Annotated in this window: 119 protein-coding genes (1 of these 119 cut by a window edge); 24 read left to right on the forward strand and 95 right to left on the reverse strand. The window is 49.3% G+C overall.

Annotation, left to right across the window (positions count from 1 at the left end; translation table 11 throughout):
- Positions 1–1,716: SpoIID/LytB domain-containing protein (locus Q0757_RS08240; protein ID WP_298786178.1), on the forward strand; the 1,716-nt coding region annotated here is incomplete at its 5' end.
- A gap of 53 nt (positions 1,717–1,769) precedes the next feature.
- On the opposite strand, the gene Q0757_RS08245 is transcribed toward Q0757_RS08240, so the two are convergent.
- The 9 genes from Q0757_RS08245 to Q0757_RS08285 all read right to left on the reverse strand — a co-directional run bounded on the left by Q0757_RS08245 (position 1,770) and on the right by Q0757_RS08285 (position 14,559).
- Complete coding sequence (locus tag Q0757_RS08245; protein ID WP_298786180.1) at positions 1,770–3,014, reverse strand: lipopolysaccharide biosynthesis protein; 1,245 nt, start codon at positions 3,012–3,014, stop codon at positions 1,770–1,772.
- 125 nt (positions 3,015–3,139) lie between these two features.
- Complete coding sequence (locus Q0757_RS08250) at positions 3,140–4,918, reverse strand: hypothetical protein (RefSeq protein ID WP_298786182.1); 1,779 nt, start codon at positions 4,916–4,918, stop codon at positions 3,140–3,142.
- A gap of 181 nt (positions 4,919–5,099) precedes the next feature.
- The gene (locus Q0757_RS08255) at positions 5,100–6,158 is read right to left on the reverse strand and encodes a glycosyltransferase family 4 protein (RefSeq protein ID WP_298786184.1); all 1,059 of its coding nucleotides are present in this window, start codon (positions 6,156–6,158) and stop codon (positions 5,100–5,102) included.
- Positions 6,159–6,188: 30 nt separating this feature from the next.
- The gene (locus Q0757_RS08260) at positions 6,189–6,956 is read right to left on the reverse strand and encodes a tyrosine-protein phosphatase (protein ID WP_298786186.1); all 768 of its coding nucleotides are present in this window, start codon (positions 6,954–6,956) and stop codon (positions 6,189–6,191) included.
- Positions 6,957–7,101: 145 nt separating this feature from the next.
- Complete coding sequence (locus Q0757_RS08265) at positions 7,102–10,209, reverse strand: alpha-mannosidase (RefSeq protein WP_298786188.1); 3,108 nt, start codon at positions 10,207–10,209, stop codon at positions 7,102–7,104.
- 30 nt (positions 10,210–10,239) lie between these two features.
- Positions 10,240–11,085 (reverse strand): carbohydrate ABC transporter permease, encoded by an 846-nt coding sequence (locus tag Q0757_RS08270; protein ID WP_298786190.1) that lies wholly within the window; start codon positions 11,083–11,085, stop codon positions 10,240–10,242.
- A complete protein-coding gene (locus Q0757_RS08275) occupies positions 11,086–12,021 on the reverse strand; it encodes a carbohydrate ABC transporter permease (RefSeq protein WP_298786192.1) in 936 nt (311 codons plus the stop codon).
- Positions 12,018–13,322 carry an extracellular solute-binding protein gene (locus Q0757_RS08280; protein WP_298786194.1) on the reverse strand — a complete coding sequence of 435 codons (1,305 nt, stop codon included), beginning with the start codon at positions 13,320–13,322 and terminating at the stop codon, positions 12,018–12,020. The genes Q0757_RS08275 and Q0757_RS08280 overlap by 4 nt, the downstream gene beginning before the upstream one ends.
- 88 nt (positions 13,323–13,410) lie before the next feature.
- Complete coding sequence (locus tag Q0757_RS08285; RefSeq protein ID WP_298786196.1) at positions 13,411–14,559, reverse strand: ROK family transcriptional regulator; 1,149 nt, start codon at positions 14,557–14,559, stop codon at positions 13,411–13,413.
- A gap of 155 nt (positions 14,560–14,714) precedes the next feature.
- On the opposite strand from Q0757_RS08285, the gene Q0757_RS08290 reads away from it, so the two are divergent.
- From Q0757_RS08290 to Q0757_RS08305, 4 genes are all read left to right on the forward strand, one after another.
- The gene (locus tag Q0757_RS08290; RefSeq protein WP_298786198.1) at positions 14,715–15,611 is read left to right on the forward strand and encodes a LysR family transcriptional regulator; all 897 of its coding nucleotides are present in this window, start codon (positions 14,715–14,717) and stop codon (positions 15,609–15,611) included.
- 99 nt (positions 15,612–15,710) lie between these two features.
- A complete protein-coding gene (locus Q0757_RS08295) occupies positions 15,711–16,262 on the forward strand; it encodes an acyl-CoA thioesterase (RefSeq protein WP_298786200.1) in 552 nt (183 codons plus the stop codon).
- Positions 16,246–16,611, forward strand: a complete 366-nt coding sequence (locus tag Q0757_RS08300; protein WP_298786202.1) for a hypothetical protein — start codon at positions 16,246–16,248, stop codon at positions 16,609–16,611. Before Q0757_RS08295 ends, Q0757_RS08300 begins: the two co-directional genes overlap by 17 nt.
- Before the next feature lie 172 nt (positions 16,612–16,783).
- Positions 16,784–17,716, forward strand: a complete 933-nt coding sequence (locus Q0757_RS08305) for an LCP family protein (RefSeq protein ID WP_298786204.1) — start codon at positions 16,784–16,786, stop codon at positions 17,714–17,716.
- A 35-nt stretch (positions 17,717–17,751) separates the two neighbouring features.
- Here Q0757_RS08305 and Q0757_RS08310 read toward each other — a convergent pair whose 3' ends face one another.
- The 4 genes from Q0757_RS08310 to Q0757_RS08325 form a co-directional block, all read right to left on the reverse strand.
- Positions 17,752–18,567: a CpsB/CapC family capsule biosynthesis tyrosine phosphatase gene (locus Q0757_RS08310; RefSeq protein WP_298786206.1), complete on the reverse strand. Its 816-nt coding sequence runs from the start codon at positions 18,565–18,567 to the stop codon at positions 17,752–17,754.
- 168 nt (positions 18,568–18,735) lie between these two features.
- Positions 18,736–19,704: a peptidoglycan-binding protein gene (locus Q0757_RS08315; RefSeq protein ID WP_298786207.1), complete on the reverse strand. Its 969-nt coding sequence runs from the start codon at positions 19,702–19,704 to the stop codon at positions 18,736–18,738.
- 397 nt (positions 19,705–20,101) lie between these two features.
- On the reverse strand, positions 20,102–20,743 hold the full coding sequence (locus Q0757_RS08320) for a hypothetical protein (RefSeq protein ID WP_298786210.1): 642 nt from the start codon (positions 20,741–20,743) through the stop codon (positions 20,102–20,104).
- A 347-nt stretch (positions 20,744–21,090) separates the two neighbouring features.
- Positions 21,091–21,897: a histidinol-phosphatase gene (locus Q0757_RS08325; RefSeq protein WP_298786992.1), complete on the reverse strand. Its 807-nt coding sequence runs from the start codon at positions 21,895–21,897 to the stop codon at positions 21,091–21,093.
- A gap of 231 nt (positions 21,898–22,128) precedes the next feature.
- Between Q0757_RS08325 and nagE the strand changes: the two genes are divergently transcribed.
- Both nagE and Q0757_RS08335 read left to right on the forward strand, forming a co-directional pair.
- The gene (gene nagE / locus Q0757_RS08330) at positions 22,129–23,529 is read left to right on the forward strand and encodes an N-acetylglucosamine-specific PTS transporter subunit IIBC (protein ID WP_366139525.1); all 1,401 of its coding nucleotides are present in this window, start codon (positions 22,129–22,131) and stop codon (positions 23,527–23,529) included.
- Positions 23,530–23,614: 85 nt separating this feature from the next.
- Positions 23,615–24,343, forward strand: a complete 729-nt coding sequence (locus Q0757_RS08335; RefSeq protein WP_298786996.1) for an SIS domain-containing protein — start codon at positions 23,615–23,617, stop codon at positions 24,341–24,343.
- Between the two features lie 12 nt (positions 24,344–24,355).
- On the opposite strand, the gene Q0757_RS08340 is transcribed toward Q0757_RS08335, so the two are convergent.
- The 9 genes from Q0757_RS08340 to Q0757_RS08380 all read right to left on the reverse strand — a co-directional run bounded on the left by Q0757_RS08340 (position 24,356) and on the right by Q0757_RS08380 (position 32,241).
- Entirely contained in the window at positions 24,356–25,720 is a 1,365-nt protein-coding gene (locus Q0757_RS08340; protein ID WP_298786212.1) for an MATE family efflux transporter, read from the reverse strand.
- 92 nt (positions 25,721–25,812) lie between these two features.
- On the reverse strand, positions 25,813–26,301 hold the full coding sequence (locus Q0757_RS08345) for a VOC family protein (RefSeq protein WP_298786214.1): 489 nt from the start codon (positions 26,299–26,301) through the stop codon (positions 25,813–25,815).
- A gap of 103 nt (positions 26,302–26,404) precedes the next feature.
- Positions 26,405–26,863, reverse strand: coding sequence for a flavin reductase family protein (locus Q0757_RS08350; protein WP_298786216.1), 459 nt, complete (start codon positions 26,861–26,863; stop codon positions 26,405–26,407).
- 94 nt (positions 26,864–26,957) lie between these two features.
- Positions 26,958–27,680 carry a GntR family transcriptional regulator gene (locus Q0757_RS08355; RefSeq protein WP_298786218.1) on the reverse strand — a complete coding sequence of 241 codons (723 nt, stop codon included), beginning with the start codon at positions 27,678–27,680 and terminating at the stop codon, positions 26,958–26,960.
- A gap of 27 nt (positions 27,681–27,707) precedes the next feature.
- A complete protein-coding gene (nagB, locus tag Q0757_RS08360) occupies positions 27,708–28,463 on the reverse strand; it encodes a glucosamine-6-phosphate deaminase (RefSeq protein WP_298786220.1) in 756 nt (251 codons plus the stop codon).
- The gene (gene nagA, locus Q0757_RS08365; RefSeq protein ID WP_298786222.1) at positions 28,460–29,665 is read right to left on the reverse strand and encodes an N-acetylglucosamine-6-phosphate deacetylase; all 1,206 of its coding nucleotides are present in this window, start codon (positions 29,663–29,665) and stop codon (positions 28,460–28,462) included. Before nagA ends, nagB begins: the two co-directional genes overlap by 4 nt.
- 90 nt (positions 29,666–29,755) lie before the next feature.
- Positions 29,756–30,715, reverse strand: coding sequence for a D-glycerate dehydrogenase (locus Q0757_RS08370; RefSeq protein WP_298786225.1), 960 nt, complete (start codon positions 30,713–30,715; stop codon positions 29,756–29,758).
- Positions 30,716–31,091: 376 nt separating this feature from the next.
- Entirely contained in the window at positions 31,092–31,250 is a 159-nt protein-coding gene (locus tag Q0757_RS08375) for a hypothetical protein (RefSeq protein ID WP_298786228.1), read from the reverse strand.
- Positions 31,251–31,263: 13 nt separating this feature from the next.
- A complete protein-coding gene (locus Q0757_RS08380) occupies positions 31,264–32,241 on the reverse strand; it encodes a D-glycerate dehydrogenase (protein WP_298786231.1) in 978 nt (325 codons plus the stop codon).
- 105 nt (positions 32,242–32,346) lie between these two features.
- Between Q0757_RS08380 and Q0757_RS08385 the strand changes: the two genes are divergently transcribed.
- The gene (locus Q0757_RS08385; protein WP_298786233.1) at positions 32,347–32,535 is read left to right on the forward strand and encodes a CsbD family protein; all 189 of its coding nucleotides are present in this window, start codon (positions 32,347–32,349) and stop codon (positions 32,533–32,535) included.
- A gap of 40 nt (positions 32,536–32,575) precedes the next feature.
- On the opposite strand, the gene Q0757_RS08390 is transcribed toward Q0757_RS08385, so the two are convergent.
- A complete protein-coding gene (locus tag Q0757_RS08390) occupies positions 32,576–33,355 on the reverse strand; it encodes a PAS domain-containing protein (protein WP_298786235.1) in 780 nt (259 codons plus the stop codon).
- 231 nt (positions 33,356–33,586) lie between these two features.
- Between Q0757_RS08390 and lhgO the strand changes: the two genes are divergently transcribed.
- On the forward strand, positions 33,587–34,771 hold the full coding sequence (lhgO, locus tag Q0757_RS08395; protein WP_298786237.1) for an L-2-hydroxyglutarate oxidase: 1,185 nt from the start codon (positions 33,587–33,589) through the stop codon (positions 34,769–34,771).
- A 7-nt stretch (positions 34,772–34,778) separates the two neighbouring features.
- On the forward strand, positions 34,779–35,141 hold the full coding sequence (locus Q0757_RS08400; RefSeq protein ID WP_298786239.1) for a VOC family protein: 363 nt from the start codon (positions 34,779–34,781) through the stop codon (positions 35,139–35,141).
- A 45-nt stretch (positions 35,142–35,186) separates the two neighbouring features.
- Here the strand turns inward: Q0757_RS08400 and Q0757_RS08405 are convergent, their stop codons facing one another.
- Positions 35,187–35,369 (reverse strand): hypothetical protein, encoded by a 183-nt coding sequence (locus Q0757_RS08405; protein ID WP_091613066.1) that lies wholly within the window; start codon positions 35,367–35,369, stop codon positions 35,187–35,189.
- 304 nt (positions 35,370–35,673) lie between these two features.
- Here Q0757_RS08405 and Q0757_RS08410 point away from each other — a divergent pair, with 304 nt between their 5' ends.
- Positions 35,674–35,886 carry a hypothetical protein gene (locus Q0757_RS08410; protein ID WP_298786249.1) on the forward strand — a complete coding sequence of 71 codons (213 nt, stop codon included), beginning with the start codon at positions 35,674–35,676 and terminating at the stop codon, positions 35,884–35,886.
- A 42-nt stretch (positions 35,887–35,928) separates the two neighbouring features.
- Here Q0757_RS08410 and Q0757_RS08415 read toward each other — a convergent pair whose 3' ends face one another.
- The 12 genes from Q0757_RS08415 to Q0757_RS08470 all read right to left on the reverse strand — a co-directional run bounded on the left by Q0757_RS08415 (position 35,929) and on the right by Q0757_RS08470 (position 46,746).
- The gene (locus Q0757_RS08415) at positions 35,929–36,276 is read right to left on the reverse strand and encodes a hypothetical protein (protein WP_022793490.1); all 348 of its coding nucleotides are present in this window, start codon (positions 36,274–36,276) and stop codon (positions 35,929–35,931) included.
- A 99-nt stretch (positions 36,277–36,375) separates the two neighbouring features.
- Positions 36,376–37,668: an NAD(P)H-dependent oxidoreductase gene (locus tag Q0757_RS08420; RefSeq protein WP_298786253.1), complete on the reverse strand. Its 1,293-nt coding sequence runs from the start codon at positions 37,666–37,668 to the stop codon at positions 36,376–36,378.
- Positions 37,669–37,690: 22 nt separating this feature from the next.
- Positions 37,691–38,059, reverse strand: coding sequence for a PTS glucitol/sorbitol transporter subunit IIA (locus Q0757_RS08425; protein ID WP_298786998.1), 369 nt, complete (start codon positions 38,057–38,059; stop codon positions 37,691–37,693).
- A 61-nt stretch (positions 38,060–38,120) separates the two neighbouring features.
- A complete protein-coding gene (locus tag Q0757_RS08430) occupies positions 38,121–39,155 on the reverse strand; it encodes a PTS glucitol/sorbitol transporter subunit IIB (RefSeq protein ID WP_298786255.1) in 1,035 nt (344 codons plus the stop codon).
- Positions 39,156–39,187: 32 nt separating this feature from the next.
- The gene (locus Q0757_RS08435) at positions 39,188–39,748 is read right to left on the reverse strand and encodes a PTS glucitol/sorbitol transporter subunit IIC (protein WP_298786256.1); all 561 of its coding nucleotides are present in this window, start codon (positions 39,746–39,748) and stop codon (positions 39,188–39,190) included.
- On the reverse strand, positions 39,736–40,158 hold the full coding sequence (locus tag Q0757_RS08440; protein WP_298786258.1) for a transcriptional regulator GutM: 423 nt from the start codon (positions 40,156–40,158) through the stop codon (positions 39,736–39,738). Before Q0757_RS08440 ends, Q0757_RS08435 begins: the two co-directional genes overlap by 13 nt.
- Before the next feature lie 256 nt (positions 40,159–40,414).
- Positions 40,415–41,356: a sugar-binding transcriptional regulator gene (locus Q0757_RS08445; protein ID WP_298786260.1), complete on the reverse strand. Its 942-nt coding sequence runs from the start codon at positions 41,354–41,356 to the stop codon at positions 40,415–40,417.
- Between the two features lie 82 nt (positions 41,357–41,438).
- On the reverse strand, positions 41,439–42,824 hold the full coding sequence (lpdA, locus tag Q0757_RS08450; protein ID WP_298786262.1) for a dihydrolipoyl dehydrogenase: 1,386 nt from the start codon (positions 42,822–42,824) through the stop codon (positions 41,439–41,441).
- 14 nt (positions 42,825–42,838) lie between these two features.
- Positions 42,839–44,140 carry a dihydrolipoamide acetyltransferase family protein gene (locus Q0757_RS08455; protein WP_298786264.1) on the reverse strand — a complete coding sequence of 434 codons (1,302 nt, stop codon included), beginning with the start codon at positions 44,138–44,140 and terminating at the stop codon, positions 42,839–42,841.
- 15 nt (positions 44,141–44,155) lie between these two features.
- Positions 44,156–45,181, reverse strand: coding sequence for an alpha-ketoacid dehydrogenase subunit beta (locus tag Q0757_RS08460; RefSeq protein ID WP_298786267.1), 1,026 nt, complete (start codon positions 45,179–45,181; stop codon positions 44,156–44,158).
- Between the two features lie 21 nt (positions 45,182–45,202).
- Entirely contained in the window at positions 45,203–46,120 is a 918-nt protein-coding gene (locus Q0757_RS08465) for a thiamine pyrophosphate-dependent dehydrogenase E1 component subunit alpha (RefSeq protein WP_298787000.1), read from the reverse strand.
- A 260-nt stretch (positions 46,121–46,380) separates the two neighbouring features.
- Positions 46,381–46,746 (reverse strand): metalloregulator ArsR/SmtB family transcription factor, encoded by a 366-nt coding sequence (locus Q0757_RS08470; protein ID WP_298786269.1) that lies wholly within the window; start codon positions 46,744–46,746, stop codon positions 46,381–46,383.
- A 258-nt stretch (positions 46,747–47,004) separates the two neighbouring features.
- Here Q0757_RS08470 and Q0757_RS08475 point away from each other — a divergent pair, with 258 nt between their 5' ends.
- From Q0757_RS08475 to Q0757_RS08485, 3 genes are all read left to right on the forward strand, one after another.
- Entirely contained in the window at positions 47,005–47,502 is a 498-nt protein-coding gene (locus Q0757_RS08475) for a sigma-70 family RNA polymerase sigma factor (protein WP_298786271.1), read from the forward strand.
- Between the two features lie 281 nt (positions 47,503–47,783).
- A complete protein-coding gene (locus tag Q0757_RS08480) occupies positions 47,784–48,860 on the forward strand; it encodes a branched-chain amino acid aminotransferase (RefSeq protein ID WP_298787002.1) in 1,077 nt (358 codons plus the stop codon).
- A gap of 139 nt (positions 48,861–48,999) precedes the next feature.
- Positions 49,000–49,857 (forward strand): alpha/beta fold hydrolase, encoded by an 858-nt coding sequence (locus Q0757_RS08485; protein WP_298786272.1) that lies wholly within the window; start codon positions 49,000–49,002, stop codon positions 49,855–49,857.
- Positions 49,858–49,899: 42 nt separating this feature from the next.
- On the opposite strand, the gene Q0757_RS08490 is transcribed toward Q0757_RS08485, so the two are convergent.
- From Q0757_RS08490 to Q0757_RS08520, 7 genes are all read right to left on the reverse strand, one after another.
- Entirely contained in the window at positions 49,900–50,145 is a 246-nt protein-coding gene (locus Q0757_RS08490; protein WP_298786274.1) for a GlsB/YeaQ/YmgE family stress response membrane protein, read from the reverse strand.
- A 101-nt stretch (positions 50,146–50,246) separates the two neighbouring features.
- Entirely contained in the window at positions 50,247–50,726 is a 480-nt protein-coding gene (pssE, locus tag Q0757_RS08495; RefSeq protein WP_298786276.1) for a PssE/Cps14G family polysaccharide biosynthesis glycosyltransferase, read from the reverse strand.
- The gene (gene pssD / locus Q0757_RS08500) at positions 50,723–51,187 is read right to left on the reverse strand and encodes a PssD/Cps14F family polysaccharide biosynthesis glycosyltransferase (protein ID WP_298786278.1); all 465 of its coding nucleotides are present in this window, start codon (positions 51,185–51,187) and stop codon (positions 50,723–50,725) included. Before pssD ends, pssE begins: the two co-directional genes overlap by 4 nt.
- Before the next feature lie 15 nt (positions 51,188–51,202).
- The gene (locus tag Q0757_RS08505; protein WP_298787004.1) at positions 51,203–52,672 is read right to left on the reverse strand and encodes an O-antigen ligase family protein; all 1,470 of its coding nucleotides are present in this window, start codon (positions 52,670–52,672) and stop codon (positions 51,203–51,205) included.
- Positions 52,673–52,883: 211 nt separating this feature from the next.
- Positions 52,884–53,882 carry a glycosyltransferase family 2 protein gene (locus Q0757_RS08510; RefSeq protein WP_298786281.1) on the reverse strand — a complete coding sequence of 333 codons (999 nt, stop codon included), beginning with the start codon at positions 53,880–53,882 and terminating at the stop codon, positions 52,884–52,886.
- Between the two features lie 27 nt (positions 53,883–53,909).
- Positions 53,910–55,001: a glycosyltransferase family 4 protein gene (locus tag Q0757_RS08515; RefSeq protein ID WP_298786283.1), complete on the reverse strand. Its 1,092-nt coding sequence runs from the start codon at positions 54,999–55,001 to the stop codon at positions 53,910–53,912.
- Positions 55,002–55,111: 110 nt separating this feature from the next.
- Positions 55,112–56,167 (reverse strand): glycosyltransferase family 4 protein, encoded by a 1,056-nt coding sequence (locus tag Q0757_RS08520; protein WP_298786285.1) that lies wholly within the window; start codon positions 56,165–56,167, stop codon positions 55,112–55,114.
- Between the two features lie 532 nt (positions 56,168–56,699).
- On the opposite strand from Q0757_RS08520, the gene Q0757_RS08525 reads away from it, so the two are divergent.
- Complete coding sequence (locus Q0757_RS08525; protein ID WP_298786287.1) at positions 56,700–58,706, forward strand: acyltransferase family protein; 2,007 nt, start codon at positions 56,700–56,702, stop codon at positions 58,704–58,706.
- Positions 58,707–58,757: 51 nt separating this feature from the next.
- On the opposite strand, the gene fabZ is transcribed toward Q0757_RS08525, so the two are convergent.
- From fabZ to prfA, 24 genes are all read right to left on the reverse strand, one after another.
- On the reverse strand, positions 58,758–59,180 hold the full coding sequence (fabZ, locus tag Q0757_RS08530; protein ID WP_027847263.1) for a 3-hydroxyacyl-ACP dehydratase FabZ: 423 nt from the start codon (positions 59,178–59,180) through the stop codon (positions 58,758–58,760).
- 22 nt (positions 59,181–59,202) lie between these two features.
- Positions 59,203–59,457 carry a DNA-directed RNA polymerase subunit beta gene (locus Q0757_RS08535; RefSeq protein ID WP_298786292.1) on the reverse strand — a complete coding sequence of 85 codons (255 nt, stop codon included), beginning with the start codon at positions 59,455–59,457 and terminating at the stop codon, positions 59,203–59,205.
- A gap of 33 nt (positions 59,458–59,490) precedes the next feature.
- Positions 59,491–60,315, reverse strand: coding sequence for a flagellar hook-basal body protein (locus Q0757_RS08540; protein WP_298786294.1), 825 nt, complete (start codon positions 60,313–60,315; stop codon positions 59,491–59,493).
- A gap of 35 nt (positions 60,316–60,350) precedes the next feature.
- Entirely contained in the window at positions 60,351–61,139 is a 789-nt protein-coding gene (locus Q0757_RS08545) for a flagellar hook-basal body protein (protein WP_298786296.1), read from the reverse strand.
- A 231-nt stretch (positions 61,140–61,370) separates the two neighbouring features.
- On the reverse strand, positions 61,371–62,672 hold the full coding sequence (gene murA / locus Q0757_RS08550) for a UDP-N-acetylglucosamine 1-carboxyvinyltransferase (RefSeq protein WP_298786298.1): 1,302 nt from the start codon (positions 62,670–62,672) through the stop codon (positions 61,371–61,373).
- 221 nt (positions 62,673–62,893) lie between these two features.
- Positions 62,894–63,139, reverse strand: coding sequence for a DUF1146 family protein (locus Q0757_RS08555; protein ID WP_022794568.1), 246 nt, complete (start codon positions 63,137–63,139; stop codon positions 62,894–62,896).
- A gap of 338 nt (positions 63,140–63,477) precedes the next feature.
- The gene (locus Q0757_RS08560) at positions 63,478–63,882 is read right to left on the reverse strand and encodes a F0F1 ATP synthase subunit epsilon (protein ID WP_298786301.1); all 405 of its coding nucleotides are present in this window, start codon (positions 63,880–63,882) and stop codon (positions 63,478–63,480) included.
- 27 nt (positions 63,883–63,909) lie between these two features.
- Positions 63,910–65,325 (reverse strand): F0F1 ATP synthase subunit beta, encoded by a 1,416-nt coding sequence (gene atpD, locus Q0757_RS08565; RefSeq protein WP_298786302.1) that lies wholly within the window; start codon positions 65,323–65,325, stop codon positions 63,910–63,912.
- Positions 65,326–65,376: 51 nt separating this feature from the next.
- Positions 65,377–66,243: an ATP synthase F1 subunit gamma gene (gene atpG / locus Q0757_RS08570; RefSeq protein WP_298786304.1), complete on the reverse strand. Its 867-nt coding sequence runs from the start codon at positions 66,241–66,243 to the stop codon at positions 65,377–65,379.
- 40 nt (positions 66,244–66,283) lie between these two features.
- Positions 66,284–67,792 (reverse strand): F0F1 ATP synthase subunit alpha, encoded by a 1,509-nt coding sequence (gene atpA, locus Q0757_RS08575; RefSeq protein WP_298786306.1) that lies wholly within the window; start codon positions 67,790–67,792, stop codon positions 66,284–66,286.
- A gap of 15 nt (positions 67,793–67,807) precedes the next feature.
- On the reverse strand, positions 67,808–68,356 hold the full coding sequence (locus Q0757_RS08580; protein ID WP_298786308.1) for a F0F1 ATP synthase subunit delta: 549 nt from the start codon (positions 68,354–68,356) through the stop codon (positions 67,808–67,810).
- Positions 68,353–68,844, reverse strand: a complete 492-nt coding sequence (gene atpF / locus Q0757_RS08585) for a F0F1 ATP synthase subunit B (protein ID WP_298786310.1) — start codon at positions 68,842–68,844, stop codon at positions 68,353–68,355. The genes Q0757_RS08580 and atpF overlap by 4 nt, the downstream gene beginning before the upstream one ends.
- 90 nt (positions 68,845–68,934) lie before the next feature.
- A complete protein-coding gene (atpE, locus tag Q0757_RS08590; RefSeq protein WP_022794575.1) occupies positions 68,935–69,147 on the reverse strand; it encodes a F0F1 ATP synthase subunit C in 213 nt (70 codons plus the stop codon).
- 66 nt (positions 69,148–69,213) lie between these two features.
- Entirely contained in the window at positions 69,214–69,921 is a 708-nt protein-coding gene (atpB, locus tag Q0757_RS08595) for a F0F1 ATP synthase subunit A (protein WP_298787006.1), read from the reverse strand.
- Between the two features lie 79 nt (positions 69,922–70,000).
- A complete protein-coding gene (locus Q0757_RS08600) occupies positions 70,001–70,369 on the reverse strand; it encodes an ATP synthase subunit I (protein WP_298786314.1) in 369 nt (122 codons plus the stop codon).
- Between the two features lie 478 nt (positions 70,370–70,847).
- Positions 70,848–71,477, reverse strand: a complete 630-nt coding sequence (gene upp / locus Q0757_RS08605; RefSeq protein WP_091613161.1) for a uracil phosphoribosyltransferase — start codon at positions 71,475–71,477, stop codon at positions 70,848–70,850.
- A 192-nt stretch (positions 71,478–71,669) separates the two neighbouring features.
- Positions 71,670–72,164, reverse strand: a complete 495-nt coding sequence (locus Q0757_RS08610; RefSeq protein WP_298786320.1) for a peroxiredoxin — start codon at positions 72,162–72,164, stop codon at positions 71,670–71,672.
- Between the two features lie 161 nt (positions 72,165–72,325).
- Entirely contained in the window at positions 72,326–73,585 is a 1,260-nt protein-coding gene (glyA, locus tag Q0757_RS08615; protein WP_298786321.1) for a serine hydroxymethyltransferase, read from the reverse strand.
- 215 nt (positions 73,586–73,800) lie between these two features.
- Positions 73,801–74,346, reverse strand: coding sequence for a TIGR01440 family protein (locus Q0757_RS08620; protein WP_298786323.1), 546 nt, complete (start codon positions 74,344–74,346; stop codon positions 73,801–73,803).
- Between the two features lie 24 nt (positions 74,347–74,370).
- A complete protein-coding gene (gene rpiB, locus Q0757_RS08625; RefSeq protein ID WP_298786325.1) occupies positions 74,371–74,808 on the reverse strand; it encodes a ribose 5-phosphate isomerase B in 438 nt (145 codons plus the stop codon).
- Between the two features lie 72 nt (positions 74,809–74,880).
- Positions 74,881–75,336 (reverse strand): low molecular weight protein arginine phosphatase, encoded by a 456-nt coding sequence (locus tag Q0757_RS08630; protein WP_298786327.1) that lies wholly within the window; start codon positions 75,334–75,336, stop codon positions 74,881–74,883.
- A 25-nt stretch (positions 75,337–75,361) separates the two neighbouring features.
- Entirely contained in the window at positions 75,362–76,414 is a 1,053-nt protein-coding gene (locus tag Q0757_RS08635) for an L-threonylcarbamoyladenylate synthase (RefSeq protein WP_298786328.1), read from the reverse strand.
- Positions 76,415–76,637: 223 nt separating this feature from the next.
- Positions 76,638–77,504: a peptide chain release factor N(5)-glutamine methyltransferase gene (gene prmC, locus Q0757_RS08640; protein ID WP_298786330.1), complete on the reverse strand. Its 867-nt coding sequence runs from the start codon at positions 77,502–77,504 to the stop codon at positions 76,638–76,640.
- Complete coding sequence (gene prfA, locus Q0757_RS08645) at positions 77,504–78,577, reverse strand: peptide chain release factor 1 (RefSeq protein ID WP_298786332.1); 1,074 nt, start codon at positions 78,575–78,577, stop codon at positions 77,504–77,506. The genes prmC and prfA overlap by 1 nt, the downstream gene beginning before the upstream one ends.
- A gap of 211 nt (positions 78,578–78,788) precedes the next feature.
- Here prfA and Q0757_RS08650 point away from each other — a divergent pair, with 211 nt between their 5' ends.
- Positions 78,789–80,117, forward strand: coding sequence for an FAD-dependent oxidoreductase (locus Q0757_RS08650; RefSeq protein WP_298786334.1), 1,329 nt, complete (start codon positions 78,789–78,791; stop codon positions 80,115–80,117).
- 60 nt (positions 80,118–80,177) lie between these two features.
- Here Q0757_RS08650 and Q0757_RS08655 read toward each other — a convergent pair whose 3' ends face one another.
- From Q0757_RS08655 to Q0757_RS08690, 8 genes are all read right to left on the reverse strand, one after another.
- Positions 80,178–80,756, reverse strand: a complete 579-nt coding sequence (locus Q0757_RS08655; RefSeq protein WP_298786336.1) for a thymidine kinase — start codon at positions 80,754–80,756, stop codon at positions 80,178–80,180.
- Positions 80,757–80,840: 84 nt separating this feature from the next.
- On the reverse strand, positions 80,841–81,083 hold the full coding sequence (locus Q0757_RS08660) for a type B 50S ribosomal protein L31 (protein WP_022794589.1): 243 nt from the start codon (positions 81,081–81,083) through the stop codon (positions 80,841–80,843).
- An 88-nt stretch (positions 81,084–81,171) separates the two neighbouring features.
- Positions 81,172–82,449, reverse strand: coding sequence for a transcription termination factor Rho (rho, locus tag Q0757_RS08665; RefSeq protein ID WP_298787008.1), 1,278 nt, complete (start codon positions 82,447–82,449; stop codon positions 81,172–81,174).
- A gap of 386 nt (positions 82,450–82,835) precedes the next feature.
- Positions 82,836–83,807, reverse strand: a complete 972-nt coding sequence (gene glpX / locus Q0757_RS08670) for a class II fructose-bisphosphatase (RefSeq protein WP_022794592.1) — start codon at positions 83,805–83,807, stop codon at positions 82,836–82,838.
- Positions 83,808–83,825: 18 nt separating this feature from the next.
- Entirely contained in the window at positions 83,826–85,112 is a 1,287-nt protein-coding gene (locus Q0757_RS08675; RefSeq protein ID WP_298786342.1) for a UDP-N-acetylglucosamine 1-carboxyvinyltransferase, read from the reverse strand.
- Positions 85,113–85,362: 250 nt separating this feature from the next.
- Positions 85,363–86,007 (reverse strand): fructose-6-phosphate aldolase, encoded by a 645-nt coding sequence (fsa, locus tag Q0757_RS08680; RefSeq protein ID WP_298786345.1) that lies wholly within the window; start codon positions 86,005–86,007, stop codon positions 85,363–85,365.
- A gap of 142 nt (positions 86,008–86,149) precedes the next feature.
- A complete protein-coding gene (fba, locus tag Q0757_RS08685) occupies positions 86,150–87,013 on the reverse strand; it encodes a class II fructose-1,6-bisphosphate aldolase (protein ID WP_298786347.1) in 864 nt (287 codons plus the stop codon).
- Positions 87,014–87,260: 247 nt separating this feature from the next.
- The gene (locus Q0757_RS08690) at positions 87,261–87,629 is read right to left on the reverse strand and encodes a response regulator (RefSeq protein WP_298786349.1); all 369 of its coding nucleotides are present in this window, start codon (positions 87,627–87,629) and stop codon (positions 87,261–87,263) included.
- A 114-nt stretch (positions 87,630–87,743) separates the two neighbouring features.
- On the opposite strand from Q0757_RS08690, the gene Q0757_RS08695 reads away from it, so the two are divergent.
- Entirely contained in the window at positions 87,744–88,265 is a 522-nt protein-coding gene (locus tag Q0757_RS08695) for a DUF2529 family protein (protein ID WP_298786350.1), read from the forward strand.
- A gap of 60 nt (positions 88,266–88,325) precedes the next feature.
- Here the strand turns inward: Q0757_RS08695 and Q0757_RS08700 are convergent, their stop codons facing one another.
- The 4 genes from Q0757_RS08700 to Q0757_RS08715 form a co-directional block, all read right to left on the reverse strand.
- Positions 88,326–89,927, reverse strand: a complete 1,602-nt coding sequence (locus Q0757_RS08700) for a CTP synthase (RefSeq protein ID WP_298786352.1) — start codon at positions 89,925–89,927, stop codon at positions 88,326–88,328.
- Positions 89,928–90,422: 495 nt separating this feature from the next.
- Complete coding sequence (rpoE, locus tag Q0757_RS08705; protein WP_298786354.1) at positions 90,423–90,959, reverse strand: DNA-directed RNA polymerase subunit delta; 537 nt, start codon at positions 90,957–90,959, stop codon at positions 90,423–90,425.
- A 161-nt stretch (positions 90,960–91,120) separates the two neighbouring features.
- Positions 91,121–92,572: a sodium/pantothenate symporter gene (panF, locus tag Q0757_RS08710; protein ID WP_298786356.1), complete on the reverse strand. Its 1,452-nt coding sequence runs from the start codon at positions 92,570–92,572 to the stop codon at positions 91,121–91,123.
- Positions 92,572–92,844 carry a YhdT family protein gene (locus Q0757_RS08715; protein ID WP_298786358.1) on the reverse strand — a complete coding sequence of 91 codons (273 nt, stop codon included), beginning with the start codon at positions 92,842–92,844 and terminating at the stop codon, positions 92,572–92,574. The genes panF and Q0757_RS08715 overlap by 1 nt, the downstream gene beginning before the upstream one ends.
- A 191-nt stretch (positions 92,845–93,035) precedes the next feature.
- Here Q0757_RS08715 and Q0757_RS08720 point away from each other — a divergent pair, with 191 nt between their 5' ends.
- Complete coding sequence (locus tag Q0757_RS08720; RefSeq protein ID WP_022794603.1) at positions 93,036–93,227, forward strand: hypothetical protein; 192 nt, start codon at positions 93,036–93,038, stop codon at positions 93,225–93,227.
- A gap of 241 nt (positions 93,228–93,468) precedes the next feature.
- Here Q0757_RS08720 and Q0757_RS08725 read toward each other — a convergent pair whose 3' ends face one another.
- On the reverse strand, positions 93,469–93,954 hold the full coding sequence (locus Q0757_RS08725; protein ID WP_298786361.1) for a GNAT family N-acetyltransferase: 486 nt from the start codon (positions 93,952–93,954) through the stop codon (positions 93,469–93,471).
- Between the two features lie 181 nt (positions 93,955–94,135).
- Between Q0757_RS08725 and Q0757_RS08730 the strand changes: the two genes are divergently transcribed.
- Positions 94,136–95,596: a carbon starvation protein A gene (locus Q0757_RS08730; RefSeq protein WP_298786363.1), complete on the forward strand. Its 1,461-nt coding sequence runs from the start codon at positions 94,136–94,138 to the stop codon at positions 95,594–95,596.
- Between the two features lie 41 nt (positions 95,597–95,637).
- Here Q0757_RS08730 and argS read toward each other — a convergent pair whose 3' ends face one another.
- From argS to Q0757_RS08775, 9 genes are all read right to left on the reverse strand, one after another.
- Entirely contained in the window at positions 95,638–97,308 is a 1,671-nt protein-coding gene (argS, locus tag Q0757_RS08735; RefSeq protein ID WP_298786365.1) for an arginine--tRNA ligase, read from the reverse strand.
- A 4-nt stretch (positions 97,309–97,312) separates the two neighbouring features.
- Positions 97,313–97,750, reverse strand: a complete 438-nt coding sequence (locus Q0757_RS08740; RefSeq protein WP_298786367.1) for a DUF1934 domain-containing protein — start codon at positions 97,748–97,750, stop codon at positions 97,313–97,315.
- Between the two features lie 159 nt (positions 97,751–97,909).
- Positions 97,910–98,728 carry a carbohydrate ABC transporter permease gene (locus tag Q0757_RS08745; protein ID WP_298786369.1) on the reverse strand — a complete coding sequence of 273 codons (819 nt, stop codon included), beginning with the start codon at positions 98,726–98,728 and terminating at the stop codon, positions 97,910–97,912.
- Entirely contained in the window at positions 98,728–99,687 is a 960-nt protein-coding gene (locus Q0757_RS08750) for a carbohydrate ABC transporter permease (RefSeq protein ID WP_298786371.1), read from the reverse strand. Before Q0757_RS08750 ends, Q0757_RS08745 begins: the two co-directional genes overlap by 1 nt.
- 74 nt (positions 99,688–99,761) lie before the next feature.
- Positions 99,762–101,078, reverse strand: a complete 1,317-nt coding sequence (locus Q0757_RS08755; RefSeq protein ID WP_298786373.1) for an ABC transporter substrate-binding protein — start codon at positions 101,076–101,078, stop codon at positions 99,762–99,764.
- 142 nt (positions 101,079–101,220) lie between these two features.
- Positions 101,221–102,597 (reverse strand): response regulator, encoded by a 1,377-nt coding sequence (locus tag Q0757_RS08760; RefSeq protein ID WP_298786375.1) that lies wholly within the window; start codon positions 102,595–102,597, stop codon positions 101,221–101,223.
- A complete protein-coding gene (locus Q0757_RS08765) occupies positions 102,594–104,042 on the reverse strand; it encodes a sensor histidine kinase (protein WP_298786377.1) in 1,449 nt (482 codons plus the stop codon). The genes Q0757_RS08760 and Q0757_RS08765 overlap by 4 nt, the downstream gene beginning before the upstream one ends.
- On the reverse strand, positions 104,039–105,028 hold the full coding sequence (locus Q0757_RS08770; protein ID WP_298786379.1) for a substrate-binding domain-containing protein: 990 nt from the start codon (positions 105,026–105,028) through the stop codon (positions 104,039–104,041). Before Q0757_RS08770 ends, Q0757_RS08765 begins: the two co-directional genes overlap by 4 nt.
- Positions 105,029–105,151: 123 nt before the next feature.
- Positions 105,152–106,138, reverse strand: coding sequence for a cyclodeaminase (locus Q0757_RS08775; RefSeq protein WP_298786381.1), 987 nt, complete (start codon positions 106,136–106,138; stop codon positions 105,152–105,154).
- A gap of 140 nt (positions 106,139–106,278) precedes the next feature.
- Here Q0757_RS08775 and Q0757_RS08780 point away from each other — a divergent pair, with 140 nt between their 5' ends.
- Positions 106,279–107,262, forward strand: a complete 984-nt coding sequence (locus tag Q0757_RS08780) for an aldo/keto reductase (protein WP_298787010.1) — start codon at positions 106,279–106,281, stop codon at positions 107,260–107,262.
- A 75-nt stretch (positions 107,263–107,337) separates the two neighbouring features.
- Positions 107,338–107,577 (forward strand): hypothetical protein, encoded by a 240-nt coding sequence (locus tag Q0757_RS08785; protein ID WP_298786383.1) that lies wholly within the window; start codon positions 107,338–107,340, stop codon positions 107,575–107,577.
- Between the two features lie 67 nt (positions 107,578–107,644).
- On the opposite strand, the gene Q0757_RS08790 is transcribed toward Q0757_RS08785, so the two are convergent.
- From Q0757_RS08790 to Q0757_RS08800, 3 genes are all read right to left on the reverse strand, one after another.
- Complete coding sequence (locus Q0757_RS08790) at positions 107,645–108,478, reverse strand: STAS domain-containing protein (protein WP_298786385.1); 834 nt, start codon at positions 108,476–108,478, stop codon at positions 107,645–107,647.
- An 82-nt stretch (positions 108,479–108,560) separates the two neighbouring features.
- Positions 108,561–109,997, reverse strand: coding sequence for an NAD(P)H-binding protein (locus Q0757_RS08795; protein ID WP_298786386.1), 1,437 nt, complete (start codon positions 109,995–109,997; stop codon positions 108,561–108,563).
- Between the two features lie 64 nt (positions 109,998–110,061).
- Positions 110,062–110,244, reverse strand: coding sequence for a hypothetical protein (locus Q0757_RS08800; RefSeq protein ID WP_298786388.1), 183 nt, complete (start codon positions 110,242–110,244; stop codon positions 110,062–110,064).
- Positions 110,245–110,426: 182 nt separating this feature from the next.
- Here Q0757_RS08800 and Q0757_RS08805 point away from each other — a divergent pair, with 182 nt between their 5' ends.
- Both Q0757_RS08805 and Q0757_RS08810 read left to right on the forward strand, forming a co-directional pair.
- Positions 110,427–111,389 (forward strand): L-lactate dehydrogenase, encoded by a 963-nt coding sequence (locus Q0757_RS08805; RefSeq protein WP_298786390.1) that lies wholly within the window; start codon positions 110,427–110,429, stop codon positions 111,387–111,389.
- 161 nt (positions 111,390–111,550) lie between these two features.
- The gene (locus Q0757_RS08810; protein ID WP_298786392.1) at positions 111,551–112,597 is read left to right on the forward strand and encodes an SEC-C metal-binding domain-containing protein; all 1,047 of its coding nucleotides are present in this window, start codon (positions 111,551–111,553) and stop codon (positions 112,595–112,597) included.
- A gap of 48 nt (positions 112,598–112,645) precedes the next feature.
- Here the strand turns inward: Q0757_RS08810 and Q0757_RS08815 are convergent, their stop codons facing one another.
- Both Q0757_RS08815 and Q0757_RS08820 read right to left on the reverse strand, forming a co-directional pair.
- On the reverse strand, positions 112,646–113,032 hold the full coding sequence (locus tag Q0757_RS08815; protein ID WP_298786394.1) for a DoxX family protein: 387 nt from the start codon (positions 113,030–113,032) through the stop codon (positions 112,646–112,648).
- Between the two features lie 115 nt (positions 113,033–113,147).
- Positions 113,148–113,570 (reverse strand): hypothetical protein, encoded by a 423-nt coding sequence (locus tag Q0757_RS08820; protein ID WP_298786396.1) that lies wholly within the window; start codon positions 113,568–113,570, stop codon positions 113,148–113,150.
- Between the two features lie 172 nt (positions 113,571–113,742).
- Between Q0757_RS08820 and Q0757_RS08825 the strand changes: the two genes are divergently transcribed.
- The gene (locus Q0757_RS08825) at positions 113,743–114,009 is read left to right on the forward strand and encodes a hypothetical protein (protein WP_298786398.1); all 267 of its coding nucleotides are present in this window, start codon (positions 113,743–113,745) and stop codon (positions 114,007–114,009) included.
- Positions 114,010–114,486: 477 nt separating this feature from the next.
- Here Q0757_RS08825 and Q0757_RS08830 read toward each other — a convergent pair whose 3' ends face one another.
- Positions 114,487–114,778 carry the 3' end of a heavy metal translocating P-type ATPase gene (locus tag Q0757_RS08830; protein WP_298786401.1) on the reverse strand. The gene runs 2,123 nt beyond the window's last position, so 292 of the gene's 2,415 nt are visible here — the last part of the coding sequence; its start codon lies off the right edge, out of view — the gene reads right to left on this strand; the stop codon is at positions 114,487–114,489.

Genomic DNA, 114,778 nt, shown 5'->3' on the forward strand with positions numbered 1-114,778 from the left:
AAGGACTTCCAGCGTGACCACGGCCTCGTGGTGGACGGCGTCGCCGGGCCGAACACCCTCGCCAAAATCAGCGAGGTGCTGAACAATCCGCCAAAGGATGAAGATACCGAGGACGAGGCCCTGGACAGTGACAGCGCCCTGCTGAAGGACGGCGTCCGCAGCAACGCAGCCAAAGCCATGAAAGCCGATCTCTACACGCTCGGGTACCTCAACATTTCCGAGCCAACGACGCACTTCGGCCCGCTCACCGCAGCCGCCGTCAAGGACTTCCAGCGTGACCACGGCCTCGTGGTGGACGGCGTCGCCGGGCCGAACACCCTCGCCAAAATCAGCGAGGTGCTGAACAATCCGCCGAAGGATGAAGACACTACTGTAGAAATACCTGCCCCTTTCACCGAAGAAATCAAGCAGGGTGATGAAGGAAAAGCTGTACGCCTGGTAAAACAATACCTCACGGCTGCAGGATTCAACGCAGGCTCCGGCTCTGTCTTTGACGCCTCCGCTGTTGCGCAGTTGAAAGCTTTTCAACAGTCAAGAAGCCTTAACGTTACAGGCGTAGCAGACGCCCCGACACTCCGGGCTTTGCTGGAGGAACGAGAAACAACTTACGTTTTCACAGGCAAAGACCGTTTCGGGCACGGCGTTGGAATGACCCAGTGGGGAGCTTACGGCATGGCCCAGAACGGCCAGAGCTACAAAGAGATATTGAACCATTATTATACTGGGATTAACATAGGAACTTCCGAACAGTATAAGTCTCAAATTATTCGCGTCCTGTTTGAAGAACAGACTAATAACGCTGTTTTCAGCAGCTCCGACGCTTACAGCATCAAAGATACGAACGGGACGACGCTTATGAGCAACCTTACCGGAGAAACCATTGTGAATTATAAAAACACTCCGGAGGGCGGATTGTACACTGTCACAAACAACGGCAATTCTGTCACCTCTTCCACAGAAGTTATTGCTTCTGGCAACGGAGCTTTTTCGTACCAGGATAATTTGTACAAAGGCGAGCTTCACTTTCCTAAATCCAACGTTAAAGTTAATGGAAATACGTACCGGAGCGAATGGGTAATGGACGTTGTCAATCATGTCAACATCGATACCTATCTTGAAGGTGTCGTTCCTTATGAAATGATCGTCGGCTGGCAGGAGCCGGAAGCTTTTAAAGCCCAGGCTGTCGCTTCGAGAAGCTATGCTTTGACGAAGTTATCCTCTGTCAAAAACTTTGACGTCTATGATGACACTCGTTCCCAGGTTTATCACGGCGTACCAACCGGAAGCCGGAACGATGCTATGGTCCTGAACGCTATAAGGGATACAAGTGGCCAGACTACCAACTACGGCGGGAGGTTGGCTGAAGCTATCTATTCAGCTTCCGCAAGCGGCCATACCGTTGATGCCGGAGATGTTTGGGGCAATTCTGTGCCTTACTTAATAGGTGTTCCGGACCCTTATGACGCTTCGAGATACGCACAGAATTCCTGGACATATTCCATTTCCAATCAGGAGCTTTCCGACTTAAGCAGCTTTAAGGCTTATAATAAAGGCAAGGTCCTTGATGTCGACTTTGAAACAAAGAATGAACGACTTCAAACGGTAGTTGTTCACTTTGAGCAGGGTGATGAGGAAATGTCCGCCGATCAATTCCGTTCCAAAGTTGGAAGCAACGTTATGACTTCCAATATCATGAGCATCGACACCATCAATTAAACAACGCAAAAAATACACCTCCTTTTCCCTTTTCAGGGGCAGGAGGTGTATTTTTATTCGGGTTCGTTCTGCGCTTCTCTGCGTCGCACGATAAATATCGTAATTAAAATAATAGCTAAGTTAAATACTGCTCCCAGCACGCTGTAGATAGCAATACCTGTAACCGCTGTATAATAATTCGCAGCAACAAGCATAGCAGCAATGCGAAAAACGAGCAGCAGCAGTTCATAATTAAACAGGATCTTTTGAATTTTCAGCACTTGTATGGTTCCAATTGCAGGCCGGTTAATAAAGCCAAAGTAAAGCCATACCATCAGCCAGGACGAATACACGCCGGCCTCCCGCCATTCTTCACCCAGTATCAAACTGAACGCCCACGGGGCAAATATAATCAGTAAAATCGCCGGAATTAGGGCTCCAGCAGCTAAATACAGTGTTGCCTTTATCAGCAGAGGGCCTAAGTTTTTCCCTTTATTGTACATATCTGAAGCGTTTTGAAAGTACACCTGATTGAATGACTCCGAAATTAAGTTAGTCGGCATTTTCACTAATTTCAGCGCAAGAGAATAAAAACCTACCACGCTTGTGCCGAAAAAAACACCAAGAAGAAAAGGAGCCATATTTTGCGAAAAAGCATTTACCAGGGCCTGGGTTGAGCTGAACATTGGAAAATCTTTAAATTTCACGATAATTGGACGGAACAAACGTGTATTGACCTTTTTAAACACGCGGTAGTTCCGGCCTCTGAGCGTATCGTACATAAGAGTGGAAGTCGCAAGAAACTGTCCGAGTACCTGGCCGCCGACCAGTCCTCCTGCACCGAAACGAAGGAAACCTCCCGAGAGCTGCCCCCCCACAACCCCGACCGCTCTTGACACTCTTGAAGCAGCGATTTTTTTATATCGTTTGTTGCGTGTTGACCAGAACTCAAAGGACTTGTAAAGACCCATCAGCATGGCGTTTACAGGAACCAGCCACAGCCATGGCGCCAGCCCCGGCGTATTCAGCCACGCGGCAATATTCTCTCGCAACAGCCATACAATAACAAACAGAAAAATAGTAATACATGCTGTAATAAGCAGAGAAAGCGCAAAAACATTTGCGCTTTCTTCTTCATCTTCTGCAAGTACAATAGCCATTTCATACCTTAAGGTCATTACTGCCGTCAATATTACGACAATCGAAGTAAATAAAGCTAATATGCCAAATTCCGTAGGAGTATACAGCCTTGTCAATATAGGAGTCACAGCAACTGTAATAATTTGGGCCAGCACTGTGCCCGACATCAGGACGCTCATATTGCGAATAAATTTATTAGAAATCAGACTTTTCCATTTTGATGAATTGTTTTCGTGCGCCATGTCCCGTCCTTTCTACCGTCCGCCAATTGAGAAAAATTATATTTTTTCGCCAAAGGAACCTTTTATTGAGACTTTAAGCTGTTTTGAAGCATTGCTGTTTGCAGAACTATCAGTATTTCTTTGGCACTCAATGTTTCCAATAATTTTTCTTCGCCCATTTTTTCATCAAAGAGGGGCGCCAGCAGCCGACTTGCATTTAATTGTTGAAGCTCTTCAGTTACGTATGCTTTATGGTCCTTTACCAGACTATCAAAATCAGCCCAGGAATCCTGATTCACTTTGTTTTTTGATACGTGCTCAACCAACGACCTTTTAGTACGAATCGCCGCCATGATCGGAAAATTGGTTCTGGCTGAAAAATATGGAAGCTGGCCCTTTGTGTGGGATACATGCCATGATTTTTTTAAATGCTTTTTAAATGCCCGGTGAAAAAGCTGACGGTTAATTTTGTACTCTTGCGGGGCCGCTGCTGCTATTTTTACTACTTCGTTTTGTAAAAAAGGCTCGTAATTGTTAAATATGCGCCGGTGTACAAAAAAGTTAGACATACTTTCATTCATCGAAGCAGGCCAGAGTTCACTCCATTCTACCGCGCTGTCAGGACGAAAGGAGGCTATATAATCTTTATGCTTCTTTCTTCGTTTCATTACAGCTTCACAAACATTTTTACTGATAAACGAATTAGGCTGATTTTCAAAAAAAACATCAGACGAACTGTTGTTTTTATCCAGTGTATCAAGTCTGTACTTTAAGCCCCAAAACTTGTATTTGTGTACATTTTTCACCCGGCTGCCCTTTAAATAAGCGTCTGCCCCCAGACCGCCTATTACAGCATCATACTGGTCCAGACCAAGGAACCGGCTCATGCCGTATGCATGGGCATGGTACGCAGGAGAGCTGGATCCCTGGGTCAGGGAAACCGGAAGCCACTGATCCAGGTAATACGATTTAGCTCTTAAGCCTAACTTTGTATCTATTTTATAAACAGAAGCAGTTTTTTTAGCAATTGTCAGCTCTCTGTTTATATCGTCTAAAAACAAATGCCCTGTTTTTTTTACGCTGCTGGGCATGAAATCCAATACTATCCGGGAATCCTCTCCCCCGCTTACAAACACCGCTGCGCTTGCGCACCCATCTGTTATTTCTGATACCGACTGCGCAAAGCTTTTCTCCAGCCTGGAAGCCAGTTCATCCAGGTTTTGTCTTTTTTCTTCTTTAGGCAGCCAGTAGCAGCGGTCCTTCTTTATTTCATGCTCAGAAGGATCTAGTGTATAGCAGGAAGCTGGATGCGCTTGAAATACTCTCTGATATATCGTGTGCGGGAACGTGATGGTCTTATTTACTATTAGATCAGCAAACGATACGTAATCGATGTTCTCAGAACGTTTTGATGCTTTGGCAACAGCGTCCACATGAGTTCCTAAAATTAATTCTCCTGTTTCGCTCCCAGTCGAATAATACACAGGTATAAAGCCCATTAAATCAGTTATTGCATTAATTTTGTTCTCATTCTTATCGATAAAACAAAAGAAAAACGGCCCGTCGACATACTCATCAAATTTTTCGTTCTTTTTATTCCATGCATTAATAAATTTCTGTACATTGTTCGTATTAAAGCTTTCATTTTTCGTTTTAATTAAAGGCCCGCCCACCATTATAGCTATGTAATCATCTGTTTCGACCCACTCACTGTTTTTATAGTGATTCTCAAAAAAAGCGATAGATCCCCACGGTCCTTCTGCTGCAACTATAGACTTTCGTTTTTCCGGATCAAACATTTTTAATATTTGTTGAAGTTCCCGGCTTTTATTTTTTTTCGAACTGTAAATTAAGTCAGACAATCCTATCCCTCCAAAGCCACGCGTCAAAATAACTGCTGTTTTCACTAACAATCCCTGCAGCAAACTACAACTTATCCTACCATATATTCTTCCTCATTTAGATGAGATTATACTAATGAGACTATGGGCTCCACGAAAGAAAACGCAGCGCCGTGCTGCGTTCTTTCAGAAATTTGTAGTACTAATTATTTAGGATGTTCTGGTATATTTTGTCAATTTTCGCTGCCTGGACTTCGACATCAAACTGTTCACGTACTTTCTGCATATTATTTTTCCCCATCAGTTCACGGAGCTCCGGACGTTCGAGCAACAGCTTCATACGTTCAGTCAGAGCCTCTACGTCACCAGGATCGATAATAAAACCGTCAGTACCTTCTGTGATCATCTCCGGAATGCCGCCAACCCGTGTCGAAATAACTGCTGTCCCGTAGTTCATCGCTTCTAAAATGGCCATCGGAAAACCTTCATTATAAGAAGGAAGCACCATAACATCTGCTTTTTGCAAATACATTTCTCTTTCCTTTTCTCCGGCCCAGCCAAGCACATGCACGCAGTGCTCCAGGTTTTTTTTCTTCACCAGTGCTGCCACCTTCTCAACTTCACCGTCTCCGGCAATATGTACATGAAAGCCACTATTTGTTTCCGCGATCCGGCCGCAGGCTTCCACTAAATCATACACGCCTTTTCTATCTCCAAGGCGCCCCATAAAAAGAAAGTTTACCGGAATTTCACTTTTGTCGTATGTATAGTTTTTTAATGCGATTCCGTTTTCTATAACTGCAATTTTTTCAAGCGGAACAATGTGACGGAAAAACTCCTTCCAGTAGTCGGAAAGCACAATTACCCGTTCGTTTAACCGGAGGATGTACTGTGACAGCTTTTTTTCCACCGGATTCATATCTGTATAGAAGCTTTCAAACCTCGAACCGTGAATATGGAGCACGGTCGGAATGCCTTTCTTTTTTAAATATAAAATGAACAGAGCTTTACGGTAAAAACTTCCCGCAACCGAAGCGTGCAGATGAACGATATCGGGACGGTCATGCTTTAATTCTTTTCTTAAAAGAGAAAAAGCACGGATAAACATCTTCACCCGGACGGCTTTTGATTTATTGATATAAGAAGGAATCAGCTTAAAATCATATTTTTCCACCAACGAAGAGGAAAGGACATTTTTCAGCACGGATACAATTCCGCCTTTGTCCTGTAAGTGTGAGCCAATGATGACTACTTTAGGCAATCAAAAACCCCGTTTCTTCTCATATTTATTTTAAAACAGGCCTAGAAACTTTTTCTTGCTCTTAATCTTTAGCGGTTCGTCGAGCAGCGGGTCTTTATTTTCAATAATACGCCCGGCGTTTTCCAAAAAGGTATCCATGTATTCCGAGCCCAGATGATGATCAATGTAATCATAGGCCTCCCGAAGATCAAACGGGCGCAGGTCAATATTATGGGCGTCCGTCGACACGATATGCGTCAGGTTATGGCTCACCATGTCTTCGGCAAACTGCTTGATGCTTTTGTTTACTTTACCGGTGAAGCAGTGAGCGGTAACCTGGGTGAGCGCCCCGTTTTTCACAAACTCATGCAAAAGATCCGGCTGCTCACGGAACGCCTTCGTCCGCTCGGGGTGTACGATGACCGGCACATAGCCCTCCACCTGCAGCTCAAACATCAGCTGCTTCGCGTACCGCGGCACCTGTGCACTCGAAAATTCAACAAACACGTAGCGGCTGTGATTCAGGCCGATCGAAATGCCCTTTTTCAAATCCTCGACCAGCTCTCCGTTAATCCGGTTCTCCTGGCCCGGGAGCACCTTCACGTCAATACGGGCGCTTTTCAGTGACTCGTTCACGTAGTCCACCAGGTGGGGAATGTCCTGGCCGCTGTTATCCCAGGCGCCGTTTTTATGGTGAGGTGTAGCAACTACGGTATGTATGCCGTTCGCCTGCGCGGCTCTTGCCATTTCGATGCTGTCCTGAATGGTTCCGGCCCCGTCATCTATGCCGGGGAGTATATGTGAATGCAAATCAATCATAATCGTTTGCTCCTTTGCGTTTTTTCCATAACAACAGCTTATCATATTTTCGTAATTTTATGCATAAGGCTTGCGGGTATAGGCCGCAAAAAAGCCCGGAAGACATCATTAACCGAAGTCTTCCGGACTGTAAATTCCGTAATGTTCAAATCGTCAGCTTAATTGTTTTGAGCTCATACGGTTTGAAGTGGAGCGTTAAACTGGACCCGGCGGCGAGCATTTTTTCCGGTTCTTCCAGCAGATTGCATTCCATGCAGGAGGAAAAGCTATGGGCACTTGTAAGCGTTACTTCCCCACGCACACCCCCGTGCTCATGCAGACGCACGATAATTCCTTCATCATCCTCTGCCTGCTTGACGGCGTCCACGGTAATATTGGCTGCATCCGGCTGCAGAAAGCTGTATTCCTGCGCTTCCATGCCTCCGGAAGCACTTTCTGCCGGCACGTTCAGCTCAGTCGCTTCCTGAACGGTGCCTCCTTCAAACCAGTCTCCCTGGTGAGGAAAAAGGCTGTACGTAAAAACGTGCTCACCCTGATCCTGGGTCGGGTCCGGAGCTATCGCCGATTTTAACAGCGTCAGCTTCATGACGTTGTCTTTAATGTCATAGCCGTACTTGCAGTCGTTAAGCAGGCTGACCCCGTAATCCCGCTCCGAAAGGTCTGCCCATTGATGGCCCACTGTTTCAAACATGGCCATATCCCAGCTTGTATTCCAGTGGGTTGGGCGCGTGACATTGCCGTATTGAATATCATAGGTCGCTTCAGTGGCACGAATCTGTACTGGAAACGCTGCTTTTAGCAGCTGCTGATGCTCGTGCCAGTCAACTGTCGTTTCAAAATCGATTCTCCGTGAACGGCTGTATACGATCACCCTTTGATAAATCGCCGAAGACTGATAGCTCCATTCCAATTCAATAGCTGCTCGAAGCGGCCCGTTTTCGATTAGGCGTATTGCTTTCAAGTCAGAGACGGTGTACTGTTTCTCTTTATAGAAAATATCAATATCCCAGGCATCAAATGCGAGCGGCTTATCCTCAAACACTTCGAGAACGTTCGCCGGGCCGGCCAATGCTTCGCGTCTGGATTCTTTATCATACACGCTCACGAGCTGGCCATGTTCATTAAAATCAATCGTATAAAAAGGCGTCTCCAGCCGGTGGTTGTCGTATTGGAACGGCGTGCCCTCTCTTTTCTGAGCCGCCCCGGCGGAGTAGATCACCTTGTACCCGAGCGCCGGCAGGTCCGGCACATGGACGAGCACTTCTCCTGATTCTGCTGTCTGCACATCCAACTGCTCACCCGTATGGTCGGTCCAGCTCTTTTCTGCATCCGGCACCTGGACCAGTGCCCCGCGCGAGTGGGAGGCTGGGTTAAAAATAGTCTGCGCCTCTCCGGCATGTTCATGCTTCAGCAGCTCCGTCTTCGCTTCCTGTTCATTTGCTTCGACGAGCTCCAGTGCCTTTGCATATTCCTTTGTGCTGTCTTCATACACTTCCCGAATCGAAGAGCCGGGGATAATGTCATGAAACTGGTTGCGCAGAATGATTTTCCATCCCTTCTGCAGCCTTTCCTGCCGGTCCTTGTGCCACGAACCGTTCTGAAGATACGCGAGTGTGTCGAGCCATTCCGCCCGGCGGTAACGCTGCTCTGCGGTACGGTTCATTTTTTTATTGTACGCCTGGCTGGTGTACGTGCCCCGGTGATACTCCAAATACAGCTCCCCGTCCCACGTATGAACATACTGATCGGTTTGCTCGATGCGTTCATGAAGCCCGTCAAGATACTCGTCGACCCTGCCCGTTTTTACATTCGGAAGTCCGGGCATTTCATCAAACCGGCGGATTTTCTCCAGCATATCCCGGTTCACCCCGCCTCCTCCGTCTCCGTATCCGTAGGACAGAAGCAGCTCATTATTAAAGGAACGGTCCCGGTACTGATCCCAGATGCCCTGGATGCTTTCGGCTTCAATTTCCCCGTTGTAGGTATATTTATTCGATCCATCCGGCGTCGTAATGAAATGAGCAGCGATCTCCGTGCCGTCGATTCCGCGCCAGGTGAAGGTGTCATGAGGCATACGATTATACTGGTTCCAGCTGATCTTGGTTGTGATAAATGTGTCGATCCCTGCCTGCTTTAAAATTTGCGGCAGTGCCCACGAGTAGCCGAACACGTCCGGAAGCCACAAATAGCGGCACCGCTCCACCCCCAGCTCCTGTTCGAGGAAGCGCTGGCCGTACAGCAGCTGCCTGCTTAAGGATTCACCGGAAGGAATGTTGCAGTCAGCTTCAAGCCACATCGCACCCCCGGCTTCCCAGCGTCCTTCAGCTATGCGCTGTTTGATCTGTTCGTAAATCTCCGGATAGTCGTCCTTTATATATTCATACAGCTGGGGCTGCGTCTGCAGAAACTGGTATTCCGGATACTGCTCCATTAATTTCAGGACAGTGGAAAAGGAACGTCCCGCTTTTTCCCTCGTATGCTTAAGACGCCAGAGCCAGGCGACATCAATGTGAGTATGACCTACGGCCCGCACGGTCAGCGGATGCTCTTCCTGCAACGGCTCCAGGTCGTTATGAAGCTTGTCATTCGCTTCTTCCACCGACTCGTAAAACGCCCCGTTCCCCGGCACGCGCCAGTCGATCTGCTGAAATGCCCGGTCGAGCGCCTGCAGCAGCAGTGCCCGTTTAGCATCTCGTCCGTCGAGCACAGCCACCGTTTCCAGCGCCGCTTCTGCTGTGTAATACAGATCATCCGCCGGCTCATGCAGGCAGGAGATAAAGGCAGTCTGCAGCCGGTGCTCCTGAATCTCCCGGTTTCCTTTAATTCCTTCGAGCCCGGACCAGAGCCGGAATTCCAGCGTTATTTTCTGCCCGATCAACCGTTCTGGAAAAAACACTTCTTTGTGGTTCCCATCGACGGCCTGCAACGGCTCACCGTTCACGTACAGCAGTGACTCAAATCCGGAATTGTGGCCGCCGCCCGTTTTTCCGAAGTCAAACACGCCAACGACCCTTTCTCCCTGCCACTCGCCCGGCAGCTCCACTTCTGCTTTCAGCCAGAGGTAGCGGTCCCTCCCTTCCCAGCGGTCGCCAATGTTCATTTCGGTCGTTTCCTGCTTCGGCATCGCCTGTATGATTTTTTCTCCCGTTTGTTCCTCCACCGTTTGAAAACGCTCGATCGACTGCTTTCCGGTATATCGGAACTGCTTTAATTCGCTTATCCGCTGTGCTAATTTTTCTTCTGTCCAAAACATGGTTCTCATCCTCTCTGAAGTAAATCCCTGCTATCCTTTAACAGCTCCGCTTGTCAATGCTCCGACAATGTAGCGCTGAAGCAGGACGAATAAAATGACTACTGGAATAATGGACATAATGCTTCCTGCAGCTAGCAGGTGGGTCGTAATCTGGGTCTGGGTGGACTGGAGATTCACCACGCCGACCGAGACCGGGTACAGCGACGCATCATCAATCAGAATGAATGGAATGACAAACTGCGACCAGCTCTGCACGGCGACAATAATCACTACGGAAACGATACCTGGCATGCTGACCGGAAACAGGACCCGGCTCAGCATCTGCCATTTGTTGCACCCGTCAATAATTGCCGCCTCATCCATATCCACCGGGACGGTATCAATGTAGTTTTTCAAAAACCACGTGGTAAACGGAAGCACGACGGCGACGTATACGAGCACGACCAGCCACAGCTGGTTCAAAAGCCCCCAGCTTGCAAACAGCCGGTACAATGGGATGGTGATAACTACTGCTGAAATCATCTGTGTCATTAACACAGCGACCATCAGCTGATTTTTAAACTTCATCCGGTACCTTGATAAGGCAAACGCTGCCGGTACTGCGATGATCAGTGTCAGTATTACCGTTGAAGCTACAATCCGAAACGAATTCCACAAATATTGCAGCACCGGGGCTGTATCAAGCACCTCCCGGTAGTTCCCGATCGCAAAGCTTGTCGGGATGATACTTGGAGGCACCTGCAGTACCTCAAACCTTGTCTGCAGGGACAGGGAAAGCACCCAGAGAAGCGGGAATAGAAAGCTGAGGACGACAAGCACGTAGCTTGTATACAGCCCGATTCTTATCCACCGCTGTTTTTTCGCACCTACCATCATTTATTCTTCCCCCCTTCGGCCGAGTACCTTTAAGTACACAAGCGTCATTACTACGTTCACAACCAGCAGTACTACGGCGGTCGCGGCACCTTCTCCGAGATTAAACTCCCTGAAAATAGCTGTGTAGATACTTAAAGCGATAACTTCTGTGCTGTTACCCGGCCCGCCGCCTGTGAGGGCCATCACCATATCGAACGTGTTGAAGGTATCAATCGAAATAATGATGAGGTTGACCAGGATAATAGGGGCAATCGCTGGGAGAATAACATTTTTCATACGCTGCAGCGCACTTGCCCCGTCGATGACCGCTGCTTCCAGCACATCCTTTGAAACCGTTTTCAAACCTGCATACATTAAGATCATGCTGAACGCAGTGCCCCGCCATATATTTGCAAGCGTCACGGACAACAGCGCCATGGTCGGGTCGGAGAGAAAGGAAACGGGCCCGAGGCCGACGGTGCTCAGGGCATAATTGATAATGCCTGCGTCTGTTTCGTTATACAGCATGCCCCAGATTACCCCGATCACGACGCCCGGAATGGCCCAGGCAACGAGGACAGAGGTACGCACGATAACCGTTCCCCGCAGGTTCATTTTTTCGCCCTGCACAATGAGAAGCGCAACGATAAAACCGGCAAAGAGCTGAAAAACAACGCTGAAAAACACGAAGAATGCCGTCGTTCCGATCATTGGGAAAAAACCCGGAAGCGTAAACATGCGAAGGTATGATTCCAGCGTATAGTCGTACCCCACCTGAATCATATTTGCATCAGTGAAGCTCAGCCGCACTATCTGGAGAATCGGATAAAGAAACACTGCAGCGAGCACCAGCAAGAGAGGGATTAACCAGGGATACGGAGTGTCCCATATTTTTTTTCTCGGCCTCCGTTTTTGCTCCGTTTGCTGAGGGGGAAACGCTTTGTCGTATGTGCTCATTCGCTCTCACCGCTTTCTCCAAAGGTAACAATCTCCCATGCATCATCGACCGCCTGTTCCGGCTCCTTGCTTCCGGATATTACCTGGGAAATAGCCGTTTGCAGCTGTACCGAAATTTCGTTATATTTTGAGGCTCCTGGGCGGGCTTCGGCCTCTGTTTCCAGAGATGTCAGAAACTCGTCATTGAAAGCGCCCGGATTGTAGGAATCAGATTCATATACCGACTCCCGGGCCGGCAGCGATCCCTGAATCGAGGTGAATTCACCCATTCCCTCTTCGCTGATAAAGGAATCCACAAGGAAATCAAAGGCGGCCTCCTGCTTTTTTGGATCCTCCGCAAAAATACCCCAAGCCCAGCCGCCGGCGCTTGATACGGTCGGATCATTTTCCTCAATAGTCGGGAGGGAAGCTACTTCCCAGTTCTCAAAATCATCGCCAAGTATCTCCTCTATCGTGGCTGCCTGCCAGCTTCCACCTAAAAACATGGCCGTATCGCCGGCAGCAACTTCCCCGTTTGCATCATTTTCCTGTCCAGAGCTTGCCATGCGTTTGGAAACCGCTCCTTCCTCCTGGGCCCGGTCAAGCGTTTCAAACGTACGGATCATGGCCTCCCGGTTCTTTCCTTCGCCAAACGTCGGGTTGCCTTCCTCGTCCACCAGCTCGCCGCCCTGCGACCAGAACAACGGCCATAACGACGTCACCGAGGTGCCTTCTCCAATTCCCAGTGGAAGCACAAGTCCTTCATAGCCTTCTTTTTGTACTTCATTGGATACTTCAATGACTTCTTCCCAGGTCGATGGAGGTTCTTCAATGATTTCCTTGTTATAATAAAGCATTCTCGTATCTGTGCTCATATACAGGCCGTAAATCTTTCCATCATCGCCCCGCAGCACCTTTTCCGCAAAGGGAAGGTAATCATCCGGATCGATGCCGCGCTCTTCCATCAGCTCATCCAGGGGCTGCAGGTATTCCTTGTAACGATCCAGCATATAACCATCAATCGCAGCCATATCCGGGGCCCGGCCGGTATTTGCCTGTTCAAGCAGCCTGGCCATTGCTTCATCAATGTTGCTCGATTGAAGACTTATTTGAATATCCATATCCGGATGCTCTTTTTCAAACGACTGAATGTTTCCTGAAATATACTCTGAAGTTGCGGCTGATGGGGCTTCAGGTGAATACCCTGCTGTCGTATACCAGGTGAGCGTTTCTTTCTCTTCAGCGCTGGGGTTTTCGCTGCTGCAGCCAGTCATACCTGCTATTACCAGCATAGACATTCCGATTGGTATTGTTTTTTTCATGAGGCTCTGCCTCCGATCTGCAGTATTTTGTAGACCTTCACTTCTTAAAACAATTTTAATAAGTCTCTAAAAGCTAAAGGCTGCAAAACTAGTGCAGCATTCGCTTTAAGATCAGTGAAGCGGCACCCATTGCTTCCGCTTCCCAGCCAAATGTTGAGGACATAAATTTCATCGCATTTGCCGTTTCAGGATAAACGCATTCTTTTACAATTTTTTCTGCTTCCTTAGCAAATTCAGGTACAGCCGTGATTAATCTTCCGCCAATCACAACCAGCTCCGGATTTAAAAAATTGACCTTGTCTGCAATGGCACAGCCGACGTCCTCCATGCTTTCCTGGATAATTTCCCGGGCCAGCGAGTCTCCTTCCGCGTAGCAGTCAATGAATTGGTCTATGGAATGTAAATGTTGAGGCAGTGATGTTGCTTCGCCTTGATGTATTCGTTCCCTGGCTTCTTTCATAATTGGAAGAATGGAGTATAATGCTTTGCCGGTAGCGTTATTTTTCGGACGAAGCCGGCTGCTGTCAAATCCTACTTCTCCTGCCAGGTGAGTAGCCCCGCGAAAGAGCTGGCCGTTTATAATGTAGCTGCTGCCTATCCCGAAATCGATCATAAAATAAAGAACATTTTCCGCTTCCCGTGCCCGGCCATAATGCCATTCACCTAGAAGCATACAGTTCGCATCCTTTTCGAGGCTGACAGCAGTTTCAAAAGCTGCTTCAAATAAAGAAACAATCTGGACGCTTCGCCATAAAGGCAGGTGAGGCGGCGATAAAATAATACCTTCTGATGCGTTAATCGGCCCTGGCGAGCTTATTCCTATGCCCGCCATTTCCTTCAATTGAAATAGCGGCGCCTCTGTAATTTGTTTCAGTTCATATATCACTCTCCCTATTACCGTTTCAGGCTCTTCCGTCAGAGAAAAGGATTCTGTCTCCCGGTAAATTATCTCCCCCTTTAACGTAGTAATAACAAGCACGACCTCTTCAACCGAAATACTCACGCCAACCAGGTAGTGCCATTCGCCGTCCAATGTGTACAGTGTTGGTTTTCTTCCTCCGTTAGACAGCGCCTGTCCTGCTTCCTGAAGAAGTCGTGCTTTTTCCAGATCAACCAGAATATTTCCTACGGAGGCCACTGTTAAGCCTGTCGTTTTAGCCATTTCCTGCTGGGTCATCGGCTCTTCACTGCGGTGCAGCAATTCAAATATACGCCGTCGGTTTGCTGTTTTTAACATATTTGCGTTCGTTACCGTCATGATAGCCACCTATACTTTTTAAAATTGTTTTAATAAGTAACTAAATGTTAACGCTTTCATTTAAGAAAGTCAACATTTTCTTTTTTGATATGACTCTATTACAATAAACTCATCTGAACCATTGGAGTGATTATATGGACTACCGCCAGCTCGTCTATTTCATGGAGGCTGCCCGGCTTGAAAGCATCACACGCGCCGCCGAACACCTGTATGTTACCCAGCCCACTATCAGCAAGATGCTGCGACAGCTCGAAGAGGAATGGGGGGTAACACTGTTTGACCGCTCGCGTAAAAAGCTGACCCTCACTGATGCTGGTGCTGTCATGCTTGAGCAGGCCAAAAAAATACGGCACGCCTACCACGGGCTTGAGCATGAGCTTGATGCCCTGCGCGGCTTGAAGCGGGGACAGCTACGTATCGGCCTGCCGCCGATCTTAAGCTCCTCCTTTTTCACGCAGGTGATCGCGCCTTTTCACGAAAAGTATCCGGAAATCACTCTGCACCTTGAAGAAAATGGATCGAAAAAAATAGAAGAAGCCCTGCTGCACGGCGATCTCGACGTTGGCGCCGTGGTCCTCCCGACAGAGGAGTCGCTTTTTCATACGCACCCGTTTGTCGACGAACCACTCCAGGTCGTGCTCCCTGCCAGCCACAAGCTTGCGGCTCAGCCGTCTGTGAGTCTTGCCGGGCTCAGCCAGGAGCGCTTTCTGCTGTTCAATCAGGATTTTTCCCTCCGCCAGCAGATTATTACCGCCTGCCGGGATATCGGATTTATGCCCAATATTCTCTCAGAAAGCTCACAGTGGGACTTTATTGAGAAAATGGTTGCAAGCGGTCTCGGCATTACCCTCCTTCCTGAAAGCATCTGCCGGGAGCTTGGCGGCGAGGTCGTTATCCGCCCGCTTGCCGGAGAGGCGCTCCGCTGGAGGCTCGGCCTCATCTGGCACCGCGAGCACTACCTTTCGTTTATCGCTAAAGAGTGGCTCGATTTTTCCATTCCGGTGCTTTCCCAAATGAAGCAGGGCGATTAATGTATTTATCATAGACACTAGTTATGATAATTATATTAACCATTCATTTTCATTATGATTATGTGTGGAGTATCCTTATAAATGAAAGGAGACTTCACTATGCAGGCACGGAAAATGCGTGAAAGCCGTATCGTCAACACTGACCAGGTACTGCTGAACGATTTAAATAACTATAATTCCCTTTTTGGCGGCGTTTTGATGAAAAAGCTTGACAGCTGCGCCACGCTGTCGGCCCGCCGGCATTCCCGCGCGAAGGAATGCGTTACCGCTTCAACTGATTCCATCGATTTTCTCTGTTCAATTTTCCAGACGGATTCGGTCTGTATTGAATCATTTGTGTCCTACACTGGCACAAGCTCGATGGAGATTTTCTGCAAGGTTATCGCTGAAGACATGATGAGTGGGGAACGCCGCATTGCTGCTACGGCCTTTTTAACCTTTGTTGCTCTTGGCGACCACGGCAAACCAGTACCGGTACCAGGGATCATCCCGGAAACCGATGAAGAAAAAACCCTGTTTGAAACTGGCAAAGACCGCGAAATTGACCGTAAGCACCACCGGCAGAAAAGCAAGGAGCTTGCGAAATTCATTACACTGGAAAAACCATGGGATGAACACGAGGGGGTCACGCAGTATGATCACATTAACTAGTATTCAAACGCTCCGGAGCGTAGATGAAGAACGCATCTCATTAAGGCAGAACAATGAAGAGCTGTATACGCTTTGGACCCATGCGGTCCAGCTGACCCGTAAGCTGCAGCTCCGCTATCAAAGCCTTTGCTCGCTGCTTCAGCCGGCAGGAGCAATGCCGTCTGACGTCGAGGCCCTGCCGGATTCTGTACGCCGCCTTTATATCGAGGAGGTTCAGAAGCTGCGCAGACAGACAGATGATAAGCAGCTGCAGCATTTTGTTCAGACACTTTCCCCTGAAGAGCAGGAAGCCTTCTGTGCGATGACGGCCGGTGCTACCCCGGAATCCATTAAAGGGCTGAAAAAATAACGAAACGAATCCAGGCAATTATATTGTCTGGATTTTTTTGTAACTTCCCTATCGTTTAGACGACTATCATTTGTAGCAAATATCATATAATTACAGCCTATTGTACTATTGCTGAATTAACTATAAAATAAAGCATACTACATCATCAGGCAGACAGGGGAAATGAATACATATGAAAAAAGCATTGCTTATTATTGGCGGGCTGTTTCTGGCGCTCCTTATAGCCGTCGGCATTTACGCCTGGTATCTCTATGACTCCGTGGCAGATACCGCAGAAAATATTAACGAGGGGGAAGACCGCCAGAGCAACCTTCGCGACGCGGACGTAGACATGGATTCGAGCGAGCCGATTTCCATTCTGCTGATGGGCGTCGACGCCCGGAATGGAAGCACCTCGGGCCGGACCGACACCATGATTGTGGCGACCGTCAACCCGGAAACAGAATCAACCAAAATGGTAAGTATTCCAAGAGATACGTATACGGAAATTATTGGCCGCGGGAACCAGGATAAAATCACGCACGCCTACGCATTTGGCGGCGCCGACATGGCCATGAACACGGTGGAAAACTTCCTGAACGTACCGATTGACTACTATGCTACCATCAACTTCGAAGGATTCGAGGACATCGTGGACGCTGTTGGCGGTGTTACGGTGGAGAACGATTTTGCTTTCAGCGATAATGGATATGATTTCCCAGAAGGCGAAATTGAAATGGACGGAGAAAAAGCACTTACCTACGTGCGCATGAGAAAAGAGGATCCGCGCGGGGACCTTGGCCGTAACGAACGTCAGCGTCAGGTTCTGGAAGCTGTCGCAAATAAAGGACAGAGCGTTACGTCCATTACGCGTATTGGTGACTACCTCGACGTCGTGGAGGAAAACGTGCGCACAAATATGACCTTCGAGGACATGAAGGATCTGCGCTCGAATTACTTCAGCGCCCGGAATGATATTGAAAACATTAACTTTGAAAACGGACAGGACCGTACCATTGACGGTATATATTATATGGAACAGGACCCGGCCGAAGTGCAGGAAATCTCAAGCATGCTCCGGGAACACCTCGAGCTTGAAGACGGCGAAGAAGCGCCCGCAGAATAACGAAAACGGTGCCCCTCAACCGAGGACACCGTTTTTTATTTGGCTTTGGAGCGGTTCGGCATAAACCATTTTCGCTTTTCTTTTAAGGGAGACGGTTCCTCGGTGCTGACATACCGGTTATTCAGTACGCAATCGGCATTGTCCTTCAGCATTTGGGCATATTCTCTGCCGGCAAGCTTTTCAATACTGTCAAAGGCGGCTTCCATGGAAGGGTCCTCTACGGAATCAATGGTTACATTTGCCACAATATTTGCCCACCGGTGCTGAACCATTTTTTCCGCCAGATGCCTCTGCGGCTTTGGCGCATTTTTGCTGAGGCTTCCCGCATTCACCTGTACAAGCGATCCATTTTTGACCAGCCGGTACAGCTCCTCTGGATGCTGCTGGAAACCGGGATCCTTCTCCGGTTCTGCCAGGATCGGCATGTACCCTTGCATGCGCAGTTCATGTAAATGCACATGCATCTGATGATAGGAAAGCTCTTCGCTCCAGTCCACAAGCACGTACCGGCTGCCGTTCAGCGTTAATGCCTCTTCCGTTTTTAATTCACCTGCCAGTGTATCCGTCAGCCGTACGCACTGTCCTGGATAAATACGGACAGCGCCTAATTCACCGCGCCACTGCTTCTGGAACTGCTCAATTAAAAATGGGATCGTGTCCCCTGGGTGTTTGTCGTTATCATGCCATTGCTTCGGAGCAGCAATAATATCCGTTATTCCTGTCTTATTATACTCTGCGAGTAATTGCCTGACATTGTTCTCTTTCTCCGCCGTTTCGTCTTCATCGTTTAAGATGTAGCTGTTAATGTCAATCAACACTTCCACTCCTTTGGACCGGCTCTCGGCCTTCATTATTTCTTCGGCATGGAAAACAGACTAAGTAATTTAAGTATAGCACACAACCCCTCAAACAAAGTAAAAATATCTTAGTTTCATATTCTCTGCCAAATACGACTTTTATCACAAAAAAGAGGCTGAAAGCAACTACTCTGCTTTCAGCCTCACGGATATTTATTTTATTTAGAAGCGGCCCGCACCAATATAACGGGATTTCCAGTAGGAGCTGTTCATGTCGGAAATCGTGACCCCTGTCGAGGCGCCGGCATGGAGAAACTTGCCGTTTCCAACGTAAAAGCCCATATGGGAAGGGCCGGTTCTTGTTTCGTAAAACACTACATCACCAACGCTGGGACTTGAAACTCTGGAGACCTGTGTCCACATCTGCGCCACCGTCCGCTTCGTGGTTACGCCGTGCTGGTTCATGACGTACTGAACAAAGCCACTGCAGTCAAAGCCGATTGGAGAAGTGCCGCCCCACACATATGGGGTGCCCATATACTGCTTGCCTGTTTCCACTACTGCCGAGGATGATCCGGTTGATACACCTGCTACCGCATTGGAATCAGAAATTGAAGAAGAGCTGGAATTCCCTGAAGAAGCCGTTACACTGCTGTTCAATGCCTTCCGGGTAACCGGGCCGACAACTCCGTCCACGCCGATACCGGCCGTACGCTGGAAGTCTTTTACGGCGGCATCCGTTACAGGACCGAACACGCCGTCCACAGAGCTGTTATAAAATCCTTTGCTTTTCAGCGTGCTCTGCAGGCTGCTCACTTCACTTCCGCGATCTCCCTGGCGGAGACTTGAAGATACGCTCGAGCTGGAAGAGCTTGAGGAATTCGAGGAAACGTTAGAGGACGAGTTGCCGCCAAGGTTCATTTTACTGAACGTGATTGGCCCTGCGACACCGTCTACGCCGATACTCTTCGCACGCTGGAATGATTTCAGTGAACTCGCTGTTACCGGGCCGAATACGCCGTCAATGGATCCGGTGTGAAATCCTTCGCTTTGCAGATACTCCTGCAGTTCTTTTACATCGGAGTTCCGGTGGCCCACTTTTAATGTCTGGTCTCCGAGCGCTGCGTCTGCGACAGTCGGTGTGGCAAGAAGTCCTGCTGCAAGCGCAGCGCTGAATAAGAATTTTTTCATTATGTTTTCGTCTGTCAGGCCTCTTAATATCCGGAGTTTGTATGTTATGATTCTAAAGTTTCAGACAGAAGCATCTGAATAGAAATATATGTAATAAAAGGGATATTTTTTATTATTAAGAGTTTAAGACGATTACACCTCCTGTTATTTTATTTTTAAATTATTTAATATGTTTTTTCCGTTTTTATAAGCTACTCGTATTATATGTTGGAGGTTTAACTAATTCAATAGAACGAGCACTTTTGTTACACAACTGTAATTTTGCACACAAATCCGTAACTTTATTGGTGATATTGGACCTACGTAAAACTTTATACCCGTTATATTAGACTTAGTAAATTTAAAATAGCTTCCTCCGCCGTAATGCAGGCGGAGGAAGCTATACTTTATCTTTATATTACATCTGCAGTATTCTATGTTCTTTAATATAGTCGATGATCTCTTCAACGCTGATATCGTCTGCCAGAATGTATCTGCTGCGCTGATGCACCTCCGGCTTCTCAAGAATATCAAGCTTTACACAATAGCGGAACAGAAGTGTTATAAACTGGCGCAGCGTCGAGGCCTGGTAGGTGGATTTCTCTTTCAGGGAATCCCCGAAGGCTTCAAAGTAATCCTTGGAGGAAAAAGGAGACTTATTTTTCCAGGAAACCAGATTCTGCAAAAACGTTCTGAAAAAATCGACGCTTACAGCATATGTCTGTGGTGCTTTTTTAAATTTCAGCAGTCCTTCTTCTTCAATGTAGTATAAAAGGAGCGTTTCCCTGCCCCGTCCTGCAGAAATGCTGTTTCCGTTCGCCCGGGGCTGCTCTCTGAAGGAGACTGTGGGAGCGGACAAGTCGACCAATCCGTTTTCTCCAGCACCTGCGGCCTCTACGGCGGTTCGCTCCGGGTAGCTGACGTCCTCCCCGGCGATAAAGGCCTCCATCCGATCGAGGTTACGCATATGGTGTACGGCCTGCTCGGCGCGGTCGTAGTTATGCTCCTGAATCGCCTCGTGCAGAATTTCCTGTAACTGTTCTTCATATTTTGCTGGCATTAAGGGTAAATCTCCTTTCTTCAGTGACGGGCTCCGTAATATTGATCGTTTTGCACCTGTATAGAAATTGATTCATTTTACTGCACAAATACAAAAACAATTAAATATTTAAATTATACTTAATATATTTTTTCATATTGGCGCACCGGCGTCTATACCTTCCTGCTGTATAATTATAAATTTTACACGGATCCTCTTCTATCGTACGTTATTCTTCTATTACTTTCATCGGTCTTCATTCTCGATATTTACAGCTGCCTATATTAATTATTTTTATATGAATGTAAAAAGCCGGAAAAAAGCGTGAATACGCTCCTTTCCGGCTTATATATACAAAATTATGCACCTTACAGTTTAACGTCCACCGGACGGCGCTTCCGGAAAAACCTCCAGGAGCGGTAGCCGATCTGCTTCAGACGCTTCCGCACTTCTTCCAGATCGTCCCCGATTCTCTCCGGCACATGCGCATCGGAGCCAAACGTCACCGGAACGTTGTAGTACAGGGCGCGTTCGAGCATATCGTCCGATGGGTACCAGCCCCCGCAGTATTTGGTCTTGCCGGAGGTGTTAATTTCAATGGCGGTCCCTTCTTCCCCGATTATCCGGAGCGTCTTCTCCACCTCCGGGGTCTCAATTTCTGCCGCATACGGAAAATAACCCTTCAGGGCATCGATGTGACCCAGAATATCAAACATGCCGCTTTTGGCGGAAAGCGCAATCTGGCGGTAGTATTCCTCCTTTACCTGGCGGATCTCCGCATCATTCATGCCCTCCCATCTGGACGTATCGAAAATATTGACGCCGTTTACGAAATGAACTGAACCGATTACGTAATCCATCGGATATTTACCATACTGCTCCCGGTATGGTGCTTCCTGGTCCGGAAAATAGTCGGATTCCACACCGATCAGCACTTCAATATCGTTTATGTATTTTTCTTTCAGCTGCCGGATTTCTTCAATATAAGCCGGGAACTCCCCTTTTGCCATCGTAATGCGGGGATGCGGGCGCTCTTCGTCGCTTGCAAAGAACGGGGAATGATCGGAAATACCGATCACGTCGAGATTATTCCGGATCGCTGCCTGAATGTAGTCTTCAATTGTTCCTTCCGCATGGCCACAGCGATCGTGATGATTATGAAGGTCAAATTTCACTTTGATCACCTTTCTTTTTCTTTTTATCGTACCATCTTTGTGTTAAAAATCTATTGTAAAAATGGTATAGACATCTATATATAATATGTTACTATGTTTGTAAGCGTTACCTTATGGATGTCGTCAGATTCTTTAACAGAGTTTTTAAATTTTTAAGAAAATTGGTATAGACATCTATAACTAAAATAAGGTACATTTTCATCATACATTCTTTTAAAGGGGGATCTACTTATGCTTGGAAATCTTCAAATCATGGGCAAGTTCCAAAAGCTCGGGCGTTCATTGATGCTTCCGATCGCAGTCCTTCCGGCTGCTGCTCTTATACTGCGTTTCGGGCAGGAGGACCTGCTTGATATCGCCTTTGTTGCAAACGCCGGCCAGCTTATTTTCGACAACCTGGCACTGCTTTTTGCGGTAGGACTGGCGATTGGTTTTTCCAGGGACGGCAGCGGTGCCGCTGCACTTGCGGGCGTTGTCGGTTATTTAATTCTAACTGGAGGACTGGAAGGGATAAACGAAGATATTAACATGGGAGTATTCGGCGGCGTTATTGCAGGTATCACAGCCGGACTATTATATAACCGCTTTTATAACATTCAGCTGCCGCAGTTCCTCGGCTTCTTCGGAGGCAGGCGGTTCGTGCCTATTATCACCGCCGTCACGATGCTTGTATTTGCGTTTATCTTCGGCTATGTTTGGCCTCCGGTCCAGACCGGGATTGACCAGGTTACCAGTGTTATTACAAATACAGGAGCTGCCGGAGCCGGACTGTACGGGTTTTTGAACCGGCTTTTGATTCCCACCGGTCTTCATCATATTATCAACGTGTATATATGGTTTGATTTTGGTTCCTTTCAGGGCTATAACGGGGAAATCACCCGTTTCTTAAACGGTGACCCGGACGCTGGTGCCTATACAGCCGGATTCTTTCCAATCATGATGTTCGGCCTACCGGGCGCGTGTCTCGCTATGATTATGGCCGCGAAGCCGGAGCGCCGCAAAGAAGTTGCCGGCATGCTCGGCAGCCTGGCCCTAACTTCTTTTTTGACCGGTATTACAGAACCAATTGAATTTACATTCATGTTTCTTTCCCCACTGCTTTATGTCGTGCACGCACTTATGACCGGGCTTGCAATGATGGTAACATTCCAGCTGGGAATATTAGACGCCTTTGGTTTTTCCGCCGGCTTCATAGACTACCTGCTCAACTTCGGCATTGCGACCAAGCCTGTGCTGCTGCTCGGAGTCGGATTAATATTCGGTGTTCTTTACTTCGTGGTCTTCTCAGCACTGATCCGGCTGCTGAATATTAAAACACCAGGCCGTGAGGATGAAGAAACGGTCACCACAGCCAATACGTTCAGCGGCGATGACAAATATGAATCCCTCGCCAAAAATTACGTGGCTGCCCTCGGCGGGTATTCCAATATTCAATCGATCGATAACTGCGTGACGAGGCTCCGGCTTCAGATGAATGACATGGACGAAGTCGATGAAGACGGGCTGAAGCAAAACGGGGCACGCGGCGTCGTAAAAGTAGATAAAACCAACCTGCAGGTCATTATTGGCACTGAGGTGGAGTTTGTCGCAGATGCCATGCGCTCTCAGCATCCTGATTCCAATGCAGAATAACCCTTGCCCCCGCTTCAAAGGCGGGGGCTTTTTCTCTGTCAAAAAACAGGTATACTTTTAACGTGAAGAAAGGATGATATATATGATGATAGAGAACTATTTTTCCCAAATCCGCGAGCAGCTGAGCACTGTCGAAGCACAGGAATACAGCCAGATGGAGGCTTGTGCCAAAGCGATCGCCAACACGCTTACGCAGGATGGGGTCATTCACCTATTCGGATGCGGGCATTCGCACCTGCTTTCACTTGAAGTCTACTACCGGGCCGGCGGCCTTGTGCCGCTCCGCCCTATTCTTCATGAACCTGTGATGCTTCATGAAGGGGCTCTGCGCTCCTCCAAGCTTGAGCGGACAAACAATTACGCCTCCACGTTTTTAGCGAACGAAAATATTCAGCCGGAGGACACTGTTATCGTTATTTCCACCTCCGGAAGAAACCCTGTACCCATCGATGTCGCCCTCCACGCCAAAACAGCCGGCGCTGCGGTCGCCGGCCTGACATCAGTTGCTTATTCTTCAGCTCAGCCCTCCCGTCATAAGGACGGCTTCCGGCTGATGGATGTCGTCGATATCGTCCTCGATAACCATGCGCCGCCCGGCGACGCCCTGCTGACGCATCCGGATCTTACGACTCCTTTTGCCTCAAGCTCTACAGCAGTAGGAACCGCCATGCTGCAGGCAGCTATTGCCCGTGCAATCGAAATAACGGCGGACCGCGGAGAAACCCCGCCTATTTTTGCGAGCGGCAATGCTGACGGCGGGGATGCCCAAAACGAACAGTGTCTGCATAAATACCGGGACCGGCTTGGGTTTTAAAGACAGTCAGGGCTAAGAGACATTGAAGCCTCTTTCATGCCTTTTCACCACAATTTTCAGCCGGATGAAAAATCCGATGGCGGCACTTGTAAGCCCAACGGTAATACCGAGCCAGAGTCCAAACGGCCCGAGCGGCGTCGTGACCGCAAGCAGATACCCGGCCGGCAGACCGAGCGCCCAGTAGGAGACAAGTGCCGTGAAAAACGGAACGGTCACGTCTTTATAGCCCCGAAGCACGCCCTGAAGCGAGGCCTGGGCGGCGTCTGAAATCTGATAGACGATCGCAAACAGGAAAAACTGGGCAGCAAGCTGCACTACTTCTTCATTGGTTGTGTAAATGTAAGCGATCGGCTCACGCAACAGAAATATCCCTATGGAAGCCACGCCAAGTATGCCCATGGCTGAGGCTACCCCGAGGCGCGTATACGCTTTGGCCCCTTCAAGGTAGCCGCCACCGACTTCAAAGGCGACCACAATCGTCAGCGCAATGGAAATGCTTAACGGCACCATAAATATCAGGGACGTGAAGCTGAGCGCCACCTGGTGGGCGGCGACCGTAACGGTGCTGAACAGCGACGCCATCAATAAACTTACTGCCGAAAAAATACTCGATTCAAAAAACAGTGACATTCCCATCGGAACGCCGATCCGCAGCTGCTCCTTCCACGCCTGCCAGGAGGGCCGGTACCAATCCAAAAAGATGCGGAACCGCCTCATAGCCGGAATCCGGAACGTCATCATGACGCTGAACGCAAAAATGATCCAATAGGAAATCGCTGTGGCGTATCCCGCGCCGATGCCGCCAAGCTCCGGAAAACCAAATTTCCCAAAAATTAATACGTAATTAAAGAACGCGTTAAACGGAAGCGTCCCGAGCATGATCACCATCGTAATCCGCGTATGGCCCTGAGCATCAAAAAAGTTCCGTAGAACGATCGATAAGAAGAAAGGAATAATTCCAAAAGCGAGGCCGATTAAATAATGAGCAGCAATCCGTTCGACGCCAGGCTCGAGCGACATAAACGAAAGAGCCGGGCTTAACGCCGCCGCTCCGAGCGTAATGACAAGCACCCCGAAAAGCACGCCCAGGTACAGCCCCTGCGTAATCGTGCCGGCAATTCTTCTTCCTTCTCCGGCCCCGAGCTGCTGGGAAACAATCGGTGTGATGGCGAGGAGGATGCCGTTCACCGCTGTAAATACCGGCATCCACAGGTTCGCCCCGATCGCCACGCCCGCCAGGTCGTCTGTTCCGGCCCGTCCGGACATGATGGTGTCTATTAAATTCATGCCAAAATAGCTCAGCTGTGTGATCAAAATGGGTCCTAAAATAACCATAAACAGCCGCAGCTTTTCTTTAGTCGTTTCTGCGTGATACATATTCTGCCTCCTGCTGACATCCCGTCCGTTCTGTTCATCTGTATAGAATAACATCGATCAGCCGGAAAGGGCACCGTATTCATGCAGGCGGCTTACTTGCTGTCCATATTTCCATAGGTGACTTCCGTGCTGTGCGAATACAGCTCGATGATATTGCCGAACGGGTCCTCCATATACACAAGCCGGTACGGTTTTCCCTCCCGCGGTGTCCATATCCGGCTCCGCTGTTTTCCTCCCTCTGCTTCTATACGCGCAGCGGTTTCCCTGATATCAGCCACGAGCAGACAGAGGTGAAAAAATCGCTGCTGCCACGGCGGGCTCTCCTGCGGGCCAGGCCTGGGATCAACAAATTCAAACAGCTCAAGACCTACCTGGTTCGCTGTAGTCAGATGCGCGTTGCGCATCTCCCTCACTTCTTCGCCGAGAAGATCCATCGTCATATTCGTGGAAGCATCGTCCGTCTCCTCAGCCTTCGCTGTAAACGGACCGGCCAGAAGCTCAAAATCCAGCACCCCCGTGTACCATTCGACAGCTGCGTCAATATCCGGCACGGTTAAACCGATATGGGTGATTCCAGTCATAATCTCCCTCCTTTGTCATACAAAAGCCGTTCCCATTATGGAAACGGCTTAACCCTGTACGAAGGGAACGTATAAGTGAAACATCCGGCCAAAAGCCGGAGAGTTATTCCATATAGCGGTATTTGCCTTCAAAATAAACGAGTGGTGCTTCATCCTGGACGGTTACGTTTTCCACGGAACCGATAAACAGCGTATGGTCCCCGGCATCGACTTCGTTATATTTCGTGCAGGCAAGCTGGGTGATGGCCCCTTCAATGACCGGGCGGTCTTCAAACCGCTCAAAGCTCACTTCTGCGTCATCTTCGGACTGGCGGGCAAAGTAGCGCGACACTGCCTCCTGGCCGTTTCCGAGAACGCTGATGGCAAACTGGTCCGACTCCTGCATATATTCGTGCATCGATGCCGTTTTCGAAACGGAAATGAGGATCAGCTTCGGCTCAAGTGAAACAGACATGAACGCGTTGGCCGTCATGCCGTGAACTGTCCCTTCATGCTCCGTCGTAAGTACCGTAACACCGGTCGTGAATTTTCCCATGGCTGCTTTAAACAATCGATCATCCATCTGTGCGGCCTCCCTCATTATCAGCTAATCGTTATCCTGCGAGCATTTTAACGTATATCAGCCCAGAAAACCAGGAAAGCTGCTTCGGCCGCCCTTACCGCGGCATATGGATACGGAATTTGTACCGATCCCCGCGGTAGGAGGAAATAACGTGTTCAAACGGGTCTCCGTCCGCAGTATAGGTAGTCCGGGAAATTAACAGCACCGGGGCTCCCGGGATGATGCCAAGAAGCTCTGCCTCGCGCTCCGAAGCAAGAGAGGCCTCCAGGGATTGGTCGGCGGATCCGATCGTGATGCCGTAATCCTGCTCGAGCCGGTTATAAATAGAGCCTGACGCCGCTTCTTCTCCAAGGCCTGGAAACATATCTGCATGCAGATATGAATTTTCAAGCGCCATCGGCTTATGGTCCGCGAGCCTAAGCCGCTCCATCCGGTAGACCGAGCCGCCCTTCAGCTGAAGCAGCCTGGCAGTTGCTGCGTCCGCTTCCTCCATTTGAAACAGCTGCAGCTCGCTGCTTGCTTTCATGCCGCGAGCCTTCATATCTTCGGTAAAGCTCGTAAGGCCCTGAAGCATCTGTTCAATTTTAGGTTCAGCTACAAACGTTCCTTTGCCTTTTTCCCTCGTCAGCAGCTGTTCGCTTACAAGCTCTGTCACCGCCTGGCGGACTGTCATGCGGCTTACATCAAATTCTTCAGCAAAAATACGCTCGGATGGAAGCATATAGCCCGGAGGCCATTCGCCGCTCTCAAGCTTTTCGCGGATCATTTCCTGTATTTGATAATAAATGGGCAGCGGGGATTTTTTGTTAATTTTCATATACGGCATCCTCCCGTTTTCGCTTTTTCACCCGGCAAAGTGCTTTATCACTTCTGCAGGCACCTCCGACAGCGCTTCGTTATCAGCAATCACCGTTACTCTGGAGTGTTTTTTCAGTACGGAAGCCGGAAAGTCTTCCTGCACCTCTCCTTCAAGCAGACGAAGAAGTGCTTCTTTTTTACGTTTGCCAAATACAAGCAAAAGAATTTCACGGCTTTCCATAATGGTTTCAATTCCCATCGTTACTGCCTGCTTCGGCACGTCTTCGATACGCTCAAAATACCTGGAGTTGGCTTCTCTGGTTGACGGCTTCAATTGTATCACATGCGTCCGGCTCGAAAAGGAGGTGCCGGGTTCATTAAACCCGATGTGCCCGTTTTCGCCAATGCCGAGCAGCTGCATATCAATACCGCCGGCTTCTGCAATTTGCTTTTCATAGCGCCGGCATTCCTGCTCCAGGTCATCGGCTGTCCCGTCCGGAAGATGCGTCTGTTCCGGACGCAGCTCCAGCGGCTGAAAGACTTTGTGCTGCATGTACGCGTGATAGCTTTGCGGATGGTCCTTCGGCATGCCGGCGTATTCATCAAGATTAAAGGTCGTAACGAGGGAAAGGTCCAGGCCCCCGCGGTCATAGATATTCTTCAGCTGCTGATACGTGCCCTCCGGTGTGCCTCCGGTCGCAAGACCGAGCACACTGTCCGGCTTCTGCTGCACCTTTCTGGCGATCATTTCCGCCGCATGCACATTCAATGCTTTTCTGTCAGTCACGCGGATAAGCTTCACGGCTTCACTTCCCCTCTCTTTTCAGGCACCGCAGCGCTCCCGCGGCACCACACCTTCTGTATATGCATACTGTCATCCATCCAGACAATATCGGCGTCTTTACCGGCCTGAATGCTGCCTTTTCGCTCTGCAACTCCTATTTCATGCGCTGCGTTCCATGAGGTCATGCGCACTGCTTCCTCGCGGCTGCAGCCTGTAAACGCCTGAATATTGCGGAAGCCCTGATCCATAGCGAGCATGCTGCCGGCAATCGTGCCGTCTGCCAGATACGGCTTGTCTCCTGCCACCGTTACCTGCTGGCCACCGAGATCATACGTACCATCCGGCAGATTTTTGGCCCGCAGGGAATCCGTAATGACGCAGATCCGGCCCGCCCCAGCTGCCTGATAGGCAAGCCTGACCATGTCCGGATGGCTGTGAACACCGTCTGCGATAATTTCAATTGTAAGCCCCGGGTTTAACAATGCTGCGGCAGCGATGCCGGGCTCCCGGTGATGCAGCCCGCTCATGCCGTTGTACAGATGGGTAATATGCGAAAGACCGTTCTCTGCCGCCTCGTCTACAAGCGCTTTGGAGGCATTCGAATGTGCTGCGGACGCGACGACGCCGATGCTCTGCAGGTGGCTGGTGAGCGTAAAGCCCGGATCATGCTCCGGAGCCAGTGAGACAATCCGGATCGCGTTGCCGGAGGCACGACGCCATGCTTCGAATAAATCCACCGAGGCTGGAACCATAAATTCAGCCGGCTGGGCCCCTGCCTTGGAAGGTTCAAAAAACGGCCCTTCCACGTGTGCACCTGCAATTTCCGCCTGGCCGTCCGCCGGCATGGTTTGCCGGTGGTCAGCGACTGCCTCCAGGGCTCTTGTAATATCCTCGCTCTTCTGGGTAATCGTAGTGGGAAGAAATGTCGTGGTGCCTTCAGCCGGCAGCGTCCGGGCCATCGTTTCCAGTGCCTCTGTGCTGCCGTCCATCGCATCCGCTCCCTGGACACCGTGAATATGCATATCAATCATTCCCGGTATAAAGAAGCCCCGGGAGCCGTCCACCATAACTGCACCTCGGCGTGTTTCCTCCGGAACCTCCTGCAGGCGCTCCATGCTTCCTGTCTGCTGGACTGCCTGCCCGCGGATCCAGATGAACTGCCCAGTTGAGGTATGGTCTGCGTTTACAATAGTCGCTGAATATATAATAGTATCTTCCACTGCGAGTCCCCTCCTTTTCTACATCGTACCAGTATAAAATATAGTTGTCTATACCAATTATGGCAAAAAAACAGGATCATCTTTTCTGTTTTAAAGCTGATCCTGAGGCTCCTGGTCATTTAACACCTGCAGCACGTTTTCCGCCGCCCGCAGCGACATATTGTTTTCATTTTCTTCTGTAAAGGAGCCGATATGCGGAAGCGTCACCACGTGTGGAAATGTGAGCAGTGGATGATCAGAAGGAACCGGTTCCTCCGAAAATACATCCAGACCGGCACTACGTATCCATCGGTTCCGGAGCGCTTTGACAAGTGCCTCTTCATCCACGACTCCTCCACGCGACCCATTAATAAATACAGCAGACGATTTCATCCGGCGAAACGCCGCTTCGTCCATTAAATGGTGCGTTTCCTTTGTGAGCGGCGTCATCGTACAGACAAAATCCGACTGCTCAAGCAGCGGTTCAAGTGCTGTCCACCTTGCCCCGTATTTTTCTTCCGCTTCGCGCTTTCGCGAACGGTTATAATATAAAACGTCCATGTCAAAGCCAAAGCGGGCCCGTTTGGCAATCGCTTCCCCGATCCTTCCCATGCCGATAATGCCGAGCGTCCGGTGGTGCACGTCCACCCCGAAATAATCATCCGGTAGCGTGTTCTGCCATTTTCCGTCTTTCACGTAGCGGTCGGTTTCCGGAATACGTCTGGCCGCCGCCAGCAGCAGACCGAAAATAGCGTCTGCGGTCGTGTCGTTTAACACCTCCGGCGTATTGGAAGCATACACATCCCGGGCTTTTAAAGCCTCCAGGTCCAGATTATCGTAGCCAACAGAAACGTTGGCGGCAATACGGAGATGAGGAGCCTGCTCCAGAAACGCTGCACCGATTTCATATTCGATACCAATAATGGCTTCAGCCTCCGCCATCGTTTTGCGGAACACCGGATCTTCAAGCGTTTCGCTGCGTTCGAAGTACCGCACCTCACACGTTTCTGCCAATTTTTCACGGGCCTCTCTGCTCACCCGGTTGTAGGCAGCGACTAATGGTTTTCCCATATATAGTCTCCTTTCGCTCCATTTTCAGTGATTTTCACCGTTTGTTCACTTATAGCTACCTTATACACTCATTTTCTTTAAAAACGATGTTTTATCTTCGTTTTAACCTGGGAATAGTCTCTGTACAATATTCAAAAGAAAGGGGCATTTTCATGTTATTTATTGAAGCCCGCAAACGCATGCAGGAAGACGCTGTCAAAAACGGAGAACAGCAGGTCAAACAACCAAAGCACGCCGCGAAGCGGAAATTCCGTAAGCACAAAAGCAGCTGAAGCCGAACTTCATGATTACAACGTCCTTCAACAGGGTAATTGTTAAATAAGAATTTGAAGATGGAGGACGTTAACTACTATGAGAAAATTAATTAAAATGGCTGTCAAAGTTGGACCTTTTGTTTATCCGTATGTACGAAAATGGTGGAAAAACCGCAAACAAAAGCGCTGAAGGCATAAAGCGCTAAAATAAACGCTGAAAAGGCAGCCGTTCTCGCATCAAGAGGGCGGTTTTTCTTATGTCCAAAAACCGCCTCTTCCATGTTCCCCGTAAGCCTACTCTCTTCCTTTGCCCCAGGCCTTTTCGTTGACAAGCGCTTCCGGTTTTTCTCCCATCAGAGCCTTTACGCACTGCCCGGCGGCCTCCATGTACATTGCTTCCCGGGTTTCTGTCGTCCCGGTGCCGATATGAGGAAGCAGTGTCACTTCAGGCATCGTGAAAAACGGATGGTCTGAGGGAAGCGGTTCCTCTTCAAATACATCGAGGCCTGCCGCGAAAATCTCTTTTTCCTGAAGGGCAGTGATCAGTGCCTGCTCATCGACGACAGACCCGCGTCCGCCGTTTAGAAATACCGCTGTTGATTTCATTTTCCGGAAGGCCTCTGCGCCGATCATATGCTTTGTTTCACTAGTTAATGGCAGCAGTACCATTACCATATCTGACGAAGCGAGCAGATCATCGAGCTGTTCATAGACGGCACCGGTTTCTTTTTCTGCCTGTTCGTGCCGGGAACGGTTATAGTAGCTGACCTCCATCCGGAAGCCTTCCTTTGCCCGGCGGGCGATTTCTTTTCCTATGCCGCCCATGCCAATGATGCCGAGCTTTTTATGATGAACGTTCAAGCCGAACCAGTCCTTTGGCGCGTTCCGGTCCCATTGTCCATTTTTCACAAGCTCATGCATCTCCATCAGACGCCGGGAAGCGCCGATCATCAGCCCAAACATCGTGTCTGCCATCGTATCAACGACCGCCGATGGAGTATTTGTGACCACAATGCCCTGCTCTGTCAGCAGGTCTACGTCGAGGTTGTCCACCCCGGCTGAAGCATTACTTACTACCCGAAGCTCCGGTGCCTGGTCCAGCAGCTCCTGATTCACCGGGAGACCCGCTCCGATAAGCGCCTCCGCTTTCGGCAGCATTTCCATGAATTTTTCCCGTTCTTTGTTCGGGCGGATCACATGAAGCTCTGCATTTTCTTCCAGGTACTTCCGGACATGCTCCGGGGGATTCGTATAGGCAATAATAACAGACATACAGGCATGCTCCTTTGCGTACGTATTTTTGTTGAATCATTTGTTTTATCCCAGGCTTCACCGGGAATGATCCCAGTAGGAACCTAATACAGGAGGTATTCATTTATGGCAGATAAAAAAGGCTTCAGCGATAAAGTAAAGGGCGCTGTCAATAAAGTAAAAGGCGAAGCAAAGGATCAGGCAGGCAATGCCAAGGACGATCCGAAAATGCAGCGTGACGCCAAGAAGGATAAAGTAAAAGGCGAAGTGCAGAACAAAGCCGGCGACGCCAAAAGGCAGGACGAGGAAAAATAAGCAGCATTGGTGAAGCCGGAATCCTTAGCATTCCGGCTTTTTACGATATTCCGAGCTCCTGCAGCATTTCCTTCACCGTAGCTGCGGTCCGCAGATAGGAAAGCGAAATGTTCTGCGACGTAAACGCCATCGAAAGCTCCGGTCTGATGCCGGTTACAATCAGCTCCGAGCCAAGCAGGCGGAGAAGATGATGCAGATTCATAATGCCGTCGGCCACCTGTTCGTCATACTCGTCCATGCCGGAAAGATCAAGAATCAGCTTTTCATAATGAATATTTCCGTATGCTTCGGAAATTTTATGAAAAATCATTTCAAACCGTTCATAGGATAAATCCCCGACCACCGGAAGCACAGATATTTTCTCTGTGATTGGCACAATTGGTGTTGAAAGCCGGTCCACCTGGCGTTCGCTTTTGTCCAGATCGTCTTCGTATTTTTTCTGACGGGTAATGTCGCGCTGAACGCCAAGAAAATACAGACGGTTTTCCATATAAATGGGCTCAATATATATTTCATTCCAGAACGGCGTGCCGTCCTTCTTAAAATTTTCGAGCTCCAGGACGCATTCCTCCCGGGCAGCCACCGCCCGTTTCATATTTTCTATTGCCTGCTCGTTTCTATTTTCCCCCTGGAGAAACCGGCAGTTATGCCCTACGCTTTCTTCATACGTATAGCCGGTAACATCAGTGAAACCCCGGTTTACATAAACGATGGGGTTATCCTCCTTGTTCGGGTCTGTGATAACCAGCCCGACCTTCGAATGATCGATCGCTTTTAAAATTAACGAGTCTGTCAAAATATCATCGTTAAACTCATCCATGAGGCGTGCAATCCTTTCCTAATCCAATTGTTTATTATGTACCTCATATCTGCTATTCCTTTTTTCTGCTGCGCTGTAAACTTCCAATTTTTTTCTCCCGGGTACATTCTTTTTCCATTATACTAGAGACACGATTTTAAAGAAATTGCTCCCGTTGTAAGTTTTTAAAAAACGGGTATGCTGTGCGTAAGCAGCCTCTGTTAAAAAATTGTCGTTTAAAGGAGCTTCGATATGTACGATTATATCATTATCGGCGGCGGAATCGTCGGGCTTGCTGCAGCTTATGCGCTGCTTGAAGAAGAACCCGGCGCCGGAGTAGTCGTTTTAGAAAAAGAATCCCACCTGGCCTCGCACCAGACAGGCAGAAACAGCGGCGTTATTCATTCCGGCATCTATTACCGTCCCGGCAGCCTGAAGGCTCTGCTTACGGAAAAGGGGCGGAAATCGCTCGCTGCTTTCTGCGATCAGCACGGGGTCGACTATACGATTTGCGGAAAGATCATTGCCGCCAGGGACGAAAATGAATTACTTCAGCTGCGGAAGCTATATGAGCGCGGCAGGCAAAACGGCCTGCAGCCGCGCTATCTGTCGCTTGAAGAGCTTGCAGAAAGAGAGCCGTACGTAAGTGCCCAGCACGCACTGCTTGTGCCCGAAACCGGTATCGTCGACTACGGTGAGGTGGCTCAGGCTCTTGCGGCCGAAATCCGCCGGCGGGGCGGGGACATCCTGATCGGTCAGCAGGCCGGACAAATTCAGGAAACGGAAGAGAGCGTGAGTGTCACTACCCAGGACCAGACGTTTTCCGGCCGGAAGCTCGTCAACTGCGCCGGGCTGCAAAGTGATAAAATTGCCCGTATGGCCGGGTACCATACAGATGTCCGTATCGTCCCGTTCCGCGGGGAATACTATACGCTCGCTCCGGAGGCTGAACATAAAGTCTCCTGGCTCGTCTACCCGGTACCGGACCCCGCGTTTCCATTTCTCGGCGTTCATTTCACCCGGATGAGCCGGGGCGGCGTAGAGGCCGGCCCGAACGCCGTATTAAGCTTTGAGCGGGAAGGATACGGAAAAATGGCTGTAAACCCGGCAGATGCCTGGGAGCATCTTCGTTCCCCCGGACTAAGGAAGCTTGCTTCCCGGTACTGGAGGGAGGGAGCGCGGGAATACGTTCGTTCGTTTTCCAGGCAGGCATTTACCGCAGAGCTGCAGCAGCTGATTCCTTCTCTTGCAGCGGATGATCTAATGCCCGGCGAACCAGGAATACGCGCCCAGGCCATTCAGGAGGACGGGACGCTGATGGACGACTTCTTTTTTATTACGGGAGCCCGCAGCCTGCACGTATTAAATGCCCCGTCGCCCGCAGCAACAGCTTCGCTTGAAATCGGAAAAACGATAGCCCGAAAAGTGAAAGGATGACTCTCTTATGACATTGTTTACCGGGATTGATCACGTACAGCTTGCCGCCCCACCGGAAAGTGAAGAACAAGCCCGCCATTTTTTCCATACTATCCTTGGTATGCCAGAGATACCAAAGCCCGAGGATCTGGCCAAACGCGGCGGTGTTTGGTTTGACTGCGGCGGCCTTGAGGTCCATATTGGCATTGAAGAGCCGTTTTCCCCGGCCCGAAAGGCCCATCCGGCGCTCCGGGTGCACAGCCTTGAGCTTGCCAGAGAGCGCCTGCAGGAGTTTAACTGGCCTGTAAAGCCCGAAGAGCCGCTGAACGGCTCCCCCCGCTTTTATACGGAGGACCCGTTTGGCAACCGCATCGAACTGATTGAAAGATAGTAAAAAGCCCCCGGCGGTAGATGCCGGGGGCTTCTAATATCAGCTTTACAGACTGAGCATTTTCACCGAGTTTGGGTGCAGCTCTTCCTTTAATTGCTCATACATTGTCGTTGCGCAGTCTTTTCCTTCTAAAATTAATTCCTCTTTCGCCTCACGGCCCTTATAGTTCTTTAGTGAAATCTCATGGCCGTCCTGGTCTACTGCAATCAGCATATACTTTTGCTTCATGGATGCTCCCCCTTTTTCTCTTCCCTCTCTTTTTTCAGCCGTTGTGTGTTTCTTCTGCTCAGATATGCCGTTACTGCTACATTTCTGTTGGTTTAAATTACTGGTTGTTTGTTTAAGGTTAAATGGGCTGTCAGAAACATTATTTTCCCGCATACCGCCCGGCGTAAACTTTCCCCCGCTTAATACTATCTGCTTACAGTCCATGGTTTTCTTTTTTGTCGTTCCGGGTACATAGTCTTTAAGTAAATTATTATATACCGCTCTTATTCATGATATTTATTATACGCCGAGGGAGTGAAATACGATGGACTACTCCATGTCGCGTCAGGTTATTTACTGCTCGATCACGAACCAGAAGGTGCTTCACGAATTATCCTACGTTTATAAAGACGGTGTGTTTGACTCTGTTGCTACGTGCACCGGAGTGTCAGAGGCCTGCACTGATTGTCCTCTGCTGGATTTCAACCGTGTATACGAAGCAGCACCCACCCCCAGGAAACAACTGGTCAGTGGATGATATCTTTGTTCATAAAAAATCTTCCTTTCCACTTGCGCGTGGTCAGGAAGATTTCTTTTGTTTATTTTTATAATAGCGCAGGGTCTTCTGGGTATCATTTAAATCCCGCATCAGCCGGTAGGGCTTGCTTGCCAGCCGGAACGGCATCCGTACGACAAACGGCGTCCTGCTTTCTTTGTATTCCTCTGTCAGGCGAGTTGGCTTGGTAGTCACGCGGTCATACACTTCGCTGTACCATTCCTTCATGATATCGCGGTTTAATGTGAGCTCCCGGCCGCACGTGCGGCACTCCATGCTGTACACGTCCCCATTAATATATTCCACGTTGTGGGGCGTCTCTTCCTTACAATGAGCACACTGTAAGTAAATAAGCTCCTTACGTTTTTTCATCGCTTCAGCCCCTCCTTTACTTATTACTCTTTTATTATACCACGATTTGAAGACGGAAAAAGAAGCGGCCGCTAATTTCGGCAGCGCTTCCTTCTCCTTTTATTTCCACTCATGATCCTGCATTTTCCTAAGACGCCAGATCGTTGATTCCACTGTCTGCTCGACATCCTGATACGTAATGATTTCTCCTTTTTTTACAGGGCGGGCCATTCGTACATTTTTGTCCACCAGGCCAATCGGAAGTGCTCCCTTCTCTTTTGCTTCGGGAGCTTCCATCACAGTACCGTAAATGGTAAAGCCGCCAATCGAATCCAGATGCTCATCCGCTTCCAGATCACGCTTCGCCACAGCCACTGTTTCAGCAACATGGCCCGCGTCGGGAGCAATCGTTGCCTGGCCGTCCAGGTAAGCGCGTGCCACGGAAAGCGGCGTTTCCAGGCTTGTCAGGTGGTATGGCCGGTACAGTACGTAGTTCGGGCCGTCTCCCATTTTTAAATATTTCATTTCCGCATTCACTTCTTCCATGCCGGAAGCAACGATGGCAAACACGCCCGGGGCGATGCCGTTAATGTATTCCACAATGTGCTGCTTTGCGACTTTTCCTCCCTGCTCCCGCAGCTGGAAGAGCTCCGGCAGATCGGCGACTCCGGCTTCGAAGCCGTTCATGCCCGGCTTCTCCGGTACAAACCCGGTCGCGTTCGCTACGGCATTCATTTCCACCATCGTTTTTGTGCCATCCTGGAAGGAGGCAAGCATTTTCGGGCTTGAGCCCTTCTCTTTGGCCTCAGCTGCTGCCGTGTCCGGATTCGCTTCAACATTTAACGGGTTGTTTTTGCCCTTCCCAAGCGCCACCACCTCAAAGCCAATTGCATCAGCAAAATCATACAGCTCCATAATCGCTCCCGGCTCATCTCCTGCCGACCCGGTGTACACGACGCCGCTTGCATCCGCCATCCGTTTCAGCAGCGGCCCGACAGTAACATCCGCCTCGACGTTCAGCATGACGATATGCTTCCGGCTCAAAATCGCGTTCCAGGCAATTTCTGCGCCGATATTCGGTACCCCGGTCGCATCCACAATCACATCCACTTCATCGAGTGCGCATACGAGCAGTGCTTTGGTGGAAGCCACCACTTTGTTCATGCGGATAGCCTGCGAGGCTTCTCCTTTATCGTTAGTAGAAACAATATTTCCCCGCTCAATGCCGGCATGCCCGTACGCGTTAATGACGTTATCTTCATTTATGTCAGCGGTGATAACAACCCGCATGCCCTTCATATTTTCAATCTGCGCGATCATGCCGCGACCCATCTGGCCGGCACCGACAAGACCCACCTTAATGTAGCGGCCCTCTTTTTCGAGCGCCTGCAGCTTTCGGTTAATTCCTATCATTGCTCTCCACTCCTATCCAGCTTTATTTTTTACGAAATACGATGGTGCTTCCCACCTGTATCGCGGGCAGCGGCCTGGCTTCTATACAGACCGTCCCCGGCAGATCTGAATTTGTCTCTCCGTTAAACTGGAAGGTCGCATGCCCGAGATCCCGCAGCGTTTCATTTGCTTTGCCGCCAACAAACGTCAGGGCAAACACTTCTCCATCAATGATCAGCTCATCCCCGGCTTCCAGATCCCCGTTTAACCCTTCGGCATTATGAACGAAGCTGATGTCGTACAAATCCTTTGGTGCTGTTTCGTTGAATAAAATCATCATGCCATCGTCCATCAGCATCTGGGCGTCCTCTCCAATGCCAACCACAGTGGCTGTAAATACCTCTGTTTTCATCTGCACGGTCACTCCTCCTAAGAAATACAGAGCGGGCAGCGAGTGCCCGCCGTTTTTATTTTTATGAATACAGGCCGAAGCTGAAAAGATAAGCGATCACAACGGCAAGCGGCCCGGTAATAACCCTCGAGAACAGGACGGCTGGTACGCCGACGGAAATGGTCTCCGGCTTTGCTTCGCCGAGTGTCAGGCCAACCGGTACGAAGTCTGCCCCTACCTGCGGATTAATGGCGAAAAGTGCCGGAAGCGCCATTGCCGGCGGAATATTTCCCATGCCGATCTGAGTACCGATAAGCACCCCAACCACCTGGGCAATAACAGCGCCCGGACCGAGCAGCGGGGATAAAATTGGAATCGCACATATAAAGGATAAAAGCAGCAGCCCGAAAATATTGCTGGCGAGCGGCGATACAAAGTTTGCGATCAGATCCCCGATACCGGTGAATGTGATGATCCCGATAATCGTACTGACAAAAGCCATGAACGGAAGAATATTTCGGATGACGGTATCAATCGTTTCCCGGCCGGCCTGGAAGAATACGCTTACTACGTTGCCGACGGCGCGGCCGATACGTTCGATAATATTTGCCTTTTTCGGCCCGGATCCTTTGGCTTTCATTTTCGCGTCGTCTTTAACCTGCCTGGCCACGTCCCGGTCCATCAGGGAGTTGTACGGGGAGGCTTTGTCCTCTGCTTCCGCTTCGGCAGCCGGCACCTCGTCCTCGCTGATAGCCTTCATGTCCCTTTCAGCTACACCCGAGACAAAATTTTCTTCGTTAATATACTGTGCCAGCGGCCCGGCCGGTGACGTGCCGTGGATGTTGACCGTCAGCACGCCCATTTTCGGGTAGACCCCGCAGCGTGCGGTGCCACCGCAGTCAATAACTGCTGCGGCGATATTTTCTTTATCATAGGAGGCTTTGAACCCGTCCACCGCTTCGCCGCCTGAAAGCTCCGCCAGGCGCTCGGCGACCGGGTGAATACCACCTCCGGTTACCGACATAATATATCTTTTCTGATCGTTTGGATGAATGACGAGCGGGCCTCCCCAGCCGCCTCTTCCTTTTTTTACCTCTACCGGTTTATATTCAGCCATTGTTCTTCCCTCGCTTTTTTTTAAATTTTCATTTATGCGCTGGCGCTTTTTTCCGTGGAATCATCCTCTGTATTGGCTGCCTGGCGTCTTAGCATGATAGCGGTAATCCATTCGGTCACAACGCCGCGAATTAATATAACGATCAGGCCGACAATGAAGAAGCGGATGGCCAGTGGACCGGCAGACAGACCAAGCGTCGTAATGCCCGCTGAAATTCCTGTATAGACGAAAAGCTCAGCCGGGTTCGCGTGAGGAAACAATCCGGTAATTGGATGCACAAATGATACGGCGGAGTCGTAAAACGCCGGCTTCTGCCGCTCCGGAAGAAAGCGTCCGAACGTGTAGCACATCGGGTTGGTCAGGAAAAACACGGCCAGGACCGGAAACAGCGTATAGCGCAGAAAGAAATATTTGGTGCTTTTCTGGGCCAGTGAATAAATTCGTTCTTCGCCGATGAATTTAATCATGGCGTTAACAGCAAGAATTAAACATATAAGTGTCGGAATAATACCTGTTACGAGCCCGACGAACGTTTCACCGCCTGCCTGGAACATTCCGATAAAGCCTTCTGCTAGCGTTACTAAGAAATCCATTTGTTATCCCCCTTTTTGTGTTTGCGTTTCTGTTCTGCAAGAATCTGCTGGGCTGCCATGAGATGAGCCCGCTTCGGATGCTTCTTTTTACCAGGAGCGCCTTCTGTTTCCCACTGCTTTTTTAATTCATGGATGTTTTTATCCATCAGCTCAGGCGCTTCAGCGAACCTGGCGAACACCGTCACTCCTCTCATTATCTTGGCATCGATCACTGTGCCTGCTTCATTGGTAACAAGCAGAATGACCGTGCCGATGCCAAGCAGGCGTTTATCAATACCTGTGCCGAGATAGCCCGAAGGACGCCTGCCCATTGAAGCAATCATGCCGTTATAGTATTTCATCTGGCGGAATGTCAGATAAAATTGCAGCAGCCATATTACGACGAACGCGGCGATAAAATAACCCCACATCCTCACCCCTCCTTTACATTTGTAACAACTTGTAACCTTTGTAACAATATTAAAGCGTTTTCATACAGCCGTCAATCTATTTTTCAGATATTTTAAAAATTTATTTTTGCACGGGTTTCTCAGGATAATTGACAATTATTTCTTTTATTTTACATATGTTCTTAATTACACATTTGTTCATACATATATTAAAAAAATATGCCAACGGCTTCATTGGCATAAAAAAATGGCTCCTTTGAAAGGAGCCGTGCGTACGTTATTCCGTTAAAGCTTCTGCAATTTGATTATCCACGATCAGCACGTCCAGATAGCCGCCCTTCAGCGCAGCCTCGATGCCGAGCACCTTGTGGGAGCCCTGGGCTACGCCGACGACCTCAGGAATGCTTTTAATTTCCTCGAGAGTCAGGCCGATGACCCGGTTGTTGATTGGGTGGTCCACGCCCTGGCCGAGAGCGTCGAAAAACTTCGAGCTGATATCTCCGACTGCTCCGGCTTTTCGGAGCGTGACGATATCTTCCTCCTGCAGGTAACCCATCGTTTCCATTGTGGAATGCTGCAGCGGGTTGCCGAGGCCGACAAGGGCAAGCTCCACGTTCCTGCCTTCCTCGAGCACCTGGGCGATGTCCCTGGACTGCACGAGCCGCTCCTTCAGGTCGTCGGTTTCGACCATCGCCGGAGCGTATAGATATGAACAGGAGGCGTTCATTTTCTGCGCAAAATGAAACGCCAGCTGATTGGAATGCAGATGCACGTATTTGTTTCCCATTCCTCCAATCAGCGGCGTAATCTGGATGTCTCTATGCTCGACATACGGATATTCTTCAATCAGTGAACGAAGCGTCGACCCCCAGGAAATACCGATCCGCTTTACCTGCTCGGATCTCTTGGCCACATAAGAAGCGGCCGCTTTTCCGATCAGTCGTTTACCAAGATCAGGCGTGAATCCTGTCGTCGAAACGACCACCGCTTCTTTCAGTCCGTACTTTTTTTCAAGCTTCTGTTCCAGGTCAACGGTATGCACACTTTCATCTTTAATATATATTTCAACGATGCCTTCATCCCGGGCCCGCTGCAGCATTTTGGAAATGACCGGACGGGAAACGCCCTGCTTTTTGGCGATCTGCGCCTGGGTCCATCCATCAAAATGATACAGCTTCGCTACTTTTACGGTTTCTCTTTTTTCTTCCCAGTTGAGCATAATTCTTCCCTCTATTCCATAAATTCATCTGATGCCAGTATATCACTCCCTGCCAAAAAACTATATACGCTTACATCGCTTTTTATTGATGAACCGGACGTCCGAAGAGAGCAGACGCCCCTTCAAACAGCGTTTCCGACAGCGACGGATGCGCATGCACCTGGCTGCTCCATTCTTCGATGGTGCCTTCCAGATGGATATAGGCCGCGGGCTCTCCAATCATTTCGGTAACATGCGGGCCGGCCATCACCACGCCGAGAATTTCGCCGAACATTTCCCGGGAAATGATTTTAACAAATCCCCAGGACTCTCCCATTGTCATTGCTTTCGCATTGCCACGCAGCGGCACAGTTTTTACTTTGATGTCGCTGTACGCTTCCCGTGCTTCCTGCTCAGACAGGCCAACGGAGGCTATTTCCGGAAAGGTGTAAATGCACCGCGGCACGAGCGAGAGATCCATGGAAGGAGAAGCTCCCGCAGCATGCTCTGCAGCAATAATCCCCTCGGCACTTGCCGCATGAGCCAGCTGCCAGCCGCCGACAATGTCTCCTGCAGCATAAATTCCCGGCACCGATGTCTGCATCGAACCGTCCACCTCCACAAAGCGGCCGTCCATACGTAAATGGAGGTCCTCAGCAGCAGCGATGACAGGCGTACGCCCGGTGGAAATCAGCAGCAGATCTGTCGTTAGCTGTCGGCTGTTTCCGGAGGCGTCCTGCACATTGATGCCCGCCTGCTCTCCCTGCTGGCGGACGGAAGTAACCGAGGTTCCTGCAAGAATAGTCACCCCAGCCTCTTCAAGTGCACCGGCCAGCATTTTCGCAGCGTCTTCATCCTCCTGGGGGATCAGCCGTTCCGCCGCTTCCACAACCGTCACCTGTACGCCAAGCGACTGATACAAACAGGCATATTCAGTACCAATGAAGCCGCCCCCGACGATCGTCATCGACGCCGGAAGTGAACGGCGTTCATAAATCGTATCACTCGTGTAGTACTCGGCCTCATCAAGACCAGGAATAGGAGGCACCGCCGGCACGGAGCCGGAAGCAATAATGACGGCTCTGCCGGCCACTATAGTTTCCTTTCCGTCTTTACCGGTGACCGTGACCTGTTTATTTGTGTGAACCCTTCCCCGCCCGGAAAACACCTGGATCCGGCCTTTTTTCATCAGCGACTGGACGCCCTGGCGGAGCTGCCGGATCACCTGGTCCTTTCGTTCAAGCATTTCTTCGTAGCGCAGATGAAAGCCTTCAATCTGGATCCCGTATGCTGAAGCATTTCGTACACAGTTTACAGCTTCTGCGTTCTGGAGAAGCGTTTTAGACGGAATGCATCCACGATTTAAGCATGTGCCCCCGAGCTCGCGATCCTCCACGAGGGCAGTGGACTGGCCCAGGCCGGAAGCCCGGAGCGCAGCTACATATCCTGCCGGTCCGCCGCCGACAATTACCTGGTCAAACGTTTCCATCGGTCCGCCCCCTTCTAGACAAACAGCTGATACGGCTGTTCAAGCATTTGTTTAAAGTCTGTTAAAAACGCAGCCGCCGGAGCTCCGTCAATAATACGGTGATCAAAGGACAGGCTCACCGCCATCATCCGGCGTACCTTGATTTCCCCGTCTATGACTACCGGCTTGTCCTGCATGCGTCCCACACCGAGAATAGCCGCTTCCGGCTGATTGATAATCGGAGTAAAATGGTCGACTGCATACATTCCTAAATTACTAATCGTAAATGTGCTTCCCGAAAGCTCCCTGCCGGGCAGGGTTCCGTTCCGGGCCGCCGCCGCGGTCTGTTTAGTTTCAGCAACCAGTTCTGCCAGTCCTTTTGTTTCTGTATCGCGAATAACCGGGACCAGCAGCCCACGCTCTGTGGCTACAGCGACTCCCATATGCACAGATGACTGCTTTGTGATCCGATTATCTGTTATGGAGGCATTTACGTCCGGATGCTTCTGAAGCGCCCGGCTGCCTACAAACATCAACAGCTCTGTCACCGACAGCCGCTGGCCGGTCTGCTTTTCAATAACCGGAAGCAGCTGGCTCCGTAATTCCATCGCAGCCTCCATATTAATTTCAGTGTGAAGCGTCACGTGCGGCACTTCACCCGCACTCTGCTGCATGCGCTCTGCAACCACTTTCCGGACGCCCTGGAGCGGCTCGGACTCAAGCTTCTCTTCTGCGGGCAGCGAAGTGACATCGGCCCGCGTGACTTTGCCGTAGCTTCCGCTTCCTTTCACGGCAGACAGGTCTACGCTATTTGCCTGTGCTTCTTTTTTCGCAAGCGGCGTACTGCGCACATGCTGCTTGTCTGCAGCAGCGTGAACATCCGCAGCGTGAATACGCCCTTTCGCTCCGCTTCCCTGTACCAGGGCAAGCTCTACGCCGCTATCCCGTGAAAGCTTCCGTGCCGCCGGTGTGGCACGCACGCCTCCCTCTTTTTCAGTTTCCGCTGTCTGCTCCGTCGCTGTTTGGGCCGGCGTTTCCGGAAGGCTTTCCGGCTCTGATTTACCCTCAGTCCCCGGCCTTTCCTCCGGCACCTGCTCACCCTCTTCGCCAATATAGCCGACGATGCCGTTTACCGGTACCTCTTCGTCTTCATCGTAGTACCGTTTCAGCAGGACACCTTCTTCATACGCTTCTACTTCAATATTTATTTTATCGGTCATTACCTCAAGCAGCGGCTCTCCGACCTCCACCGGGTCCCCCTCCTGCTTAAACCACTGCAGAAGGGTGCCGGTTTCCATCGTGCTGCTTAATTTGGGCATAAATACTTCCTTCGCCATGAATGCTGCCCTCCTTTACCGGCGGTGGACGCTGTCGCGCGCCGCCTGCATAATGTCATCCACCTGCGGAACCATTGCTTTTTCGAGCGCCGGATTGTACGGCACAGGAATCGGCAGTGCCCCGAGCCGGCGAATAGGGGCATCCAGATAATCAAAGGCTTCGCTTTCTGCGATCATACTGGCAATTTCACCGCCGTATCCACCTCTTTTGACGGCTTCATGCACGACGATCACCCTTCCAGTTTTTTTGACGGAATCCACGATCGTCTGCTCATCGAGCGGTACGAGTGTCCGCGGATCAATCACTTCCACGTCAATGCCTTCCTCTGCCAGCTTCTCTGCTGCCTCGAGTGCTTTATGCACCATCACAGCGGTCGCAACGATCGTCACATCTGTCCCTTCACGCTTTACGTCCGCCTCGCCAAGAGGAATGGTATACGCTTCCTCTGGTACGTGCTCCTCCGTTTTGTACAATAATTTGTGTTCGTAAAAGATCACGGGGTTCGGGTCGGCAATAGCAGCCTTTAGCAGCCCTTTGGCGTCTGACGCTGTCGACGGCTGCACCACCTTTAAGCCGGGAACGTGGGCCACCCAGGCTTCCAGACTCTGCGAATGCTGAGCCGCAGCTCCGGTTCCGGAGCCTGAAGGCGTCCGCAGCAACATCGGCACATTACCCTTGCCGCCGTACATATACCGAAGCTTTGCTGCCTGGTTAGCCAGCTGGTCCATCGCAATCGTGATAAAATCCGAAAACTGCAGCTCGACAACCGGCTTCATACCTGTAAGCGCAGAGCCAATGGCAGCACCTGTGATCGCTGCTTCAGAAATCGGAGTGTTACGTACCCGTTCCGGACCGAACTCTTCAATCATTCCACGGGTAACGCCAAAGGCACCACCGTAAACCCCGATATCCTCCCCGAGAATGAAAACGTCCTGGTCCTCCCGCATTTCCTGCGACAGCGCTTCGCGGACGGCTTCAGCAAAGGTAATGCTCCGTGTCGTTTCCTTATTATTTGAAGAATTTACTGCGCTCGACTGCATCGTCAGGCACTCCTTTCTGTATTAAGCGTATACATCCTCAAGCAGTGTATCCGCAGATGGTTCGGGACTCTGTTCCGCAAATTCCACTGATCGTTCAATACGGGCTTTGGTTTCTTTTTTCACCGTCTCTGCTTCTTCTTCGGTAATGATGCCGCGCTCAATCAAGGCCTCCTGAAAAAAACGAATCGGGTCTTTGTCCTTCCATTCTTTTTCTTCTTCTCTTGTCCGGTATTTTTTAGCGTCGCTTTTGGAGTGGCCCTTCCACCGGTAGGTCTTCGCTTCGATAAGCACCGGCCCGCTTCCGTTCCTTGTATACTCTACGGCTTCTTTCATAACGGTCATTACCTCCGGAAGGTTATTGCCGTCAACGACATGTCCCGGAATGCCATAGCCTGAAGCGCGGTCGGCAATATTTTCGATTTTCACCATATCCTTTACCGGGCCGGACATGCCGTACTGATTGTTTTCGCAGACAAAGATGACCGGAAGATCCCAGATGGCGGCCAGGTTCACTGCTTCGTGAAAGCTGCCTTCATTTGCCGCCCCGTCCCCGAAGAAACAAACGGTAATATACCCTTCCTGGCGCATCTTTGACGTGAGTGCCGCTCCTACGGCTAAAGGAATGCCGCCTCCGACGATGCCATTTGCGCCCAGGTTGCCTTTTTCGACATCCGCTATATGCATGGACCCGCCTTTACCCTTACAGTAGCCGGTCTCCCGTCCAAACAGCTCAGCCATCATCCGGTCCGGGTCTGCCCCCTTGGCAATGCAGTGCCCGTGCCCACGATGAGTGCTCGTAATTTTGTCTTTATCTTCAAGCATCGCACATACACCGACGGCCGAAGCCTCCTGTCCCACGCATAGGTGGGTCGTACCGTGAATCATTCCTTTAGCAAAAAATTCATCTACTTTTTCATCAAACCAGCGGATGCTCCACATCTGCTCGAGCCACCCGATTAGCTTTTCCTTCGGCTCTTCCCAAACCCAGTCTGCCTGCGTCACAATAACGCCTCCTTTACATTTGTTCTATATTATAACCTTTGTAAACATAATAGCTTTATTTCATTCGTTCGTCAACTAAACATTTGTAAATTTTCATTGATTTCAAAATATTGTTTCCGCTTTCATATCCAGGACCGTTTGTTGCAATTGTAGACTGGAGAGACATTTGTTTACTGCAAATAAAAAAAGAGACGCTGCTACGCCTCTTTTCCCTGCCGTTCTTTAATTTCTGCCTGGTGGCTGACAACGAGCTCCACCACCTGCCTCACATGTTCATCATCAAGGGAATAGTACACCGTTCTTCCTTCCTTCCGGAACTTCGTCAGCCCCAGCTTATGCATGTACCGGAGATGATGGGACGCCGTGGCAATGGAGGAGTCAATGATTTCGGCAATACTATGTACACTCAATTCCGGCGTCAGGGCCAGCGCTTGGGCGATCTGCATCCGCTTGCCGTCAGCGAGCCCCTTCAGCATGTCTGTCATAATATCAAGCGACCGCTCCTGAATCTGCTGCTGGATCCAATCTACATTTGCCTGCGCTTCTTTGTCTTCGTTTGGCATTTCTGTTCACCTGCCTGATCGTAATCATTCTTATTTCAATTGTACGCTTTCTTCATCTGCTTTCAACCGATCTGCTTTATTTTCTCATATACCGGCTTGGCGTTTCCTATATTTTGAAAGCTTTGTTCTTTTCTATAATACAACGCGTTCATCAGGATTTATCCATACATAGTGCCCCGGCAGCATTCCCATTCTTTAGATATGCTGAGTCTACCATGGAATAAATAAGAACCGCGCGCGGCTTCGCAGGAGAGCCCATTGACTGATACAATCCCTGCTTCATTTGAAGAAGCATATGAAAAATATACTCCGCTCGTCAAACGAATGATTACACGCCTCCGCATTTATCAGCAGCAGGAGGAATATATGCAGGCCGGATACGTAGGATTATGGAAGGCCTATTCTACCTTTTCTCCGGAAAAGGGAGCTTTTCCGGGATACGCTTTTATGCTTGTGCGCGGAGAAATGCTGATGATGCTCCGCAAAGAGGTCCAGTTTTCCGAGCGGCATCAGCTGTTTGATGACCACCAGCCCTTCGAGCAGTCGTCGGAAATGGAGGACCGCTTTGAGCTTGAAGCTTACTTCCCCCTTCTTTCAGAGCGGGAACGAACCTGGCTCACTGACTTTTCCGTACATTCTCTTCCTATACGCGACATTGCTGCCAAACATGGAGTAGCTGCTTCTACAGTCAAATCATGGCGGAAATCCGCATTGCGCAAGCTGCGGGCACATGCTGAAGAAGAGCAGCCGGATTAATACGTCTTATTCTCCACCGGCTCAAGTTTTTTCGCTGTCCAGCTTTCTCCACCACCGGCTCGGGGTTACATTTCATCCTTTCAAAAATAAAAGAGCTATTTTTTCCAAGGCTGAATTGTACCTGTCGCCGGTGTGCAGGTGGAGAAAGCTTTTCTAATCAGAAGGCGGACAGCGCTTGTCGCCGGCTTGCAAGTGGATAGAACTTTTCTTTGTATGATACAATTTAAATGCTGTTACCAGTAGAGATATAAATGGAACGATAAATACATAGGAGTGATGTTATTGTGGCTGAGTCATTGACCATTGAACGTACAAAATCTCCGAAAACGAAGCCTGATTTCTCTCAGCTCGCTTTCGGGAAAAACTTTACCGATCATATGTTTGTCGTGGATTATGTAGAGGGAGAGGGCTGGATCGACCCAAGGATTGTGCCCTACCAGCCACTTACCATGGATCCTTCCAGCCTTGTATTTCATTACGGCCAGGCTGTATTTGAAGGAATGAAGGCCTATTATTCCGGCGGCAATATTATGCTTTTCCGTCCGGAAAAAAACTTCGAACGGCTGAACCAGTCCAACCGCCGGATGAGTATTCCGGAAATCGACGAGCAGTTATTGATAGATTCTTTAAAGGAGCTCGTATCACTTGAGCGTGACTGGATCCCCCGCGGAGAAGGGCAGTCATTGTATATCCGCCCATTTGTAATTGCGACGGAAGCAAGTCTCAGCGTAAAACCGTCCTCCTCCTACAAGCTCCTGATTATTTTAACCCCTGTCGGCTCTTACTATGGCAGCGGCGGCGATGCCATGAAGCCGGTCAGCATCTATGTGGAAAACGAATTCGTCCGCAGCGTCCGCGGCGGCGTCGGCTTTACCAAAACGGCCGGCAACTATGCGGCCAGCCTGAAGGCCCAGGAGCAGGCCGGAAGCGCTGGGTACGACCAGGTGCTGTGGCTCGATGGCGTAGAGCAGCGTTACATTGAAGAGGTCGGCAGCATGAATATTTTCTTTAAAATCAGCGGGAAGGTTGTAACTCCTGCGCTAAATGGAAGTATCCTTGAAGGAATAACCCGTGACTCCGTCATTGAACTCCTCCATTACTGGGATATTCCTGTGGAAGAACGCCGCATCGATATGGAAGAAATACGTACTGCGTATGAAGCAGGCACCCTGGAGGAAATTTTCGGCACCGGGACGGCAGCTGTCATTTCTCCTGTAGGCAAGCTGCGGTGGGACGCCCAAACCTACAAAATCAATGATGAAGAGACCGGTCCTCTCGCCAAACAGCTGTATGATACGATCACCGGCATTCAGACTGGGGACAAGGAAGACGTGCTGCACTGGACCCGCACAGTATAAAATTAATCAACCACGGCTCTCCATTACGGAGGGCCGTTTTTGTTCTGAATGAAATTCTTCCGTTTTTCTCATTGTATGCTAGAATGTACCTACACGTCATTTCCAAGTGATACCGCACGGAAAGAGGAGGAGGGAACAGTTGAAACAATTAGCGCTTTCTTTACGCGATGGCCGTATGCTTAGTATTTCCATGTTCGGTGATCCAGACGGAACACCTGTCCTTTATGTACACGGTGTCGGAAGCTCCCGGCTTGAAGCCGCCATTGGAGAAGAGGCCGCTGCTTCCAACTCCCTTCGCATTATTTCTGTGGACCGTCCGGGCTATGGCCTGTCCACTCCCGATCCCCACGGCACCTTTCTGCAGTTTTCCAAGGACATCGATGAAGTCATGAATCATTTTGAGATTCAGCGCTGTTCCTTAATCGGTGTCGGCTGCGGGGGCCCATACGCAGCGACCAGCACCAGTCTTCTGAAGGGACGCATCAGCGAGCTCCATTTGGTTGGTTCGCTTGGTCCCACAGAGGACCCTGAATTGTTTCGTTTACTTGATACTTCGTTAAAAGCACCGCTGCAGACGATTCAGGAAGCACCGGATCTCCTCCGCACCCGATGGGAACAGACGAATATGGAGGATAAGATCTTCCAGACGGAGTCCGAACAGCTTTCCAGAGAAGAACGCCAGTACGTGACTCCGTTTATTCTGGATAAATGGAGGTTTGCAGTTCAGGAATCCTCCCATTCTGCTGAAGGTTACCTCCGCGACCTTCAGACACTGATGACGCCCTGGGCCTATCATTTGGAGAACATCGACACGCCGGCTTATATCTGGGCGGGAGAAGAGGACGAGATTATCCCCCTCCGGCACGCGGTCTATCTTGCCAACCATATCGAGAGCTCTAAGCTTGAAACATTCCCCGGCATGGGCCATATTGCGACAGAGGTCCTCGGCATCAATACAGCTCTTCAGCAGATCAGTAAAAACCGCGCCCTGTTATAAAAACGAAGCCGCTCCCAATTAAAGGACGGCTTCGTTTATAGTTTAGCGGATCGCTTTTAAAATAAAGCTTAGAATGACGACGAAAATAATTGCACCGATTAATGCCGGGAAAATCGCAATACTGCCGATAACCGGCCCCCAGGAACCAAAGATGGCCCCGCCGATCCATGCACCAATAATACCTGCAATAATGTTACCCAAAACGCCGCCCGGGATGTCCTTGCCCAGTATTAAACCGGCAAGCCAGCCAATCAGACCGCCGACGATAAGAAATAGTATAAATCCCATTACATTGACTCTCCTTTCGTGATCTCGTTCAACCCTCTTTTTTCCCGTAATTTTTGGCTGTTAAGCATAAAAAAACACAGATTGCAGAAACAAAACTGTGTTTAAACGGAATCAATATAATCTTTAATCGTTTTCAGCATCTGGTCATTTCCGGTCTGAAACGGTGTTGGCTGAAATAACACCAGTTCCTCCATAGCCTGCTTAAGCGTTTTTTCTCCTGTCATCGAGATAACATGGCCTTTGCTTGTAAACGATTCGGTTAATTGAAGCTGATGGTCGTCGTTATGCTCCCCGTGCTTTTTCAGCCTTGGTACGACAATGGTTTTTTTATGGTATTTCAGAGCTGTGGTCACCGATCCGGTGCCAGCATGACTGATAACAAGCTCTGCCTCCTGAAACAGTTTTTCCATCTCTTCGGAAGGAATAAAACGGCGAATCGTCATATGTTCACTTTCGAATTTTGTGTTGCCATTCTGAACAATAACATTGTCCTGAATATACCCTTCCTTTATCAATGCTTCCACTTTATGCAGAAGCCGTGGAAAAGGAAGCTCATGGGTGCCAAGCACTACTAATATCAATAGATACTCCCTCCATTGACTGCTTTCGGGTAGAATTTTTTCATCGATTCCCATTGAACGATAAACAAATCTGCAATAGGATACACTAACCGCCCCGCGAGATTCGGCGAATGTGATTTGGCAAAGCTTTCAATATAAATGACTTTTTTACGGAACAGCTTCGCAATGTAACACATCGGCACCGCTGTGTGTACGCCTGTTGTAACTACTACATCCGGACGCAGCTTTAAGAATAAAAACAGCGATTTAATAATATTGTAGGAGAACTTAAACAAATAACGGAATGGATAGTTTCTGGCTCCGTATACTAAAAAGGACATCGGGTACTTTTCTTTCATATCTACCGTTATATCTGTTTTTTCTGTAATAATATGATAATTGTATTCTGAAAACAACGGTTCAAGCTGCAGTAATTGAGTTAGATGACCGCCGACCGACGAAATGAACACTACTTTTTTCATTTTATAGAATCCTTTTTATTCATATTTGCTTCTGCTGCGAAACGATAGGTTCTTTTGCTTTGGCTCAGAATATTTTACGGTCAAGGCCATCGCCACTGCCAGATAAATGGCCGCTGCCGGGTAATACAGAATATGACCTGCAATAACAGAAGCACTTAAGCCAAGTCCCATGCTGATCAGCCCAAAGAAAAAATAAATGTGCAGGGAAGCCATTTTATATTTAATCAAGTTTCGGATAATCAAATATACTGTGACAAATATCGGGAACGTTAAAATCAGTAGACCGATAAATCCATAATCGAAAAACCAGTCAAACAAATCCATTTCAATAGGGGCTGCTTCTTCTTCATTAGGGTAATTCTGATACACGCCCATCCCAACGACTTTTTGAATAACCGGAGCTTCATTTAATTGATGGAAGGCCTCCGCCAGATGCTCTTCCCGACCGCTGAGAACGGCAGAATGGTAAGGGATGCTGTTAATGGTGTTTAAAATTTCTTCGTTTGGCTGCTCTTCTTTTAGTTCTTTCGTATCTTCATTTGTATTCTCTTCACTATCTGTATCATTTGAATGCTCCTCCGCTGACTGCTCTTCGGCAGAAGCATTTTTCTCTTTCTTTTCCTCTTCAGCAGGCTCCGGTTCTTCATTCATGCTTTCGGTAACGGCAAGGCCAAGGTTATTGCCTATCGGCATAGCCGGAGTGGCTAAAGCAGTTAAAATGAAAACGGCTGCCAAAAGCACGAAATTAAGATATTTTCGTTGAAATAGCATTATTATTGAGTATACGACTCCAAGTACAAGGCCTGCAATAAGGCCGACAAAAGCCACCTTTGTACCAAGCGTCATCATCGCCCATATGATTAAAAGGGTTCCTGCCAGTAAAGCCAGCTTCTGCCAGAGTTTTTTCGCTTTTAACAACACTAGTATCACAAATGGAAAGCTCATCGCAGTAATAGCACTTATCTCATTACCGGAGAAAAACCATCCTGTGTGTCCCTCTTTTGCTAAAAAGCCATATGCTCTTCGACCAGTATCAGTAATATCAGCCAAGAACACCACAACTGCTATCAAGAGCATATTTATTCCTAAAATGTACGGAATGGTTTTTTTATGTAAACCTTCATCTATTTGTTGGTAAATGAACGCTAAATAGGTAAAAACGATGATGGGGAAATAAATAGATTTCACAATATTTGTAACTTCGAGTGAAAGAATATATGGATCTTTCACAAAATAATTGACGCCGAAATTAATCGCAAAATACACAAACAATACAGGAATATAAATGAACAAAAGCTTTCTTATCCATCCTGCAGCAAAAAAGTATAAATAGACCAGTCCTGCACCAATAAATAAGGCCCGGAACTGGGAAGCGAACGGTGTATCGAAAAATATTAATAAATCCAAAACCGGCTGGACCAGTAAATAAGATAAAAGAACAATTCTGGCAACATTCTCAAACCTAAGGCTTGTGGCTCTTTCCATCAAGTCGCATCCTCCTAAAAAGGATAGATAATATTAGTGCAGCTGCACGTACTCTCACGACGAGAATACTATCACATATTATATCATTTCACTAGAGGGAAAAGTATCTAAACTGCCCCAATCATTACTCATTTGGTCTTCAGCTGATACAAAACTTTACTTTTTTATTTCAAAAATCAGGTAGGGAAAGCTTTACATAGGAATTCGCCGCTTAGTTCCCCTTAAAGTTTTCGTTCATGTACTGCTTCCACTTTTCATTCAGTTTTTTAGTTTTTCTTTTTTGCACTACCTGTTTAAATAGCTGCACAGGGGGGGTATGAACAAAAGCATTTCTCCACGCCTGTATTTTTTGGGCTGAAGTTAATTTTTGTTTTTCTTCGTTAAAATACTGGAAAAAGGTTTTATATTTTCTGTTTCTTGTGTAAATTTTACTCACTTCCACGATATGCGTCTGTTCAATTTTTTTTGCTTCATGCACCGGACGGTGAGGTAAAAAATTCTCCTTTTTATATTCAAACAGCTGTTCAAGGCCTTTCACCTTTGGCTCAAAGCTATCAGATATCCGGTTCATGGAATGAACCCGGTACAGTATTAATACTTCCTCTACAGCGTAGACTTTATGACCGTTTGCGAGTATGCGTAAATACAAATCCGTTTCCTGCGCACTCACCACTTCCGGCCGAAACCCGTTCACTTCCGTGAGGCATTCTCTTTTTATAAGTGGAAAGGAGGCTCCTCCTATAAAGTTTTCCGTCAGCATTTTAGCGAACGCTTCTTCGTTACTGTATAAGTAGTTGCTTCCCCTATTCATGTAACGTTCAATCTGCAGGTCCTGATACACAACCAGACTGCTGCAGGTTACAATGCCAACAGTACTGTCGCGTTTAAATGCTTCATGCTGCTTTTCAAGCTTCGTATCTGCCCACACGTCATCATCATCCAAAAAAGCAATATAGACACCGTTGCTTGCTTCAAGTCCTTTGTTCCTGGCAATATTTCCTCCCTGCGGAGTACTATGCGTAATTACCTTCAGCCTCGGATCATCAATATTCTTTAAATAGGCAGCAGTATCGTCTTCAGAGGCTTCGTCTATTACTATAATCTCAATGTTTGTATATGTCTGAGTTCTCGCACTTTCGACTGCCTGCTGCAAAAGTGTCCGCCTGTTTCTTGTTGGAATAATCACACTGATCAATTCTGGGAAACTCATTGTACCCTTCCTACTTTCTAAAGAGGTTTATTGATTACCACGAAAGATTCGGATAAACTGGTCTTTAATATTATCAATTACATATTTTTCAGACGTTTTATCTGCCTCTTCCTGCATCCATCTGTACTCATCGTCATCAGCATATATTACTTTTCCAAGGTAATAAGCAAACTGTTTTTTGTCGCCCGGAGTTGCTAAATAACCATTTTCCCCGTGGCGGATATAGCCCTTCAGGCCTCCAATGCTGCTCCCCACCACCGGCCGCTTTGACGCCAGTGCTTCGAGCCCCACTAGTCCCAGGCTTTCTCCTTTTCTTTCAGTCGGAAAGCAGAATACTTTAAAGCAATTCATCAGCTCAGCGACTTCTTCCTGCCTTAAAGCCCCATAATGAATAATCGCCTCTCCAATTCCAAGCTCGTTTACTTTTTCCCAAAACTGTTCTACTTCCCCGCCCCCACCTACAACAATCCCTTTAACAGACAGATTGTCTCTACGGAGCAGAGCTATTGACTCCAAAAAAGTATCCCAGCCCTTACCGTAGTCGACGCGGCTTATAAATCCAATATATGTATATTTTTCCTCTAAATGGTATTTATGCTTTAGCTCCGAAATATTATCTCTTTCATAAAAAATTTCTGGGTCTATACCACCAGACGGAAAAACGTACAGCTTTTCCTTGGGAATTTTATGTTTTTGTATCACTAAATCGCGGAAGTATTCAGATGGGCAGATGATTTTATCTGCCCGCTTCAACGAAAGCACTGTTATTTTATTCATGATTTTCTGCTTCATGTTTTCCGGTACCACGTCGCTTCCATGAATGTTCACGTAAACATTCAGCTTTTTTATATATCCCGCAATCAGTACAGATATAGAAGACAAAGACGGGTAATGCACATAAACAGCATCATACTTATTTGCCAGCGCCTTCACCAGTGTTTTGGCATAAAATAATACATAATTCAAGTATCTTGGGACAGGATTTTGATGTTTTGTTAATACTGCGTTCTCCACTTTTATTCCATTCTCTTCGAGCATCTTTTCGGAATTTTTTACAAATGTTCCATAAGAAGGGTATCTATCACTTGGATACATATTAGACACAAGCAATACTTTCATGGTTAGGCCACCTTCACTGTAGTTTACACATCTAAATAAAATAGACCCGATCCAAAAGCTTAAAGATAGCTGACGGCGGGTCTATTTATACATGGATTTTAGCTCTCAGTTTATTCTTTCATGGAACCGGACAACCGTTTGATAAAGTTTAAAAACGGCCGGTACTGCTGGCTCACGAGCCCGACACTTTCCACCAGAATTTCGATCAAAATCAGCACAACCAGGAGTAGAATGAGCGATACCCACAGTGTAGAGAGTGTGAACGCTACAGCAGAAATACTGCATATAGCACTTATGCAGTAAATAATGAGCACCGTCTCCCGATGAGAATACCCAAGCCGCAGAAGGCAGTGATGCAGGTGGGATTTGTCGGGGGCGGATAAAGACTGCTTATGCACAATTCTCCGGATGATCGCAAAAAACGTATCTGATATCGGCACAGCCAGTATGAGCGCCGGCACAATCAAGGAAAAAACAGTTACATTTTTGAAGCCCATCAGTGCAATGACTGCGATCATGAACCCTAAAAATAGCGCACCGGCGTCTCCCATGAAAATTTTAGCCGGATGAAAATTATACACTAAGAATCCAAGCGTCCCCCCGAGAAGGGCGATACTTAAGGCTACAATAAAGATATCATTCTGCAGAATGGCAAGCACCGAAATAGTTGTTAACACGATAGCAGAAACTCCGGCAGACAAACCATCAAGACCGTCAATTAAGTTTATCGCATTGGTCACTCCAACGATCCAGAGCAGCGTGATTGGGATACTGAAAATACCCAGTTCAAGCTCTCCTCCAAACGGCAGGTTAATAAAGGTCACCTGCACGCCTCCAATAATGACGATTACAGCTGCCACAATCTGGGCCAAAAACTTTACTTTAGCCGTTAATTCATAAATATCATCCAAAACGCCAGTCGCTATCACAATAGTTCCTGCGATAAGGATATAATAATATGTTTCGTTTTCCGGGCGTAAAATCAGCACCCCTGCTAAAAAAGCAATATAAATAGCAAGGCCACCCATTCTGGCCATCTGTCCAGTATGAACCTTCCGGGCATTTGGCTGGTCGGTAGCACCAATTTTAAACGCCAGCTTTTTCACTAGAGGCGTTATTAGCAAGGCCACTACAAAACTAGTTATTAACGCAATAGCAGTAACCATTGTGGTCCCCCTGTTGAAGAACGTTTTATATGAACTTTTCGGGCACGTTCAAATACGGATAATGACACCTTTTGTCCATAATTATACATTCCTATATTCATTATACTCTAAAAAGCCCTATATGTTTAGACGCTTCTTTATATAAAAGGTTTCTCTGCCTTAAGAATCGATAATACAGTATGTGGACTTTAAAAATCAGGCAGTTCCACGTCATTTTATCATTTCTTTTTTAGAAAAAACACAAAAACTCAAAAACGCTTAAAAACTAATAAATAGTACCTTCTTTGTACAATTTCTGCCTGTGCCTTTACTAGTTAAATACCAGGATAAATCTGCTTTTTTGGGTTAACATCCATTTTCTCTATCACGAGCTCAGGTAGGTTTGGCTCATTTCATAGATAAATGCCTCAAGGAATGCATATTATTCCGCCTTCCATGATAAAATATATACTACTTACATATTGTATTGACCTAAAAACATTTTGCAAATTACCGCTTTTCAGAAAGAATTTACAGGCTTGGAGTGAATATAATGAATGATTTGAGGACACCTGAGAAAAGATTCCGGCCTGAGATTGAAGGGGTGCGGGCTGTAGCTGCGTTTTTAGTAGCTGTGTATCATATCTGGCTAGGTTCTGTTTCAGGCGGAGTGGATGTATTCTTCGTCGTTTCTGGTTATTTAATTACCACATCGCTGCTATCGAGATTTGAACGGGAAGGAACTATTAACCTGCCTGAATACCTGCTTGGCCTCGGCCGACGGCTGCTGCCTCTTGCAGTAATCGTTATTTTGTTTACGATGGCAGGTTCCATTGTCTTTCTTCCGCAGTCGCAGTGGGAACAGATTGTTTCAGAAATGTTTGCTTCGGCGCTGTATTTTCAAAATTGGGAGCTCGCCACCAGTGCGGTCGATTATTTGGCGCAAAACAACGAAGCAAGTCCATTTCAGCATTTTTGGGCTCTTTCCATTCAGGGCCAGTTTTATGTTTTCTGGCCTCTCCTTATACTATTAACCTATTTTCTTGCAAAAAAAACATTTAAAACCCCTGTACGTAAAACGCTTTGCAGTGTCCTAGCTGTTATTTTCATTCTGTCACTCAGCTATTCCATCTACATTACTTCCGTCAATCAGCCATGGGCTTACTTTGACACATTTGCCCGGGTATGGGAATTCAGTCTTGGCGGCATTGTCGCTTTGCTTCTCCCGTACCTGACAATGAGGAAATCAATTGGTTTTGTTCTTGGCTGGCTGGGACTGGCAATTGTCGCTTTAACAGGGCTTGTTCTTCCTGTGTCCACCATTTTTCCTGGATTTGCTGCTTTACTTCCAACCACCGGGGCCCTGCTGATTATCACCGCAGCTGAAAACAGCAGCCGTTTTGGTGTGGATAAGCTGCTGGGCTCCAGGCCGTTTCTGTATTTCGGCAGCATTTCCTACGGGTTTTATTTATGGCACTGGCCGATGCTTATCTTCTATTTTGCCTATTTCGACAATACGACAGTATCGATCAAGGGCGGCATCGCGATTATAGCTCTTGCATTCATCGCTTCGGCGCTCTCTGTTAAATTAATTGAGGCACCTATACGAAAAATTAATCTCAAACAATCGAAAACAAAAGTAGTAACAGCCCTTGTTGTGTTTCTGCTTCCTGCCCTTGCAGCTGCCGGCGTGTGGGATAATTACGTCGAAAAAAGCCAGTCCAGTATCAGCGAGGATTATACAGTAACTGACTACCCCGGGGCCCGCGCAATATCAGAGGATATTGAACCGAACCCCGACATCGATCCCCTCGATAACGTGGCACAGGCTGAAAGCGAGATGCCGGAATTTTATTCTGAGAGTGAGTGCTATTCCGATCTTGAAGAGACGGAAATCAGCATGTGCTCATACGGGGACACGACCGATCCCGAATATACCATTGCTTTAGTAGGCGGCTCTCATTCCGGCCACTGGTTTCCCGCCCTTGAAAAAATGTCTGAGGAGCTAAGCCTGCAGATCGATGTGTTTAATAAAGACGGCTGCCGCTTTTCTGCCGATGATTTTGACGGAACTCTGTCTGATTCGTGCATGCAGTGGAATGAAGATTCCATTGAGCCGCTGAAGAAAAACGATCCTGATTTACTTTTCACTACCGCCAATGTAAATGCCGGAGGTACTATACCCGAAGGATACCTTGAAATTTGGAAAGAATTCGAAGGCGATACGGAAATATTCGCGATACGGGACAATCCAAGAATGCATGAGGACATCCCTTCCTGCCTGGAGGAAAGCGATGATCCGGCCGATTGTGCCGTACCAAGAGATGAAGTGTTGTCTGAAAACCCTCCGTGGGAAAACACAGAAGAGGAAAAAATTCCGGACAATGTAACCTTTGCTGATATGTCTCCTTACTTTTGTGATGACGACACGTGTGATCCTGTTATTGGCAACGTCATTACTTTCCGGGACAACCACCATATTTCCACTCTCTATTCCCGCACGATGGGACCGGCGCTTAAAGAACACATTGAAGACGCGTTAGAAGAAAATGACGAATAACAGCATACAACAAAAAAGGACTGCAGCCCGCTCTGGCCGCAGTCCTTTTTACTATTGAATCGCAAACATCAGATCCGCTTCTGCAACGACCTTGCCATCTACGGAAGCTGTTCCTTTTCCTTTCACAATGGAGCGTCGCTGTTTGGTGACTTCCATTTCGAGACGCAGCTGGTCTCCCGGCTTCACCTGGCCTTTAAAGCGGCATTCATCGATGCCTGCAAACAGGGCAAGCTTTCCCTTCATATCCTCCTGCTGCATCAGTGCGACGCCGCCGGCCTGGGCGATCGCTTCAATGATAAGCACTCCCGGCATCACCGGATAGTCGGGGAAGTGTCCATTGAAAAATTCTTCATTGGCGCTGACATTTTTAATGCCTACCGCCCGCTCCCCGGGTTCTACCTCGATAATTTTATCGACAAGAAGAAATGGGTAACGGTGGGGAATAATCTCTTTGATTTGTTCTATTGAAAGCATTATTTTTTCCTCACTTTTTATGCTAATTTCCTCGAATTAACCGATAAATCTCCAGCCAGGTTGCCGGGTTTAAAGCCTGAAAAGGATTGCCTCCCCCGACCGCATAGCCAATCATCAGGCCGATAACCGAACAGATAAAAGCCAGAATTAAAATAATAATCAGCCAGTGCCACCAGAGCAGGTGCTGAAGACGCGCACGCACCTTCTGTGCTCCTCTTTTCAGCTGTTCTTTCCTATTCGGTTTGGAACTCCTTGTATGGTTGTCCTGATTGCTCATATGTACTATCTATGCTCCCTTAACCGCAAAGACTTATCGAATACTGTTAATTAATCCAAGCATCTGGTCTCCCTGCGTCAGTGCACGGGAATTAAACGAGTATTGTCTTTGGGCATTCATCATATTTACTAATTCATTCGATAAATCCACATTAGACTGCTCGACCATTCCCTGCTTTACGCTGGACGGGTCAGCTTCTATAACCATATCATTTTCCGCTGCCCCGAGTCCATCTAAATCCTCAAAACGGTACCGATTGCCTCCGACCGACGTCAGCGCCTGCGGACGCTCCACCTGAACCACGCCAAATGAACCAAGGTTCACGTTATCCCCGGCCGCCGTTACAGCTGTCAGCTCCCCATTTTCCTGCATCGAAAATTCCGAAGCCCCTGCGGGAATATCAAATCTCCCTCCGGCTTCGTTTAATACAAAGCCCCCATTTTGATCAACGAGCGTATAGCTGCCGGGAGCCTCCGGGTTTTCTGACAGATACAGCTGCCCGTCCTTTGTATATTCAACCGCTCCGTCTTCCGCCTCTATCTGAAAAAAAGCGTCCGGGTCTTCAAGCGCAAAATCCAGCTCACGCTCACTCTCCTTCAGTGAGCCCTGCTCCATCCGAAGTGCTGTCTGGCCGATGGCTGCACCGCCGCCGGTCCGTATACCCGGCGGAGTAAGCCGTCCAGTACCGTTTTCCGGCATCGGCATATTATCCTCCTGCTGATACATCATTTCACTGAACGTCGCCTGTCTTGATTTAAATCCGGCCGTTTCCGCATTGGAGAGGTTGTTGCTGATGGTGTCCATCTGCTGCTGGACTGAGCCCATGGACTGAAATGGTATACGTAATCCCGAGTACATGCTGTGTTCCTCCTGAATTCAATTTTTTATATGGTCTAACCGAGGCGTCCCACTTCATTCACAGCCTTTTCCATGCTGCGGTCATACGTCTGCATCACCTTCTGGTTGGATTCAAACATCCGGTATGCTTCCATCAGCTCCGTCATCGCCTGGGTGGAATCGGTATTGGACTGTTCGAGAAATCCCTGCTTCATCTGATAGCGGACGTTTTCGTTGTCCGCTGCCGCACCAAGCTCCTCCTCCGCTTCAAAAAGACCCGCTTCGGTTTTGACTAAATCGTTGGTATCAGGGGCATACGCCACCCCAAGCTGTCCGGCTTCCCCGCCATTTTCAAGCCGTACTGTGCCGTCTTCGGAAATTTGAAAATTTTCGTTTCCGGTTTCTACCGGAGTTCCTTGGTTATTTAATATGTACTGGCCGTCCGCTGTTGTTAAAAATCCTTCTGCATCCACTGTCCAGTTGCCGTTCCTGGTATAGGCCGTCCCATCTTCCCCCTGGACCGTAAACAGCACTGCCCCGTTTTCATCCGGCACCTCTGCTTCAAGCAGAGCGACATCGGCTGGGGCCTTCGTTTCCTGCAGCTCTCCCGGAGTAAATGAAGGGGCCTGGTCCTGCATGTAGACGCCTGTTCCAAGTGAACCGATCGTGTGCGGGCCTCTCCCGGCATTCTCCGCATGCAGAAGCTGCTCGGGAAATGTCCGGATCGCACTTTGATCAGATTTGTAGCCCGGCGTGTTGGCGTTGGCAATATTATTGTTCAGCACATCCGTTTTTCTCTGCTGGGTTGTCATCCCCGAAGCAGCGTTATAAAAACCCCTCAGCATAATTGTATTCCCCGTTTCCGTAAATGCAGGCCGGACGCAAGCCGGCGGGCGCACTTTTCTCTTCAAATTGTCCATATTTATAATTAGTTCTATTTTACCACATAAGCCTGTATCGAGGAATATAAGTCAGCATTTAGTGATGTATATCCTATTTTGTCAGATACTATATACCCACTATTGCCATATAAAAAAGACCACCACTGAATAGTGATGGCCTGCGTCATTGAAAAACTAGGAGCGCTCAGCTGTTTTTAGGGACGTATCTGCTTCCTCGTCTGCATTCACGCGCTTTACATTCGCGCCGAGACCCTGCAGCTTTTTATGAAAGTCAACATATCCGCGGTCCAGGTGACGGAGCTCTGTTACCGTTGTTTCTCCCTCCGCTACGAGACCGGCAACGATTAAAGCTGCTCCGGCGCGGAGATCGGTAGCTGATACTTCAGCACCCTGCAGTTTTTTCGGACCACTGATGATCGCTGTGCGTCCTTCGATCTTGATGCTTGCGTTCATGCGCTGGAATTCCTCGACGTGCATAAAGCGGTTTTCGAAAACCGTTTCTGTAATAAGGCCGGTGCCCTTCGCCTGGGTTAAAAGCGCCATAAACTGCGCCTGCATGTCTGTTGGAAAGCCGGGATGCGGCATGGTTTTAATATCCACCGGCTTTAAAATGTCCGGGCCTGTGACAAGCATGCCCCCGTCGCTTTCTTCAATCTTTACGCCCATTTCGCGCATTTTTGCTACAAGCGGACGTAAATGTTCATGCATTGCGCCTTCGACGAATACTTCTCCCCCGGTAATCGCAGCAGCAATCATAAAGGTGCCTGCTTCAATCCGGTCCGGAATAATTGTATGCTCCGCTCCGGTTAATTTATCCACACCCTCAATGCGGATAGTGCCGGTTCCGGCGCCGCGTACTTTGCCGCCCATCGCATTAATAAAGTTGGCAAGGTCCACGATTTCCGGTTCCTCTGCTACATTTTCAAGCGTGGTAGTGCCTTCTGCAAGAGCAGCGGCCATCATAATATTTTCAGTAGCGCCGACGCTTGGAAAATCAAGATAAATGCGTGCTCCCTGCAGGCGTTCCTCCACCTTCGCTTCAATATAGCCGTTGCCGATTTCGACGTGAGCTCCCATCGCTTCAAATCCTTTAAGGTGCTGATCGATCGGCCGGGAGCCAATCGCGCATCCCCCCGGAAGCGCAATATGGGCGATCCCTTTTCTTGCTAAAAGCGGGCCCATGACGAGAAACGAAGCCCGCATTTTGCTGACATACTCAAACGGGGCTTCTGTGGAAAGATCACCCGTAGCGTCAGCTGTCCAGCGGTGATTCTCGTAATTAACTTCTGTTCCGACGTGGCGCAAAACATTGGAGATTGTGTCTACGTCTGCGAGCGGCGGCACATCATAAAGTGTGCTGCGTCCTTCTTCTGCCAAAAGAGTAGCTGCAATAACAGGCAGAACCGCGTTTTTTGCTCCTTCTGCTTTGACGGACCCCTTTAGGCGTCTGCCTCCCTGTACAATAATTTTATCCAATTTAATTCCCTCCGCTATACTTATGCATATTATCTTTTTGTGCTGCGTACTTTACTTAAAGAGCTGTGCATTTCTTTCGTCCATTTGTCTAGCCTTTTCATTAGTCGCTTCCCGTCTCAAAACGTTACAGCGGTAAAAAAACAGTTTTTCCATGTCAATTCCGGCAGCATCGATGAATTTCATACAGAATCCTTTACCCGCTCCCGCATTTTCATAATCTTTTATGCCAAAAGTGTGAAAAACAGGTAACGGAGGTACAAAGAAAAATCAAAATAATCGATAAAGAAACTGCTTACAGAGTAGCTGATTGCAATAGCGAACAATATAATCAAAAGTCTCCCCTTCAGGCTTTCCGGTCTCCGGATAAAAACGTCAAACCGAAACGCCTGCAGACACCACCAGGTCAGGATAAAAAAAGAGAGATGGAGCAGGATATGTATTAGTGCTTCCTGGCCGTCCGGATTCATGCCATCATGCCTTTCTTTGTTGCCGTACAACGTTCTTTGCAAATTTTGAGCCACGCTTCAGAATAATCAAATGCATCAGGGAAGACAAGAGACCAAGGTTCTGCTACTATGTGCGGCGGTCGTTGGGTTCATGGAGTCCTGTACTATTATTATAAAAATTTGTATAACTATAAGCATATTTTATTATAAAGGATTCGTAATCAAACATCTATAGTTCTATCTTCTATAGAAAAGCAGATACTGCTGTTATTTAATTTCACTACTCCCCCAGCCGTATACAATACAATTTAAAAAAGAACCGTTTCTCCGTTGGGAAAAACGATTCTTCGGATGTTTCTTTATGAGCCTTCGGAAACCTTCAGGCGGGTGTTTGCCCGTTTTAAGGCAAGGCGTGCCCGCATGACGTCAATTTCCTCTTCATTTATCCGGTCCAGTCGTTCCTCTGCCCGCTCTTTGGCGATGCGGGCCCGTTCCGGATCGATCTCTCCTGGAGTTTCTGCAGATTCCGCCAAAATATTAACGGCGTCAGAGCGGACTTCTACGAATCCTTCACTCACGGCCAGTAGCTTTACTTTGTTTTCGTACTTAATGCGGACTGCATCGATTTTTAGAGGAGCCACGGTTGGAACGTGGCCGGGGAGAATCCCCATTTCGCCACTTTCCGCACGAACACTGACCATCTCTACTTCTCCATCAAAGACGGACCCGTCCGGAGTCACTACGCTGAGATGCATCGTTGCCATCTGTGTTCTCCCTCCCCCGTGTCGTCCTTAGGACATAGATTTTGCTTTTTCCACTACATCTTCAATCGGGCCGACAAGGCGGAAGGCGTCTTCCGGCACGTCATCGTGCTGCCCGTCAAGAATTTCCTTGAATCCACGTACTGTATCCTTCACGGATACGTACGTACCCTTCTGGCCGGTAAACTGCTCTGCCACGTGGAAATTCTGTGAAAGGAAGAACTGAATGCGGCGGGCACGGTTTACCGTGAGCTTGTCTTCTTCAGAAAGCTCTTCCATCCCGAGGATGGCGATAATATCCTGGAGTTCATTATATTTCTGGATCGTTTGTTTTACCTGCTGGGCGACATCGTAATGCTCTTCGCCAACAACCTCTGGTGCAAGCGCACGTGATGTGGAAGCGAGCGGATCCACAGCCGGGTAAATACCCATTTCTGTTAACCGGCGCTCCAGGTTGGTTGTGGCATCCAGGTGGGCAAACGTTGTTGCCGGGGCCGGGTCCGTATAGTCATCGGCCGGCACATACACTGCCTGAATCGACGTAACCGATCCTTTTTTCGTGGAGGTGATACGCTCCTGCAGCTGACCCATTTCTGTTGCAAGCGTCGGCTGGTACCCAACGGCGGACGGCATCCGGCCGAGAAGGGCGGATACTTCCGAGCCTGCCTGCGTGAAACGGTAAATGTTGTCGATAAAGAGAAGCACATCGGCCCCTTCTTCATCACGGAAATGCTCTGCCATTGTCAGGCCGGTCAGGGCTACGCGCATCCGGGCACCCGGCGGCTCGTTCATCTGGCCAAACACCATGGCTGCTTTGTTAATAACACCGGAATCGCTCATTTCAAAGTAAAGGTCGTTCCCTTCACGGGTACGCTCCCCTACTCCCGCAAACACGGAAATCCCGCCGTGCTCCTGGGCAATGTTGTTAATGAGCTCCTGGATAAGTACGGTTTTCCCTACGCCGGCACCACCGAACAGGCCGATTTTTCCGCCTTTTACGTAAGGGGCAAGCAGGTCTACGACTTTAATGCCTGTTTCAAGAACCTGCGTCTCTACGGCGAGCTCGTCAAACTTCGGCGGCTTGCGGTGGATCGGCTTGCGCTCCACGCTGTCTGCCACCTGCTCTTTCATATCAATCGGCTCCCCGAGGACGTTAAATACACGACTTAGTGTATCGTTTCCGACAGGAACTGAAATCGAGCCTCCTGTGTTGCTCACTTCGGTTCCGCGAATAAGACCGTCTGTCGAGGACATGGCGATTGTACGCACGGAGTTGTCGCCCAAATGCTGCGCAACTTCGAGGGTGACTTCTATTGCTTCTTTATTTTCAGTTGCCGGCTGTGATACGCGGAGCGCGTTGTTTAGTTCCGGAAGCTGGCCGCTTGGAAACTGAACATCAATAACCGGTCCCAAAATCTGAGTAATTCGACCGTTTTCTTCACTCATGGTAATCGTTCCCCTCCTTACTGTCCGGCAGGGCCGGACGAAATGATTCTTTTATTCAAGCGCAGCTGCACCGCCGACGATTTCGGTAATTTCCTGCGTAACTGCTGCCTGGCGGGCACGGTTGTAGGAAAGTGTTAAATCATCGACCATGTTGTTGGCGTTGTCGGTCGCTGCACTCATCGCTGTCATCCGGGCACCAAACTCACTCGCTTTAGCATCGAGGAGGGCACCGTAGATTAAGCTTTCCGCGTACTGCGGGAGAAGCTGCTTTAAAATCGCTTCCGGTGACGGCTCGTATTCATACTGGGCACTGCCTTTATTTTCCTCTTCACTTACTTCCTCCGTCAGCGGCAGCAGTTTCTTTTCGGTCACCTTCTGCTGGATCGGATTAATAAAATGGTTGTACCAGATATACAGCTCGTCCACATCTTCGTTTGCGTACAAATCGACCGCAAGACGCGTGACGTTTTTAATATCGTTAAAGGACGGCTGGTCCGGCAGGCCCGTGATTTCGTCGAACATCGGAATACCGTAGCGTTTTAACAGGTCTCTTCCTGTCCGGCCAATCACAATGACGCTGTACTCGTCCTTTGACTGGTGGCGCTCCCGAAGCTTTTGCATTAAGTCCCGAAGTATATTCGAGTTGTATGCCCCCGCAAGCCCCTGGTCTGTAAATATGGCAATATAGCCGGTCTTCTTTACAGGCCGTTCTTCTAGCATAGGGTGGGAGATACCGCTGCTGCCGGCAGCGATGCCGGAAACAACGTCTTTGATTTTTTTCGTATACGGCTCATACCGCTGAGCATTTTGCTGGGCCTTATTCAGCTTTGACGCAGAGACCATTTCCATGGCACTTGTAATCTGCTTCGTTTTTTTTGTCGACTGAATACGGCCTTTAATTTCTTTTAAGGAAGCCATCTGTTCACCACCTTTTGAACCTTTTTACGTTCGGCAATCTTTATTTTGAAGGGTTAAATGACTTCTCAAACGACTGAATCGCCTGCTTGAACTCTTCTTCGTCCGGAAGCTTTCCAGTATCACGAATGCCTGCCAGAAGCTCTGAATGACTCGATTCAAGATACGCAAGCAGTTCTTTTTCGTAACGGCGGATGTCGTCTGTCGGGATGTTGTCCAGGAAGCCTCTTGTCAGGGCAAACACAATTGCTACCTGCAGCTCCATGCGAAGCGGCTGGTGAAGCCCCTGTTTGAGCACTTCTACTGTTCTTCCCCCACGTGCCAGCTTGTCCTGTGTCGCTTTGTCCAGGTCGGAGCCGAACTGGGAGAAGGCTTCGAGCTCACGGAACGAGGCCAGGTCCAGACGGAGCGTACCGGAAACCTTTTTCATTGCCTTTGTCTGGGCCGAGCCGCCGACACGGGATACGGAAATACCCGGGTTGATGGCCGGACGAACGCCGGAGTTGAAAAGGTTCGCCTGCAGGAAGATCTGGCCGTCGGTGATGGAAATCACGTTTGTTGGAATGTAGGCACCTACGTCCCCTGCCTGGGTTTCAATGATTGGAAGAGCGGTCATTGAACCAGCGCCTCTCTCATCACTCAGCTTTGCTGCACGTTCGAGCAGACGGGAGTGAAGGTAAAAGACGTCCCCTGGGAAGGCTTCACGGCCTGGCGGGCGGCGAAGAAGAAGGGAAAGTTCACGGTATGCATTCGCCTGTTTTGTTAAGTCATCATACACAATGAGCACGTGCTTGCCGTTGTACATAAACTCTTCGCCCATGGAAGCTCCGGCATACGGCGCCAGGTAAAGCATTGGTGCCGGCTCGGAAGCCCCTGCGTTTACGACGATTGTATAATCAAGCGCGCCCTTCTGGCGGAACGTATCCACGACCTCTGCCACGGTGGAGTCTTTCTGGCCGATGGCTACATAAATGCAGATAACGTCTTCGTCCTTCTGGTTCAAAATCGTATCGATCGCAACAGCCGTTTTACCGGTCTGACGGTCGCCGATAATGAGCTCACGCTGGCCGCGGCCGATAGGGATCATCGTGTCCACGGCTTTAATGCCGGTCTGAAGCGGCTCGGATACCGACTGACGGTCCATAATGCCGGGCGCTCCGCTTTCAATCGGACGGGATTTGGTCGTGTTTGTGGAGCCGAGGCCGTCCACAGGCTGGCCGAGGGCGTTAACTACACGTCCGAGCAGCTCTTCACCGACCGGGACCTCCATGATGCGGCCGGTCCGTTTAACCTGGTCGCCTTCACGAATTTCTTCGTAAGCACCGAGAATAATAATACCTACGTTGCCTTCTTCAAGGTTCTGCGCCATACCCATGACGCCGTTTTCGAATTCCAGAAGCTCGCCGGCCATGGCGTTGTCCAGGCCGTAGGCACGGGCGATACCGTCCCCCACCTGAATGACGATGCCGACTTCTTTGGACTCTGTCTCCGCTTCAAACTGTTCAATCTGCTGTTTAATTAAAGAACTAATTTCATCGGGTTTGATACTCACCAGGATTCACCCCATTCATGATAAATTCGTTTGCGTTATATTACGCTGCAATCGGTCTAGCTGACCTTGAATGCTTCCGTCAAAAATTGTATGTCCAACGTGCACCTTCATGCCGCCAATGAGCGAAGGATCCACTCTGTTTTCAATATAAAGCTCGCGCTTGCCGACCCGCTGGGCAAACTTGCGGGACACTGCCTGCTTCTCTTCCTCTGATAATGGTTTCACGGTATAAACGACCGCGTTGGCAATGCCGAGACGGTCGTTAATCAGTGCAATGACTTCCACTGCCACTTCATCAATCAGGTGAAGGCGTTTCCGGTCAAGCAGCACACTCAGCATGGAACGGCTGCGTTCACTCCAGGAACCAAAAGTACTTGCTATGAAGGACTGTTTTCTTTCGCGGCTGATGGACGGGTACCTGAAAATCTGAGCAATATCGGGATGAGCGTGGAACACTTCGAGCATCGCTTCCCATTCCTGCTTGGTTTCTTCAAGAGCCCCGTGTTCTTCCGCACTTTTTAAAAGCGCGCGGGCGTAGCGTTTTGCCAGGGTTGGATTACTCATAAGCGACCGCCGCTTTCCTGTACGTATTCCTGAATCAGTTTTTCCTGTTCTTCTTCATCCAGTTCTTTTTCAATAATTTTCGTCGCAATCAGCACAGAAAGCTGGCCGACCTGGGCACGAAGCGCTTCCACTGCCTGCTCCCGCTCTCTTGTAATATCAGCGAGGGCATTGTCTTTCATACGGCTGGCTTCTTCGTGAGATTCCCGGATAATTTCCTTCGACTGCTCCTGAGCCGTTTTACGGGATGTTTCGATAATGGACTGCGCTTCTTCACGCGCTTTCTCCATTTCCACCCGCTGCTCTTCTAAATATTTTTCCGCTTCCTGACGGTGATTTTCCGCTGTCTCTATTTCATTGGAAATGTGGTTTTCACGTTTTTTCATCTGTTCCACAATTGGACCCCAGGCGAACCGGCGAAGCAAAAGCAGTAAAATGACAAACGTAAAAAGTGAGAAAAGCACATCTCCGAACGCAAATGTAGATGGCAAAAGATTTCACTCCTTTCTTAGATATACAAAAGGAATGGCGAAGCCAGTTCCCCCACTCCGCCATTTTGCTTCCCTTTCCAAAACGTATGTTTATTGGAAAAGCGTGATAAAACCAACAACGACTGCGATGATCGGAACTGCCTCAACAAGACCGATACCAATGAACATAAGTGTCTGCAATCTGCCGCCAAGCTCCGGCTGACGGGAAGTACCGTCGATCGCCCCTTTGATTACGATTGCGTTACCAATACCTGCACCAATTGCTGCTAAACCTGCTGCGATTGCAGCTGCTAAAAGACCCATGTGCAAATCCTCCTTAAATTAGTTTAAAACTATATTGTTGTTTCGTTGTTTCTGCAGATGCTGTGATTAATGCTCTGTTTCCACTTTATGCGAAATATAGACCATGGTCAGTACCAGGAAGATAAACGCCTGGATGAAGCCGATAAATATGCTGTATCCCTGCCAGGCAACCATTGGGATAATGCCAAGTGCGGTCCCGATGGGAAAGGTTGTCCCTACCGTGGCGAGAAGCGTCAGCAGTATTTCTTTGGCATACAGGTTGCCGAAAAGCCGTGCTCCAAGTGTCAATGTGTTGGTAAACTCTTCAAGAATGTTAATCGGGAAGAGAAATTTCTTTGGACGGAAGTAGTTCTTTCCGTACTCTTTCACTCCGCGGATCTTGATGCCGTAGAAGTGCGAAAGCACAATGACCATTACGGCAAGCGTCATCGTTACGACCGGATCCGCTGTTGGTGATTTCCACCAAAGCACGTGTGTCTCATGATTAATCAGCATGAACGGAATCCCGAGCATGTTTGATACCAGAATGAACAGGAATATCGTAATTCCAAGTCCGAAGAAACGCTCTCCGGTTTTCCAGTCCATGGTACTTCCAATCATGTTGCGGACGAATTCTATAACCATTTCAAACACGTTCTGCAAGCCGGTTGGTCTCATCGAGAGACTCCGCGCACTCACCACACCAATGATAAATACAATGACTGCTGCAATAGTCAGCATCATGACATTGGAAAGATTAATGTGGAAGCCGGGTATACCAAACAAATCATAGATATACGGCGCTTCGTGCTGTATATTCAAGTCTCAGTCACCCCTTTACTATGTTAGTCGATTGTGCGCTGCAGCTAAAAAACTACTTTTCTTTGCTGAAGTGAACGGATAAAGCATAAAGCAGCAGGTAAGGACTGAACAATCCAATCACAAGGTAAAGCAGACGGAATTGTTCCGGAAACCGGACATAGAGCATGGCAATGACTACACCTACTGCAAGCCTTGTGGCCATCCCGAACGGAAAAATCTTTTTTTCCTCGAGTACCGCCTTCTGGATTCGTTTTGTCTCCCGGTGGGCGTGCCAGATGTTAAAAGCTCCTCCGCACGCTCCTGCAAATAAGCTCACTGCTTCCTGCCGGAACGTTGGAATCAGCGCCGGAGCTATGTACAATACAAGCATTCCAGCCAATCCTATAAATAACGAGCGGAGATACAAGCCTGTATCATTCATGCGCGGGCCACCTTTTCCTCCAAAAACAGACTGGTTAGTCCGTTAATACACTACGAGATCCATTGAGAGAATTTTTACACAACTTTACGTAGCAATAGTTGTCCCCTTACATGTTTTAGGCAAAAAAAAGAAACAATTGCGTGACTCATGCCGTTTATGAAGGAAATCCAAATTTCTCCCATATGTAAACCTTATCATACGTTCTTCATCATCGTACAATAGCCGCCCCTTGATGTCAATGGACGAAAATTAATAAAACCCTGTATTGTCGCGTGTTTCAGGCATTTTTTATTTTGTGTCTATTAAGTGACATTTTCATATCTTTAAGTCAAGAAAAAATTGGGCGGAAAACATGAACGTTCAGCATTTATTCTATGCATAAACGTTATCTGACTGCCCTGCTTTCATTAAATAGAATACACTTTTTGCAAATCAAAGGGCTTTTCCGCCCGTATGGGAAAAGCCCTCTCATCTATTATTATTTCGTGCCGAACAAACGGTCACCCGCATCTCCGAGACCCGGAACAATATAACCTTTGTCGTTTAATTTTTCATCCATCGAAGCCAGGTAAATGTCCACGTCCGGATGTGCTTCCTGAACGAGTGCCACTCCTTCAGGCGCTGCGATTAAACACATGAGCTTGATATTTTGGGCCCCGCGTTTTTTCAGGCTGTTCAACGCTTCGATAGCAGAACCGCCTGTCGCAAGCATCGGATCAATCACGATAAATTCCCGCTCTTCGACATCACTCGGCAGCTTCACATAATACTCCACCGGCTGGAGTGTCTCCGGATCCCGGTAAAGCCCGACGTGCCCCACTTTTGCCGCCGGGATCAGTTTGATGATTCCGTCGGTCATACCGAGTCCTGCGCGTAAAATCGGCACCACTCCAAGCTTTTTGCCTGCAAGCGTATAGGATTTGGCCGGTCCCACCGGAGTTTCCACCGTTACTTCCTGAAGCTGAAGGTTTCTTGTAATCTCAAATGCCATCAGGGTGGACACTTCATCGACAAGCTCCCGGAATTCCTTTGTTCCTGTTGAGACGTCCCGGATGAATGTAAGTTTATGTTGAATGAGCGGATGATCCAGTACATGTACATTTCCCATAAGTATAGTCGGCTCCTTTTTCCCCGGCGCCAGCCGGTGCTTATTAACCCATGTCCCTATTGAACATATTCTTTAGAAATTCTACCTAAAAAGCGTGAGGGATTCAAGGTTATATAAAATGACAGAAATATGCCGCAACTTCCACGCGCTGGTGAAAATAACAGCAGCGCCCGGATGCACTGCTGCAAACGTTTATTTTAAATTGTCTTCAATATACTTTACCGTTTTGCGCAGCTCCTTCGGACCCGGCCGGCCGAATGGATTGGTCTGACGGTGCTGGTATAAAAACCTGCCTTCTTCATCGAGCAGAAAATATGCAGGCTCCCCGTGCGCTCCGTGGTCTTCGTATGGCGCCTCCGAGCTGTGATAAAAGACGCCGTAATCGTCGAGCACCTTCAGTGCTTCGTCGACGAGCACCGGGAACTTGAGCCCGTAGTCTTCGGTCATCGCGCTCAGATCCTCCGGGTTGTCAGTAGAAATGGCTGTAATATTTACGTTATTGTTTTCAAAAAAACTGCGGTGCTCTTCCCAGGCCTGCAGCTCTTCTTTACATACCGGGCACCATGACCCCCGGAAAAATACGAGAAGCTGCCAGCCCTCACCTATTTTTTCTTCGAGTTTAAATTCTTCGCCGTTCACATCCGCGAGCGTGAACATCGGCGCTTTCTCATTTAGTTCAAAAACCATTTGAACTCCTCCTTTTCCCAATCTACATATACCCTAACACACTTGCATTCACCCCTGAAAAACAAAGGATTCTTCCGAAAGTGATAAAGAAAAACAGCTGCCTCCTTTAAATAGGAGAACAGCTGTTTCAGCACGCCCTTTTTTGGCCGGCGCCTGCCGACTTACAGGTATTCGTAAATTGGGAAACGGCCCGTTAAAGCTTTCACGCGTTCAGCCGCTTCTTTTAACGCTTCTTCCTCTTCATGGTTTTTCAGCGTGTAGGCAATAATGGCGCCTATCTCTTTCATTTCTTCTTCGCCGAAGCCGCGGGACGTAACGGCTGCAGAACCGAGACGGATGCCGCTTGTGACGAATGGTTTTTCCGGGTCATACGGAATCGCGTTTTTGTTCGCTGTGAGGCCGACCTCGTCCAGTGCTTTTTCCGCTATTTTCCCTGTCAGCTCCAGGCTGCGGGTATCCATCAGCACGAGGTGGTTGTCAGTGCCGCCCGAAACGACGGTAATTCCTTCGTTCTGCAGAGAGTCGCTTAAGCTGCGGGCATTTTTCACGACGTTTTCGGAATACGTTACGAAATCCTTCTGCAGCGCTTCACCAAAGGCGACCGCTTTCGCAGCAATCACGTGCATAAGCGGTCCACCCTGCAGACCCGGGAATACTGCTTTATCAATCTTCTTGCCGAATTCTTCCTTGCAAAGCACCAGGCCGCCGCGCGGGCCGCGCAGTGTTTTGTGCGTGGTCGTCGTAACAAAATGCGAATGAGGCACCGGGTTTTGGTGCACCCCTGCTGCTACAAGTCCGGCAATGTGTGCCATATCGACCATTAAGTACGCGTCTACCTCATCGGCGATTTCGCGGAATTTTTTAAAGTCAATTTCACGCGGATACGCACTTGCACCGGCAACGATTAATTTTGGCTGCGTTTCTTTTGCCACGCGAAGCACTTCATCGTAGTCAATCATCTGGTCTTCTTTAGTCACACCGTATTCCACAAAGTTGTACTGCACACCGCTGAAGTTGACAGGGCTTCCGTGGGTTAAGTGGCCCCCGTGGGAAAGGTTCATGCCAAGCACGGTGTCGCCGTGATTTAAAATCGTATAGTAAACAGCCATATTTGCCTGGGCGCCGGAGTGAGGCTGCACGTTCGCATATTCTGCCGAGAATAATTCCTTCGCCCGGTCAATGGCGAGCTGTTCCACCGTATCCACGTGCTCACAGCCGCCGTAATAGCGGCGGTTCGGGTAGCCCTCCGCATATTTGTTGGTAAGAACGGACCCCTGCGCTTCCATTACTGCACGGCTCGTGAAGTTTTCCGAAGCTATCAGCTCAATCTTATCGCGCTGGCGCCCCAGCTCCTTCTGCATTGCCTCAAATATGGCCGGATCCTGCGTTTGTACACTTTCTGCATTTACCTTAGTTTCCATCTGTAAATCTCCCTTCCCTTTCGGTGCGATAACGAACGATTATCTTTTCCGCTAATATTTCGTTCGTTATTTTTCTCTCCGTGTTGCTATGTTTTTCATTGTAACACGTATTTTTTACGAATTTCCGTACCTTACGAAATTTTTTCGGATTTCTTTATTTTTTAATCGGCATGGGAAGAAAAAAGAACCGCAGTATGCGATTCTTTTTCCGGCGGCTATTCGTAGCGCGCACGCTCGCCGCCGATCAGCTTCGGCCGTGTTTTTGCCATCGTTACATAGGCAGCGCCAATCTGCTTCTGCGGGCCGCGAACAGGAACCGCCACCGGCTTCAAATGCATGCCGATCAGGGTCGATCCGATATCAATGCCGGCATCTGCTTTTACCGCTTCGATGACGACCGGCTCATTCATGTGTTTATACGCATACGAGCTCATCGATCCGCCGGCTCTTGGGTGGGGTACCACACTTACTGCTTCCAGTCCGTAAGCGTCCGCCGTTTCCCTTTCCACCGTGAGCGCACGATTAATATGCTCACAGCCCTGAAAGGCAAGGCGCACGCCGGTTTCTTCGCGGAACTCCTGAAAGACATCAAACAATGCTTCGGCGACCTCCTCAGAGCCTGCCTTACCGATATGCTCCCCGAGTACTTCACTTGTGCTCGCGCCAATCACAAGCACCTGGCCGCTGCGAAGCGACGCCTGCTCCTTTAATGAAGCTAACAATTCCCGTAAAGGCTGCTGCCATTCTGCTTTGTTCACCATGACAACCCATCCTTTCTTCGTTCCTTATTGTTCAATTGCCGCTACTTTTTGGATACGGTCGGCGTGCCGGCCGCCTTCGTGCTCTGTACTGATCCAGGCTTTGACAATTTCGCCGGCGAGGCCGGAGCCAATGACTCTCGCGCCCATGGCCAGTACATTGCTGTCGTTATGCGCCCGGGTCATTTTTGCGCTGAATACGTCATGGACAAGCGCGCAGCGGATGCCGTTAACTTTATTCGCAGCAATCGACATGCCGATGCCCGTGCCACAGACAAGAATCCCACGGTCCACTTCGCCGGCCGTTACTTTTTCAGCCACCGGAACCGCGTAGTCGGGATAGTCCACCGAGTCACTGCAGTCACAGCCCAGGTCCTCGTATTCCACCCCTGCTTCGTCCAGTACAGATTTAATTTCCTCTTTTAACTCATACCCGCCGTGATCGGCACCCAATGCTACTTTCATGTCAACCTCTCCTCCGTTTGATTATACTGTTTTCAGTTTCTCACGTATCCATCAGCCTGTAAATCTCCAGGCTCAGTCCAGCGACTTTTCCTTCATATACCGCTCCCATGCTGCCTGCAGCGCCTCTTCCATTTCCTCTGCCGTTTCGTGGTAGACCTCCCGGCCGCCGCCGATAGGGTCTCCAATGTCCCTGTCCCCATTGGTTCCGGCATATTCCTTTAAAAGCACCGTTTTCTTTTCCGCATCCGGAAACATCCGCTTCATAATATCCTTGTGTCCCTGGGTCATCGCAAAGATAACGTCCGCCCAGTCGATTAGTTCCTTCGTCAGCGGCTGGGACTCATGGTCAATCTCCACCTGTCTTTCATCCATCGCCCGGACGGCTTCTGCCGCTGCCGGCTCTCCATTTGTAGCCATCACACCAGCTGAAGCCACCTCCACCTCCGGGTAGTGGTGCTTCATTAGTGCAGCAGCCATTGGGCTCCGGCATGTGTTTCCTGTACAAATAAACAATACGTGATAACTCATTGCCATCGACTCCTTGCAGAAGTTTTCATTGTTCTGAAGATGCTGCTTTTTCCAGACGGTTCATGAGCGCGGTTCCGATTCCTTCTTCTGAAAAAACTTCACAGAACGCAGCGTCTACTTCCATTGTATCTAATTCGCGGAGAACAGCGTACAATTTTGATGCCGTTTCTTCCGGCGCCCGGCGCGAGCCTAAACTAAGAAAGGCGTCCGCCTGTGTCCACGCTGATTTGTTCTCTTCCACGGCAAGTACCGCTACTTTCTTTCCGGCCTCCTGGAGGGCCCGGAGCTTTCTCTGCCATATATCCTCCGGTCCTTTCATTAAATAGAGGGAGGTCGCCGGCGAATAGTGGCGGTATTTCATCCCCGGTGCTGCCGGGGCACCCTCTGAAGAAGCAGCTTGCGAATAGCGGACGGTGTCAGGGCCAAGCACCTGCTCGATCTGTTCCTTTGTTACTCCTCCCGGGCGCAGAATCCAGCAGAGCTCTGACGTACAGTCCACGACAGTGGACTCTACCCCGTATCCACACGGGCCGCCATCGATCACCGCATCAATTTTCCCATTCAGGTCACTGTAGACGTGCTCCGCCGTAGTCGGACTCGGGGAACCGGAACGATTGGCACTCGGTGCTGCGACCGGTACGCCTGCGTAGGTCAGCACCGCCCTTGCCACCTCGTGCTCCGGAATTCGTACAGCCACTGTGGGTAATCCCGCCGTTACAAGAGGTGACAGCGGCGTTTCTTCCGTCAGTGGGAATATAAGCGTCAAAGGTCCCGGCCAGAACGCGTCCATCAGCTTTTCCATGTTCTCTGTCCACGTTACCCCGAGCTTGCCTAGCTGAGTGCGGTCAGCAATATGAGCAATCAGCGGATTATCCGGCGGCCGGTTTTTAGCTTCGAAAATCGCCCGGACAGCTTCGGTGCATACAGCGCTTGCTCCGAGGCCATATACGGTTTCTGTCGGGAGGGCCACTGTTTTTCCCTGCGTTATCCACAGCCCCATTTCCTTCAATACAGACTTCTCCGGGGAGGCTTCATTTATTTTATCCACATTTTTTATAACCGTCTGTTTATAACTCATGCAGCTTTCGTTCCTTCCGAAAAATTAAAATGCTTTCATATCAGGGATTATTTTGCTTTATTTTTGGTTTTTCACACTATCAACAGGTTCTGATTTTCTGTGGATAACTATGATTTCTGCCGTTAATTCAGCTTTTAAATTTACAATTTTTACGATAAATTAATGTTTTCCACATATATGGGGGTATCTGTCTTTTGTTATCCACAGAACGTGGATAACTTTCTTACTTATTCACAACTGTAACGATTCGGTCGTTCCCATTCAAGTCCTTTATTACCTGAATTCTTTTTTCCGGGAAAGCTTTTTCAGCTGCCTGCCTCACAGCTTCCCCCTGCTGCCAGCCGATTTCAAAGGCAAGCAGCCCGCCCGGAGCCAAAACTTCGGCAGCACGGCTGATAATTTCTTCATAGCTGTGGATTCCCTCTTCGCCTTTACCGATCAATGCAATGGCAGGCTCCTTCTCCCGGACGAGTGGATCAAGCTGCTCCCATTCCTCCTTTGGAATGTAGGGAGGATTGGACACAATAACATCGGCCCGCTCCTTCCGGGACGCCATGCCTTCAAGAAACGATTCCTGATGAAAGACGACCGGTGCGTTTAGCCGTCCGGCGTTTCGTTTCGCCGTCTCAAGCGCCCGGCTGTCAATATCCACAGCCTGCACCCGTGCCGACGAAAGCTCCAGGGCGAGCGTGACTGCGATAATGCCGCTGCCTGTGCCAACGTCGATGATCCTTGGCGCTTTCAGCTCTTTATTTTTTTGCACCCAGTCGATCACGTACCAGACAAGCTCCTCGGTTTCCATCCGGGGAATCAGCACGTCCGGATTAACGTGAAACTCGCGGTCGTAAAAAAAGCTGCTGCCCGTTAAATGCTGCACCGGCGTCCCGGCTGCGTGAAGGTGCACATCCTGCTGGAAATGCTCCCACGTCTGCAGCGCCATCTGCACTCTCAATGCGGCCAGCAGCTGGGCCCGGGAGAGCTGAAGATGGTGCTCGAGAAGCCAGTCTGCTGCCGTCTCTTCTCTACCATGCTCACTCAAAAAAGAAGAAGCCCATCTCCGGGCTTCAAATACAAGTGGTTCTTCCTTCATTACGCTTCGCCTGCTTTTTCCATCAGCTCGGCCTGCTCTTCCATTACAAGCGGCTCGATAACCTGATCGAGCTCTCCCTGGAGAATCTGGTCAAGCTTTTGCAGCGTCAGGCCGATTCGGTGATCGGTTACGCGCGTCTGAGGGAAATTATATGTCCGGATCCGTTCGGAACGGTCCCCGGTTCCCACCGCCGATTTCCGGTTTTCGTCATATTCGGCCTGGGCTTCCTGCTGGAATTTGTCGTACACACGGGCACGAAGAATTGTCATCGCTTTTTCTTTGTTTTTAATCTGCGATTTGCCGTCCTGACAGGAAGCGACAATACCTGTCGGCACGTGAGTCAGACGTACCGCCGACATGGTGGTGTTTACGCTCTGGCCGCCGGGACCGCTCGCTGCAAACGTATCGACACGGATATCCTTATCGTGAATATCCACTTCCACTTCCTCGGCCTCCGGCAGGACAGCCACCGTAGCTGTTGAGGTATGCACGCGTCCTCCGGATTCTGTGCTTGGCACCCGCTGAACCCGATGAGCCCCGTTTTCATATTTCATTTTCGAATACGCCGAATCGCCATTAATCATAAAAATGATTTCCCGGTAGCCGCCAAGGTCGCTTGCAGTCGATTCCACGATTTCTGCTTTCCACCCCTGTTTTTCTGCGTAACGGGTATACATTTTGTATAAATCAGCAGCAAACAGCGCCGCTTCTTCACCGCCCGCAGCTCCCCGTATTTCAATAATGACGTTTTTGTCATCGTTTGGATCCTTCGGCAGAAGGAGCCTCCGGAGTTCTTCCTCCTGGCTTTCAATACGCTCGCTCAGCTCTTCGACTTCCGATTTTACCATGTCCTTCATTTCCGCATCGTGCTCATCCTCAAGCATCGACTTGGCTTCATCAAGCTGCTGCCGGGCTTCTTTGTATTCCCGGTAGACCTCCACGGTCCGCTGCATCTGTGCCTGCTCCTTGGACAGCTCCTTGATTTTATTCGGATCGTTTGCGATTTCCGGATCGCTCAGCTGTTCGTTTAAATATTCATAACGGTCTTCTACCGTCTGCAGTCGCTCTAACACACCGTTCACCTCTATTTTTCAAATTTTATCCGACGGAAATATATTTCGTTACGTTTTACACGTTTCTCGTTCTCCTTTACAGTATACTAATTATAATACAGGGGCATAGGGGCGTCAAAATACCACCGCATCTGTAAATTTCGTTTGACCAGTGCGGGAGCGGGGAACCGCCCTGTAGATGTCTATTGTTTCAGCAGAAGGGGGAAAAACAATGAAATACGTTATTATCGGCGGAGACGCCGCCGGCATGAGTGCAGCCATGCAGATCTACCGGCAGGATGAGAACGCAGAAATTATTACACTTGAAGCTGGGGAAATATATTCCTACGCCCAGTGCGGCCTTCCTTACATACTCGGGGGCGAAGTCGAAGACAGCGCGAATTTAATCGCCCGCGACGTCGAAACATTTCGGGAAAAGTACGGCATTGATGCCCGGGTCAACCACGAGGTAACCGGCGTTAATGCGGATAAAAAAGAAGTCACCGGGATGGACAACAATACTGGACAACCGTTTCAGGTTACGTACGACAAACTGCTCGTCGCCTCCGGCGGGCGTCCGCTTCTGCCAAACTGGCCGGGGCGGGAGCTTGAAGGCGTTCATACACTAAAAACGATTCCGGACGCCGAAACGATCAAAACAGATCTGGCGCACGTTAACCATGTCACTGTCGTAGGCGGCGGCTACATTGGCCTGGAGGTGGCGGAAAACTGCATTCATGCCGGAAAGAAAGTGACGCTTCTGCAGCGCGGTGATCAGCTTGCGGGCATATTTGATCCTGACATGGCAGAATACATCGCTGAGGAAGCTGAAGCGAACGGCATTGAGCTGCTGTTTGCGGAGAACGTTCAGCATTTATCAGGCAAAAGCCGGGTCGAAGCTGTCCATACCGACCGGCGGGTAGTTGAAACCGATGCAGTGATCGCCGGCGTCGGCCTGCGTCCGAACACGGAAATGGTGTCCAAATGCGGACTGTTCCGGCACGGCAACGGCGCACTTCAGGTGAACCGCTATATGGAAACCAACGTCGCTGACATATATGCCGCCGGGGACTGCGCTACCCAGTTTCACCGGATCAAGGAGATCGATGATTATCTTCCGCTCGGTACCCATGCCAACAAGCAGGGACGGGTCGCCGGCCTGAACATGGCTGGAAGCGTAAAGTCCTTTAAAGGAGTAACCGGCACCTCCATTCTCCGCTTTTTCAGCCTGACGCTTGGAAAAACCGGCATCTCCGAGGCGGAGGCTGCGGACATGCGCTTTCCGCACCGCAGTGAGATGCTTACTACATCAAGCCATGCCGGCTATTTCCCGGGAAATACCAGGCTTCATATTAAAGTCACGTACTGTCCGGACACAGGTATTATCCTCGGCGGCCAGCTTATCGGCGGCGACGGCACAGACAAACGGCTCGATGTGCTGGCAACTGCCCTCTTCCACCGTATGACGGTAAGTGATTTTGAGGATTTGGACCTGAGCTACGCTCCGCCGTACAACAAAGTGTGGGACCCGCTTCAGCAGGTGATCCGCCGGGCGAAGTAGCTGTCCGCCTGCAATAGATAAAGCCAGCCGGGGCACTGCACCGGCTGGCTTGTTTTTTGTTTACAGGGCAATAGGCGGGTTCGCGTGACATCTCCGGCATACCGGATAATACGAATCATTGCCGCCGATATGAATCTGATCGCCTGTATAAATCGGCCGCCCCTCGCCGTCGAGTCTTAAATTCATGACCGCTTTTTTATGACAGAACCAGCAGATGGTCTTCATTTCCTCGATTTTGTCCGCGTAGAGAAGCAGATGCTTGCTGCCTTCAAACAGTTCATTTTGAAAATCGTTTTTCAAACCGAAGCTCATCACCGGAATATCAAGGTTATCAACAATTTCCGCCAGCTGAATGATGTGCTCCTGGGACAGAAACTGCGCCTCATCGACGAGGATGCAGAACGGACGCTCTTCTTCCTGACGGACGATGTCGTAAATGTTTGTTTCTTCAAATACTGGAACAGCCTCACGCTCCACTCCGATTCTGCTTGCTACAAATCCGACGCCGCGCCGGTCATCCAGGCCGGAGGTGAAGATAAGCACCGGTTTATTCTGCTCTTCATAATTGTGGGCCACCTTTAAAATTTCGATGGACTTGCCGCTGTTCATTGTGCCGTATTTAAAAAATAACTGCGCCATATTATTCTCCCCTGCTTATCGGTTTCGGTTCGTGATATAAAAAAGACGGAAGCCGCAGCTTCCGCCTTTCCCCAACCATTGTGATTAGCGGTTGTATTTTCTTTTGAACTTGTCCACACGGCCGCCGGCAGTGTTCTGCTTCTGCTTGCCGGTATAGAACGGGTGGGAGTCGGAGCTTACCTCAATTTTGATTACTGGGTACGTGTTTCCGTCTTCCCATTCGATAGTTTCAGATGAGCTTTCTGTCGAACCGCTCAAAAACTTGAATCCCGTGCTTGTATCCATAAACACAACTTTATGATATTCCGGATGCACTTGTTGTTTCATAGCTGGTCACTTCCTTTCAATTCTTCTCTTTTTCACACATAACGAGATTATAACAATTCCCCCGGAATTTATCAATCGTTCATTTCGTTTATTTCTTTCCGGTCGTTACTTTTCCCTGCTTGTCCTTTTGAAGCTCTTCAAAGAATTCCTCGTTCGTTTTGGTCTGCTTAATGCGCCGGATAAAGTGATCCACGAAATCCGGAGAATCGTTCATCGTCTTGCGGATTGCCCATAAATTATCCAGATGCTCCTTGGAAACGAGCAGCTCTTCTTTCCGGGTGCTCGAGCGGCGGATGTCGATCGATGGGAAGATACGGCGTTCGGCCAGGCGGCGGTCAAGATGGAGTTCCATGTTTCCTGTGCCTTTAAATTCCTCATAAATCACATCGTCCATCCGCGATCCGGTTTCTACAAGGGCCGTCGCCAGAATGGTCAGGCTTCCGCCTTCTTCAATATTGCGGGCTGCACCAAAGAAGCGCTTCGGACGATGAAGCGCTGCCGGGTCAATACCGCCGGAAAGCGTCCGGCCGCTTGGCGGCAGCACCAGGTTATACGCCCGTGCAAGCCGGGTGATGCTGTCGAGCAGAATGACGACGTCTTTCTTGTGCTCCACGAGCCGCATCGCCCGTTCAAGCACAAGCTCAGAAACTTTAATGTGGTTCTCAGGCACTTCATCGAATGTAGAGCTGGCTACGTCCCCGTCTACAGAACGTTCGATGTCAGTGACCTCCTCCGGACGCTCATCCACAAGCAGCACAATCAACTCGGTTTCCGGATGGTTTTCAGTAATACTGTTGGCGACTTCTTTTAACAGCGACGTCTTTCCGGCTTTTGGCGGAGCCACAATGAGTCCGCGCTGGCCGAAGCCTACCGGGGTGATCAGGTCAATAATCCGTGAAGACGCGCGGTTGGGACGGGTCTCCATCTGCATGCGCTCTTCCGGATACAGCGGCGTCAGCGCCGGAAAATGCGGGCGTTCCTTCGAGGAGTCCGGGTCTTCCCCGTTGACCGCTTCCACCTGAAGCAGACCGTGGTACCGCTCCGAATCCTTCGGCGGCCGTACCTTTCCGGAAACCTTGTCCCCGTTTCTCAAGTCAAAACGGCGAATCTGCGAGGCAGAGATGTAAATGTCCTCCGTGCTCGGCAGGTAGTTAATCGGGCGCAGAAAACCGTAGCCTTCTGTCTGGATAATTTCAAGCACGCCTTCCATAAACATCAGGCCGTCTTTTTCCGCCTGCCCCTTTAAGATCGCAAAGACGAGCTCCCGTTTGTTTAATTTGCTGTAATACGATACCTTGTATTCCTTGGCGAGCCGGTACAATTCTTTCAGCGTCATTGTCTCAAGCTCTGCGATGTTGACTGCCAATGCGGTCACCACTTTCTTTTTCTTTTATGAATGTAAAAAAGTAATCATGTATATTAGTTCCGTCAACGTGAAGAAACACTTACACTTTGTGAATGTAAGCCGTCTTTTTTATTTCCGTTATGGCTTTCCGGCAAAACGTGTTGGGATAGTTGGAAGATAAGAAAAGGAACGGATGCCCTGCATTCTTTGGAGCATTGAAGCAGATGCGCCTTCGCTTCGCATAAAGGAGAGGAGTACTGTTGAATGGCAGTAAACGTTTTACGAATACGGATTGTTCTTCATCATTTTAACTTTGAACGACTCTGTCTGCAAGTGAAATTATCAGCACGGGAGACCTCCGGCATGAAAATGGGAAAAGGACAGGTGCCCCCTGTCCTCTGCCTGTGCTATTCGTCTCTGATGACAAAATCCGGCTTTTTCTGCACGTTGTGCTTGCCGTCGACAAAACGGACCGTCCCTGATTTCGCCCTCATGACCAGGGACTGAGTGGTCGCCTTGGAGCTTTTAAAATTCACGCCCTTCAGCAGCTCGCCCTCCGTTACGCCGGTAGCAGCGAAGATGCAGTCCTCCCCGCCGACCAGATCTGACATAAGAAGCGGCCGGCTGACATCATCAATGCCCATTTCCGTGCACCGGGCCAGCTCATCGTCATTCTGCGGAAGAAGCTTGCCCTGCATTTCCCCGCCCAGACACTTGAGTCCGACCGCGGCAATAACGCCCTCCGGCGCTCCGCCGGAGCCAAGCAGTATATCCACGCCTGTTTCATCAAAGGCGGTATTAATTGCACCGGCCACGTCCCCGGCGGGAATCAGCTTGATGCGGGCCCCGGTGTCACGGACGTCCTGAATCAGTTTGGCATGGCGCTCTCTGTCTAAAATAGTGACTACAACGTCTTCGATATCCTTGCCCTTTGCCTTTGCTACAGCATGCAGGTTGTCTGCAACCGGCGCATCGATATCAATTTTCCCAATTGCTTCAGGTCCTACGGCAATTTTATCCATATACATATCCGGAGCATGGAGAAGTCTTCCATGGTCAGCAATGGCAAGCACCGCGAGGGCGTTCCAGGAGCCGCTGGCGACGATTTCTGTACCTTCAAGCGGGTCTACCGCCACATCGACTCTCGGGCCGAAGCCGGTACCGAGCTTTTCCCCAATGTAGAGCATCGGCGCTTCGTCCATTTCCCCTTCGCCGATGACCACGGTCCCTTTCATCGGGATCGTGTCAAATACATCGCGCATTGCGCTTGTAGCAGCATCGTCGGCCTCATCCTTTTTTCCCCGGCCCATCCAGCGTGCAGACGATAATGCCGCTGCTTCTGTCACTCGTACTAACTCCATCGATAGACTTCTTTCCATTGTTATACTCCCCCAAGCTTATGAATTTTTAATTTCCTGCATCTCCTGCTCGCTGATGGTCTCTAAACGAATATCAGCGCCTAAATAACGCAATTTGTGCTCAACCCTTTCATAGCCCCGGGCCACATGCTCAAAGCCGGTAATAACGGTACGGCCTTCGGCCATCAGCCCGGCTACGATCAGGGCAGCTCCGGCCCGCAGGTCGCTCGCTGCCACCTGTACACCCTGAAGCTGAGCGGGCCCACGCACAATCGCAGTGCCTTCACTGGTGGTTACATCCGCTCCCATGCGCGACAGCTCATCCACATGCTTGAACCGGGATGGATAGATGGTGTCGTGAACAATCGTTTTTCCTTCCGCTTTTGTCATCAGCGCTGTGAACGGCTGCTGCAGATCGGTAGGAAAACCGGGATAAACGAGTGTTTTTAACTGCACAGCCTGCAGCCGCTTCGCTCCGGTGACACGTACCGAATTATCATACCATTCCACGCCTGTCCCTGTTTCCCGGAGCTTGGCCGTTAATGCTTCGAGGTGGTCCGGAATGACGTTGTCTATTACTACTTCGCTTCCCGCAGCTGCCCCGGCAATCATATAGGTTCCCGCCTCAATCCGGTCCGGAATAATCGAATGAGTGCATCCATTTAATTCTTCCACGCCGTCAATACGGATAACGTTTGTACCCGCGCCTTTAATATTTGCCCCCATATTTGTTAAAAGTGTGGCTACGTCGATAATTTCTGGTTCCTTCGCGGCGTTTTCGATGACTGTCCGGCCCTTGGCCATGACTGCCGCCATCATAATATTAATCGTCGCCCCAACGCTCACCACATCCAGATAGATGCGGGCTCCTTTCAGCTCTTTGGCATGGATATGAAGCGCTCCGTGTTCATTTTCGACAGTGGCACCAAGGGCTTCAAAGCCTTTGATGTGCTGATCAATCGGCCGCGGACCAAGATAGCAGCCGCCCGGCATGCCGATAACCGCTTTTTTAAACCGGCCGAGCATTGCCCCCATCAGATAGTAGGAAGCGCGCAGCTTCTTTACTTTTCCGTTTGGCAGCGGCAGCGGACGGACATTCTTCGCGTTGATTTTCATCCGGTGATTCTCTGTTTTTACATTCGCTCCTGCGTCCTGCAAAATCTCCGCCAGCGCGTCGATATCGTGAATATCCGGAAGGTTCTCGAGAGTCACATGGCCATTTGCCATCAATGCAGCCGGTACAAGCGCCACCGCGCTGTTTTTCGCTCCGCTGACCGAGACCCGGCCTGCTAAAGGCCTGCCGCCTTCAATAATCATTTTCTGCATGCAATCATCCTCTATAGTCATTATCCGGCTTATTCAGCCAGCCTGTATGGACCGGTATGTAAAAGCTTTAGGCCGGGCCCGGATCCAGGCAGGGAATGCCTTTTTATACTATTTGTGTCCTACTAATCGTTAAAAGTGTTTTCTTTTTTCAGCATAGATGTTTTTCCACTTATTAGCAAGAGAATTTGGCTGAATTTTCATACAAAAAAAGCTTCTGCAGAAACCCTGCAGAAGCCTTTGCTGTTTTATTTTACTGCTTACGGTTTTCCCAGTCGCTCAGGAATTTTTCAATGCCCTGATCTGTCAGTGGATGCTTCAGAAGACCAGGAACAACTTTAAACGGAATGGTCGCGATATGGGCACCTCGGGCCGCTGCTTCTGCCACGTGGGTGGAGTGGCGCACGGATGCTGCAATAATATTCGTTTCAATGCCGTGAACGTTAAAGATCTCAGAAATTTCACTGATCAGGTCCAGACCGTTATGACCGATATCGTCCAGACGTCCGAGGAATGGGGACACGTATGTCGCGCCTGCTCTTGCCGCAATTAACGCCTGTACGGAAGAAAAGACGAGCGTAACATTCGTTTGAATGTTTTCTTCTGTAAAGACCTTTACGGCTTTCATGCCTTCAAGTGTCATTGGAACTTTAACCGTAATATTCGGAGCGATTTTTGCGAGCTCGCGGCCTTCTGTGATCATGCCTTCCGCTTCCGTCGAGATAACCTCGGCACTGACGGAGCCGTCAACGATAGCAGTAATCTCTTTTAAGCGTTCATGAAAGTCAACGCCTTCTTTGGCGACGAGACTCGGATTCGTGGTGACGCCGGCGAGAATTCCCAGGTCATTCGCCTCTCTGATTTCATCGATATTCGCTGTATCTACAAAAAACTTCATACATGTTCCCTCCTGTTATTCAGTACTCTTTATCCAGCTCAAGCAAACGTTTGCAAATCATTTTACTATGAAAAGAAGAAGGTAAGGCGGAGAAACAGGCGGCCCGTTGCCGGGCCCCTTTTCTTCGCTTTATGCCCTTTAATTATGCCTGGTTGGAAGAACCAAATTCCTGCATTTTGAACTTCACTGTTTCTTTGATGGCATCGCGTGCCGGGCCGAGGTATTTACGGGGATCATACTGGTTCGGTTGCTCTGCCAGTACTTCGCGTACCTTCGCCGCAGAGGACATCTGGCTTTCCGTGTTTACGTTCACTTTGGCGTGACCGTAACGGATCGCTTTTTTCACGTCTTCTGTCGGAATGCCTGTACCACCGTGCAGAACGAATGGAACGTCCACGAGCTGCTGGATTTCTTCCATACGGGTAAAGCTGAGGTTCGGCTCGCCTTTGTACGGGCCGTGCACAGAACCAAGCGCTGCTGCGAAGCAGTCAACACCGGTCTGCTCTACAAGCTCTTTACACTCTGCAGGAATAGCATAAGCTTCTTCCGCTTCAGAAACGACCAGGTCATCTTCCTGTCCGCCTACACGGCCGAGCTCGGCTTCTACAGATACGCCGATCGCATGTGCAGCATCTACAACGCGCTTAGTCATTTCAATGTTGTATTCAAGCGGGTGGTGGGACCCGTCGATCATTACAGAAGTAAAGCCAGCTTTCATTGCCTTCATGCAGTTTTCAAAGCTCGAGCCGTGGTCGAGGTGAATAGCTACAGGTACTGTTACGTTGTATTCTTTCATCAACGCTTTTACCAGGGTAACGACTGTTTCGAAGCCGCCCATGTAGCGGGCCGCGCCTTCAGAAACACCGCAGATTACTGGAGATTTTTCCTCTTCAGCCGCCTGAAGAATGGCCTGGGTGAATTCCATGTTGTTCAGGTTGAACTGTCCTACGGCATACTGATTTTTCTGTGCTGTTTTCAGCATTTCCGTCATTGATACCAATGGCATAAAAATATCCTCCCTCTTCGTTTCAAGCAAAATGTTTGAGCAGCTTCCATACATAGTAAACATATTTAAGCACACGAAAGTATCTGCAGCTTTCACTCAGGCTGCATTGAATAGTGGGTATTAAAGCGTAATAATGATGTGATCAGGGCGTCTTCACTGTCAGATACTTCCGCTTGAAAACAAACCGACTATGCTATGTAGATCTTACTCAAATTCTTTTTTCATTATAGCATATCGAGTCCAGTTGTCACCCTTCTCGTGAAACTTTGCCAATGACGCCCTTTAAGTTTTCAATGTCAAACGGCTTCGTGATATAGTAGGCAGCTCCGTTTTGTCTGGCCGCCTCCACCTGTTCCTTTTCGCCAAAGGCAGTCATTATAATCATGCAGGCACCTTCAAGGCGGGAGATGCTTTGAAGCTCTTTAAGCAGGGTGAGCCCGTCGATCCCCGGGAGTCTCATATCGATGATAAAAATTTCCGGCGTCCATTCCTCCACCATATGTAAAGCAAGCTCGCCGTTATGTGCTTCCTTGACGGTGTACCCCTCTTCTTCGAGCACCTCTTTTAAGAGAAGCCGGATTCCCATTTGATCATCTACGATTAACACCCGTTGCATTGCATGAATTCCTCCTTCTCTACTTTCTTCTCCCTGCAGTATATATTACTATGAGATTTATGACCATGTATGTTTCAGCCAGGCATCAATTTTAAAGCAGAAAAGAGGATTTTCATGAAAATTTTTTCTACCCAGCTTCAGGGTAAATTTCAAAGCATCATGGACCAGGAGGAAGAATTTGAAGATGCGGCACGTCTGGCCGTCCAGGCTGTAAGGGGGCTCGGCAGGCTCTGGATAGCGGGATCGCCGTCCGCCCATTCCATTGCTCTCGCGCTGGCCAGCCATCCGGATGCTCCGGGAGGAACGACAGCCATTATCCCCTCTCCCGAGACCGAGGCCCTGTCTGAGGTCGACCGTTTGTTTTTAATCATTCATCCCGACGAGCAGGAGGAGATGCTTTCGTTTATCCAGACATGCGAAAACAGCGAAACACCTTTGATTATTTTCACGCAGGATGATGCCCGTATCAACGAGCTGCTCGGGCCGTTAAACTGCCATATTTCAGCACCGTCGGCCGATCCGGTCATTCCGGACGAAACGGGAGAGCGCTACGGGTATCCATTTGACCTGTCTGCTTTCTTCGCCGGCCAGCTGTTATATTTATATATCAAAGAATTATCCGATGAACTCGAATAAAGCAGAGATATTCTGCATAAAGAAGCCTGGATGGTCTATGCCATCCAGGCTTACTTTTATTTATTCTCCTGCAGAGTGACGGATAAATTCGCGGAATAAAGGCTGCGGGCGGGTCGGACGGGACACAAATTCCGGGTGGAACTGTGAAGCAACAAAATAAGGATGGTCTGCTACTTCGATAATTTCCGCCAGACGTCCGTCCGGACTCGTACCGCTGAAGATAAATCCGTTGTCTTCCAGCTGTTCTCTGTAAGCATTGCTGAATTCGTAGCGGTGGCGGTGACGTTCATAAACGATTTCCGCATCATCATAAGCTTCCTTTGCCCGGGAGCCTTCTTTCAGCTTGCAGGGATAAAGGCCGAGCCGGAGCGTACCGCCAAGATCCTCAACATCCTTCTGCTCCGGAAGCAGGTCGATTACTGCATTTTTAGCATCGGGATGGAATTCTGCCGAACCTGCATCCTCTATGCCGGCCACGTTTCTTGCAAATTCCACGCTTGCCAACTGCATGCCAAGACAGATTCCGAGAAACGGAATCTTCTGTTTACGGGCGTAGCTGATTGCTTCAATCTTGCCCTGAATGCCGCGGTCTCCGAAGCCTCCGGGGACAAGAATTCCATCGGCATCCTTCAGGCGCTCTGCCACATTATTTTCATCCAGGTCCTCCGACTGCACCCAGTCGATTTCGATGTCTGCATCGAAGTGGTAGCCGGCGTGCTTAAGCGACTCTGCCACTGAAAGATACGCGTCCGGAAGCGCTACATATTTTCCTACGAGGGCAATACGTACCGTTTTGCTTAAGTTTTTCACCCGGTCGACAAGCGCAGTCCATTCCGTCATTTCTGCCGGTGGCGCTGTCAGCTTCAGGTGATCGCAGACAATCTGGTCCATATGCTGGCGCTGCAGTTCAAGCGGGATCTGGTACAATACTTCTGCATCCCCTGCTTCAATAACCGATTCTGAAGGCACGTCGCAGAACGAAGCAATTTTCTCCTTCATGTTTTCTGGTACCGGCTTTTCTGTCCGGAGTACAATGACGTTCGGCTGAATACCGATGCCGCGGAGCTCTTTGACGCTGTGCTGCGTCGGCTTGGATTTCATTTCTCCTGCTGCAGATAAGTATGGAATTAACGTACAGTGCACATACATTACGTTGTCGCGCCCAACATCACTTTTAATCTGACGAATGGCTTCAAGAAACGGCAGGCTTTCAATATCGCCGACCGTACCGCCGATTTCTGTAATTACTACATCGGCTCCTGTTTCTCTTCCTGCACGATACACACGTTCTTTAATTTCATTGGTAACATGCGGGATAACCTGTACGGTGCCGCCGAGATAGTCGCCGCGGCGTTCTTTTCGAATAACGGATGAGTATACTTTTCCGGTCGTGACATTGCTGTTTTTGCTGAGGTTAATATCGATAAAGCGTTCATAGTGCCCGAGATCCAGGTCTGTTTCTGCTCCGTCGTCTGTAACGAAAACTTCCCCGTGCTGATACGGGCTCATCGTTCCCGGGTCCACATTAATATATGGGTCAAACTTTTGGATAGTAACACTAAGTCCTCTGTTTTTAAGCAGTCTTCCAAGGGAAGCTGCTGTAATGCCTTTACCTAACGAAGATACAACGCCGCCAGTAACGAAAATATATTTACTCGCCATATACCTATCTGCCTCTCTTTATATAAATGTTCTTTAAAATAGTTCTTTCAGGGCCCGCGCCGCTGAACAGGCTTCCTGCGCTTTTCTTTGTCCAGCTTCGAAGCCTAACCGCTCGGGGTTACTTCCTAGCCGACTCCGGGCAGCAGGCTGCCCTGCACGTCTGGGAAGTACCTGTCGCGGTTAAGCAAGGCTTCTGCGCTTTTCTTTTTGTCCAGCTACGGGTGTTACCAGCTTAATCCATTCGTGATTTCAGCTCGTTTGTGACTTCGTCTCAAGCCGACTGAAACCGACGAGCCGTTTAAGCTGGTGCCCAAACACCCTCCGCTTTTCTTTGTTCATAAAAAAAACAAAAGTGGCGCCCTGCCACCATATGGAGGGGGCACACTTTTGTTTGTCGTTAATGCTTATATAGGTATCATTTTCACCTTTACGTCACAGCCCAAAAATGATTGTACCTATACGAGTTTCGAAAGTCAAGATATCGCCACGATAAAATTACCGGCTCTCTTCTTCACTTTCCTCTGTATTGTCGCTTCCACTGTCTTCTTCGTCTTCTTCTTCGTCTTCGTCGAAGCCTGGACCGGAATTGCCTGGCTCAAAGCCTTCGAGATCATTATCATCAAACGTGTCTTCGTCGGCGTCGTCTTTTTTAGAGATCGCGTCCAGATCGTCGGAAATGTCCACCAGGTCATCATCATACGTTTCTTCCTCCGGATCGATTTCATCGGCAAGCTCATCAGACCCCTGTACGGTATGACTCAGTTCTTCATCTGACTGATCGAGAGGATACCATCCGCGAAGACCCCAGTGGTTTTCGCCCAGGTGCACAAACCGTCCGTCCAGGTTCATGGAGGTAAACAGCTTGATCATCCGGCTTTTTCTTTCTTCTTCCGTGTATCCTTTTAATTCTGTCAGACGATCCATAACTCTCGTATAGCCTGATGCTCCGCCCTCTTCTTCGAGTATCATATACGCCAGTTCCATCGAAGACATTTCCCGTACTTTTTCTTCGCTCAACTCGTTTATTTTCACAGCTTCATCGCTCCTTTTCACGAACATGCCCTTATGCTGATTCTTTTATATTAATCGCTTCATCGCTACGAAAATTCATACCTAAAATTATAAACATATTTCGAAGGAAAATTCCATAATTATTATTTAATTCTTCCTGATAGAATTTACTGCCTGTGTGTTTAATGGTTTTCCAGAGGTGCCCATTCGTTCTGCTGCCGGTTCGTGAGAAGGGAAACGAGCACAAACGCAGCAAGTGAAAACAGAACGGGCATAGCCACCTCGTGCATCCCGAGCCATCCCGGAAGCCAGATGGAAATAATCATGTATGAGGCGATACCGGTGACCATTGCTGCAAGCGCTCCCCATCCGTTTGCCTTTTTCCAGTACAGTCCCAGAACGATGGGCCAGATGAACGCTGCCTCCAGTCCTCCAAAGGCAAACAAATTCAGCCAGATTAAAAACTCCGGCGGACTCCACGAAATAGCTACAACGATAATGCCGACGGCTGCCGTAACAATCAGGCTCAGCAGGCGTATTCTGTTTTCCGAAGCGTCCGGCTTGATATAGTTAATATATACATCTTTCACTACTGAGGAGCTAATCATCAGCAGCAGGGAATCCACGGTGCTCATGATGGCTGCCATCGGCGCTGCCAGGACGACACCGGCCAGCCATCCGGGAAGAACAGTCATGGTAAGCTCCGGCATAACGGTATCGGCTACTTCAATGCCCGGTACCACCACGCGGCCCATAACTCCGGCCATATGCATTCCAAACATCATAAAAGCAACCACTGCCGTTCCGATCAGAAGCGCACGGTGCATAGCAGCCGAGCTTTTATACGACATTGCCCGTACCGCCACCTGAGGCAGCCCAACCACTCCCACACCGACTAAAATCCAGAATGACGATACATAGAGCGCAGTTAAATCTCCATCCGCGCCGAAAGGCGTAACGAGGTTCGGGTTCTCCTGATACAGGGAGGTCATAATATTGTTCATGCCGCCCCCCGCTATCAGCGTAGCGGTGAAAATAATCAATGTTCCAACTACCATAATAATGCCCTGCACTGCGTCTGTAACCACTACTGCCCGGAAGCCCCCGATGATCACATAAAACAGGACTGCCGCTGCAAACAGAAACAGGGACGCCTGATAGCTCATGCCTGTGACCGATTCGATGAGCCTCGCGCCACCTACCCACTGGGCGGCCATGGCAGAAAATAAGAAGATGACAATGCTGAATGCCCCTAAAATAACAACAAGTCCGTTATTATAGCGGGAGCGGAGAAAATCTACGAGCGTTACAGCCCGGTATCGTCGGGCCATAACAGCAAACCGCTTGCCAAGAATCATCAGTGTAAAATAGCCGGTAACCACCTGGGCCATGGACAAAAGCACCCAGCCAAGCCCCCGGTCGTAGGCAATGCCGGGGCCTCCGACAAAGCTGCTCGCGCTTCCGTACGTCGCAACCATTGTCATGGCAAGCACCAGCCCGCCAAGTTCACGGCTGCCCAAATAATAATCATGAAGAAAAGAAGCGGCTCCCGTCCTTTTTTTAGCGGACCATATACCGATTGCAAACGTAAGAAGTAAAAAAACGATTAATGGCACAATCACTTCTATATTCATTATTCTTCCTCCTGATCAAGAGGAATATCACGGAGGACAAACTTCACGACAAACCACAAAGTGACGAGTAAAAGCACCGGCCCGAGCACGCAGCTGTAAAACAGCCAGTCGGGCATACCAAGTATGTACTGATAATCCTGGGGGTCTCTGCCTCCAAGACCATAAGCAAAACCAAACCACCAGATAAAATGGCCCACAGCAATAGCAACACCAAGAAGCGCTTCCTTCGCTGTGAGCTGCTGCAGCTTCCTCTCTTTTTCTTCCAGGCTCATGACCATCCTCCATTTTTTCGTTCCTTCAAAAACTTCAATTAGTTTAGCTGATTTACCGGTCTGCTGCAACCTTATTGACAAATCGTTCCTGTTTCACGAAAATGTACGTATTGTGTCTGTAATTTCAAGCGACGTTTAATCATTATAAAAAAGGGTATTATATTTTAATAAAGTTAAAGGTGTTGATGTATATGGCTGGCGAAAAGCAATTTGACCAATTCGAACCTGGAGAAGTCGTTCACTACGAAGGCTATGAAATGAAAGTTATTTCTGAATTTGAACGCACAGTTATTGTAGAATTCAGTGATTATCCAATTGTGGGAAAAGAAGAAGAATTTCCTTACCATCGCATCGTCCTATTAAAAAATGAAGTAACCCATTAAAATAATCATCTATCAAGTGCAAAGCTGCTTCCTCACAAGAGGAGCAGCTTTTTTTGATTTATAGGTTGCCCACTCTTCAGACACTCAGAACGCAGCGGTTTATTAGTCGGCCGCGTTTCTCTGTCCAGCTCCGGAAGCCAGCGATTTCGCATCCCTTCAGACCTTTGTCAAAGTGAAAAAGCCACTTTTCCAAAGCCCTTCCAGGGTCCGCATCGCTGGTCAGGCTTCCTCCGCTTTTCTTTTACATATCCTTCTCCATAATCAGCATCGGGATCTGGTAGCCACCGAACTCTCCCTGCAGCTTTTCTTTTTTCTCGAAGCCCTGGGCTTCGTAGAATTTCTGCCCGCGTGTATTTTTTTCCTCTATATACACCCGGATTTTTTTAGCGTTTGGCTCTTCTAGCAGCGTTTCGTCAAATAATTGCTTTCCAATCCCCCGGCTCTGGTGTCCGGGAAGCAGGTATAAAGCTGACATTTTACAGGTTCTTTTGTCATCGATCGGGCCTAGATCGGAAAAGCCAATAACTGTTCCATCCACTTCAGCTACTTTAGAGGTGTGCTTGGATATACGGCGCATTAACATTTCATCGTTGTAGGCCTGGCTTAAATACATTTCCTGGGCCGGAAGCGGAATAATTCCCTCGTAGGCATCGTACCAGCATTCCCTTGCAACTTCCCGGATTCGGTCCAAATCTTTGTACTTCATCGGGCGGATAATAACAGCCATACTTTTTCCTCCTTTTGCATCGCAGCATGTCTTCCTGTTCTTCTTCTAGGTCTACCATTATTTACCCTTCCTGTTTGCAATAAAAACCGTAGGGCCCGCTTCATTTTTCTGCTTGACGTTTATCATTTCCAATTGTATAACTAATTTGTAAGCGTATTCAAATTATCAGGAGGACGACATCATGATTACTTTTATCATCGCAGTAGCATTACTGATTGTCGGCTATTTTACATACGGCGCTTTTATTGAAAAATTATTTACTGCAAACGACAAGCGGGCAACCCCCGCCTTCACTAAACAGGATAATGTCGACTACCTTCCCATGGGAACGAAAAGAAACTCCATGATTCAGCTGCTGAACATTGCCGGCGTCGGCCCAATCTTCGGCCCGATTATGGGAGCTCTCTACGGGCCGGTTGCTTTTTTATGGATCGTGTTCGGCGCTATTTTTGCCGGTGCAGTGCATGATTACTTAACCGGCATGATTTCCATCCGGAACGGTGGCGCCCACCTTCCGCAGCTTGCCGGCAAATTTCTCGGCAAATCGATGAAGCATATTGTGAATGGCTTTTCTGTACTTCTTTTATTATTAGTTGGAACCGTTTTCGTCACCGCTCCCGCGGAGCTGCTGAATGGGATTCTCCCTGGATGGATCGGCCTTGCTGCCATTATTACAGTTATTTTTGCTTACTATACGCTCGCGACACTTCTTCCGGTGGATAAAATCATCGGCAAAATCTACCCAATTCTCGGGGCGCTGCTTCTGCTGAGCGCTGTCGGTATCGGCGGCGGGCTGATTGTGCAGGGACAGCCGATTCCCGAGCTTTCGTTTCAAAACATGCACCCGGATCAGGCACCTATTTTTCCGCTGCTCTTTTTAACTATTTCCTGCGGGGCTATCTCCGGCTTTCATGCCACCCAGACACCGATTATTTCCCGCACCACCCAGAGCGAGGGCAGCGGAAGAAAAATCTTCTACGGGATGATGATCGCAGAAGGCATCATCGCCATGATCTGGGCCGCTGCTGCCATGAGCATTTTTAACGGCGTTTCCCTAAATGAAATCATCGCTGCCGGTGGCCCCGGGGCTGTGGTCAGCGAGGTTTCAATGACAATGCTTGGTGCTGTCGGCGGTACACTTGCCGTTCTCGGGGTTATTGTACTTCCAATCACTTCCGGCGATACGTCGTTTAGAAGTGCACGGATGATTATTGCCGACTACTTCCGGATCAATCAAAAGAAAATGCCGAACCGGCTGTGGATCGCGCTTCCATTGTTTGTCGCCTCGTTTGCTTTAACGAACATGGACTTCACCATTTTATGGCGGTACTTTTCCTGGGCCAACCAATCCACCGCTATGATCGCCCTGTGGGTCGGTGCCATGTATCTCGTGCTCGCCGGGAAAAACCACTGGGTCGCTTCAATTCCGGCCACGTTTATGACCATGGCCACGTTCACCTACATTTTAAACGCGCCGATCGGCTTTGGGCTTCCGATGGAATTAAGCTATATTCTTGCAGCCATTGGTACGCTCATTGTGATCGCCCTGTTTGTTAAACGGGCCCGCGCCTACGTGGGAACCAGGTTCCCGGTCGACGAACAGATCGAATCGGCATATGAAAAAGCACCTGCCAAAGCATAATAAAAAGGCACCGCCCATCCCGGGTGGTGCCTTCGTCGTTATTACATCGTTTCCGGCGCGTGTACGCCGATAAGGTCCAGACCGTTCTGCACCGTCGTCTGGACTGCCTTCGCCAGTACGAGTCTTGCCTGGGTTTTCGGCTCATCCTCAGCATCCATGACGCGGTCTGCGTTGTAGAAGCTGTGAAATGCAGACGCCAGTTCATGAAGGTAGGTGGTCATGCGGTGCGGAGCGTATTTATCCGCTGCAATGGCCACTTCTTCCGGGAATTCACCGATTTTTTTCAGCACGTCCAATTCCTTTTCACTATGAATTGGCGTCAAATCTGCCGCCGGATCAAACGTAATCCCGCGCTCCTCCGCCTGACGGAAAATGCTGCAAAGCCGGGCGTGGGCGTACTGCACATAATATACCGGATTTTCGTTCGACTGCGATTTGGCCAGACTCAAATCAAAGTCCATATGTGTGTCCGGGCTTCTCATCGCAAAGAAATACCGGGTAGCATCGATGCCGACTTCTTCCATGAGATCCTTCAGCGTTACCGCCTTGCCGGTCCGTTTGCTCATTTTCACACGCTCGCCGTTTTCAAACAGATTTACCATTTGAATAATCTGCGTTTCGAGCTGTTCTTTGTCATAACCAAGCGCCTGCACGGCTGCTTCCATCCGCGGAATATAGCCGTGGTGGTCCGCGCCCCAGATATTAATAACCTTTTCAAAGCCGCGGCCGAATTTGTTCCGGTGATACGAAATATCCGGCAGCAGATACGTATAGGTGCCGTCATTTTTCACGAGCACCCGGTCCTTATCGTCCCCGTAACGGCTCGAGCGGAACCATACCGCTCCGTCTTCTTCATACGTTTCTCCCTGGTCGTGCAGGTATTGCAGAGTTTCTTCCACATTGCCGTTTGTGTAAAGAGAGGTTTCCGAATACCACACGTCAAAGCGGACTCTGAATTGTTCAAGATCCTGCTTCAGCTTTTCGACTTCACGCTTAAGGCCGTACTCGCGGAAAAACTCGAGCCGTTCCTCCTCCTCGACGTGAACAAACCGGTCGCCCTGCTCACTGGCAAGCTCTTCACCGAACTGGCGCACGTCTGCTCCCTGATAGCCGCCTTCAGGCATTTCCATATCCAAGCCAAGCGCTTCAAAGTAACGGCTTTCGACCGATCTGGCCAGGTTTACGATCTGGTTGCCGGCATCGTTAATGTAATATTCACGCGTCACGTCGTAGCCGGCAAAGTCCAGAATGTTGCAGAGCGAGTCCCCCACAGCCGCACCGCGGGCATGACCGAGGTGCAGGTTGCCGGTCGGGTTCGCCGATACAAACTCCACCTGGACCTTTTTCTGTTTTCCTACATCAGAACGGCCGTAGTCCGCTCCCTGGTTGAGCACTCCCGGAATCACGTCGATCAAATAGCGGTTATCCATAAAAAAGTTAATAAAGCCAGGCCCCGCAATTTCGATGTTTTTAACGGAGGCCTTGTCTGTGTTTAAGTGATTCACGATGTCCTCGGCGATCGCCCGTGGAGCCTTTTTTGCCACACTTGCGAGCTTCATCGCTGCGTTGGATGCAAAGTCTCCATGGCTTTTTTCCTTCGGGGTTTCAAGCACAATTTCCGGCACTTCTTCCCCCCGGGCAAGTCCTGCCGCTTCAATTGCCGCAGCAACTTCTGTTTTCAGCTGCTCTTTCACCTGATCCATTATATTCATATGCTCATACGTCCTCCTCAATTACGATCGAAATTTCGTAACGCCCTACCGGCGTCCCCTGCAGTGCCAGCCGGTAATGAAAATCAATATGCATCATCCAGCCGGGGTTGGCCCTGGTCACAGCCAGATGGTCTGTTACCGCTTCTGTATGAAGGCGGCCGTAGCCCATATCGTAGGTGCCTTCGGTACGTTCGCCGTACGCATAGACCTGACGCATGGCCACGGCCCCGCTTCGGAGCACCATAACCTCTGCGTCTCCGATTTTCAGCGTTGTCTGTACTTTTCCTATGCCCTCAAGCTCTTCTTCAAACCGGACATAGGTCCATTCCTGTTTTTCGTACATTTCGCCGTCTGCGTTCAGCTGGATGGTTTCACGTTCATCCTCCTGCTGCATATTGGTTGTCATAGCGACTTTTACCGGGGTCTTTGCTGTGTCTGCCACGATGAGCCACCTTTCTCTACGCCTGCACATACTCGCTTTTAACGTTCCGGTTAATCACTGTCTTATTTTAACACGACTTCGCGCATTGAGAAGGGAAAATTGATCAATTGAAAAGCCTGCAGACAAAAAAGCTCCCCTGCCGGAGCAGGGAAGCTTTGATCACCCTTTGACCGAGCCGGCGAGCAGGCCGCGGACAAAGTATCTTCCTAGTACAATATAGACAATCAGCGTCGGCAGGGCGGCAAGCATGGCGCCGGCCATCTGTACGTTCCACTGCACGATCTGGCTGCCGGATAAATTCTGCAGCGCCACCATAACCGGCTGGCTGTCTGCGTTTGTGATTGTTACCGCAAACAAAAATTCGTTCCAGATGTTCGTAAACTGCCAGATGGCGACAACGACAAACCCCGTAATGGAAAGAGGGATGATGACACGCCGGAATATCTGCAGAAAACCTGCTCCGTCAATTTTCGCTGCCTCAATCATCGTATCAGGAATATTCGCATAAAAGTTTCTAAACATCAGAGTCGTAATTGGCAGACCATACACGACGTGGGTCAGAATCAGTCCCGGAATCGAGTTGTACAATTCGATGGTTCTGAGAAATTGAATGAGCGGGATGAGGATACTCTGATACGGAATAAACATCCCAAACAGCAGTATGGTAAAAAGAATTTCCGAGCCTTTGAACTTCCATTTGGACAGCACATATCCGTTCATCGCCCCGAGCAGCGCTGATAAAATCGTCGCCGGGATAACCAGATAAAAGCTGTTCGCCAGGTTCGGGGCCAGGGCAGTAAAGGCTTCCGCGTAGCTTGAAAAATCGATCGCTGTCGGAAATGCCCACATCGTAGCGAGACTTACTTCATCGAGCGGCTTCAGGCTGGTTACTACGATGACGTAGATCGGTGATAAAAACAGAAGCGACATGAAAATAGCTAGTGCGTATTTGAATACCGGCGTTAATCGAATGGCCATCAGCCTTCCCTCCTTCGATTGGCGAGTAAGTACGGTACGATGAATACAGCGACCAGGATGAGCATCACCATGGCAATGGCTGCCCCGTTTGCATAGTAGTTGGCCCTAAACGTCGTTTCAAACATATACACCCCCGGAACGTCGGTCACAAAATTCGCCCCCGAACCGGTCATGGCATAGACAAGGTCAAAGATTTTCAGCGAGATGTGCGCCATAATGATAACGACACTCACGGTAATTGGCAGAAGCAGCGGAATGACTACCTTCATGTATACCTTCCACTCCGACGCCCCGTCGACCCGGGCAGCCTCCCGAAGCTCTTCGGGAATGCCCCGCAGACCAGCCAGGTACATGGCCAGGGAAAAGCCGGTCATCTGCCAGACAGCTGCAATCACAAGCGCGATGATGGCGACCGGGAGACCGAATTCAATACTTCCCCATTGAAAGCCGCCCAGAATAGTCGTATCAGTGTACCAGAGCGGTTCGATACCGAAGAACGCCAAAAATGTATTGTAGCCGGTGGACGGGTTTAACAGCCACTGCCAGACAACACCGGTTACGACAAAGGACAGCGCCATTGGAAAAAGAAAAATATTACGAAAAAGCGCTTCGGCCTTTAGCTTCTGATCGATGAGTACAGCCAGGCCCAATCCACTTACAATCACGAACCCGATAAATAGCACTGTGAAAAAAAAGGTGTTCCTTAAATCCGCCTGAAAACGGAAGTCCTGGAACAGGTATATATAGTTTGCGAGTCCGGCAAACGAAAAGTCCGGTGTCAGGCTGTTCCAGTTGCTGAGCGAGACGTACCCCGTCCATCCGATAAATCCGTATACAAATACAGCGACCAGCAAAAACGAGGGAACGATAAACGCCACCGCCCACCAGCGGTCCTTGACTGCCTTTTTACGCTTCACCCGATCTTTTGATGCTGTTTTGTCCATTACTTCATCGGCCATCTTTTATCCCTCCTTTGAACAAAAGAAGCCCGGCACCGCTTGCATCGGCACGGGGCTTCCCTCTGTTAACCTTCTTATTTTTGCTCTTCATCCATTGCAGTCTGCATTGATTCCATCAGCTTCTCTTCGTCGCCCTGCGTAACGAAGATATTTACTGCCTGGTTCGCTTTTGTCACGAAGCCTTCAGAGGCAGCTGAACCGTGCGCAAGACTTGGCGTAAGCGATGTCTCCTGGAAGTCCTCCATCGTGTCCTGGCCGTATTCGTCATATTTGGACTCATCTGCGTCCACCCGCGCCGGGATCGAACCTTTTAACGGGTTGAACGTGTCCTGTCCTTCCTTCGAACCGAGGACGCTCAGGAATTCTTTTACCTGTTCCGGATTTTCAACTCCCTTTGGCAGACCGAACGTATCAGTGATAACCATGAAATCTTCCGAAGTGCCAGGGAACGGGGTGTAGCCGAAGCCTTCATTTACTTCGAGGCCAAGGTCATTTACAAAGTAACCCTTTGCCCAGTCGCCCATGTTAATCATGGCAGCTTCGCCGTCTGCAACCATCTGCGCCGAATCCTGCCAGTTTCTCGAAGCGTGGTCCTCATTGACATATTCAAGCATCTGTCCGAACTGCTCGGTAGCTGTCGCTACACGTTCATCGTCAAAGCCAACTTCTCCTTCAAATAGGGCTTCATAGTCCTCTGGACCGAGGTTGGCAAGCAGCAGGTTTTCGTAAATCTGCGTAGCCGGCCACGATTCTTTATCACCCATCGCAAGCGGCGTTACGCCTGCTGCCTCGAGCTCCTCTGCGACTTCAAAAAACTCATCGATATCAGTTGGCGGCTCGATGTCGTTTTCTTCAAACACTTCCATGTTGTAAAACATGACGTTTCCGCGGTGAATATTGACCGGTACGGAATAAATATCGCCGTCCGAGCTGACCATATCGATTAATTCCTCCGGAAACTTGTCATTGAGCTCTTCCTCTTCGTAAAAATCATTCAGCGGCTCCATTTTGTCTGCCGCCACCCAGCTGTCATTCAGCTCAGCTCCGCCGTGCACCTGGAACGTGGACGGCGGGTCATCGCCCTGCATTCTTGTGGCAAGCACTGCTTTAGCATTCGTACCGGCACCGCCGGCTACAGCTGCGTTTTCCACCGAAATATCGGGATTTTCCTCTTCAAACATATCGATTAAAGCCATCAGGCCGTCTTCCTCGCCAGCGCCTGTCCACCAGCTGAAGATTTCTACTTCAGCGTCGCTTCCGCCTTCTCCCGAGCCTCCGGAGCTGCCTTCATTTTCCGAACCCGATCCGGAATCCGAACCGCCTCCCCCACAGGCTGCCAAACCGAACAACAGCAATGAACTTCCTACCAGACCAACACTCTTTTTCAACATGAACCCTCCCCCTTGCAGGAATAATATGATTTTATGATAACGCTTACAATTTTGATTATAGGTCACGATCCTGCGTTTGTATGGAAGTATTTTCTATACAATCTTTTGATTGTCTGCATTATTTTTAGGTTACTTTATCCTATTACCTTTTGCCCTGCTGATATTGTTTTGGAGAGCATCCCACCTGTTTTTTAAAGACACGGCTGAAATAGTTCGGGTCTTTGTACCCGATACTGATGCTGATTTCCTTTAACGGCCGTTCGCGGTCCTGAAGCATCCGCTTTGCTTCCTGCATCCGTATACGCGTGACGTAATCAACAAATGATACTCCGGTTACTTCTTTAAACTGGTGGGAAAAATAGGCAGGGCTCCATTGCACATACCCCGCTATATCCTCGAGCTGGAGCGGTTTGGCATAGTGCTCCTTTACGTAGGCCTTCACCTTTTCAATCTGGTGATGCTCCCGAAAGTGAAGCCCTCTGTATGCCCCCACCACATGAAGGAGCCGCTTCCACTCCGCCGCATCCGACGGCATATCTTCTTCAAGAGTCCCGTTCATTTCCTTAACCAGTTCTTCAAGCTGAAGCCACAAATGCCTCCTCGATGATTTTTGGGGACGGGTATGCCACCATTCGCTCCAATAATAGATGGCGGATTTTTCTTCCCCGGTCCGCAGCGCATTCACAATGGAGGAGACCCACTGGCTGCTCTGTTCCGGCAGCGCATCCTGATCTTTTTCAAGACCGGACAATGCTTCCACATAAGCCTGGAACAGCTGTTTCACGTCGTGTTCCTTTTCAGAAATTCCTATGGATGCTTTTTCCCCAAGCTCAAAATGCATGCGGCGGCGGAGACGTTCAACCTCTTCAGAGCCTCTGTTTTTACCCGTGTGGAAGAAAAAAGTCCGAAACCATCCGTCCGGCTGACGGTCCGTAAGAAAAGCGTCGTTAGTCCACCGGGTCATTTTTTCTTCTATATCCTCCGGCATATCCTCTTCGCGCATGACCGCTGCAAAACCGCAGGAAGCTTCCGGCACTGCTTCTATGAGAAGATCTGCATGGTTTTCATACGGTTCTCCGTGACAGACGCTCTGGAAAAGAAGCTTTTGCAGCCTGTGGCTGTACTGTTTCCGTTCCTGCCTGCTGCGGTTTACTGCCGTCTGCACACGCATGAGTGTCTGAATGGTCTCTTCTTTTTTGCCCGGCTTTAACAAATACTCCTTTACACCCAACCCGAGCGCCTCCCGGGCATAGTCGAAGGAATCGTAGGCGGTGACCATAATAAAATGGATGCCGGATGCCGCCTGCTGAATGCGCTGTATGGCTTCAAGGCCGTTGCATCCCGGCATTTTAATATCCATCAGCATAATGTCCGGCCTTTTTTCGATAGCCAGCTCCACTGCCTCGGGCCCGTTCTCTGCCTCTCCGATTACTTCAATTTCCGGTAAATGAGCCGCTATCAGCTTTTTCATCGCTTTACGCTCAAGCCATTCATCCTCTGCCATCAATAGTCGTATCATCCTGCCTGCCCCCCTGCTTTCTGCCATTCTTTAACCGGCATACGGAGCTTCACCGTAGTGCCCTGCGCCGGGACAGATTCCACATCCACGAGCTCCCCGGTATGAAAGAATAATTCCAGACGCCTCCGGACGTTCTGCATGCCAAGGCCAGTGGAATGACCAATGTGCGCTTCCTGCTCTTCGCCCGCACCAAGAAGCTGCTGGCGCTGGCGCTCATTCATTCCTTTGCCGTTGTCCATTACCCGGACGACAATCTGACTGTCCTCCAGGCGCACCTGCACACGCACTTCGGCATTCTCTTCCATCCCTTCCACCCCGTGAATAAAGGCGTTCTCGATTACCGGCTGCAGCGTCAGCCTCGGGATAGGCACATCCAGCTCGTCTGTTCCGGTTTCAATATGTGTAGATAAGCGGTTCCGAAACCTTGTTTCCTGAATATGAAAATAACTCCGGATCACATCCAGCTCGTCCCGGAGCGTTACTTCTTTTTCGATATTCCCTAAGCTGTAGCGCAGCAGAGAGGAAACAGATTCTATCAATTCCGACGTTTCTTCCGCATCTTCCAGATAAGCCATTTTTGAAATCGTGTTCAGGGTGTTGAATAAAAAGTGCGGATTGATCTGATTCTGCAGATGCTTCAGCTCCAGCTGCTTCATCAGCTGATCCATCTCTGCCTTTTTTTCCATTTCGCCGACGTACGTATGAATATCTGTCCGCATACGGTTGAACGTACGGCCCAGAAGCTCCAGTTCGTCTCCCGAACGAATACGGAGCGGCTCCCCCTGAAAATGGCCGCGCGATACCTCCCCTGCTGCCCGGGACAATTCGTCGACCGGCTTTGTAATGCTTGAAGAGAACCGGAATGCGATAAAAGCAGCAATCAGTAGCGACGTAGCAAACAGGCATATAATAAAATAGCGGAATGAGGTATTACGCTCCTGAAGCTGGGCATACAGGTGCTGATACTCTGTCAGGGACTGATCGATAAGAGTCAGCGTGCTTTCCTGTATATAGGCGTTCGATTGTTCAGTTTCTGCGAGATTGCTTCCGTATTTTTCAATATCGCCCTGCAGCACAAACCCAGCGGTTGTTTCACTGTTTTGTTCGAGTGAATCGAGCAGCTGCATGTAGCTCTTCATTTCGACCGACCCCGGCTGACCTTCTTCATTACCGAGCTCCTCTGCCAGTGCCTTCATTTCCCCGGATGCCTGATAATAAGCGGCCCACGTTTCCTGTGAAGGGTTGGTCGCAATCTGCTGCGTCGCTGCCGTCCATTCTTCGGCCTGCCGGGAAATGGAATTCAACAGCACAAAGCGGTCAAAGCTCGTACTGTATTCATTAGTAATACGCTCTGAGCTCCAGTAAATACCGATAGCTACAGCGTTAAAAAGCAGAATAAAGGCAAAGGAGAAAAACACCATTTTCGAACGGATAGATCGTATCACCGCTCCCCGCCCCCTTCCCGTGCAGCATCAGAAGCTCTCCAAATAACCGTCTCGGTGTGCTGTACCGAAGGCACGTACTGCTGTTGATTCAGCCGGGCCACATCATAAACCGCCTGCTCCCCCATTTGTACGGGATGCTGACGGACCGTGGCATCAATTGTACCCTCCTCAAGCAGCTGTACTGTTTCAGGCAGTGTATCAAACCCGATCACATACAGCTCCCCGGCTCCTTCAATCTCTTCCATCCCCTGGGCTATGCCGATAGCGTCCAAAGCACTCGTGCCGTAAAGCGCTGTGATGTCGGGCTCCTCCTTCAATAAACTGTAGGTGGCCTGTGCGGCCCCAATCTCAGAGATTCCGGAATACCCGATGTCCTTAATTTCCACGCGGCCGCTTGCTTCCACAGTATCCCGGAAGCCTTCCACCCTTTCCTTCTGATTGACCGTGTCCGCACTTCCAGAAACGATGCCGACATACTGCCTTCCTTCCGTATTTCGGAGCAGCTCTTCCCCTGCCGAAACACCGGCTTCGTAATTGTCTGTGCCGATATAGGCACGCCGCCCGCTCTCCGGCACGTCACTGTCTACCGTGATAACCGGCACCCCTTTCTCCAGCGCTTTTTGCACCAGCTCCTGGAAAACAGGATCATCAATGCCCTGAGTGATAATAGCGTCTACATTGCTCTCGATCATCCGGTTCATCGTTTCAAGCTGCTCATCTTTACCTGCTTTGGACGGTCCGTACGTTTCGATATAAATGCCCGCCTCTTCGCCCGCTGCAACAGCGCCTTCTTTGATTTGTTCCCAGTAAGGATTGCCTGCTTCTTCCATAATGAGCGCTGCCCTCGTCTGGTACGTTTCGTTTTCCTCTGAATTGACCGGTTCCACGTAAAAAGCCTTTGTGCCAAAATAAACGGTTGCTGCCAGACTGGCCAGGCAACCGAGAAAGAAAACAGCAAACAACCAACGCTTCCTTCGTTCGCCCACCATCATAGCCCCCTTATAATGAAATCGTTTACAAATAATTATATAACTTTTTCCATAAATCACCACCCCTCCCCCCGAAAAAAGCAAAAAAAGGCACCGGATCATTAATCCGGCGCCCTCTGTTTATTCGTCCTCTGTTATTTCAATTCCTTCTCCGGAGGCCTTAAGCTGATCGTACGTGTAGACCGCAATGGCCGTGTCCTGCACCCCGGTGCCTGTCAGGTCGCAGAGAGTTATCTGTTCCATCGTTTCCCGGCGGGGCGCCTCTCCACTGATAATCGCCCCGAGCTCCACGGTGCTGCTTTCATCGATGATTCCTGCTTCTTTCGCCGTCCGGTGTTCTCCGATGGAAAACACCTGCGAGGCGGCATCACAGGCAAGAATGTCCACTGCCCCGAGTACATCCGGCTCGATTTCATTCTTTTCCGAGGCATCTGAGCCCATCGCTGTAATATGAAGTCCCGGATGCAGCCATTCTTTTTTGATGAACGGCTCTGTCGCCGGGGTCGTCGTGACGAGCACGTCGCAGTTTCGTACGACCGTTTCAAGATCGGCAGCTTCTGTCGTAACGCCAAGCTCATGCTCCATTTCACGCTGGTACGCCTCGGTCCGTTCTTTTTTGCGCCCATACACGTACACTTTTTCAATCGACGGCCGCACCATTTTCAGCGCACGCAGCTGAAAGCGCGCCTGCGTGCCGGTACCGACAATACCTGCAATTTTTGCCTCGTCTTTAGCCATATACCTGGCTGCCACAGCTCCGGCAATTCCTGTGCGCACATCGGTCAGGTAGCCGTTATCCTGCAGTACTGCTGCCGGGAAGCCTGTATCCGAGTGAAATAAAAGCATCATGCCGCTGAGGCTTGGAAGCCCTTTGTCCGGGTTATCGAAAAAACCGGTCGAAATTTTCAGGGCAAACTGATCCATACCTTTGACATAGGCCGTTTTTGCATCCATCTCCCCATTTTTGTCGGCAATGGGCATGCTGAGCACGGGAGGCATGGTTACTTCTCCTGCCTGCAGGCGCCGGAAGCCGTCTTCAATGAGGGAAAGCGCCTGCTGATTGACATCAATCGTATTTCTGATCGATTTTTCTTTAAATAAATACAAGGACTCCGCCTCCTTTAAAATGAACTGCTTTTATTATAGGAAACATTACACTAAATCAAAACCATTAATCATGAGAACGCTTAAATATTTACAGAACGGGAATGGCTTACCATACTTTGATTAAAAGGCAGGTGGACGGTGTGAAATATCGTCAGTTGGGAAATACCGAATTGGAAGTAAGTGAGCTGAGCTTTGGCACATGGGCCATTGGCGGCGCGTGGGGAGCAACAAACGATACCGAAGCGCTTAAGGGCCTTGAGGCTGCCATGGATGCAGGCGTGAATTTTTTCGACACGGCCGACGTCTACGGGGACGGCCACAGCGAAGAGTTAATCGGAAAAGCGACAAAGGGAAAAGAAGACAAGATTCACGTAGCCAGCAAATTTGCGCGCGGCGGCGATATTAATGACCCAAATACTTATTCCAGGGAAAGCGTCACGAACTACCTCGACGCTACGCTGAAGCGTCTCGGACGCGAACGCCTGGACCTTTATCAGATTCACTGCCCGCCGATTGACGTTTTAAAAGACGGCTCGGTGTTTCAGGTACTTGATGACCTGCAGGCGCAGGGAAAGATCCGTCACTACGGCGTCAGCGTGGAAACAGTGGAGGAAGGCATGGAATGCCTGCATTACCCGAATGTTAAGGCGCTTCAGGTGATCTACAATATTTTCCGCCAAAAGCCGGCAGAACGGCTGTTTCCACAGGCCAAAAAGCAGGGCGTCGGCATTCTGACCCGCGTGCCGCTCGCAAGTGGGCTGTTAACTGGGAAATATACAAAAGAAACGACATTTGCTGAAGATGACCACCGCAATTTCAACCGGGACGGCGACGCCTTCAATGTCGGAGAAACATTCGCCGGTCTTCCTTTCCAAAAGGGCGTGGAGCTCAGCACCTCCCTCCAGTGGATTAAAGAAGAACGGGGAACCATGGCGCAGGCAGCGCTTCGCTGGATTCTCGATAATGACGATGTCACCTGCGTCATACCAGGATTCCGGAATGAAAAACAGGTGTCTGACAGCCTCGAGACAGTCAGCGTGCCTTCCTTCTCCAGGGAGGAGCAGGAGAAGCTGACGAAGTTTTATTTAGAGGACGTAGAACCAAATATCCGCGGCGGATATTAAATCGTATGATTAACATCGTTTCTTCCCGGGTAACTGTACTAGTGGACAAATTATAAAGCAAAGGAGCGATTATATATGGGAAGCCAATCCGTTTCCGAACTAACTGCAGGTACGAACTATAAAGCGAGTGAAATTGACAGCTTTGTAGAAAACAATCATGTTACAGTTGTTTCTAACAACGAAAATCAATTGTTTACAGAGCCTGACCGCGAGTACAAAGTCGTCTATAAATTCGGCGGCTACTTCGATCATTCGAAGGAACTCGGCGGAAAAGAATTCGTTGAAAAACCAACGTATGTTGTAGAAAAAGTCTAATAACAGAATAATTCTGTATTCAAGACGAAAGAAAGCCGGCGCCTTTTTATTAAGGAGCCGGCTTTTTTTAGTGTTCCTGATCCATTGCCTGGGCAAGCGATGAGGCAATCGGCACGTCCTGAAAGCTGATGCCGAGATTGACGGAGGTCTGGGCAATTTCGGGACGCATCCCTGCCAGCACAGGCTGCACGCCGATCAGCTTTAACGAACGGATAAGCCCGAAAATCTGATGAGCGACGTGGGTGTCGATGCCGGCTACGCCGGACAGGTCGATAAACAATTCAGAAACCTGTTTTTTCGCGCATGCCTCGAGTGAATGCTCGAGTATCACTGCGGCCCGTTCTTCATCAATTTCACCTATTAACGGAAGAAGGGCAGAGGATTTATTCAGCGAAATGATTGGAGCGCTCAATTCATTAATAATGCTTTCCTTAGCTTCCAGCTTCTGCAGGAGCAGCCGGTTGGATTTTTCCACATACGAAAGAATAATCTGATCCATGCCGTTTGTTACGAGCTCCCGCAGCTGTTCTTTCATATTGGCGGAAAGCTCTGCGTGCTCTTCCGCATAAAAACGCTTCAGATAGGCTGTGTACTGCTCCCGGTATCTCATCATTTCCCGGACGACCCGGGCATCCTTCGTCCGGAAGTACTTGGGATCATTTATAACGCCGTCTATCCATACTTCAAAGGTATTCTCCCACGTATTCCGGTCCTCGACAAAAATGCTTGAAAAGTATAAATGAAACTCGTACGTCTGAGACTTCAGCTCCTCAATTTCTTTTGGATCCGTCGTTGCGTAAGCAGACTCTCTGTCTGATTCCTCCAACGTTTCGTACCATGTATTCGCCATCTCCGCTGCATGATTGACAAAATAGTCACGGATCAACTGGTTGGTGCTCATACGGCACCGTCTCCCTTCTGTTTGCAGACTGCCTTTATCCTTTTATATCTTCCTTAAAAAAGCTGGAGATAAACAAGAAAAATTATGACTCCGGCTGGAGCTGGCGGGATCTTCTTAACGTCCACTGATCTTTTTCAAGATGTGCTTTAAAGCGGTTCATGATCCAAAGATGAATAAATGCCTGAGTATATTGATAAAAGTACCATGGCATAGCCGGAACGTAATCATGCACCGCTACAATGCACTGATTCGTATGAGGAATTTTGCGAAATTCCAGCCGCCCCCGCTCTCCTTCGTTTACCTGGGCAAGCAGCCCCCCGGTAATATAGTAAAGCGCACGGTCTTCTTCGCTGCGTTCCTTAGAATAGGAAAGCTCAAGAAACGTTCTTTTCATGAAAGCAGGCCGCAGGCCGTACAGATAACGATCCGTCGTTTCCACCTTTACGAACGGGCGCAGAAGCTTCGGGAGCCACTTAATATAATAACGGGCCGTCCAGTCCGCGTCTCTTCCACTTGGAATTGTCACGCGCTGGACCGAGCGGACATTGCGTTCCACAGGCGCTGGCTTCAGGCGTGCCAAAATGGATGACTGCTCCTTCCTGCTTTCCTTCAGGGAGTTTTCTGCAGCCTCCTCGAATGAAATTTTCCCATCACTAATGCCTTTCACACTTTTTGCGGGATCAGCCACCATCGGATGAATCAGGCTTTCAATTAAGGGATAGACCAGGCTTTTCGGTGTCCCCGTAGTCACACTCACCCACAGTCTGGAAAGACGCACGGTGAAAAAAGGCACGGTGACTGCATACCGTTTTTTCCCCATCACCTTTGAGGTGATACCCATCATTTTCCGGTAGGTCATTACATCCGGCCCTCCAACATCGATCGAACGGTTGTAGAGCGACTCTTCCCCGATACTCTTCTGCAGACTGTTTAATACGTCGGCCAGGGCGATCGGATGGGTCTTGGTCTGCGTCCATTTCGGAAGAACCATGACCGGCAGCCGCTTCACCAACTTTGCGAGAATAGGGAATGAGGATCCCTGTGGGCCGACAATTAATCCTGCCCGTATAGCGGTTACCGGCGTCCGGTATGATTTCAGAATGTTTTCCACCTCAAGCCGACTGCTTAAATGGCGTGACAGGTGCTCAGCTTCAGGGATAATGCCGCTCAAATAAACGACCTGCTTTACCTGCTTCTGCTCGGCGGCACGTGCGAAATTATCCGCCAGGATAACATCCATGTCCTCAAACCGCCCCTGGGTCAGTTTAGACGTCGGCATCATCGAATGGACTAAGTATAGAGCGTAATCTGCACCTTCAAGTGCCTCTTCTGCGTCCTTTAATGAAAATAAATCACACGAGCGCCACGTTACATGCTCCTCGTTTTCCTTTGTATCTATGTTTCTTGAGAGAGCAATAATATCTGCATGCTTTTTCAGCTCCGCCATGAGATTTCTTCCAATGTAGCCGCTTGCTCCGGTAATCGCTATGACCGGCCGCCGATTGTCTGTCGCTTCCATTCTCACACGCTCCTTCTCACTTTTAAACTTTACATACACCATTCCCTAATTTCTCCGGTACTAATTACATATTTATTTTAGAAATAATCCACTGCGCCATTATCACTGTAACAAAGCTGACAAGAAATCCAAAAATCACGAAAGCAAGCACCCACAGCCAGCCCCTGTCGAGATTCAGCCCGGCGAGCAGGCCAATCACCGCCCACGTCAACGCCGTCGGGAGCGCGTATTTTAATGCATTTTTCATCGGGTCATCCCTCCTATTCTGCTCCTTTCCCGTTTCAAATTCCTCCCAACACTTAAGTTCATCATTTGTTCACAGCTATGTGTTGCCCACACTTGCATCAATTTGTGAAATAGTGCACAATATAGATAGATAAATATTGTTCAATCATTCACATGATTCATATTCGAAGGGAGATTTTATCTATGAAAAGAAATCACGTCCACCGGGTTGTTGTTATCGGAGCCGGCGCTGTTGGAAGCGGTTATGCGTTCTCATTAATTAACCAGGCCGTCGTTGAGGAGCTTGTGATCATCGATTTGGATGCACGCAAGGCTGAGGGGGACGTGATGGATTTGAATCACGGCAAAGCATTTGCCCCGCATCCTACGAAAACCTGGTTCGGCACGTATGAAGACTGCCGGGATGCCGATATTGTCTGCATTACTGCCGGCGCCAACCAAAAGCCCGGCGAGACCCGTCTCGACCTTGTCGGCAAAAACACAGCGATATTTAAAAATATCGTCGGCCAGGTGATGGATAATGGCTTTGACGGAATATTTCTTATCGCTGCCAACCCTGTGGATATTCTGACGTATGCCACTCAGCAGTTCAGCGGGCTTCCGAGAGAGAGAATCATTGGAAGTGGCACCATTCTTGATACCTCGCGCCTTCGGTTTATGCTGAGTGACTATTTCGACACTGCCGCCCAGAATGCCCATGCCTATGTTATTGGCGAACACGGTGACACGTCGCTTGCTGTCTGGAGTCAGGCAAACGTCGGCGGCCGAAACGCCGTAGAGCTGGCGGATGAAAAAGAAGATAAAAATGTGGAGGAAATGAAAGACATGATTAAAGACGTACGCGGGGCTGCCTATGAAATCATTGAACGAAAAGGAGCCACCAGCTACGGGATTGCGATGGGGCTTACCCGTATTACGAACGCGGTTCTTAAAAATGAAAACAGCGTCCTGACCGTCAGTGCCTATCTGGATGGGCAATACGGGGAAAGCGATCTGTGTATCGGGGTCCCGGCCGTGATTAACCGCGAGGGGATCCGGGAAGTGATCGAACTGCCGCTCGACGAAGATGAAGCCCGGAGCTTCCACCACAGCGCAGAGACCCTCCGTAATGTATGGGAAAATGCGAACAGGCAGGGAACCAGTTAAACGAACCTATTATTGTACGAATAAAGCCCTGAAGAACCCTTCCACTGCGAAGGGTTTTTTCACGTCTCCCTCCCCCGAAGCGCAGGGATTCCCCATTTCAGGGCAATGTATGTTAGAATTTGAAGGAATAGTAACATACTAGTGAGAAGGAGCCTGAATGTATGAGTATTTCACGTAACGATCCGTGTCCTTGCGGCAGCGGTAAAAAATACAAAAAATGCTGCGGCGATCCCGCCAACCAGCCAGCTTATACGACTGAAGAAGTAACCAACATACAGCTGGATCTTGCAGCCGCTGCAAACAAAGACAGCCGGAAGGATTTCAGCCATTATTACCGCCGGGTCTACCGGCCGAACTATTTCCCTTATGCCTGGCATAAATTTGTTCAAAATCTGGCGCTTGCCGACTTTTTACTGCACGGCAATGAGCGCAGGGAATGGATGAACATTCATCAGCAGATAGAGCACAACAGCCAGCACCCGCGGCTTCAGCGGCTTTATTCCAACTGGACCGGGCATAACCTGTCACTGTTCCGCCTGAATAAAATGACCGACGACTGGTACGAGGTCACCGACCTGCTGAGCGAGGAAGTTCACCATATTGAACCACTGTCCTTTTTCCGGGACCTGCAGGAAAACATTGTGTTTCTCGCCTTTTTAGTCCCTGTAGAGGATAAATGGTATCCAATGCTTGGCCTGCTGCCGTTCCATCCGGATTTCGCCGATGATGTTATTAACAGCGTTACCGGCTCTGTTCCGGACAACGAAGCGGATAAAGCCGGCTGGATCACGCATCACCTGCCGGATGTGCTTCGCACACTAAAGGATGATCTTCAGGAGAAATACCAGGAAGCAGATAGCGCCTCCACCCGTTCTGAAGCAGGTTCAGATGCTGCGGCCGATACAAAAGAGACCGCTGCGGCATCCACTTCAAACCTGAACGAGGATCGGCAGAAAGTAGTGGAGACACTCGAAAGCTCCGATCAGCTGTCCCAAGAAGCAGTATCTACAGCTGCAGAGCTGTGGACCCGCTTTTGCGAGCAGGAAAACCCTGTGATCCGCAAACCGGAGGCCCAGGCAGCAGCTCTTGAATACGCTGTAGGGGGCGGCACCCAAAAAGAAATCGCCGAACGCTACGGGGTGGCCTCCTCCACTATTCGTACGCAGTGGAAAAAGATGGAGCCCTATACGTCAAATGAAAATGCATAAACAATAAACGGCCTGTGGGGAATTCATCCCTGCAGGCCGTTTGCTTTTTCAGAAAGAGCGTTTCTTTTTTCGTTTTTTCAACGCAAGCATACGGCTTCCGGTTAGTGCCAGATGGATAGAGGCAGCCATCAGCAGGAGATCAAGCTCGAAGCCTCCAATCAGCCCCTGCTGCCATTTGACCGTTACAATCGCCCCAAGCATAATGAGCGCAAACAGACCCGCAACCACACGCGTCAGCAGCCCAAGAATAAGCAAAACTCCTCCAGCAGCTTCGATGACTGCTACAGCGTAAGCAGTGCCGTCCGGCATACCCATGCTGCCAAACGATGCAGCCGAGGCTCCCATTCCGTTCAGTAATTTATCGGCCCCGTGAGCTAAAAATATTACGCCCGTCACGACCCGGAGAATCAACAGGCCGGCTTCCATATTTTTCATATAATTTCCTCCCTTTTCTTTTTCACCAGTATGCCCAACACCTATGAATTTGAAAAGGTACTATCATAAGTCTGATGGCTTATGCCTATAAAAAAGAGGCCAAACCGGCCTCTTCTCACAGTTTTTTCTCCAGCCAGACGCGTTCATCTGTTAGCTCCTCTTTCACCTGAAAGCCAGCTGCCTGCAGCATATCAATAAATTCCGGGTGCTCATGGGCCAGCTTGGTCTGCACGACCTGATAGCCCTGTTCACGGGCATGAATAAGAACGTTGCCGACAAGACGGCTTCTCCATCCGTCATCTTCAAACGCTTCTTCCATCCCGTTCAGCCAGCTGTACCATACGCTGTCATCCTTTGCGTAGCTGATGTCGTAGCCGAGAATTTTCCCTTCCTCCCGTGCCACCTGCACAAGGGATGCCCCTGCCTGTTCCAGGGTCTGGTGCATTGGTTCCATTTTTTCAAAAAGCTGAGCATGTAAATATAGGATGCCCTGAAGCACTTCACTTGGAGGCATGCCTTCGTATTTTTCTATCTGCATCGTAATTGTTCCTTCCTTCCATCACTAACTTCTAAGGCAAGTGTAGCATATGCGGGCACGGTTTATCTTTCCTACCGCCTCTTCCCTGTTCATGTTACCATGTAAAGTGATATGAAAAGACGTCCCGTCGTACGTATACATACCAGAATGTAGTTGAGGAGATCGATGAGTCATGGAACTAACGTTAAATCTGTATTACCTGTTATTTATCGGCCTGGCGTTAAATGCCGTTATTTACGTCATCGCACGCATTAAACAGCACGGCCGCCGGCACCGGTTCGCCGCAGCGAATGTAACATTTATAGCTTTTTTCTCTGTTTTAATTTTAAGTATTGTATTCACCCGCTGGATCGGCCCCGACTTGTTTGCCGTGAGCGTCGGCATGATTTTTATGTTCGTTATCGCCGCCCTTTTGGATAAAAAAATGGGAGCGGATTAAATACAGCCAGGGGGCAGCGCCCCCGGCTGTATTTAGTCTGGTAAAAATCCCCTTAACAGGCATTCAGTCACCCCGCGGATTTACTCTGGAATTTTTGAATCTCCTGCATTAATAAATTAAGCTCGGCCTGGGCGCTGTTTATGGAAGCTGCTAGCCTGCCAAGTTCAATATTAGCCGTCTGATACAGGCATTTTGTAAGTTTATCAATGGAATCGGAATTGGCAATTTTAGCATTATCTATGGATGGGGACTTACAATTTGCAGCTATTTTGAACAGCCTCCTTGAATCACTTTTAAATTGGAGAAGCATCTATGAAATGCATTCGAACTATTATATTATACCTACAAACCTCTATTTATTATAGCATAAACTAAGAAAATTCATAGTCATATAGTAATGAACCGGATTCAAAATCAATTTTTCGGTCATATTGAATAAAAAATCCGGCAGAGCTGATTAAGCCCTGCCGGATTTTATTATGAAATCTTCATCCGCTGCAGGCGCAGGGCATTCAGTACAACAGAAACTGAACTGAACGCCATGGCTGCCCCGGCCACCCACGGAGCGAGCAGGCCGATGGCGGCAATAGGAATGCCGACGGAATTATACACAAACGCAAAGAATAAATTTTCTTTAATGTTTTTCATCGTTGCGCGGCTCATGAGTACAGCATCTGCTGCGCTGTTTAGATCCCCTCGCATCAGCGTAATGTCCGCTGCCTCCACGGCGATGTCTGTGCCTGTACCAACAGCCATGCCGATGTCAGCG

Origin of the sequence: uncultured Marinococcus sp. (assembly GCF_947493875.1) — a bacterium.
Taxonomy (GTDB): domain Bacteria; phylum Bacillota; class Bacilli; order Bacillales; family Marinococcaceae; genus Marinococcus.

What these genes read in the sequence shown, in the direction of transcription:
- Q0757_RS08245 (WP_298786180.1), bottom strand. Translation starts at nt 3,014, where the DNA reads ATGAGCGTCCTGATGTCGGGCACAGTGCTGGCCCAAATTATTACAGTT.
- Q0757_RS08260 (WP_298786186.1), bottom strand. Translation starts at nt 6,956, where the DNA reads ATGATTGATTTGCATTCACATATACTCCCCGGCATAGATGACGGGGCC.
- Q0757_RS08265 (WP_298786188.1), bottom strand. Translation starts at nt 10,209, where the DNA reads ATGTTTTGGACAGAAGAAAAATTAGCACAGCGGATAAGCGAATTAAAG.
- Q0757_RS08270 (WP_298786190.1), bottom strand. Translation starts at nt 11,085, where the DNA reads ATGATGGTAGGTGCGAAAAAACAGCGGTGGATAAGAATCGGGCTGTAT.
- Q0757_RS08275 (WP_298786192.1), bottom strand. Translation starts at nt 12,021, where the DNA reads ATGAGCACATACGACAAAGCGTTTCCCCCTCAGCAAACGGAGCAAAAA.
- Q0757_RS08280 (WP_298786194.1), bottom strand. Translation starts at nt 13,322, where the DNA reads ATGAAAAAAACAATACCAATCGGAATGTCTATGCTGGTAATAGCAGGT.
- Q0757_RS08285 (WP_298786196.1), bottom strand. Translation starts at nt 14,559, where the DNA reads ATGTTAAAAACAGCAAACCGACGGCGTATATTTGAATTGCTGCACCGC.
- Q0757_RS08290 (WP_298786198.1), top strand. Translation starts at nt 14,715, where the DNA reads ATGGACTACCGCCAGCTCGTCTATTTCATGGAGGCTGCCCGGCTTGAA.
- Q0757_RS08295 (WP_298786200.1), top strand. Translation starts at nt 15,711, where the DNA reads ATGCAGGCACGGAAAATGCGTGAAAGCCGTATCGTCAACACTGACCAG.
- Q0757_RS08300 (WP_298786202.1), top strand. Translation starts at nt 16,246, where the DNA reads ATGATCACATTAACTAGTATTCAAACGCTCCGGAGCGTAGATGAAGAA.
- Q0757_RS08305 (WP_298786204.1), top strand. Translation starts at nt 16,784, where the DNA reads ATGAAAAAAGCATTGCTTATTATTGGCGGGCTGTTTCTGGCGCTCCTT.
- Q0757_RS08310 (WP_298786206.1), bottom strand. Translation starts at nt 18,567, where the DNA reads ATGAAGGCCGAGAGCCGGTCCAAAGGAGTGGAAGTGTTGATTGACATT.
- Q0757_RS08315 (WP_298786207.1), bottom strand. Translation starts at nt 19,704, where the DNA reads ATGAAAAAATTCTTATTCAGCGCTGCGCTTGCAGCAGGACTTCTTGCC.
- Q0757_RS08320 (WP_298786210.1), bottom strand. Translation starts at nt 20,743, where the DNA reads ATGCCAGCAAAATATGAAGAACAGTTACAGGAAATTCTGCACGAGGCG.
- nagE (WP_366139525.1), top strand. Translation starts at nt 22,129, where the DNA reads ATGCTTGGAAATCTTCAAATCATGGGCAAGTTCCAAAAGCTCGGGCGT.
- Q0757_RS08335 (WP_298786996.1), top strand. Translation starts at nt 23,615, where the DNA reads ATGATAGAGAACTATTTTTCCCAAATCCGCGAGCAGCTGAGCACTGTC.
- Q0757_RS08340 (WP_298786212.1), bottom strand. Translation starts at nt 25,720, where the DNA reads ATGTATCACGCAGAAACGACTAAAGAAAAGCTGCGGCTGTTTATGGTT.
- Q0757_RS08345 (WP_298786214.1), bottom strand. Translation starts at nt 26,301, where the DNA reads ATGACTGGAATCACCCATATCGGTTTAACCGTGCCGGATATTGACGCA.
- Q0757_RS08350 (WP_298786216.1), bottom strand. Translation starts at nt 26,863, where the DNA reads ATGGATGATCGATTGTTTAAAGCAGCCATGGGAAAATTCACGACCGGT.
- Q0757_RS08355 (WP_298786218.1), bottom strand. Translation starts at nt 27,680, where the DNA reads ATGAAAATTAACAAAAAATCCCCGCTGCCCATTTATTATCAAATACAG.
- Q0757_RS08370 (WP_298786225.1), bottom strand. Translation starts at nt 30,715, where the DNA reads ATGGGAAAACCATTAGTCGCTGCCTACAACCGGGTGAGCAGAGAGGCC.
- Q0757_RS08375 (WP_298786228.1), bottom strand. Translation starts at nt 31,250, where the DNA reads ATGGAAGAGGCGGTTTTTGGACATAAGAAAAACCGCCCTCTTGATGCG.
- Q0757_RS08380 (WP_298786231.1), bottom strand. Translation starts at nt 32,241, where the DNA reads ATGTCTGTTATTATTGCCTATACGAATCCCCCGGAGCATGTCCGGAAG.
- Q0757_RS08385 (WP_298786233.1), top strand. Translation starts at nt 32,347, where the DNA reads ATGGCAGATAAAAAAGGCTTCAGCGATAAAGTAAAGGGCGCTGTCAAT.
- Q0757_RS08390 (WP_298786235.1), bottom strand. Translation starts at nt 33,355, where the DNA reads ATGGATGAGTTTAACGATGATATTTTGACAGACTCGTTAATTTTAAAA.
- lhgO (WP_298786237.1), top strand. Translation starts at nt 33,587, where the DNA reads ATGTACGATTATATCATTATCGGCGGCGGAATCGTCGGGCTTGCTGCA.
- Q0757_RS08400 (WP_298786239.1), top strand. Translation starts at nt 34,779, where the DNA reads ATGACATTGTTTACCGGGATTGATCACGTACAGCTTGCCGCCCCACCG.
- Q0757_RS08405 (WP_091613066.1), bottom strand. Translation starts at nt 35,369, where the DNA reads ATGAAGCAAAAGTATATGCTGATTGCAGTAGACCAGGACGGCCATGAG.
- Q0757_RS08410 (WP_298786249.1), top strand. Translation starts at nt 35,674, where the DNA reads ATGGACTACTCCATGTCGCGTCAGGTTATTTACTGCTCGATCACGAAC.
- Q0757_RS08415 (WP_022793490.1), bottom strand. Translation starts at nt 36,276, where the DNA reads ATGAAAAAACGTAAGGAGCTTATTTACTTACAGTGTGCTCATTGTAAG.
- Q0757_RS08420 (WP_298786253.1), bottom strand. Translation starts at nt 37,668, where the DNA reads ATGATAGGAATTAACCGAAAGCTGCAGGCGCTCGAAAAAGAGGGCCGC.
- Q0757_RS08425 (WP_298786998.1), bottom strand. Translation starts at nt 38,059, where the DNA reads ATGAAAACAGAGGTATTTACAGCCACTGTGGTTGGCATTGGAGAGGAC.
- Q0757_RS08430 (WP_298786255.1), bottom strand. Translation starts at nt 39,155, where the DNA reads ATGGCTGAATATAAACCGGTAGAGGTAAAAAAAGGAAGAGGCGGCTGG.
- Q0757_RS08435 (WP_298786256.1), bottom strand. Translation starts at nt 39,748, where the DNA reads ATGGATTTCTTAGTAACGCTAGCAGAAGGCTTTATCGGAATGTTCCAG.
- Q0757_RS08440 (WP_298786258.1), bottom strand. Translation starts at nt 40,158, where the DNA reads ATGTGGGGTTATTTTATCGCCGCGTTCGTCGTAATATGGCTGCTGCAA.
- Q0757_RS08445 (WP_298786260.1), bottom strand. Translation starts at nt 41,356, where the DNA reads ATGCTCAACTGGGAAGAAAAAAGAGAAACCGTAAAAGTAGCGAAGCTG.
- lpdA (WP_298786262.1), bottom strand. Translation starts at nt 42,824, where the DNA reads ATGGAAACGTTTGACCAGGTAATTGTCGGCGGCGGACCGGCAGGATAT.
- Q0757_RS08455 (WP_298786264.1), bottom strand. Translation starts at nt 44,140, where the DNA reads ATGGCGAAGGAAGTATTTATGCCCAAATTAAGCAGCACGATGGAAACC.
- Q0757_RS08460 (WP_298786267.1), bottom strand. Translation starts at nt 45,181, where the DNA reads ATGCAGTCGAGCGCAGTAAATTCTTCAAATAATAAGGAAACGACACGG.
- Q0757_RS08465 (WP_298787000.1), bottom strand. Translation starts at nt 46,120, where the DNA reads ATGTGGAGCATCCGCTGGTTTGATGAAAAAGTAGATGAATTTTTTGCT.
- Q0757_RS08470 (WP_298786269.1), bottom strand. Translation starts at nt 46,746, where the DNA reads ATGCCAAACGAAGACAAAGAAGCGCAGGCAAATGTAGATTGGATCCAG.
- Q0757_RS08490 (WP_298786274.1), bottom strand. Translation starts at nt 50,145, where the DNA reads ATGGGATTTATACTATTTCTTATCGTCGGCGGTCTGATTGGCTGGCTT.
- pssD (WP_298786278.1), bottom strand. Translation starts at nt 51,187, where the DNA reads ATGAAAAAAGTAGTGTTCATTTCGTCGGTCGGCGGTCATCTAACTCAA.
- Q0757_RS08505 (WP_298787004.1), bottom strand. Translation starts at nt 52,672, where the DNA reads ATGGAAAGAGCCACAAGCCTTAGGTTTGAGAATGTTGCCAGAATTGTT.
- Q0757_RS08510 (WP_298786281.1), bottom strand. Translation starts at nt 53,882, where the DNA reads ATGAGTTTCCCAGAATTGATCAGTGTGATTATTCCAACAAGAAACAGG.
- Q0757_RS08515 (WP_298786283.1), bottom strand. Translation starts at nt 55,001, where the DNA reads ATGAAAGTATTGCTTGTGTCTAATATGTATCCAAGTGATAGATACCCT.
- Q0757_RS08520 (WP_298786285.1), bottom strand. Translation starts at nt 56,167, where the DNA reads ATGGTTACTGCTATTGCGTTAATAACTAGTTTTGTAGTGGCCTTGCTA.
- Q0757_RS08525 (WP_298786287.1), top strand. Translation starts at nt 56,700, where the DNA reads ATGAATGATTTGAGGACACCTGAGAAAAGATTCCGGCCTGAGATTGAA.
- fabZ (WP_027847263.1), bottom strand. Translation starts at nt 59,180, where the DNA reads ATGCTTTCAATAGAACAAATCAAAGAGATTATTCCCCACCGTTACCCA.
- Q0757_RS08535 (WP_298786292.1), bottom strand. Translation starts at nt 59,457, where the DNA reads ATGAGCAATCAGGACAACCATACAAGGAGTTCCAAACCGAATAGGAAA.
- Q0757_RS08540 (WP_298786294.1), bottom strand. Translation starts at nt 60,315, where the DNA reads ATGTACTCGGGATTACGTATACCATTTCAGTCCATGGGCTCAGTCCAG.
- Q0757_RS08545 (WP_298786296.1), bottom strand. Translation starts at nt 61,139, where the DNA reads ATGCTGAGGGGTTTTTATAACGCTGCTTCGGGGATGACAACCCAGCAG.
- Q0757_RS08555 (WP_022794568.1), bottom strand. Translation starts at nt 63,139, where the DNA reads ATGAATCCGGACGGCCAGGAAGCACTAATACATATCCTGCTCCATCTC.
- Q0757_RS08560 (WP_298786301.1), bottom strand. Translation starts at nt 63,882, where the DNA reads ATGGCAACGATGCATCTCAGCGTAGTGACTCCGGACGGGTCCGTCTTT.
- atpD (WP_298786302.1), bottom strand. Translation starts at nt 65,325, where the DNA reads ATGAGTGAAGAAAACGGTCGAATTACTCAGATTTTGGGACCGGTTATT.
- atpG (WP_298786304.1), bottom strand. Translation starts at nt 66,243, where the DNA reads ATGGCTTCCTTAAAAGAAATTAAAGGCCGTATTCAGTCGACAAAAAAA.
- Q0757_RS08580 (WP_298786308.1), bottom strand. Translation starts at nt 68,356, where the DNA reads ATGAGTAATCCAACCCTGGCAAAACGCTACGCCCGCGCGCTTTTAAAA.
- atpE (WP_022794575.1), bottom strand. Translation starts at nt 69,147, where the DNA reads ATGGGTCTTTTAGCAGCTGCAATCGCAGCAGGTTTAGCAGCAATTGGT.
- Q0757_RS08600 (WP_298786314.1), bottom strand. Translation starts at nt 70,369, where the DNA reads ATGAATGATACAGGCTTGTATCTCCGCTCGTTATTTATAGGATTGGCT.
- upp (WP_091613161.1), bottom strand. Translation starts at nt 71,477, where the DNA reads ATGGGAAATGTACATGTACTGGATCATCCGCTCATTCAACATAAACTT.
- Q0757_RS08610 (WP_298786320.1), bottom strand. Translation starts at nt 72,164, where the DNA reads ATGGTTTTTGAACTAAATGAGAAAGCGCCGATGTTCACGCTCGCGGAT.
- glyA (WP_298786321.1), bottom strand. Translation starts at nt 73,585, where the DNA reads ATGGAAACTAAGGTAAATGCAGAAAGTGTACAAACGCAGGATCCGGCC.
- Q0757_RS08620 (WP_298786323.1), bottom strand. Translation starts at nt 74,346, where the DNA reads ATGGTGAACAAAGCAGAATGGCAGCAGCCTTTACGGGAATTGTTAGCT.
- rpiB (WP_298786325.1), bottom strand. Translation starts at nt 74,808, where the DNA reads ATGAAAGTAGCATTGGGTGCCGATCACGGCGGGTATGAGTTAAAAGAG.
- Q0757_RS08630 (WP_298786327.1), bottom strand. Translation starts at nt 75,336, where the DNA reads ATGAGTTATCACGTATTGTTTATTTGTACAGGAAACACATGCCGGAGC.
- Q0757_RS08635 (WP_298786328.1), bottom strand. Translation starts at nt 76,414, where the DNA reads ATGAGTTATAAACAGACGGTTATAAAAAATGTGGATAAAATAAATGAA.
- prmC (WP_298786330.1), bottom strand. Translation starts at nt 77,504, where the DNA reads ATGAAGGAAGAACCACTTGTATTTGAAGCCCGGAGATGGGCTTCTTCT.
- Q0757_RS08650 (WP_298786334.1), top strand. Translation starts at nt 78,789, where the DNA reads ATGAAATACGTTATTATCGGCGGAGACGCCGCCGGCATGAGTGCAGCC.
- Q0757_RS08655 (WP_298786336.1), bottom strand. Translation starts at nt 80,756, where the DNA reads ATGGCGCAGTTATTTTTTAAATACGGCACAATGAACAGCGGCAAGTCC.
- Q0757_RS08660 (WP_022794589.1), bottom strand. Translation starts at nt 81,083, where the DNA reads ATGAAACAACAAGTGCATCCGGAATATCATAAAGTTGTGTTTATGGAT.
- glpX (WP_022794592.1), bottom strand. Translation starts at nt 83,807, where the DNA reads ATGGAAAGAAGTCTATCGATGGAGTTAGTACGAGTGACAGAAGCAGCG.
- Q0757_RS08675 (WP_298786342.1), bottom strand. Translation starts at nt 85,112, where the DNA reads ATGCAGAAAATGATTATTGAAGGCGGCAGGCCTTTAGCAGGCCGGGTC.
- fsa (WP_298786345.1), bottom strand. Translation starts at nt 86,007, where the DNA reads ATGAAGTTTTTTGTAGATACAGCGAATATCGATGAAATCAGAGAGGCG.
- fba (WP_298786347.1), bottom strand. Translation starts at nt 87,013, where the DNA reads ATGCCATTGGTATCAATGACGGAAATGCTGAAAACAGCACAGAAAAAT.
- Q0757_RS08690 (WP_298786349.1), bottom strand. Translation starts at nt 87,629, where the DNA reads ATGCAACGGGTGTTAATCGTAGATGATCAAATGGGAATCCGGCTTCTC.
- Q0757_RS08695 (WP_298786350.1), top strand. Translation starts at nt 87,744, where the DNA reads ATGAAAATTTTTTCTACCCAGCTTCAGGGTAAATTTCAAAGCATCATG.
- Q0757_RS08700 (WP_298786352.1), bottom strand. Translation starts at nt 89,927, where the DNA reads ATGGCGAGTAAATATATTTTCGTTACTGGCGGCGTTGTATCTTCGTTA.
- panF (WP_298786356.1), bottom strand. Translation starts at nt 92,572, where the DNA reads ATGAATATAGAAGTGATTGTGCCATTAATCGTTTTTTTACTTCTTACG.
- Q0757_RS08715 (WP_298786358.1), bottom strand. Translation starts at nt 92,844, where the DNA reads ATGAGCCTGGAAGAAAAAGAGAGGAAGCTGCAGCAGCTCACAGCGAAG.
- Q0757_RS08720 (WP_022794603.1), top strand. Translation starts at nt 93,036, where the DNA reads ATGGCTGGCGAAAAGCAATTTGACCAATTCGAACCTGGAGAAGTCGTT.
- Q0757_RS08725 (WP_298786361.1), bottom strand. Translation starts at nt 93,954, where the DNA reads ATGGCTGTTATTATCCGCCCGATGAAGTACAAAGATTTGGACCGAATC.
- Q0757_RS08730 (WP_298786363.1), top strand. Translation starts at nt 94,136, where the DNA reads ATGATTACTTTTATCATCGCAGTAGCATTACTGATTGTCGGCTATTTT.
- argS (WP_298786365.1), bottom strand. Translation starts at nt 97,308, where the DNA reads ATGAATATAATGGATCAGGTGAAAGAGCAGCTGAAAACAGAAGTTGCT.
- Q0757_RS08745 (WP_298786369.1), bottom strand. Translation starts at nt 98,728, where the DNA reads ATGGCCATTCGATTAACGCCGGTATTCAAATACGCACTAGCTATTTTC.
- Q0757_RS08750 (WP_298786371.1), bottom strand. Translation starts at nt 99,687, where the DNA reads ATGGCCGATGAAGTAATGGACAAAACAGCATCAAAAGATCGGGTGAAG.
- Q0757_RS08755 (WP_298786373.1), bottom strand. Translation starts at nt 101,078, where the DNA reads ATGTTGAAAAAGAGTGTTGGTCTGGTAGGAAGTTCATTGCTGTTGTTC.
- Q0757_RS08760 (WP_298786375.1), bottom strand. Translation starts at nt 102,597, where the DNA reads ATGATACGACTATTGATGGCAGAGGATGAATGGCTTGAGCGTAAAGCG.
- Q0757_RS08785 (WP_298786383.1), top strand. Translation starts at nt 107,338, where the DNA reads ATGGGAAGCCAATCCGTTTCCGAACTAACTGCAGGTACGAACTATAAA.
- Q0757_RS08790 (WP_298786385.1), bottom strand. Translation starts at nt 108,478, where the DNA reads ATGAGCACCAACCAGTTGATCCGTGACTATTTTGTCAATCATGCAGCG.
- Q0757_RS08795 (WP_298786386.1), bottom strand. Translation starts at nt 109,997, where the DNA reads ATGGAAGCGACAGACAATCGGCGGCCGGTCATAGCGATTACCGGAGCA.
- Q0757_RS08800 (WP_298786388.1), bottom strand. Translation starts at nt 110,244, where the DNA reads ATGAAAAATGCATTAAAATACGCGCTCCCGACGGCGTTGACGTGGGCG.
- Q0757_RS08805 (WP_298786390.1), top strand. Translation starts at nt 110,427, where the DNA reads ATGAAAAGAAATCACGTCCACCGGGTTGTTGTTATCGGAGCCGGCGCT.
- Q0757_RS08810 (WP_298786392.1), top strand. Translation starts at nt 111,551, where the DNA reads ATGAGTATTTCACGTAACGATCCGTGTCCTTGCGGCAGCGGTAAAAAA.
- Q0757_RS08815 (WP_298786394.1), bottom strand. Translation starts at nt 113,032, where the DNA reads ATGAAAAATATGGAAGCCGGCCTGTTGATTCTCCGGGTCGTGACGGGC.
- Q0757_RS08820 (WP_298786396.1), bottom strand. Translation starts at nt 113,570, where the DNA reads ATGCAGATAGAAAAATACGAAGGCATGCCTCCAAGTGAAGTGCTTCAG.
- Q0757_RS08825 (WP_298786398.1), top strand. Translation starts at nt 113,743, where the DNA reads ATGGAACTAACGTTAAATCTGTATTACCTGTTATTTATCGGCCTGGCG.